The following is a 112,883-nucleotide window of genomic DNA, read 5'->3' as shown; positions in this document are numbered from 1 at the left end:
GCGCCAAATCGGCCCGCTGCGAGCCGGGTCACAGCGGGCCGATCAAGAAAAAGCGCAGCTCAGGGCGAGACTTCCACGCCGGCGAACGACTTCTTCCCCCTGCGCAGCACGAGGAAGCGACCGTGCAGGAGAGCGGACGCGGGCGGCACCGCCTCACCATCGGTGATCCGCTCGTTGTTCAGGTACGCGCCGCCCTCCGCGATCGTGCGCCGAGCCTCGTTGGCCGACGCGACGAGGCCCGCCTCTTTCAGCAACGTCGTCAGGGACGGCAGCTCACCCCGTACGGAATGGAGCCCTGCCTCTGACAACGCCGACCGCAAGGTGGACGCGGAGAGCGAGTCCAGCGAACCTCGCCCGAAAAGCGCCTGCGAAGCCGTGACCGCCTGCGAAGCCTCGTCGGCGCCGTGCACGAGGGTCGTGATCTCCTCGGCGAGCGCGCGCTGGGCCAGCCGGGCTTGGGGACGCTCGGCCGTCGCCTTTTCGAGCTCCTCGAGCTCCTCGCGGGTCTTGAAGCTGAAGTAGCGCAGGTACTGCATGACGTCGCGGTCGTCCGCGTTGATCCAGAACTGGTAGAAGGCGTAGGGGGAGGTCATCGCGGGGTCGAGCCAGACCGCGCCACCCTCGCTCTTGCCGAACTTGGTGCCGTCGGCCTTGAGGACCAGCGGCGTGGTGAACGCGTGCACCGGGCCGGCGCCGCGACGGCGTACGAAATCGACGCCTGCGGTGATGTTGCCCCACTGGTCGGAGCCGCCGTATTGCAGGGCGCAACCGTGCCGCATGTGCAGCTGGTAGAAATCGTTGGCCTGGAGCAGCTGGTAGCTGAACTCGGTGAAGCTGATGCCGGTCTCGAGCCGGTTGCGCACCACGTCGCGGGCCAGCATCTTGTTGACCGGGAAATGCTTGCCGACGTCCCGGAGGAACTCGATCACCGAGGTCGGGCCGGTCCAGTCGAGGTTGTTGACCAGCTCGGCGCCGGTGGCGCCGTCGTAGGTGACGAAGGGGGAAAGCTGCTCGCGGATGCGGGCGACCCAGCCGGCGATCACCTCGGGCGGGTTCAGAGAGCGCTCGCTGGACTCGCGCGGGTCGCCGATCTGCCCGGTCGCGCCGCCGACCAGCAGCAGCGGCTTGTGCCCGGCCAGCTGGAGCCGGCGAGCGGTCATCACCTGCATGAGGTGCCCGACGTGCAGCGAGGCGGCGGTGGGGTCGAAGCCCACATAGAAGGTGATCCCGCCACCGTTGAGGGCCTCGGTGAGCGAGGCAAGGTCGGTGGAGTCCTGGATCAGGCCACGCCACTGCAGGTCGTTTACGAGAGTCACGCCTGCGATTCTCCCGCACCCGCCGGTGCGCATCACACCGGGTTTAGCCATGCTGTAGTGATGAGTCGCCTGGGCAGCGCCACCGCGCCGATCGAGATCTCGAAGAAGAAGGCCGTCACCCGGCTGGAGGAGGCGCAGGATCGCCTGCTCCGCCTGCGCCTGATCCTGGGCGGCCAGATCGGCGAGAAGCGCATCGGCCCGCCGCTGACCTGCGTCTTCGAGGGCTGGGACGCGTCCGGCAAGGGCGGGGCGATCAAACGCCTGGTCGCGCCGATCGACCCGCGGCACGTACGCGTCTCGCAGTTCGCCGCGCCCACCTACGACGAGAAGCGGCACCACTTCCTCTGGCGGTTCTGGCCGAAGCTGCCCGGCTGGGGCGGCATGTCGGTGTTCGACCGCTCCTGGTACGGCCGGGTGCTGGTCGAGCGGGTGGAGGGGTTCGCGACCAAGGAGCAGTGGCAGCGGGCGTACAGCGAGATCGTCGAGTTCGAGCGGACCCTCGTCGCCGAGGGCATGATCATGGTCAAGTTCTGGATGCACGTCTCCCCCGAGGAGCAGCTGCGCCGCTTCGAGGACCGCGCGCACGACCCGCTGCGCACCTGGAAGCTGACCGACGAGGACTGGCGCAACCGCGAGAAGCGCCCGCAGTACGAGTCCGCGGTCGAGGAGATGCTGGAACGCTGCGACCCGACCTGGGCACGGTGGCGGGTAATCCCGGGCGACGACAAGCACTACGCCCGTCTCGCCGTGGTCGAGGCGGTCTGCGACGCCATCGAGGAAGAGCTCACGAGGCGCGGTCACCAGATCTAAGCGTGCTGCTCCCCGGCGCATACCGATCTTCGGCGGCGGGGAGATCACCGTTGGCAGCGTGACCGCCCTCATCCGCCGCGACCCGCTGCGCTCGCTGCGCCTGTTCTTTCTCGTGTCCATGCTGGTCATCGGCGCGCTGATGCTGGCGCAGCTGATCGCGACCGGCGCGACGTGGGAGACGCTGCTGCTCAGCACGGGGGTGCTGGCCGGTCTTCAGCTGCTGCGGGTCTACGAGTTCGTCCACGGCCGGCTGGTCCCGCTGCCGGTCGACCTGCTCGAGCTCGTGGTGATCGCGGTCGTGCTCGTCGAGATCGGCGACGTCGACCCGGTGCTCGGCCCGATCTACTTCCTGCTGATGTCCCGGGCGGCGACCGGCGGCATGCGCCGGCTTCTTCCGATGATCGCCGGGTACGGCGTGGTGCTCCTGGTGGTCGGGCTTCCGTTCCCGGTCGGCGCCTTCGTCGGGCTGCCGCTGGTGCCGCTGCTGATCTACGGCATGCGGACGGTGCTGCTGCGCCTGCAGGAGGAACAACGCAAGCACGGCCAGATGATGGACGACGTGCTCAACCGGCTGCCGTTCCCGGTGCTGCTCGCCGACGCCGAGGGCGGGGTGCTGCTGGCCAACCCGGCCGCGTCGGCGCTGACCGGGCCGCTCGCCGAGCTGCGGGCGACGCGGGCCGGCGGGGCGCCGGTGGACCTGCCGCGGCTGGCGGCAGGGGAGTCGGGACTCGAGCTGCGGCTGACCCGGGGCGACGGGCGGGTGGTGCAGGTGGTGGCCGAGACGGTGCCGACCGCGCACGGGACGATCGTCGCGCTTCTCGACGTCACGGCCCAGCGCGGGTACGAGGAGCCATGTACGCCCAGAAGCACGCCCGCTCCGTCGGCCGCTAGCTCCGCGACCAGCTCTCGCCGGTACGCGCACAGCCGTCTCAGGCGAGGTCGTGCTCGGCCGGGCTGGTGTTGAGGAGCCACGCGAGCGGCATGGTCGCCTGCACGGCGTACTGGCCACCGGTCAGGCGATGAATGGTCACGGTCTGCGCTGAATCCTGGTCGACCACCCAATACTGCGGGATGCCCGCAGCCGCGTATTCGTTCCGCTTGGTCACCGTGTCCACACCCAGGGAGCCCGGCGAGATGATCTCGACGACCAGGAGCACATCATCGACGGGGAGCCAGACCCCGTCGACCTGGGCCTTGCTCCAGACGACAAGGTCGGGGATGCGGCCGCCGACGCCGGTGGGACCCGGAATGCGCAGGCCGACCGCCTGAGCGATTCGGTCGGCGGAAACGCCGGCCGCGGCAAGCCAGACCATCAACCGAGTTGCGATGATGGCATGGACATACCCCGGCGGCGGCAGGATCGAGAGCACTCCCTCGGGGCTGATCTCATAGCGGTGGTGCTCGTCGGCGGCCATCATCGCCGTGAGGTCATCGAGCGTCACGACCGCGGGCATGTGCCTGCCGACAGCCTCTGAGCTCATGGCCGCATCCTACCGAGCCCCGATGCCGCGCTGGAACCTCACGCTCGCCTCGCTCCGGCCCCCACGTCGATACAGGCCCTAAGTGGGGCGGTTCGCCTGGTAGGGCGGGAGGTTGAGGGCCGCGCGGATCTTGGCCTGGACCTCTTCGACGGGTGGGCGGGCGTCGATGTCGTGGACGAACTCCTTGCGGCGGAAGAGCTCCAGGACCGGGCGGGTCTTCTCGTTGTAGTCGCGCAGGCGGGCGTCGAGGGCCTCGGGGGTGTCGTCGGCGCGGGTGATGAGCTCGTGACCGCAGATGTCGCAGCGGCCCTCGACCTCGGGGCGGTCGGCGATCAGGTTGTAGTCCATGCCGCAGTTCGGGCAGAGGCGGCGGCTCAGCACGCGGCGGCGGACCTCGTCCTCGGGCAGCTCCAGGTGGATGACGCCGTCGATGTCGTAGCTCTCCATGAAGAACTCGGCCTGGCGGCCGTTGCGCGGGAAGCCGTCGATGACGAAGCCGTAGTTCCAGTCATGCCGGTCGAGGCGCTCGCGGACCACCGCCTCGACCATGTCGTCGCCGACCAGCTCGCCGGCGGTCATGATGCGGCGGACCTGGGCGCCGAGCTTGGTGTGGTTCTGCACCTGCCAGCGGAAGATGTCGCCCACGGAGATGTGCACCAGGTCGAGGTCGTCGCAGAGCATCTCGCTCTGGGTGCCCTTGCCGCTGCCCTGCACGCCCATGATCACGTACTTGCGCATCGGTCCGCCCTCCTCAGTCGGTGGCGCCTCAGCCGGTCGCGCCTCGTCGGTCGCGCCTCGTCGGTCGCGCCTCAGTCGGTCGCGCCGATTCGCAGCGGACCGGGCGCGGGGCGCCCGGTCAGCGTCGTCGGGTCAATGCTCCAGGCATCGGCAACCCTGAGCACGTCCTTCTCGCCCACCAGAACGGTCGTGTCCTCGTCGAGCTCGGCGGGCAGGCCCGCGTCCCGCTCGGCCGGGCCGGGCTCGCCGTGCCACGAGGTCACCTCGCCGGTCTGCCCGACATACCCGAAAGCGCGGATCAACTCACCGCCGGCGGCGCGCTGCCAGCGGTGCAGCTCGGTCACCCGGTGGGTGGCGAAGAACTGCACCTCGGTGCCGAGCGTCGCGGACAGGCCGATCACGTCGACGTGGGCGCTCGGCAGAAGAAGCCGGCGGCCGGTCGCGAGGACCCAGGTGATGTCGCGGGCGCCGGGCAGCGGCGGGGTCACCGCCACCCGGTTGTCGGTCAGATGCGCGAGGTCGATGCCTTCGCGCCACGGCACCGGGCCGAGATCGCGCAGCCCCAGCGCCTCGATCACGGCCACCGGGTCGTCGCCGGCCACCGCCAGCCACGCCTGTTTGCCACCGAAACCGACCATCACGCCCTCGCCCATGGGCACAACGCTATCCGGAACGCGCGGACTGCTGTCCGGTCACGCCCAGCCGTAACCCTTGCGCAGCTGTGCGGCGACCCGGTCGAAGCGGCCCCGGTCGAGGATCGCGCCTTCCCGGCGGATGCCGTCGCCGTCGATGTCGAGCACCCGGTCGAGCCGGATCCAGCTGGGCCGATGCTCACGGTCCCAGGCGCCGGGGCCGAGCGCCAGCCAGTTGCGCCGGCCGTCGTGCTCGCTCTGGCTGGACAGCATCAGCGCGTACACGTCGTGGCCGTTGCGGCCCACCACCAGGACGGGCCGGTCCTTTCCCTGGCTCGGGTCGTCCTCGTAGGGCACCCAGGTCCAGACGATCTCGCCGGGGTCGGCGTCGCCGTCCAGATTCGGCGAGTACTCGAGGTGCCGGCCGCCGCGAGGCTTCGGCAGGTGACGCGTCGGCCGTGGGGTTCGCTGCGCGGGCGCCGTCCCGGCGCCGGCGCGTGGTCGTGCGGCGGGGGCCGGGCGCGTCTTGCGGAAGAGGGACTTGAGAATGTTGGCCACGGCAGCACTCTAGAGGTGCTTCAGTTCACGAAGTCCTGTGTCATCCAGGTGATGCCCTGGGAGTCGCGGACGATGCTCAGGCCGATGCGCTTGAAGCCCGTGTTGAGCAGGTTCTTGCGGTGGCCGTCGTTCGGCGGGACCTCGGCGAGCATGCTGTCGGTGAGGCCGTTCGCGGCCCTGATGATCTGCGCCTCGCTCGAGCCGCTGGAGCCGAAGCCGATGTTCTCGCCGGCCGATGACCACTTGACGCCCTGGGCGCTGAAGCGCTCGCCGAGACCGGACTCGCCGGAGCACTGGTGCTCGAGCCCGCAGCCGTTGATCATCAGCTGGTTGTGCAGGGCGGACGCCTTGGAGAGGTTGGCGTCGATGGTGAGCGGGGAGAGGCCTTCGTCGACGCGCGCGGCGTTGATGTGCGCGAGGACGGAATCGAGGATGTTGTCGCCGGTCTGGGGGACGCTCGCGGCGGCCTTCTTCGACGATTTGCTCGGCTTGGGGGTGACGCTCGTCTTCTTCGGGGCCGGCTTCTTCGTCGGGGTGATCGACTTCGCCGGAGAGGGCGAGGACGACAGCGGCGCCGGCTCCACCGAGACAGCAGGCTCCTCGGAGACGACAGGAACCAACGGCTCCTCGGCGCCCGTCGCCGTCGTGGCGGTCTCGGCCTCGGCGTGGCGGCTCAGGCCGATGACCGTGAACCCCGAACCGATCACCACGGCGGTGGCGCCGGCCACCAGCGTGTAGCGGAAACGGGCGGCAGCGGACAGCGACACGGGTGGGCACCTCGGCAACGGAAGCGAAAATCGGGCAGGGGACAACGCCCGTTCACTATGGGTGCGCGCCCTGCATCGTACGCGCGAGCTAAAGAGCCCTTAAGAAAGGAATCACGGAGATCTAAGGACCGGCCGAGGCCGGTCGCGGTCCTTGCTGTCTGGTACGGCCACGACGCCGGGAAGGTTCACCGCGGCCTCGACGCCGACGACGCCGGAAAGATCACTCACCGTCGCTCTCCTTGATCACGGAGCGGATGAGGTCGTCCGACTCGTCCTGGCTCAGCGCGATGGCTTCGAGTTCGACCCAAGTCGATTCGTACGCCTCCACGTCTGCGAGTTTGTCTAGGTAGAGCGCTCCGGTCAGGCTCTCGCAATAGATGGTTGTCGGTTCGGGCGAGGCGGCGCCGACGGCCGGGAAATCGAGGATGGTGAACTGCCCGGAGCTCGCTGCCTTGTGCGGCCCGGCCGCGAACGGGATCACCCGGACCCAGACGTTCGGGCGGGTCGAGACGTTGACGAGGTGGGCCAACTGCTTGCGCATGCCGAGCCGGTCGGGGATGGCGCGGCGCAGCACGCCCTCGTCGAGGATCACCTCGAGGACCGGCGCCGTGGGGTCGTCGCGGTTGAGCAGCCGCTGCCTTTCCAGGCGTACGGCCACAGCGCCGCGGCCCGAGCCCGCCGAAGTGCGAAAGAGGCACTCGGTGTACTCGGGGCTCTGCAACAGGCCGGGGATCACGCTGGGCGCGAACCAGCGGAGGCGGCGGGCGGCCTGCTCCATGCCGACGTACAGCTCAAACCAGGCGGGGACGACATCGCCGTACGCGTGCCACCAGCCCTTGGCCTTCGACTCCTGCGCCAGGCCGATCAGCACCTCGGTCATCCGCGGGGTGGCGCGGTACACCGTGCACATCGCGATCACGTCGTGCTTGCGGACCGGGACCTCGCCGTTCTCGATCCGGTACATCCGGGCGCGGGAGAACTCCAGCTCCTCGGCCGCGGCCATCAGCGTGATGCCGGCCCGCTCGCGCAGTTGGCGCATGAGGCGGCCGACCTGGCGGCGCGGAACGGTCGACCCGGTGTCTGACATGCGCGCGCCCTTCGAGAATTCCTGAGCGAGATTCCCATCGTGGAACACAGAGTAGGCGCTTGATCGCTCTTCGTGAATGCCAACATTCGCGAAGGATGCTCGCGTTGGCTCGCATGATCCTCTTAGGCCGGTCTCCTTTAGAATCGCGAGCCATGAGCGACAGGTTCGACACCGGCGTGGCCCACCCGGCCCGGCGCTACAACTACTGGCTGGGCGGCAAGGACAACTTCGCGGCCGACCGGGAGTCGGGCGACCTGCTCGCGAAGTCGTACCCGGCGGCGCGGATCGCGGCGCGGGCGAATCGGGCGTTCCTCGGGCGAGCCGTGGGCCATCTGGCCGCCGACGCCGGGATCCGGCAATTCCTCGACATCGGTACGGGGCTGCCGACCGCCGACAACACGCACGAGGTGGCCCAGCGGGTCGCCCCCGAGTCGCGAATCGTCTACGTCGACAACGACCCGATGGTGATGGTGCACGCGCGGGCGCTGCTGACCAGCACGCCCGAGGGCGAGACCCGGTACATCGAGGACGATCTACGCAATCCGGAGAAGATCCTCGCCCAGGCCCAGATCCTCGACTTCGACGAGCCGGTCGGCCTCATCCTGGTCGCCGTCGTCCACTTCCTGCCCGGCCAGGAGCAGGCTTCCGCCATCGTGCGGACGCTGCTCGACGCGCTGCCCTCCGGCAGCCACCTGGTGATGTCCTGCGCGACCACCGACTTCCTGACGCCCGAGCTCAAGGCGAACTGGGACGAGTCGCTGCGGACCGGGCGCTCCGACGTCCACCCGCGCACCCGCAGCGAGTTCGACGAGTTCTTCGCGGGACTCGAGGTGGTTTCGCCGGGCGTGGTCGCGGTCAGCGAGTGGCGGCCCGATCCCGCCGCCACCGAGCACGCGACGCCGGTCGAGGCGTCGATCTTCGGCGCGGTGGGACGCAAGCCGTAAGCGGTGGGACGCAAGCCGTAAGCGGTGGGACGCAAGCTTCAGCCCGTCGCTGCCAGCTCCTGGCGGCTTGCCGCCGGCTCTTTTCGCGTACAGCCGGAGCGGCGCGCTATGCCGTACTCGGCGAGCAGGTCGCGCACGGCTTCGGCGCTCACCTGGGCACGTTCGGCGATCTGCGGGCAGGTCAGGCCCTGGGCCAGGGGTCGCACCGGCAGCACCCCCTTTGTTTCTGGGGCAAATCGTCCCATGCCGGATCTTTGCCCAAAAACGATTGCCGGTAAACAAGCAGTTCGGGGGGTGTGCTTGGCTTGCGGGGTGGACTACTCCTGGCTGCGCCTGCCCGCCACCGCCGTCGACTCCGCCGCCCGCGAACTGCTCGGCTGGCGCCTGGCCGCCAACGGGGTCACCGTGCGGCTGACCGAGGTCGAGGCGTACAGCGGGCTCGGCGAAGACCCGGCCAGCCATGCGCACCGCGGTCCCACGGCCCGCAACGAGGTGATGTTCGGCCCGGCCGGGCGGCTCTACGTGTACCAGATCTACGGCATGCACTTCTGCGCCAACGTGGTGTGCGGCGAGGTGGGCCGCGCCGCGGCGGTCCTGCTGCGGGCCGGTGAGGTCGTGGACGGCCTCGAGACGGCCCGGCAGCGACGCCCAGCGGCCCGCAAAGACAGCGACCTGGCGGCCGGTCCGGCCAAGTTGATGCAGGTCCTGGCACTGAACCGGAACGCCAACGACACCTCGGTGATCGACGGAACCGGCCCGGCGACGCTCTTGCCGCCGGGGTCTCCACCCGGCTCGATCGCGGCCGGTCCGCGGGTCGGCGTCACGTCGGCGCTCGATGTCCCGTGGCGGTTCTGGATCGCCGGGGACCCGACCGTCAGCACCTACCGGCGGCACACGCCACGGTCCCGGAAAGTGTCGGAGGTGGCTGGTAGACCGGGGGCATGACAACAACGACCCGGCGCTGCACGACGACCCTGCGCTGCACGACGACCCGACGCTGCACGACGACTTCGTGCTGTTCGGCGGGCCGCCGCTCGAACCGGGCGAGTCGCCGCTGCCCCTGCGTCTGCTGTCGGCCCAGGCCTCCGCCGACGGCACGCTCTGGCTCCGCTACGAGACCGACCGGCCCACTGCCCATGAGGAGGCGCCGATCGGCCGCTGAGCCACGGCCATCACCTGGAGCCCGGCGACCAGTTTGCCGGGCGCGGGCGGATCCGTGGCGGACCGGCGGGAAACGGCCACGCAGGGGGCGGCGGCCCGCTAGCGTCCGACGTGATGATCCCGCATCGGTTGTTGGTTCTGTGCAGCGCGATGTGCTCGGTCGGCGTGGTCTGGGCGGGCGTGCTCATCGCGGCGCTGCTCGCTGGGGTCCGGCTGGCGCCCACGCCGGTGGCGGTGCTGGTCGCGGCCGCGCTCGCCGTGCCCGGCGCGATCGCCGGGGTGATGGGGAACCGGTGGTACTACCGCACCACCCGCCCGCGTAGCCCGTGGAGCCTCACCTCCTGGGTGCCGCCGCACGTCCCGCACTGGGCGTCGATGCTCGCCGGCGCCCTCTTCTTCGGCTTCTGGCTGTCGGTGGTGGTCGCCTTCGCCGGCCTCGACGGCAACGCCGAGATGCGCGACGGCCGGTACGTGCTCGACCACAACGGCCGCATCACGGTCATCAACCAGGCCGACTACCAGCGCCAGCTCGACCACGAGCAACAGATCTCCCTCGGCGTCCTGGGCGCCCTCGCCGTGGGCGGCACGTTCATGACCGGGGCGGTGCTCACCCACCACGCCGCGCCCGAGCCGACACACACTCAGTCGGCCGGCATGCCGCTGGCGTGACGATTCACTGCTACCAATGAATGATGAGCAGCGACTACCCAGGGTCGATCAACACGGTCAATCAGATGGCGCCGTCACCGCGGCACGTGCGGGCGACGCTCGGCGGACGGGTGGTGGTCGACACCACCCGGGCCGTCTACCTGTGGGAGCATCCGAACTTTCCGCAGTACTACATCCCGATCACCGACATCGCGGCCGACGTGCTCGTCGACGAGAACCATGAGCGGCGGCTCAGCCGGGGGCTGACGCGCCGGTTCGGGCTGAGGGTGGGCGACGTCCACCGGCCCGCGGCGGCCCGCCTGCACACCGAGGAGCCCTACGCCGGGCTGGTGCGGTTCGAGGAGGACGCGCTCGATGCCTGGTTCGAGGAGGACGAGGAGATCTTCGGGCATCCGCGCAGCCCGTACCACCGGGTGGACGCGCTGCGGTCCAGCCGGCGCGTGCGGGTCGAGCTGGACGGGGTGACGCTCGCCGAGTCCTCCTCGCCCGTCCTGCTGTTCGAGACGGGGCTGCCGACCCGCTACTACCTCTCGCGCACCGACCTGAACATGGCGGCGCTCGAGCACACCGGCACGCAGACGCTCTGCCCGTACAAGGGCCGCACCAGCGACTACTGGGCGGTGCGCACCCCGGCCGGCGTCTACGCGGATCTCGCCTGGTCGTATGCCTTCCCTGCGCCGGCGGTGGCGGCCATCGCGGGGCTGGTCGCGTTCTACAACGAGAAGGTCGACCTCCACCTCGATGGGCAGGCGCTGGAACGCCCGGTCACGCCCTTCTCCCACTGACCGGCCCTACGTGCGGCTGGCGCCGGCCTCCGGGCCGGCCAGGCGCTGGGCGAACCAGACGGGGATCACCGAGAGGACGATCAGGATCGCGGCGACCACGTTGACGACCGGGGCCTGGTTGGGGCGGAACAGGTTGTTGAAGATCCAGATGGGCAGGGTGGTGATGCCGGGGCCGGCCGTGAAGGTGGTCACGATGATCTCGTCGAACGAGAGGGCGAACGCCAGCAGGCCGCCGGCCAGCAACGCCGAGCGGATCAGCGGGAAGGTCACGTACCGGAAAGTCTGGCCAGGGGACGCGCCCAGGTCGGCCGAGGCGTCCTCGAGGCTCGTTCCGGTGCGGCGCAGCCGGGCCAGCACGTTGTTGTAGACGATGACCACGCAGAAGGTGGCGTGGCCGACGATCACCGAGAACAGGCCCTTGCCGAGGCCGAGCGGCTCGATCACCGAGCGCCAGGCCGAGTCGAGGGCGATGCCGGTGACGATGCCGGGCAGCGCGATCGGCAGGATGATCAGCAGGGACACGGTGTCGCGGCCGAAGAACTTGAAGCGCTGCACCGCGAACGCCACCATGCTGCCCAGCACCAGAGCGATCGCGGTGGCGCCGAGGCCGGCCTTGATCGAGGTGAGCAGGGCCTCGCGCGCGCCGGTGTTGTTCCAGGCGGCGGACCACCAGCGGGTGGTGAAGTCGTGCGGCGGCCAGGCGAACGTACGGTCGCCGTTGAACGAGTTGACCAGCACCAGCATCAGCGGCACGTAGATGAACAGCAGGCCCAGCGCCATGAAGCCGCGCAGCGCCCACCGGGACCAGGCGGACAGCGTCACAGCTCCTCCAAGGCGCCCGAGCGGCGGACCGCGACCAGGTAGATGACCATGATCAGGACCGGGACGGTGGCGATCGCGGCCGCGAAGGGCAGGTTGTTGGCGGCGCCGATGTTCGCGTACACCAGGTTGCCGAGCAGTTGGGTCTTGCCGCCGACGATCTGGACCGTGATGTAGTCGCCCAGCGACAGCGAGAACGTGAAGATCGAGCCGGCGAAGATCGAGGGCACCAGGATCGGCAGCACGATCGCGCGGAACGTGCGCCCGGCCCGCGCGCCGAGGTCGGCCGAGGCCTCCAGCATGGAGTCGGGCAGGCGTTCCAGGCCGGCGTAGATCGGCAGGATCATGTACGGCAGCCACAGGTACGACAGCACGAGGATCACCGCGAACAGGCCGTAGCCGGGTCCGTTGCCCGGACCGCCGAGCAGCCAGTCGATCGGTCCGCCGTTGGCCAGCAGCACGCGCCACGCATACGCCTTGACCAGGTAGCTCGCCCACAGTGGCGTGAGGATGGCGATCACGAGCCACTTCCGGGAGCGAGGCGAGGCGACCTTGGCCATGAAGAAGGCCATCGGCACCGCCAGCACCACGCAGATCACCGTGACCGCGGCGGCCACGCCGAGGCTGCGCAGGGCGACCCGGCGGTAGACCTCCTCGGTGACCAGCGTGCGGAAGTTGTCGAGGCTGAACACCTTGACCAGGTCGCCGGTGAAGGTGTTGACGCTCCAGAACGCGGAGATCAGCAGGACGGCGAGCGCGCCCAGGTAGGCGACGACGAGCCACAGCACGGGCGCGGAGAGAAGTCCGGCCAGGCGCAGCCGGGGGTGGCGGTGGAGGAACGACCCGACCTTGCGGCCGGGTCGTTCCGCGACGGTCGACGTCATCCCTTGATCGTCGTCCAGGCCTGGGTCCAGGCCGAGTAGTCCTTGCAGGTCACGTCCTTGCGCCCGTCGAGGCACTGGGCGATCGGCGTGGTCCAGTACCAGACGTTGGAGAAGTACGCCTCATCGTCGGCGTGGAACGTGGTGCAGAAGTTCTTGTCGGCCGTCTGCTGGCAGGCCAGCTTGTTGGCGGGCGCCTCACCGAACCACTCGGCGACCGCGGCGTTGGCCTTGGGCGAGATGATGTGGTTCATCCAGAGGTAGCCGCAGTTCGGATGCTTGGACTTCGACGAGATCATCCAGGTGTCCGACCAGCCGGTCGCGCCCTCGGACGGCAGGATCGCCTCGACCGGCGCCTTGTCGGCCTGGGCCAGGTTGGTGATGATCTGCCAGGTGGTGCCGAGCACGGAGTTGCCGGCCTTGAACGCCTGCACCTCCTTGGTGTAGTCCGACCAGTACTCGCCGATCATCTTGTTCTGCTCGGTCAGCAGGTCGGTGGCCGCCTTGAACTGGGTGTCGTCCAGCGCGTACGGGTTCTTGATGCCCAGTTCCGGCTTGGTCTTCATGAGGTACAGCGCCGCGTCCGCGATGTAGATCGGCGAGTCGTACGCGGTGATCTTGCCCTTGTAGGGCGAGCTCGCGTCGAAGACCGCGGCCCACGAGGTCGGCGCCGGCTTGACCACGTCGGTGCGGTACATCAGCAGGTTGGCGCCGCGGCCGTGCGGCACGCCGTAGGGCACGCCGTCGACCGAGTTCCACTGCTTGTTCTTGAGGCCGTCGAAGACGTCCTTGTAGTTACCGATCAGGTCGGTGTTGACGGGCGCCACGTCGCCGCCGTAGATCAGCCGCAGCGAGGCGTCGCCCGAGGCGGAGACCACGTCGTACTCGCCGGTCTTCATCAGCGTGACCATCTCGTCCGAGGTCGCCGCCACCTTGTTGTTGACCTTGCAGCCGGTCTCCTTCTCGAAGTCGGACACCCAGTCGACCTTGGGGTCGGTGGAGCCGTCCTCGACGTAGCCCGCCCAGGAGATGATGTTGACCGAGCCCTCGCCGGCGCCGAGCGCGGACAGCTTGTCGATCTTGGGGACCGCCATGCCGCCCGGCCCGCTGCCGGAGCCACCCCCGTCATCGCTGCCACCGCAGCCCGCGAGCACGAGCATGCCCGCCGCCAGCGTCGCGATCAGAAATCTATGCCGCATCTGCGCTCTCCTTTGAGTTGGGGATCTCGATGACGTGCTCTTCGAGCCAAGTCAGATGGACCGGCTTCCCCCGCAGTTCGGCCAGCGCGGCGGTCCCGGTGCGCTGGTTCTGCTCGACGACCGTCACCCGGGCGCCGGCGTCGAGGTCGACGACGTAGCGCGTGACCGGCCCCGCGTAGATCACCTCGGCGACCGTGCCGGGGACACCGGACGAGGCCAGCGAGATCTTCTCCGGCCGGATGGAATATGTCCCCTTTTTCCCGACAAGCGCCTCGGCGACCGACCCCGTCAGCAGATTCGACGTCCCGACGAATCCGGCGACGAACGGTGTCGCGGGCTGCTCGTACACCGACTCGGGAGTGCCGATCTGAGCGATCCGGCCGGCATCGAAGACCGCGACCCGGTCGCTCATCGTCAAGGCCTCGTCCTGGTCGTGGGTGACGAAGACGAACGTGATGCCCACATCGCGCTGGATCTGCTTCAGCTCGACCTGCATCTGCTCGCGCAGCTTGAGATCGAGGGCGCCGAGCGGCTCGTCGAGCAGCAGCACCTTCGGCCGGTTCACCAGGGCGCGCGCCAGGGCCACGCGTTGCCGCTGCCCACCGGACATCTCGCTGGGCTTTCGCGATGCGAAGCCCTCCAGCCGTACGGAGGCCAGCGCGCCCTCGGCACGTTCGCGCCGTTCCCGCTTGCCCACCTTGCGGACCTTCAGGCCATAGGAGACGTTCTCCAGAACGGTCATGTGCGGGAACAGCGCGTAGTCCTGGAACACGGTGTTGACGTCGCGCTCGAACGGGGCGAGCTTCGTGACGTCCCGCCCGCTCAACGAGACCGTGCCGGCGGTGGGCAGCTCGAAGCCGGCGATCATCCGCAGCACCGTGGTCTTGCCGGAGCCGGACGGCCCGAGCATCGAGAAGAACTCACCGTCGGCGATCTCCAGATCGATCCCGGCGACGGCCTCGACCGCCCCGAACGACTTACGCAAACTCGTCAATCGAATAGCGGGAGTACTCATGCCGAGCCTTCCTTTCGCATGCCCTCCTGGCCCTTCGCTCCTTCGTCCACTTCGGTGCAGTCGGTCATGCGCTCACCATCACGAATCGGAGTTCCGTCATCTCGTGCACCGCGTACGCGGGCCCTTCCCTGGTGTTTCCCGCGTCGCGCAACCCGCCGTACGGCTGCTGGTCGGCCCGGAACGTCGGCGCCTGATTGATCAGCACCCCGCCGAACGCGAGCTCGCGCGCCGCCCGCAGCGCCGCGCCCAGGTCGGACGTGAAGATCCCGGCCTGCAGGCCGTAGTCGCTGTCGTTGGCGAGCGCGATCGCCTCGTCGAGGTCCCGGTACGGGGTCACGGTGATCACCGGTCCGAACACTTCCTGCCGGTAGACGTCGAGGTGGCGAGGCGGATCGGCGACGACGGCGGGGGTCAGCAGCGCCCCGCGCCGCTTCCCGCCGGTGACCTCGGCGCCGGCCTCCCGGGCGGCCGCGAGCCAGCTCTCCACCCGGCGGGCCGCGGTCTCGGAGATCAACGGCCCGACCTCGGTCTCCTCGGCGAGCGGATCGCCGACCGTCAGGGTCGCGACGGCAGCCCGCAGCCCGTCCAGCAGCTTGTCGTAGATTTCGTGACTGGCCAGGATGCGCTGCGTGGAGATGCAGCTCTGCCCCGCGTACGAAAAGCCGCCTTGTCTTGTAGCGGCGATCACGCGATCGAGATCGGCGTCGGGCTCGACGATCAACGGGGCGTTGGAGCCGAGCTCGAGGAGCACGCGCTTGTGGGGTGCGAGCTCCTCGATGCGGCGTCCGACGGGGACGCTCCCGGTGAAGGTGATCAGCGACGGACCCTGGTGCTGCACCAGCGGCGTGCCGGCATCGGCGCCGGTCCCGGTGACGACCGAGATCCAGTCCGCCGGCAGGCCCGCCTCGACCAGCAGGTCGACCAGGCGGATCGCGGAGACCGGCGTCAGCTCGGCCGGCTTGAGCACCACCGGGCACCCGGCCGCGATCGCCGGCCCCAGCTTGTGCGCGACCAGGTTGAGCGGAAAGTTGAACGGCGAGATGGCCGCGACCACGCCGATCGGGTGCCGCAGCGCGAAGCCCAGCCGGCCCACGCCGCTCGCCGAGGCGTCCATCGGGATCACCTCGCCCGACAGCTTGCGCGCCTCCACCGCCGAGAACCGCAGCGTGTCGACGCAGCGCCGGGTCTCGCCGCGGGCGTCGCGGATCGGCTTGCCGGCCTCCCGGGCGATCGTCACCGCGAACTCCTCGATGCGCTCGGCCAGCAGCTCGGCCGCCCGCTCGAGGACCTCGGCCCGCCGGTGCTGCGGGAAATCCCCGCGGCCCAGCGCCGCCTCGGCGGCCGCCACCGCCTCGGCGACGTGGTCGGCGCCCAACGCCGGAACACGTGCGACGGGCGCCCCGTCATAGGGGCTGAGCACCTCGATCCACTCGTCGGCGCTCACCGGGCGCCCACCGATCCGGGCCGGTATCTGCATCACGGAGCCTCCCGGTGGGCGCGCTGTGTTGCAGGACACCGTATTGGGCCTCGCCGATGGTCGTAAATGGATGTCCGTACAGTCCTTACGCCGAACTGTTGTGCGGTCGTACAGTCCGCGGGTGACCCTGCGCCTCGCCGACGTGCTCGCCGACCCCGATCTGAGCCTGCGGCTGGCCGACGGCGACGCCGCGGCGCTCAATCAGACGGTCCGCTGGTGCGCGGTCACCGAGCTGGCCGACCCGCGCCCGTTCCTCTCCGGCGGCGAGCTGGTGCTCACCACCGGGCTGAGCCAGCTCGACGATGCGCGGCAGCGCCAGTTCGTGTCGCGGGTGGCCGAGCGGCGGGCGGTCGGGCTGGGCTTCGGCATCGGGCTCACCCACGACCGGATCCCGGCGGCCACCCTCGCCGAGGCCCGCGACCGCCGGCTGCCGGTGCTGGAGATCCCCTACTCGACGCCGTTCATCGCGGTCGACCGGTTCGTTGCCGACCGGGTGCTCGAGGAGCAGTACGGCCGCTTCGCCGACCTGCTCGACGAGCACGACACCCTCGCCCGGGCGCTGTTGTCCGGCCGCGGGCTGGGCGCGCTGATCGGGTCCCTGCACCAGATCCTCGGCGCGCCCGCGATGGTCGTCGATGTGTACGGGCGGGTGCTCGCCACCGCCCCGGCCAGCGCGGCGTGGCCGGTCGAGCAGATCCTGTTCGCCGCGCGGGCCGGCGCCTCGGGGGACACGCCCATGGCGGTACCGGTGAGCGTGGAGGACAGCGTGGTCGCGTACCTGTGCTGCCGCCGACCCCGGCGCTCGGCGGATGTCCTTCCCTATGCCGTCTCCCTCGTCGGCCTGGAATTGGCCCGCCGCCAGGCGGAGCTGGCCGGCAAGCGCCGGCTGGCGGGACAGGTGCTGGAAGATCTGGTGCGCGGGACGATCGGCGGCGCCGAGGCCGAGCGGCGGCTGTCCCCGTTCGGGATCCGCGCCGAGGACGAGCACGCGCTGCTGGTCGCCACCGCCGGAAAGCTCGGCGACCAGCGCAAGCGCCTGGTGGCGAGCCCGCCGATGACCGGCGGCACCACCGCGGTGCTGGAGGACTGCCTGATCGCGGTGCTCGAGCCGGGCCAGTCCACCCGCGAGGCCGCCCTGCTGCTGCAGGACTACCTGAGCCGGCACGGGTCGGACGTGCGGGTCGGCATCGGCGGCTGGTACGCGGGCACGACCGGCCTGCGCTGGAGCTACTACGAGGCGCACGAGGCGATGAACCGCGGCCCCGGCATCAACGAGCGCGAGCAGATGAGCCTGTCCGGCCTGCTCGTGGCCAGCGAGGACGTGCCGCTGCGCGACCTGGCCCAGGAGATGCTGCGGCCGCTGCGCGACTTCGACGCCACGCACTCGGGCTCGCTGGTCGCGACGCTGCGCGCCTACCTGGACGCGGACGGCTCGGTGGCCGACGTGGCGACCCGGCTGATCGTGCACCGCAACACGGTCCGCTACCGCATCGAGCAGATCGAGCGGCTCACCGGCCGGTCGCTGGCCCGCACCGCCGACCGCGTGCAGCTGTGGCTGGCGCTGGCCGCCTCGGACCTACTGAGGTAGACGGACCGTCACGATCGTGCCGGTGGACTCGTGCGAGGTCAGCGCGATGGTGCCGCGGTGCCGCTCGACCACCACCCGGCACAGCGCGAGGCCCAGCCCCGAGCCCGGGATGCCGGTGTGCCGGGCGTTGCCACCGCGGTGCAGCCGCCGGAACAGCTTGGCCTGCTCGGCCGCGGGGATGCCGGCGCCCGTGTCGGCGACCGTGAGCACCGCGGTGAGCTCCTGATCGGCGAGCGACACGGTCACGGCCGAGCCCGGCGGGCTGAACTTGATCGCGTTGCTGAGCAGGGCGTCCACCACCTGCCGCAGTCGCTCGCGGTCGCCGGGCACGCTCACCGGGTCGAGCCGCGCCGTCTCCACCGCGATCCCCCGATCGGCCGGCGCCGCCCGCATGGCCTCGCGGACCACCTCGGCGAGGTCCACCGGCTCGGCGGCGAGCGGGATGTGCCCCGACTCCAGCGCCGCCACGTCGAGCAGCTTGTCGATCAGCTCGCGCAGCCGGGCGCTGTTGCGGTGCACCACCTCGAACAGCTCGCGCACCTCGCCGAACGGCGCGTCGTCCGGCGTCTCGGCGATCAGGTCGATGTACGAGCCGATCGAGGTCAGCGGCGTACGCAGCTCGTGCCCGGCGAGCGCCATGTACTCGTCGGTCGCCGCTGCCAGGTGCCGGGAGAGGATCTCGGCCCGGCGGTGCTCGAGGAACGTGCCGGTCACCGCCGCGATCGCGGTCAGCAGCACGCCGAGCGCCGGATCGGGGTCCTGCCGCGTCCGCGAGCAGAAGGTGATCGCGCCGATCACCCGGTCGCCGCTGCGCACCGGGACGGCCCCCGCCGACCGGTAGGCGGCGTTCTGCACGATCTGCGGCAGGACCGGCGCGCCCGGGGCGAGGATGTCCGGCACCCAGATGAGCTCGCCGCTCTTCCAGCATTGACCGGCCAGGCCCTGCCCGCGCGCGAAGCTGCTCGGCAGGGGCGGCGGGTGCTCACCCGCGGCGGCGTACTCGGCGGCCGGGCGCAGCAGGTCGGTCACCTCGTCGACCAGCCACAACCGCAGGTAGGTCCAGCCCATCGTGGTGCCGATCGCGGCCAGGATCCGGTCGCCGGTGCCGGGTGAGTCCGGATCGGCGGCCAGCGCCTCGAGGACCTTGTTCTTGCACTCCTCGTACTGCTGGGTGCGATGCCGGTCGGTGACGTCGTGCGCGGCGCTGACCGCGGCGACGATCTCGCCGTTCGCGTCCCGCACCGGCCGGGCGTTGACGGTGTAGCAGAGGACGCGGCCCTGCGGGTCGTTGGCCAGCAGCCCGACCTGGTCGACGTGCTCGCCACGCAACGCCACGGTCACCGGCCAGCATTCCTCGGGCAGCGGGCTGCCGTCGGCCTGGCGCACCCCTACCTGCCGGCCCACCGCGCTCAGCGGAGTGCCGGACTCGCCCAGGCCGAGGGCCTCCCGCATCGCCCGGTTGACCAGCAGCATCCGGCCGCCGGCGTCGAAGGCGATCACCCCCGTGTCGAGGCAGTCCAGCACGGCGTCGAACATGGCCCGCCAGTCGGGCGGCGGCCTCAGCGCGGTCAGATGCCCGCGGAGGGCCTCGCTCAGCGCGGGCACGCTGAACGGCTTGCCGACCACGCCCACCGCGCCGCTGGCCGTGAGTCGTGGGTCGCCCGGCAGCAGGAACGCCGTGATGAGCACGACCGGGGTTTCGTTCCGCACGGCGGCGCAGAGGTCGAGGCCGTTCAGACGCGGCATGTCCACGTCGGCGATGAGCAGGGCCGGGCCGCGCCGGTGGACCGCTTCCAGGGCCTGCTCGCCGTCGTCGACCACGAAAACGTCGTGTCCGAGCCGCCGGACCACTTCGGCGATGACTCTCTGATGATCGAGGTTGTCCTCAGCGACCACAACTAATGCCACATGGCAATCATATTATCGTACAAATTACTATTTTTTATCATTGGGTGAACTCAGGAAGCTTGGGTAACTTGGCTTCACGTGCCAGGTAACTCCATCGGACTGCGGTCCGAGCGCGGTCCGGTCCTCGCCGCCGTCATGCTGTCCACCGCGCTCGTCGCCATCGACGCGACGATCATCGCCACCGCCGTGCCCTCGATCGTCGACGACATCGGCGGGTTCGCCGAGTTCCCCTGGCTGTTCTCGATCTACCTGCTCGCCCAGGCCGTCTCCGTCCCGATCTACGGCAAGCTCAACGACCTGTTCGGCCGCAAACCAGTCATCCTGTGGGGCATCGGGCTCTTCCTGCTCGGCTCGATCATGTGCGGGGTCGCCTGGTCGATGTGGCCGCTGATCGCCTTCCGGGTGGTGCAGGGCCTCGGCGCCGGCGCGATCCTGCCGACGACCATCACGATCGTGGGAGACCTCTATTCCGTACGGGAACGGGCGAAGGTCCAGGGCTATGTGGCCAGCGTGTGGGGCATCGCGTCGGTCGTCGGCCCCGCGCTCGGCGGCATCTTCAGCGAGTACGTCTCCTGGCGCTGGATCTTCTTCGTCAACATCCCGCTCTGCCTGCTCGCCGCCACGATGATCGGCCGTGGCTTCCACGAGCGCGTCGAGCGCGGCCACCCGGTGATCGACTACAAGGGCGCCGGCCTGCTCGCGCTGGGCCTGGCCCTGGTCATCCTCGGCGCGCTCGAGGGCGGGCAGGCCTGGGCGTGGGACTCCCCCGCGAGCATCGCCATCCTCGCCGTCGGGTTCGCCGCGCTGGCCGGCTTCGTGCTGGTCGAGCGCACCGCCCCGGCGCCCATCCTGCCGCTGTGGGTGTTCCGGCGGCGGCTGCTGGTCTCCAGCGGCCTGATCTCGGTCGGGATCGGCGCGATCCTGTACGGCCTGAGCTCCTACATCCCCACCTACGTCCAGGACGTCCTCGGCACCGGCCCGCTGGTGGCCGGCTTCGCGCTCGCCACGCTGACCCTGGGCTGGCCGGTGGCCGCGAGCCAGGCCGGCCGCGTCTTCCTGCGCCTGGGCTTCCGCCGGTGCGCCGCCATCGGCACGGCCGTGGTCGTGGCCGGCAGCCTCCTGCTCCTGCCGCTGGGCAGCGAGTCGGCCGTGGTCACCGTGGCCGCGATCTGCCTGGTGATCGGCCTCGGGATGGGCCTGACCGCGTCGCCGACGCTGATCGCCGCCCAGGCGAGCGTGGGCTGGGCCGAACGCGGCGTGGTCACCGGCAGCAACATCTTCCTGCGCTCACTGGGCAGCGCGGTCGGCGTGGCCGTCTTCGGCGCGATCGCCAACGCCACGATCGGCGCGGGCCATGTCGACCCGGCCACGCTGACCACGGCGGTGCATCGCATCTTCGTCGGGATCGTGCTGGTCGCGGTGGTGATGTTCGGGCTGTCGATGCTGATACCCCGCTCCGCCGACAACGCCATCACCGCGCCCGAGCCCGTTCTCGCCGACTGACTTTCTCACTACGATGGTAGTGATACTGACTACGATCGTAGTAGGCTCGCGACATGAGGCGCGAGCAACTTCTCGACGCGGCCATCGCCGTGCTCGGTGGGTCGGGCATGCACGGGCTCACCCACCGGCGGGTCGACACGGCGGCGGACGTGCCCGCCGGCACCACGTCCAACCACTTCCGCACGCGCGACGCGCTGCTCGACGCCGTCGTCGTGCGGTTCGCCGAACGCGAGCGGCACAACGCCGAGGCCATCGCCGCGCGGCTGCGGCCCACCAGCCCCGAAGAGCTGGCGCTGGCGCTGACCGAGATGGCGCAGGCCGCCGCCGGGGAGCATCGCGAGCTCACCCTTGCCCGCTACGCGATCCTCGTCGAGGCCGGGACGGCGCCGGCGCTGCGGGCCCAGCTGCTGCAGACCGGCGCGGGGGTCAATGCCTGGTTCATGGCCTGGCTGCGCCTCGCCGGGTCGGCCGACCCCGAGCGGGACGCGCCGATCATCATGAACCACTGGACCGGGGTCGTCCTGCACGAGCTCGCCGTGCCGGATCCCGCGTTCGACCCCACCGAGCAGATCACGGCGCTGGTGACGCGCGTGCTCGGGGCGGGGGCGCGGGCATGACCGAGGACGAGATCTGGCAGGTCATCCACGCCCGGCGGCTCGGGGTGGCCGCGCTTCTCGACGACCTCGCCTCCGACGAGTGGGCGCGGCCGTCGTTGTGCGCCGGCTGGACCGTACGCGATGTCGCCGCCCACCTCACCATGCAGCAGATGACGCTGCGCGACGAGCTCGCCCTGCTCCTGCGGTGGCGCGGAGGCGGCATGGACCGTCTCACCGCCGGCGCCGCCCGCCGCAAGGCGGCCGCGCGCGAACCCGCGGAGCTCGCGGCCGAGATCCGGGAGACCGCCGCGGCCCGGCGGCGCAACGCCGGCGTCACCTGCCGGGAGACCCTCGCCGACCTGCTGATCCACGAGCAGGACATCGCCCTCCCGCTCGGCCGGCGTCGCGACATGCCGCCGGCGGCGGCCGCCGAGGTGGCCACGCGACTGCTGACGATGCGCTTTCCGCCACCCCTTCCCTCCGTACGGCAGGTGGCCGGCCTCCGCCTCGCCGCCACGGACGTCGCGTGGACACACGGTGACGGCCCTTCGCTGCAGGGGCCCATCGCGGCGCTGCTGCTGACCATCGCCGGGCGCACGGCGGCGCTGTCCGAGCTCTCCGGACCTGGCCTTGCAAAGATCAGCAGTTCTCCTTGATATCCAGGGAGTGGTCGGCCTCGAGCAGCGCGTTCGAATCTTCCGAGGCACTGGGCCGCGGGGCCGCCTCGGGCCGGGTCGGCGCGAGCAGTCCGCGGTCGAAGGCGACGCAGTCCACCCAGGCCGAGTACGACTTGCTGGCACCGACCCACATGCCGTGGTCGCCCGCGCGAAGGTTCTTGGTGGCCGGGAACTCCCAGTTGACCTGCTCGTGCTCGGCGGCGATCGGATGGCCGGGGCCCGCGAAGGCGTACACCCAGATGAAGTTCGTCGTCACGCGCAGCGTGCGGAGGCCGTCGGCCATCACCGAGCTGTAGGTCACCCGCCCGCTCACCCGCGGCTGCTCGCGCGGATCCAGCTTCACGGACGGATCGATCCAGGTCGCGACGCCGCTGAACTTCGCGTTCTTGAACCACCCCGCCACCTGACCCCGCTGATTGGGCGCGAGCAGCGCGATCAACCGCGACGGATCGTGGCCCGTCAGCATCATGTCGTCGAGCCGCCCCGCGATCAGCGCCTTGCGCACCTGCTTGAGGCTCTTGTCGACCTCTGCGGCCGTGAAGCCGGTGACCGCAGTGGCTTTCGGCAGGGTGATACCGGCCGCCCCCTTGGGATAGGACGCCGCCGGCGTGCCGGCGAAGGGGTCCGTCGGGGTTGCGCTTTCCGACGTGGTCACGGTGATGCCGCTGGGCACGCTTGCTTTCGGGTACGCGGTGTCCGCGGCGCCCGGTTCCGCCGAGAACATCCGGGGTACGGCGAGAGCGAGCAGCACCGCCAGCACGACCCCGGTAAGCAGCCAGGGCGCCCTCCGCGCGACGCCGCTCCACCGGCGTTTGCGGCGCTCCCGGCGTTCGGTCTCCTGCGCCCAGTCGGCCAGTTGGGCAAACGGATCCGGTGTCTCATCCCCAGCCATGTGTCTCCCGCCAGGCCCCCGAACGATGCGAAGCGCATCATTATGACGCATCCCAAGATCCTTTGCGGACCGCCCCGTCCTGGCTGCTTCCGCCAGCCCCGCTGTCGACATTTCGCCGCCGGGGGTTGCCCATGCCGCATCGCCCGATCCGGCCCCACCCTGCTAGCCCGCAGCCCGCAGCCCGCTGCCCTGCAGCCCGCTGCCCGATCACGGTCGGCGCGGCCCGGTTGCGGCAGGCTGGTGGTTGGGCCGGGTTGCCATGGTCCGGCGCCTGCGCGGTCGCGGTAGCTGCAGCCAGTCGCGCATTGTGGGCAGCACCGTCAATGGCCCTGGTCCAAGAGGCGGAAATCACCGATGCTTGATCGCAGCGGCGATCAGAATGGCATGATCGAACGCGATTCCAGGCTTACCGCCGCATTCCCTGAGGTGGGATAATTTTGGAATGCGGCAGCTGGAGTTATTCACCAAGTCCCAAGTGGCAGAAATGCGCGACCGCACCCTATCGCGCCGCTATTCTCCGGCAGCCGAAGCGTTCCGCCGCGAGCACGCCCGACACCGCGCATGGGGCCTCGCCCAACGGCACGCCAGCAAGCTACGCCACCTGCACGACAACGACCCGGGCCCGGCGCCGACGCCGACCGATCCCGCTCAAACAGACCGGGCATGCGCGCCGCCACCGGCGCTGCCCTCCCTCGCTGAGCCGGGCCTCACCTCGGCCGATGAGCAGACACCACCCGCGCCGGGTGAGCAGGTGCGCCGCCCAGCGCGTGAGCAGGCATCTCACCCAGAGCACCCCGGCTCGGAAGCGACACCGCAGCCCGACACCGAACCAACACCACCCAAAACGCCGCCCGCGCGACCAGACACCACACCGCGCACGACACACGCGGTATTCAAGCGGCCGGCGCACCATTCAGCCCGCGGCATTCACAACCGATTTCCGCGACGGCAAACACTATTTCGCGGCGTTCCCACCAACGATGTCCGACACCGACCGGATAAGCATATGCCAGCCCGGCGCAATCGGTTCGACCGCCACCATTCGGGCTCAGCTGCACACGCGCCGCCCCGGCGAACTAAGCCCGACGCCACAACGACACGACCCGGGAAGGGCCGCGCAGCAACGGCGCGACCCCGGAAGGGCCGCGCCGTCGAGCACATCAAACCACCGTGCGAACCAGGCCGCCGTGCGGATCAGACTGCCACGGGCACCGCGTCTGTTGACGTGACCTCCTGGCGGCTGGCCTTGACCAGCACCAGCGCGATCACCGCCGCCACGCCGAGCACTGCTGCGCTCACCCAGAAGGCGACCGTGTAGCCGTGGACCGTTGCCGCCCCCTGCAGGGCCGGCAGCTGTGCCGGGTCCGAGGTGGCGTGGTCGACGATGTAGCCCGCCACCGCCGAGGTGAAGATGGTGTTCAGCAGGGCCGTGCCCAGCGAGCCGCCGATCTGCTGGGTTGTGTTGATCAGGGCGCTGGCCACGCCGGCGTCGTGGTCGGCCACGCCTACCAGGGCCGTGTTGGACATCGGGCCGAAGACCACGCCGATGCCGAAGCTGATGATCAGCTCGGCGGGGAGGACGTGCGACCAGAAGCCGGTGTCCAGGCCGATGCGGGTCAGCAGGACCATGCCCGCGGCGGCCAGCAGCATGCCGGCGAAGATCAGGATGCGCGGGCCCACCCGGGTGAGCATCTGGGCCGAGAAGCCGGCGCCGAGGATGATGCCGAGCGTGAAGGGCAGGAACGCCACGCCGGTCTCGAGCGCGGAATAGCCCAGGGTCAGCTGCAGGTAGTAGGTGAGGAACAGGAACACGCCGAACATTCCGGCGCCCAGCAGCAGCGCGGAGAGGTACGAGCCGCCGCGGTTGCGGTCGAGGATCACCCGCATCGGCAGCAGCGGGTGCGAGGAGCGCAGCTCGATCACCACGAAGGCGACCAGCAGGACCGCCGCGGCGACCAGGAAGCTGATCGTGGTGGCCGAGTCCCAGCCGTCGCTCGCGGCCTTGGTGAAGCCGTAGACCAGCGCGACCAGGCCGCCGGTCGAGGTCACCGCGCCGGGCAGGTCGTAGCGGGTGTTGCCCTCGGCGCGGCTCTCGCCGACGAAGCGGGCCGCCGCCACCGCGGCGATGATCGCGATGGGGGTGCTGACCAGCAGGGTCCAGCGCCACGAGGCGTACTCGGTGAGGACGCCACCCATCAGCAGGCCGATCGCGCCGCCGCCACCGGCGATGGCGCCGTAGACGCCGAATGCCCGCGCCCGCTCCTTCGCCTCGGTGAAGGTGACCGTCAGCAGCGACAGCGCGGCCGGGGCCATGAGCGCGCCGAACGCGCCCTGCAGGGCCCGGGCGGCGAACAGGGTTTCGGCGTTCTGGGCGAGGCCGCCGAGCGCGGACGCCGCGGCGAAGCCGAGCAGGCCGATGATGAAGGCGCGCTTGCGGCCGGTGAAGTCGGCGATCCGGCCGCCGAGCAGCAGCAGGCCGCCGAAGGCCAGGGTGTAGGCGGTGATCATCCACTGCCGGTTGGCGTCGCTGATGCCCAGGTCGGCCTGGGCCGTGGGCAGGGCGATGTTGACGATTGTCGCGTCGAGCACGATGAGAAGCTGCGAGACGGCGATGACCGCCAGCGCCAGCCACCGAGATCCCGATTTTTCGGGAATATCCGGCGGGCTGGAGGCGCGAGAGGTCGAGGAAGTGGAAATGGACACGGGAATCCCCCTAAAAAGGGCGTGCGGAGATCGCCCACGGACGCACGAACGCGGGCCGGATTAGGAAGCGGAATCTAGGGCCGCGGCTCCCGAGTGAGCAGCGGCAGGATGATGTCGTCGACGAGGTGCGCGATGAACGCCTCGTCCAGCGTCACGCCCAGCGCGAAGCAGTGCATGAAGAGGACGGCAGGAACGATCTCGTCGATCAGCCGGGCGTCGTACCCGAGCCTGATCTCGCCTCGCTCGGCGGCCCGTGCGCAGATGGCTTCCGCGAACGGCACCTTGGACTCCCGCATGGCGCGCAGCTCCGCGGCCAGGTCGGGATCGGTGCGCATGGCCATGAACAGCCCGGCGAGCAGCGGCCCCTCGGAACCACTGATGCTCTGGCCGATCTGGCCGAACCACGCCACCAGGTCGCCACGAAGGCTTCCGGTGTCGCGGGGCGGCGGCTCATCGGCCTTGCAACATTGGACGGCGTCGACGACCAGGCCGGCCTTGGTGGGCCAGTGCCGGTACAGGGTCGCCTTGCTCGCCTGGGCCCGCGCGGCGACCGCGTCGACGCGTAGTCCCTGGTAGCCCGTCTCGCCGAGCAGGTCGAAGGCGGCGCGCAGGATCACCTGCTCACGCTCGCCGTCGAGTTTGCGGGAACGTCCGGCGGCGCCGACGGTCGTCTGCTCAGCCATGCCATCCCCCCGTTCTGACAGCCATGCGAAACGAAACTGTTTCGTACACTAGCGCTCCCGACTCCCGATGGCGATCTCCGCAGCCGATTGTGACCCAGCCAACGGCAACGGCGCCTCTCCGGATAGTCATGCCCGGGACGCCGCCGCGACCGCCTCGTTCCAGGCGGCCACGATCCGGGCGCGTTGCCCGGCGCGGAACGAGTCGGCCGGCTCGCCGCCCATGATCCGCCGGGCCGACTCGGCGTAGCGGACCCGCACCGCCGCCAGCACCAGCGCCGCCGTCATCTCCGGATGCGGCTCGCCGGCCTCGGCGAACAGGCGGGCCATCAGCGCCTCGATCTCCTCGAGCACCTCCCGCACCCGGGCCCGCAGCGCCGTCGAGCCGAGCACGACCCGCCAGAACACGCCCATGTCGTCGTGCATGCCGGCCAGCGGGTGCCGCGCGTCGAACAGTCCCACCCACAGGTCGCGCAGCGCGTCGGGAGCGGTCACTCCCGGCTGCCGGTCCCGCACCGCCGAGGTGATCATCTCGATCAACTGCGGCATCCGGTCGAAGAACAGCTCCTCCTTGCGGGGGAAGTAGTTGAAGACCGTCATCTTGGACACGCCGGCGGCCTCGGCGATCTCGGCGACGCTCACCTCGTCGAAGCCGCGCTCGAAGAACAGCATCGTGGCGATCCCGGAGATCCGCTCCCGGACCTGCTGTTTCTTGCGCTCACGGAGCCCCGGCGTCGTCATGGCGAAAATCATATACTTGATAAAAAGTTTGACCGGGTACAAGATTGGGGTCATGACCTACGACGTGGTGGTGGCGGGCGCCGGCCCGGTTGGACTGATGGTGGCGAGCGAGCTGGCCCTGCGGGGCGTGCGTGTGCTGGTGGCCGAGCGGCTCCCCGAGCCCGACCTGACGATCAAGGCGGGCGCGGTCAACATCCCGACCGCCGAGGCGCTCGACCGCCGTGGCCTGCTCCCCCAGATGCGCGCGGCCCAGGAGGCAGCGCTCGAGCGGATGCGTCAGTTCCGCGGCGGCGCGGGCGGTGGGAACATGCCCCGATTCGTCGGTCACTTCGGCGGTGTCTGGCTGAGCGCCGACCACCTCGACCCCGAGGACCCGTCCTGGCGCGAGCGCGGTCCCGCCGCCGAGGTGCAGATGATCGGCCAGGCCGAGATCGAGCGCCTGCTCGCCGAGCACGCGACCGCGCTGGGCGCGGAGATCCGGCGAGGGGTCACGCTCACTGCGTTTTCCGACGGCGATGATTCCGTACGCGTAGAGCTCGGCGACGAAAGCATCGAGGCCCGCTGGCTCGTCGGCTGCGACGGCGGCCGGAGCGTGGTGCGCAAGCTCGCCGGGTTCGAGTTCCCCGGCACCGACCCGATCATCACCGGTCACCAGGCGATCGTCGAGATGAGCGGCGCCGAGGAGCTACGGCGCGGCTGGAACGTCACGGAGACCGGCGTCTACGTGCACGGACCGGTCCCCGGGCGGATCCTCACCGTGGAGTTCGACGGGCCGCCCGCCGACCGCGACACCCCGATCACCGCGGCCGAGCTCGAGGCGAGCATCCGCGCCACCAGCGGCGTCGACGTGACGGTCGAGCGGATCCTGACCGCCACCCGGTTCACCGACAATGCCCGCCACCTACCGCCGCGGCCGGGTGCTGCTCGCCGGCGACGCGGCCCACGTGCACTCGCCGTTCGGCGGGCAGGGCCTCAACCTCGGCATCGGCGACGCCATGAACCTCGGGTGGAAGCTGGCGGCCGAGATCCAGGGCTGGGCATCGGCCGGGCTGCTCGACACGTACACCTCGGAGCGGCACCCGATCGGGGCATGGGTCCTCGACTGGACCCGCGCGCAGATCGCGATCATGAAGCCCGAGCCGTACGCCCGCGCGCTGCGCGGCGTCCTCGCCGACCTGGCCGTCACCACCGACGGCGCCACGTACCTGGCGAGCAGCATCGCGGGCCTGCGCCAGCGCTACGACCTCGGCGGCGGGAACCCGCTGGTCGGCCGCAGCGCGCCCGAGCTCACCATGGCCGACGGCAGCCGCCTCGCCGACCACCTGCACCACGGCGCCGGCGTCCTGGTCCGCCCGACCGGGTCGGCGTCCTCGCCCGCGACCGATCCCTCCCGGGCCGCCGATCCCACGTCGGCCGGCCCCTCGCTCACCTCGGCCGGCCCCTCCGCGCTCGAGCGGCTGCGGGTGGTCGAAGCCGACGCGCCCGGCATGCTCGTGCGGCCCGACGGCGTGGTCGCCTGGGTCGAGGGCGACGGCGACCTCGGCGACGCGCTGCGGCGCTGGTTCGGCGACGTGCGCGTCGAAGCGGTTGCGGCGATGGTCTGATCTATCGGGTGCGGCACCAGAACCGCACCCGACGCACTCCTCATCCGGGCCGCGGCGGCACCGAAGTGACAACCATGCCCGCTGTCTCCATCCTCCGCCGGCCCGGCGGCGTGGTCGCTCTCGCGCTCGCGCTGTTCGTCTTCGAGACATTCTGGGTGCTCGCCGGATGGTGGCACGAGTGGCCCTACCCGATCATCGGGTGGCCCCCGGTCATCACGTTGTCCGCGCTGGCCTCGTACGCGTGCTGGCGCGTCACCCGCCGCCCGGATCTCGCCGCGGCAACCCGCCGGTTCTGGCGCTCGCTCGCGCTGGCCTGCGGTGTGCTGGCGATCGGCGAGATCACCAACCTGCACGACGCCCTCGGCGGCCCCGAACCGACCCAGTACATCAGCCCGCTCAGCATGGGCCTACTGCTCGTGGTGGTGCTCGTGATGATCTGGGCGCTGCTGCGGCTGCCGGCCTGGCACCGCACCCTCGGCGACTGGGCCCGGTTCGGGCTCGACGCGGGCGTGCTCGTGATCACCAGCGGCGGCCTGCTGTGGCGCTACTGGATGAGCGTCGACGGCCAGTGGACCTCGCAGAACACCGCCATGCTCGCGCTCTGCGGGCTCGCCCTGATCGCCATGATCGCCATCGTCAAGGTGGCGTTCGCGGGCGCCGGCGAGCTCGACCGCCGGGCGCTGCACCTGCTCTCGGCCGGCGTGCTGCTCTCCGCGGCGAGCGGCGTGCTGGCGCCCGCGCTGGCCGAGCGGCCGTACCTCAACGCCGCGTTCGTCGCCGGCCCGCTCGCGTCGCTGTTCACTGTCATCGCCGCCGAGCGGCAGCGCCGCGCCGTGGCCACGGCGGCCACCACGAGCGCGATGGCGCCGCGGATCAGCGTCCTGCCCTACCTCGCCGTGGCCGGGATGAGCGCCGTCCTGATCGCCGCGGAGGCCGACGACGGCGGCGATCAGTTCGGCACCGCCCTCTGCGTGGCCGCGCTCACCGCGCTCGTGGTGATCCGGCAGGTCAGCGCGCTGCGCGACAACCGGCGCCTGCTCGAGACCGTCGACGCCAATCTGGCCCGGCTGCAGAACTATCAGGCCGAGCTCGACCACGAGATCAGCCACGACGCGCTCACCGGCATCGCGAACCGGTCGTTGTTCGCCGATGAGGTCACCGCGCGGCTCGCGCGCGGCGAGCAGTTCCACGTCGTCCTGCTCGACCTCGACGACTTCAAGGTGATCAACGACCGGATGGGGCACGGCATGGGCGACGCCCTGCTCCGGGCGGTCACCTCGCGCCTGCACGAGAAGCTGGGCCCGGCCGACTTCGTGGCCCGGCAGGGTGGCGACGAGTTCACGCTGCTGCTGTCCGGTTTCGACGCCGACCGCCTGGGCGGCCTCCTTCGCGACCTGCTCGAGCGGGTGCAGGAGCCGCTGTGCCTCAACGGTCAGGACCTCGCGCCCCGGGTCAGCATCGGTGTGACCGCGGCCCGTGCGGGCGACACTCCGGAGGAGCTGATCCGCCGCGCCGACGTGGCGATGTACGCCGCCAAGAACACCGGCGGCGGCCGCTGCACCTGGTTCGACCCGATCATGGACCAGATCGCCGACGCGGACGCCCGGCTCGCCGCCGACCTGCGCCAGGCCATCGCCCGCGACGAGCTGTTCGTGCTCTACCAGCCGATCGTCGAGCTGCCGCACGGCCGGCTCGCCGGGGTGGAGGCGCTGATCCGCTGGCGGCACCCCACGCAGGGCCTGGTCTCGCCGGGCGTGTTCATCCCGCTCGCCGAGCGCAACGGCTACATCGTCGAGCTGGGCCGCTGGGTGCTGCGCGAGGTCGTGCGGCAGGCGCGGGAGTGGGAGCTGACCTACGGCGACGACGCCCCCGAGAAGGTGAGCGTGAACATCTCGGCCCGTCAGCTGCGCGAGCCGGGTTTCCCCGCCGAGGTGGCCGAGCTGCTGCACAGCTCCGGCCTGACGCGCCACCGCCTGGTCGCGGAAGTCACCGAGACTGCCGTGCTGGGCACGGGAGAGGCGCTCGATGCCGTACGGGCATTGCACGCGCTCGGCCTGCGCGTGGCTCTCGACGACTTCGGCACCGGCCAGTCCTCGCTGAGCCTGCTGGTCGACTGCCCCGTCAAGATCCTGAAGGTCGACAAGAGCTTCGTCGACGGCGTGACCGGCGCCTCGGCGCAAGCGGTGATCGTCGACGGCCTCATCGGCATCTGCGAGGGCCTGAGGATCGAGGCCGTTGCCGAGGGCGTCGAGACGGCGGACCAGGCGTATCGACTGCACAAGATGGGGTACCGATTCGCCCAGGGTTTCCACTTCGCGAGGCCCATGCCCGGCCCCGATATCGCCCTCCTTTTGGCTGTCATCCCAGCTAGTAGGAAAGTCGACAATCTCCACTGATTTAGTGGACAAGGTGGGGGTTCCTCGGCGAGACTCGCCCGATGGATCTCACCCTGGCGCTGGCCGGTCTGGGCGTAGGCATCATCGTCGGCCTGACCGGAATGGGCGGCGGCGCCCTGATGACACCCATCCTGGTGCTGGTCTTCGGCGTGCCGCCGATCGCCGCGGTCTCCAGCGACCTGGCCGCCAGCGCGGTGATGAAGCCCTTCGGCGGTTTCGTCCACGCGAGGCGCGGCACGGTGAACTGGCAGATGGTCGCCTGGCTGTGCGCCGGCAGCGTGCCGGCGGCCTTCCTGGGTGTGCTCCTGCTGCGCCGACTGGGCGACGACGAGAGCGTCCAGCAGACGATCCGCATCTGCCTCGGGGTGGCCCTGGTCCTGGCCGCGGCCGGCCTCCTGATCAAGTCATGGACGTCCCGCCGCCGCCCCGCGTCGTCGGCCCCCGCTCCCCAGATCAAGGTAAAGCCCCTGCCCACGCTCCTGCTGGGCGCCGTGGGCGGCCTGATCGTGGGCCTGACCTCGGTGGGCTCCGGCTCCCTGATCATCGTGGTGCTGCTGGCGATGTACCCCAAGCTGCGCGCCAACGACCTGGTCGGCACCGACCTGGTCCAGGCCATTCCCCTGGTCACGTCCGCGGCCCTGGGCCACGCCCTGTTCGGCGACCTCAAGCTGGATCTGGCCGCCGCGGTCCTGATCGGTTCGGTCCCCGGCGTCCTGATCGGCTCCCGCATCTCGTCCCGCGCCCCGGCGGGGTTGGTGCGCTCGGCCCTGGTGATCGTGTTGCTGGCCAGCGCCCTCAAACTTTTCAACGTCCCCACCGCCGCCGTCGGCATCATCTCGGGCGTGGCAGTCCTGGTCGCGGTCGTCCTCGGGGTAGCCAACAAGCTCCGCCCCGCCACGACGCCCGCGCCCGCCGAGCTTCCGCCGGCGGAGCTCGCGTCCGAGGCCCCGCCGTCCAGCGAAGCGCACAGGTCCGGCGCGCCACAGCGAGCAAGCGCGACACATTCGGCCGGCACGCCGCAGCCGGCCAACATGCCTTAGCGCGCCTCCTAGATCATCGATCTGAACGGGCGCTGATGGGGGTCAGCAGGAGCGAGCGGGCAGGCTGACGGTCACGGTCAGCCCGCCGCCCGGGCGAGCCCCGGCCTTCGCCTGCCCGCCGTGCGCAGTGGCGATCGAGGCGACGATCGCCAGCCCGAGCCCGAATCCGCCGTCGCCGGTTCGGTCATGCAGACGCCGGAAGGGCTCGAACAGCTTGCCGACGACGTTGGTGGCGACGACCGGGCCGGTGTTGGACACCGTCAGCACCGCCCGTGACTCGACGGTCTCGGTGCTGACCCAGATCGCGCCACCGGGGACGTTGTAGCGCAGCGCGTTGTCGACCAGGTTGGCCGCGAGCCGCTCGAGGAGGATCGGGTCGCCGCTGGTCGGCGCGGGGGCCAGCGCCGCGTGCAGCCGCGGTGCGCCGGAGCCGTTCCCGGCGGCGTCGATCGCGTCCTCCGTGACCGTGGCCAGGTCGACCTCCTCGCGGTCGAACTGGCCGCGGTCGGTACGCGCGAGCGTCAGCAGCGCGTCGATGAGCGCCTGGGCGTGCCAGACCCCGGCCCGCACGTCGTGGCCCATGCCGATCAGCTCGTCCCGGGTCGGCTCGGGCTTGGCCAGCACCACGTCGACGCTGGCCCGCATGACGGTCAGCGGCGTGCGCAGCTCGTGGCCCGCGTTGGCGATGAACCGCCGCTGGCTCTCGAAGGCCGTATGCAGCCGGTCCAGCATCGCGTCGAACGTGTCGGCCAGCTCGCGCAACTCGTCGCGGGGGCCGCTCATCGCCAGCCGGGCGGTGAGATGCTCCTCGGAGGCGTTCCGCGCCGCCTCGGTGATCCGGTGCACCGGCCGCAGCGCCCGGCCGGCGACGATCCAGCCGGCCGCCGTGGCCAGCAGCGTGACACCGACGAGGGTGCCCAGCGAGTACCAGAGCAGGTGGTCGAGGGTCGCCTGGCGCTGGTCGGTCGCCCCCTTGAGGAGGCCCTCCTCGTACGCCGCCTTGCATTTCCGGAGGAACGCGGGCTCGGCCCTCTGGTCGTTCGACGCCTTCGCGCAGCTCTGGAGGAAGTCGGCCGGGGCGGGGGAGTTGGGGTCGGTGTCGCTCCCGCTGGGCTCCTGCAGGTTCGCGGCGAGCAGACCGTAGGTGATCGCCACCAGGATGGCGCCGCACGTCGCGAAGAGCCCGCTGTACAGCAGGGTGAGACGCATGCGGACGGTCAGCCGGGGACGCCTCACATCCGGTACCCCCGTCCGACCACCGTCTCGATCAGCGGTGGCGGGCCGAGCTTGCGCCGCAGCCGGGCCAGCGTCACCGAGACGACGTTGCTGAACGGGTCGGCGTGCGCGTCCCACACGTGCTCCAGCAGTTCCTCGGCGCTGACCACCGCGCCGTCGGCGGCGACCAGCATCTCGAGCACGCCGAACTCCTTGCGGGTCAGCGACAACGCGCGCCCGCCCCGGCCGGCCCGGTGCCGGGCCCGGTCGACGGTCAGGTCGCCCCGGCGGACCAGCGGCGGCGCGGAGGGCGCGCGCCGGGCCAGGGCCCGGACGCGGGCGATCAGCTCGGGGAAGGCGAACGGCTTGCCGAGGTAGTCGTCGGCGCCCAGCTCGAGGCCGTCCACCCGGTCGTCGACCGCCGTCGCCGCGGTCAGCAGCAGGATCCGCACGGCCGCGCCGCCGGCCAGGGCACGACAGACATGATCGCCGTGCACGACCGGCAAGTCCCGGTCCAGCACGACCACGTCGTAGTCGACGGCGGCCACGGCGGTCAGCGCGGCGCCGCCGTCGTGCACGACGTCCACCGCCATACCCGCGTCGCGCAAACCCTCCCCGACCCGTGCGGCCAGGGTGATGTGGTCCTCGACCACCAGCACGCGCATGCCGACATTGTGCCCCGGCGGAGGTGACATCCGTCCGACATGGCGCGTAGCGCTGATGTCACCGCCGACCCGATACACCTGCCGGCATGATGAAGCGCTTACTGATGGCCGTCACGGTCACCGCCGGTTTGATCAGTCTCGCCGCGTGCAGCGCCGAGCCGTCCTCGTCCGAGGTTCCGCGGCTGTCCGCCAGCGGCGGCGCAAGCACCGGCTCGCACGCGGACAACGCGAACGACGACGAGAACCCGAACGCCGTCGCCGGGGACGCCGGCGCCGATCGCCGAACGAAGTTGCACGCCGCCGCGCAGTGCATCAGGCAGCACGGCGCGCCGAACTACCAGGACCCGATCCTGACCTCGGACGGCTACGTCTACACCGACGATGGCGCCCTGCGCAACTTGGACGGCCCGCAGTTGGACGCCGTGACGACCGCCTGCCAGGACCTCATCCACGCGGCGAACTTCTCGATCCGCGATCAGGGACCGCCACCGCCCAAGCTGATCCAGGCCGGCGTCCGGTCGGCTCGGTGCATGCGCGAGCACGGCCTGCCCAACTTCAAGGATCCGACGGTCGACAGCCCCTTCTCGGCGGGCAGGGGGTTCGGCATGGACCCCTCGGCGGCGCCGCCCGGCGGCAAGGAGAGTCCGATTCTGCAGCGGGCGGTCGAGGCGTGCCGGTCGATCCTCGACGACGAGGCCGCGCAGTCCAGCCTCGGGAATCTCGGCAATGCGTAGGCGCGCCGTTCTCACCGGGGCCGCTGCCCTCGCGGTGGCCGGGACCGCCGGGGCGGGCTGGTGGCTGCGGAGCAACCCGGCGACCCCGGCCGCGGCCGGCGTGCCGACCGGCGCCGCCACCGTGACCCGCACCGACCTGTCCACCACCACGGTCGTCACCGGCACCCTGGGCTTCACCGGCACGTATCCGGTCTACTGGCAGGGTTCGGGCGCCCCCGGCACGGTGACCTGGCTGCCGCGGCCCGGCCGGGTGATCGCCCGCGGCCAGCCGGTCTTCGCCGTCGACAACCGGCCCGTGCGGCTCCTCTACGGCGACCGGCCCGCCTGGCGGGAACTGGCGCTGGGCGTCACCGCCGGGCCGGACGTACGCGCCCTGGAGACCAACCTCGTCGCGCTGGGCCACGCCACGGCCGACGACCTGACCGTCGACGGCCGTTTCACCCGGGCGACGTACGCGGCCGTCCGCCGGTGGCAGCGTGCGATCCACCAGCCCGTCACCGGACGGGTCGAGCTCGGCGCCGTCACATTCCAGCCGGGCCGCCTGCGCGTCACCACCGTCGCCGCGCAGGTCGGCGGGCCCGCGACCGGCGACGCCGGCAACCGGTTGCTGGACGCCACCTCCACGAATGCCGCGGTGACCCTCGCCGTGCCGGTCACCGACACCCATCTCGTCCATCTGCACGACGCCGTCACGGTCACCCTCCCGGCCGGCGACACGGTGCCCGGCCGGGTCACCGAGCTGTCCACGGTGGCCACGCAGCCGAGCGAGAACGACCCGGGCCGCGGCAGCCAGCTGCCCACCGTGGCGGCCAGAGTCACCCTCGGCCGCCAGGTGGCCGGGGCCGACCTCGACCAGGCGCCCGTCGAGGTCCACGTGACCAGCGACTCGGTCGAGGATGTCCTCGCCGTGCCGATCACGGCCCTGGTCGCGCTGGCCGGCGGCGGCTACGGCATCTACCTGCTGGACGGCGGCGCCCGGCGGCTGATCGGTGTCACCCCCGGCCTGTTCTCCGAGACCCTTGTCGAGGTCAAGGGCGACGGTCTGAGCGAGGGCGCGACGGTGGAGGTGCCCGCGACATGAGCGACCGTGCACTGGAACTGTCCGGCGTGAGCAAGATCTACCCGCCGCCGACCACGGTCACCGCGCTCACCGGCATCGACCTCGTCGTGGACGCCGGCGAGACGGTGGCCATCACGGGCGCGTCCGGCGCCGGCAAGTCGACGCTGCTGAGCATCCTCGGCACGCTCGAACGACCCACCGATGGCACGGTGCGGATCGCCGGCACCGACACCTCGGCCTTGTCCGACCCGCAGCTGTCCGAGGTTCGCGCGACCCGCCTCGGCTTCGTCTTCCAGCAGTTCTTCCTCCTCGAGCACCTCAGCGTGCTCGACAACGTCGCGACCGGCCTGCTGTATCGGGGGGTGCCGGCCCGGGTCCGGCGCGAGCGGGCCGCCGAGGCGCTGTACGAGGTGGGGCTGGCGAGCCGGATCCGGCATCGCGCCGGCCACCTGTCCGGCGGGGAGAGGCAGCGCGTCGCCATCGCCCGGGCCATCGTCGGGCGGCCGGCCGTGCTGCTCGCCGACGAGCCCACCGGCAACCTCGACTCGACCACCGGCGGCGGGATCACCGAGCTGCTCTCCGGCCTGGCCGGCGACGGGACCACGGTCGTGCTGATCACCCACAATGCCGATGTGGCCACCGCCATGCGCCGCCAGGTCTACTTGCGCGACGGCCGGATCGTCGCCGACACCGGGGGTGATCGGTGATGTCCCGCCTGCGCCTCCCCGACGCGATCGCCGTGGCCGCCGTGGGTCTGCGGGCCCGCCGGATCCGTACGGCGCTGACCGCCCTCGGCATCGCCATCGCCGTCGCCGCCGTGGTCGCCGTGCTCGGCATCGCCGAGTCCGCCAAGGCCGATCTGCTCACCCAGCTCGGCGAGCAGGGCAACCTGCTCACCGTCGCCTCGGCGGAATCCATCAACGGCCGGACCCTGCCGCTTCCGGTCACCGCCGCGCCGATGATCGCGCGGATTCCGCCGGTGCGGACGGTCACTGCCGTCGGCTCCATCGACAACGTCGCCGTACGCCGCAGCCGGGCCATCCCGCCCGAGCAGACCGGCGGCATGAACGTGCTCGCCGCCCAGGACTCCCTCCCCGCGACCATGTCGGCGCACATGCTGCTCGGCCGCTACCTCGACGCGACCGCCGAGCGCTATCCCGTCGCGGTGCTCGGGTACGAGGCCGCGAAGATCCTCGGCATCGGCTCGCTCGACGCCCCCACCCAGATCCTGCTGGGCAACCACTACTTCACCGTCGCCGGCGTCCTCGCGCCCGTTTCGGTCGCACCGGAGATCGACGTGGCCGCGCTGATCAGCTTCGGCCAGGCCGAACGGGTCTTCGGGCGCGCCGCCGGCCCGAGCCGCATCTACTTGCGGGCCGACCCGGACCAGGTGGCGGCGGTCGCCGCGGTGCTCACCGCGACGACCGTGCCGGACGGCAAGGACGACGTCCAGGTACGCCGGCCGTCCGACCTGCTGGTCGCCCGGATCGCCGCGAAGGGCGCCTTCGTCGGGCTGTTCCTGGGGCTGGGCGGGATCGCCCTGCTCATCGCCGGGGTCGGCGTCGCCAACATCATGGTGATCTCGGTGCTGGAACGGCGCGGCGAGATCGGCCTGCGCCGCGCGCTCGGCGCCCGCCGCCGGCACGTCGCCGCCCAGTTCCTGCTCGAGTCGACCCTGCTCGCGGCGATCGGTGGCCTGCTCGGGATCGGGATCGGGGTGCTGGCAACCGCGGTTGCCGCCCGGCTCGGCGGCAACCCCCTGGCGGTCCCGCCCGCGGCCCTGGCGGCGGGCCTGGGCGCCGCGTTGCTGGTCGGCGCGCTTGCCGGGCTGTACCCGGCCGTCCGAGCTGCCCGGCTGTCCCCGGTGGAGGCGCTACGCACCCTGTGAGATCCGTGCTCGGCGAGGGGGCCCACGGCCCGGCCCCCACGCCCGGCACGTGGTCAGGATTCCGCGCACGGTGTGGGTGGGATGGCTCATGAGCTGCCGTTTGCCGCCGAACAGGGTAGGCGGGAGACGGGACGGGCGGGATGGACGTACGGCACAAGGTGCTGGGTGCGTTTCTGGCGGCGGCGGCTCTGGTGGCGGGCACCGGGGCGATCGTGCTGCACGCCAACTCGGCGGCCGCCAGGAATGCTGCTGTGGCTGCTGCTGAGCAAGTTGCCCATGGGATCTCGCGGGACGTCGCGCTGGGGCTGCCTCCCGAGCGGATCGGGGACGCCGGCACGCCGCTGTTCTTCAACCCGGGCGCGCTCGCCTCCTATCTGCAGCGGCTGCACGACCTGCAGGACCGGGACATCGTCGTCGTCGATCGGTTTCAGCGGATCCTTGCCGACGTCGTGCCGGAGGAAGTCGGGGCCACCTTCACCGAGGACCCGGACGACGAGGTCGCCGAAACCATCCGGGACGGCAAGACCCGGGTGTTCCTGGAGAAGAGCGACGACTCGACCGAGCCGATGCTTCAGGTGGTCGTGCCGGTCGCCGGGCCCACCAACATCGTCAAAGGGGCGGTGATCCTCGAGTACACCCAGCTCTACAACCAGATGATGGCGGCCACCAAGGTCGCGCGGCAGGCGATCGTCGCGGCCGGCCTGGTGTGCGTTCTGCTGGTGGTGCTGCTGGGAGCGGTGATCGCGGCATCGATCACGCGGCGGATCAACTCGTTGACGCGCGCGGTGCAGGTGATCCGGGACGGCGACTACTCGCGGCGGGTGGCGCTCAAGGGCGGGGACGACATCGCCCGGCTCGGGCGTGCCTTCGACGACATGGCGCGGCGGCTGGAGAGGTCGGCGCGGGAGATCCTGGCCAAGGAGTACACCGACAGCATCCTGGCCAACGCGGGCGAGGGCATCTGCGGTGTGGACGCCGAGGATCGGATCACCTTCGCGAACGCGGCGGCGGGGCGGATCACGGGGCTGGGCGTCGAAGGATTGCTCGGGCAGAGCGCGGACGTGATCCTGCTGGCGGGCAACGACGGGGATCACGAGGGCACCCTCCAGCGACCGGACGGGACGGCCGTGCGGGTGGCGTACACGATGAGCACCATCACCAAGGACGGCGCGCGACTGGGCGCGGTGGTCGTGCTGCGCGACGTCAGTCGCCAGCGCGCGCTGGAACGGGATCTGCGCCATCAAGCCCTGCACGACGCGCTCACCGGGTTGCCCAACCGCAAGCTCTTCCTCGATCGGCTCGAGCATGCGATGGCCCGGGCCCGCGCGGCGGGGGAAGCCGCGGCCGTGCTCTACCTGGACCTCGACGGGTTCAAGAAGGTCAACGACTCGCTGGGGCACAACGCGGGTGACCATCTGCTCCGCACGACCGCGGAACGGCTGGTCACCGCGCTGCGGTCGCAGGACACCGTGGCGCGGCTCGGCGGGGACGAATTCGCGGTGCTGCTCGAGGACGCCGATCGGCCAACCGTGGAACGTCTTGCGCAGGCCTGCCTCGAAGCGCTGAACCAGCCGTTCCTGGTGCAGGGGCGCAAGGCCGTCGTCTCGGTGAGCATCGGCATCGTGCCGGGGGCGGCGAGCTACGGCGACGCCGACGAGGTGCTGCGGAACGCTGACGTGGCGATGTATGCGGCGAAAGGGCGCGGCAAGGGCTGCTTCGAGATCTTCGAAAGCCGGATGCACGAGCAGCTGCTCGACAAGCTGGACAGCGAGTCCCGGCTGCGCGACGCCGTGCACCGCGGCGAGCTGCGCCTGCACGTCCAGCCGGTGGTCGATCTGGCCGACGGGACGATCGCCGGCGCGGAGGCGCTGGTGCGCTGGGAGGACCCGGAGCGCGGGCTGCAGCAGCCGGGCGCGTTCATCCCGCTCGCCGAGGAGACCGGCCTCATCGTGGAGATCGACCGGTGGGTCTTGTTCGAGGCATGTCAGGCGGCCACGAAATGGCAGGAGACCGCGCCGACCTGGGTGAGCGTGAACCTGTCGGCCGCCAACCTCGAGGTGCCCGACCTCACCGACCGGGTGGCCTATGCGCTGGCCGCGACCGGCCTCTCCCCGCGCTGCCTCGTGCTGGAGCTGACCGAGACGGTGCTGATGCGCGACATCGCCGTCACCTCGGCGCGCCTCGAGGAGCTGCGTCAGCTGGGGGTGCGCATCGCGATCGACGATTTCGGCACCGGCTACTCGTCGCTGGGCTACCTGCGCGACATCCCGGTCGACGTGCTGAAGGTGGACCGCTCGTTCATCGACGGCCTGGTCGGCAACCCGCGGCAGCAGGAGCTGGTCAGCGCGGTGATCCAGCTCGGTCACACCCTCGGCCTGAAAGTGGTGGCCGAGGGCGTGGAGACCGAGGACCAGCTCCGGCTGCTGAGGCGGATGGGGGCCCGGTACGCCCAGGGCTACTACCTGGGAAGACCGGGCCCCACCGATGAAGACGGTCAGCTTTCCACGAACACCGCGACCGTACGGGCGGGGACCGTGAACGTTCCGGACGACTTCGCGTAGGAGGCCGTGCGGACGACCGGATCCGCCGAGCCCCGCTGGACGGGGTGCAGGGAGATCTGCTTCCCGGCCAGCGAGGCCACGGTCTGGGTGGTTGCCGCCGAGGTGCCGTTGAAGACCACGGTCACCGACCTCCAGTTCCGGTCGATTCCCCGTCCGTCCAGAGTCATCGTGATGACCCCCGGGGTCTCGGCCGTTCCGGAGAGCGGGAACGTCAGGCGCTTCTGCACCTCGGCGGCGGTCGCGAGGCCGAAGACCGGCGAGGAGCGGCGGACGCGCAGCAGCTCCTGGTAGGTCTGATCGGCCTGGTTGATGGCGTCGCAGCCCGGGACCAGCGACGCGTCAGCGAGCAGGGGGCGCCCAAAAACCCATTTATCCGAATTGTCAGCGGCGGGCGGCAATCCACGACCGAACCCGTTGCCCGCAGAGCAGTCCCAGATGATCTGATTAAACCAATCACCCGAATTGAACGAATTTCGGTCGAGCGACTTGGAACGCAGCCGCTCCGACCCCGAGGCCGCAAACCCGACACCCTGCCCGAGCGCCGTGGTCGAAAGCGCAAGAGTTTGCATCCGAGCCCGGTCAATGGCGGAAGTGGCTTGCGGCAGCTTGAAAGCGAGCGCGTCGTACAGGATCTCGTTGTCGTGCGCGTCCACATAGGTGATCGCGTCGGCGGGCGAAGCGGTGTATCCCGCCGGCGACCCGTTGTAGTCCACCTGGGAGCCCGTGACGGAATCCCCGGACGAGGAGACGAACCGGTACGAGGCAAGGTTTCCGCTGAGCCCCACCTTGATCAGGTCCTGGTCGTGCAGCAGCCGCGCCTTCTGCTCGGCAACCGTTCCATTGGCCGCATCGCCGTTCGGGTCGGTGTACAGCCCCGACGCAAAGCCTTGCAGCCGCGGGTCGGCATCGAACGGCCCGCCACCACGGACGGCGTCCCGGAGCCGGTCGTTGAAGGTGCCGATCCCGGTGCCCGCCATGTTGGCCTGGGTGGCCTGGACGAAGCGCGCGTTGCCGGCCACCTCGCCGAAATCCCAGCCCTCGCCGTACACATAGATGTTCTTGCCGTCGACGCCGTCACGCGCGACGGTCAGCTTGTCGAGCGCGGCCCGCACGGCCAGGATGTTCGCCTTCGGGTGATGTCCCATGAGATCGAACCGGAAACCGTCGACCTTGTACGCCTTCGCCCAAGTCACGATGGAGTCGACGACCAGCTTGCCCATCATCGCGTTCTCCGGCGCGGTGTTGGCGCAGCAGGTCGAGTTGGCCACCGTCCCGTCGGCGAGCAGCCGCTGGTAGTACCCGGGCACGATCTGGTCGAGCACCGACTTGGGATCGGTCCCGGCCGCCGACGTGTGGTTGTAGACGACGTCCATAACCACGCGCAGCCCGGCCTTGTTGACCCCGGTGACCATGTCCCGGAACTCGCGGGTCCGCTGGGACGGGTCGACGGCGTAGCCGCCCTCGGGCGTCGTGTAGTGCAGCGGGTCGTACCCCCAGTTGTAACCGTCATTCGCCGCTACGGCGGTGACACAGGCCTGCTGCTGGTCGGAGTCCGGTGGCAGCGACGCCAGATCGCAGGCGGGCTGCTGCTGGTCGGCCCGGTTCTCCGGGATCGTCGCGAAGTCGAAGACCGGCAACAGGTGCAAGTGGGTGACACCCGCTTTCGCCAGCGCCGCAAGGTGTTTCATGCCGGCCGTGTTGGGGTCGGCGAACGCCTCATAGGTACCACGCGATGCAGCGGGAACCGAGTTGTCGGCCATCGAGAAATCCCGCACCGACAATTCCGAGATCTGGATCTTCGCGGGATCCGTTGCGGCCGGCTTGCGCAACCCGGTCCAGCCGGACGGCGCGAGCGCCGGATCGGAAAGGTCGACGATCCGGCTCAGCTTCGAGTCGGTCGAGAGGCCGATCGAGTACGGGTCGGTGACCGACGCGGTGACGACATTGCCCGCGGCCGGCTGCCACGCCGTGACCCGGTAGGTGTAGTACTTGCCCTTCCACGAGGAGGAGCCGCGCGCCGACCAGACGCCGGTGCGGTCGTCCCGCTTCATCGCCACGGTCGCCGGCGACGAGGTGGGCGTGTCGTAAAGCTGCAGGTCGACCGCGTGGGCCGTGGGCGCCCAGATCGACAGCGTGGTGCCGACCGGCCCGAGGGTGGCGCCGGTCGCCGCCGCATAGAGGTCATCGAGCACGCCCGCGGTCTGCACCCCGGCCGCCGAGAGCAGCTTGCCGGCCGCGTCCCGCTCGGTCACGACAACCTGTCCCCGCAGAATGTTCGGCTTGTCGGCGGCGGGAACGTCGAACGCGTCGTACTGCCACAGATGCGGGAACTTCGTGCGCTGCGCCTCGGTGAGGCCGTCGCGCCTCGCCGTCAGCGCCAGCTCGCGGTAATCGCCGGTGAGCTCCCCGTCGGCCACGCCGATCCCGCCGTCGGGCGCGTACACCAGGGCGTACTTCTTGCCGTCGGTCGAGTCGGACGGCTTCCAGGCGATCGTCCCCCGATCGATCCAGACCGCCGACTCCTTGGTCGGATCGATCACGCCGTCGGCGCCGGCCTTCTTCACCACCGGCAGCAGCCGATCGGCCACCCCGGCGAGCAGCCAGACCTCCCGCCCGGCCGTGGCGAAATCGAGCCGCTGGTCCTCCGGCAGATCCTTGGTGTCTCCCTTGTGGATGATGTAGCTCAGCCCGGTCGCGCCGGCCGCCAGCGGCACCTTGAACGTGACGCCGTAGGAGTCGGTCGCGGCCGCCGGCAACGGCGATCCCCAGTCGGTGCCGGTGGCCGCGCCGTCCCAGACGTGCAGCCCCCATCCGCTGTAGTCGCCGTCGGCGCGGTGGTAGTGGATGATCGCCGTGTTCGGGTCCTGCGCCGGGCCGGGCGAGCCGGTCGCCGCCTCGCGGCTGGTGTAGACCGTGGGGTCGCCCTGCTTGAGCCAGACCTCGGCGTTCTTCGAGGGGTCGAGCGATCGGTCGGCGTCGCCGTCTTTCACGCCGTCCTTGCTGACGACGATGAAGCCGATGCTCTTCGCCGCGGGCTTCAACTTCACATAGGCAAATTTTCCGTACGAGTCCTCGCCCGCGAACGGCTGCCCGGCCGGCCACGACGTCGCCATCGTGTCGTCGACATCGCCCCAGACGTAGAGGCCGTAGTCGTCGTACCCGCCGGCCGGACGCTGGTAGTGCACGACCGCGTAGCCGGGGCTGGTCGAGACGACCGGCGTGCCGACCGTGATCGCGCTGGTGGTGGAGGCGAGGCGTCCCCGGCTGTCGCGCACGACCGCCTTGTACCGCACCGTGGTGCCGCCGGCCAGCCCGTCGAGGTCGTGGTAGATCGTGTACGGCGCGCGGCCGGCGGTGCCGACCAGCTTCCACGGGCCGTCGCCGACCTGGGCCGCGAGCGTGACGGTCGCCAGCGGGTCGCCCGTGACCTGGGCGGTCACCGCGGCGCGGGTGGGCACGAGCGCGCCGGCCGCCGGCGAGGTGATCGCGACCGTGGGCGCGGCGCTCGGGACGGCCAGTGGGGTGCCGGCCCGCAACACCAGAGTGGACAGCGCCGGCACCGTCACGGTGATCTTGCCGCCTTGCGACGGGATGACGGCGCTGCCGCCGTAGATGGTGCGGAAGGCGCCCGCCGCCGAGATATCGAAGGTGACGGTCTGCGTGGTGGTGGCGTTGTTGGCGGCGACGACATATTCCGTGCGCTTTTCGCGGTCGAGCCGTGACACGGCGAAGACGCCGGGGCCGGACGCCGCGTACCGGGTGATCTGCTCGCCGTCGACCAGGCCGGGGTTGGCCTTGCGCAGGGCGGCCAGCGACGCGATCGTGCGGTACAGCGGGTGCGCGGTGTTGAAGTTGTCGACCGCGTGGGTGCGGTCGGTGCCGATCAGGTCGTCGTCGAGGTAGTCGGCGGTCTTCGAGGCGAACATGTCCTGGCGGGCGTCCTTGTCGCCGCCCGGCCCGGTGAAGCCCTGCTCGTCGCCGGAGTAGACGACCGGCTGGCCGCGGGTGAGGAACATCAGCTCGTGCGCGAGCTCGTCGCGGCGCAGGTAGCCGGCGGCGTCGGCGTTGCCGGTCTCGATGAACGAGCCGATCCGGCCCATGTCGTGGTTGCCGAGGAAGGTCGGCAGGCGGTCGGCGTCGGTGTCGCGCGCGGTGTAGAGCGCGTCCTTCGCGTACACGTCGGCAAGAGCTTGCGGGGAGCCGGCGCCGGTCACGAAACCCTTTGCCGCCTCCTGGAAGGAGAAGTCGAGGGTGGCCGGCAGGCCGCCCTGCCGCACGTAGGTGGACTCGATCTCCTGGTCGGCGCTGTAGACCTCGCCGAACATGAAGAAGTCGTCCTTGCCGGCCTTCTTGGCGGCGGCGGTGATGCCCGCGCTGAACTGCGGCCAGAAGTCGAGGTCGGTGTGCTTGACGGTGTCGAGGCGGTAGCCGTCGATGCCGGTCGCCCCGATCCAGTCCGCGTAGATCTTCGTCATGCCGCGGACCACCTCGGGACGCTCGGTCCACAGGTCGTCCAGGCCGTAGAAGTCGCCGTACTCGCTGTCCTCCCCGGCGAAGGTCGAGTTGCCGCGGTTGTGGTACATCGTCGGGTCGTTGAGCCACGACGGCACCTTGACCGATTTATCCGCAGCGGACGGAAACACCGGCGTGTACGGGAAGGACGACGAGGAAACGGACGGGAAGCCGTTCTTGCCGTCCGAGTAGTTCCGGTCCTCGAAGGCGCGCCCCTGGGAGTCCACATAGGGCGAGGTCGCCTTGTCGATGTAGTCGTATTCGTTCTCGGCGTACTGGATGACGTCGGCCGTGTGGTTGACGATGATGTCCAGGTAGATCTTCAAGCCCCGCTGGTGCGCGAGCTTGACCAGCCGCTTGAGGTCGGCGTTCGTGCCGAAGTGCGGGTCCACCTGGGTGAAGTCGGTGATCCAGTATCCGTGGTAGCCGGCCGAGATGTCGCTGCCGCTGCCCTGCACCGGCCGGTTCTTGAAGACCGGGGCGAGCCAGATCGCGGTGGTGCCGAGCCCCTGGATGTAGTCCAGCTTGTCGATCACGCCCCGCAGATCGCCGCCGTGGTAGAAGCCCTTGTCGGCCGGGTCGTAGCCGGTCGTCAGCCGGTCCCCGCTCAACCCGCCCTTGTCGTTGGACTTGTTCCCGTTGGCGAAGCGGTCGGGCAGGACGAAGTAGTACTGCTCGGCGGTGTCGAGACGATCGCTCCCCCAGCTCGCGATCGTGGCGTCGCTCGGAGCGGACGCGGGCGCAGCCGAGCCGGCTTCGGCGGGAACGGCTACCAGGAAAGGAAGGACCAAACTGAGCACAGCGGCGACCAGCCGCCGTCGTCGTTTCGCGACCACACTGTCCCCTTATATATCTGCTTGCCAGACCTGGAAGGCCGGGCCGTAGCCATCGATGGCGGTGGAACCGTCCGTTTCGGTGTACAGCGGCTTGCCGCCGCCGTAAAGGTTCTCCCAGCTCGTGTTGCCGGGCAGTCCGGTAAGTTTCAGCGGCTCCCCGGCCCTGCGGCGGGCGAGCACCAGCAGCGTCTGCCGCGCCGATTCCCGCAGGAAGACCAGGCTGTCCCCCTCGGCGTGCACCCATCGCAGGCCGCCGCTGCGCAAGGCCGGCTGATCGCGACGGAGCCGAATCAGCGCCTGATAGGCAGCAAACGCCCGAGATGGCGAAGATCCCCACGGCATCGGCTGCCGAGCCGCCTCGTTGGTCGACCCGGTCAGCCCGAACTCGTCCCCCGCGAAGATCATCGGCGTGCCCGGCAGCGTGAGAAGCAGCCCCGCCGCGACCTCCTGCCGGGCCGCGTCGCCGACGACGGTCCGGATCCGGGCCGTGTCGTGCGACCCGAGCATCTGCCACGAGGTGGTCGACGACCGCCACGACATCTGCGCCGAGAACGCCGACATCGCCGCCACGGTCTGCGCCGCGTCCCGGTGCGGCACCTCGACCGGCACCCCGAGGAAGTCGTCGAACGGCAGGTTGTCGGCGCGCAGCCAGCTCCACACCGGACGGGTGAAGCCGGCGTAGTTCATCGTCCCGTGCCAGCCGTCCCGGTCGAGGTCGGCGGTCGCGTCGTGCGCGTGCTCCGCGATCAGCAGCCCGTCCGGGCGCACCTCGTGCACGGCCTTGCGCAGCAGCGTGGCGACCTCGTGGGTCCAGTCCTCCGCGCCGCGGCGGCCGGTCATGTTCGCCACGTCGATCCGCCAGCCGTCCAATCCGGGATCGACGAGCCAGCGCTGGGCCACGGCCCGGAACCGGTGGCGCAGCTCCGGCGAGCCCCAGTTGAGTTTGGGCAGCGACGGGTGACCGAGCCAGCACTCGTACCCGCCGGTGTTCTTGAAGTAGTAGAAGCCCCGCTCGTCGGTGAACCACGGATGGGCGGCGCCGGTGTGGTTGGTGGTCAGGTCGCCGAGCAGCCGCCAGCCGCGATCGTGCACGGCCCGGGTCAGCCGGGTCAGCGCCTCGTCGCCGCCGAGCAGCGGATCGACCCGGTCGAACGACGACGCGTCGTAGCGGTGGTTGGAGCGCCCCGGGAAGAACGGCGTGAGGTAGAGCGTGTTCGCCCCCAGCGTCGCGATGTGGTCGAGCCGCTGCATGATCCCGTCCAGGTCACCGCCGTACAAGACCTTTGTCGCGTTCGGCCCGCGCGCGCTCGGCGTCCCCCACGCGGCGCCGGTCGCCCACGCCGGAAGCTCTTTCTCGAAAGACTTGGCGAAGCGGTCCGGAAAGATCTGGTACACGACGGCATCGCACGCCCAGGCCGGCGGCGGCGGGTGCGCGACGATCCGGAAGTCGGTCGCGTCCGGCACGTCGTAGGGCGTCAGCCCGGCGCCGGTCAGCCAGCGCACTCCTTGCGAGGTCCGCACGAGGAACCGGTACGGCGTGACCGGATTGCGCAACGGCATCTCGGCCCGCCACCAGACGTCCCCGGCGCGGTCGGTGCGGTCGACGACGGCCGAGGTGAAGACCGGCTCGCCGTCCGACAGCCTGCGCAGGTGGATGCGGGTCGCCCGGGTCCCGGCCGGCACCCGCACGAACAGGCTGACCGTCTCGCCGAGAGCCGGGCTCTGCGACGAGACGTACAGCTCGGAGCCGTCGTGGTGTGCCCTCATCCCTTGACCGCTCCCGAGGTCAGGCCTTCCACGATGTAGCGCTGCAACATCTGGAAGACCAGGACGGTCGGGATGGCGGTGAGCAGCGTTCCGGCGCAGAAGATGCCGAAGTTGGTGTTGCGCTGCTCGGCCGCGACCAGGCCCCACAGGCCGACCGACAGGGTCTTGGCGCTCGAGTCGGTGAGGAAGATGTTGGCGAAGATGAACTCGTTGATGGTGCTGATGAAGGCCAGCAGCCCGGTCACCGCCAGCACCGGCGCCACGAGCGGCAACAAGATGCGAAAGAAGATCTGTACGTGTGACGCGCCGTCCACGGTGGCCGACTCGTCCAGCTCGCGGGGGACGGTGTCGAAGAAGCCCTTCATCAGCCACGTGCCCACGCCCAGCGCCCCGCCGAGGTAGAGCAGCACCAGACCCCACCAGGTGTTGAACCCGATCACCGGCCAGTAGTCGGTGATCGTCGCGAACATCAGGAAGATCGCCACCACCGCCAGGAACTGCGGGAACATCTGGATCAGCAGCAGCGACAGCAGGCCCGTGCGCCGGCCACGGAAGCGCCGGCGGCTGAAGGCGTACGCGGCGAGCGCCGACACAAACACGGCGACCGCCGACGCCGTGCCCGCGATGACCACCGAGTTCAGGAACCACTGCCCGAAGTTGGTGTCGCCCAGCAGCTTGCTGAAATTGCCGAACGAGATGCCGTCGGTGGGCACGATCGAGCTCGACGACAGCGTGCCGAGCGGGTTCAGCGCCGACGAGATGACGAAGAGGATCGGCCCGAGCGAGAACGCGATGGCCAGCACGCCGACGAAGTGCCGCCAGCCGACCTTTTTGAACCATTTCACGCGTACACCTCCTCTTGTGCCCTGGTCCTTCGGAAAGCGATCGCGGAGACCGTGCCGACGATGAGGAAGATGAAAATGGAGATGGCGGCGGCATAGCCGTACTGCGCGCCGGAACCGCCGAAGGCCAGCCGGTAGGTGTAAGTGATCAGCAAGTCGGTGGCGCCGCTTGCGGGGTTGTCCGGCGCGAACGGTCCGCCCTCGGTGGTCAGGTAGATCGCGTTGAAGTTGTTGAAGTTGAACGCGAACGACGAGATCAGCAAGGGCGTGAGCGCGACCATGAGCAGCGGCAGCACGATCCGGCGGAAGCTCTGCCAGGCGCCGGCGCCGTCGATCCGGGACGCCTCGCTGAGCTCGGCCGGAATGGCCTGCAGCGCGCCGGTCGTCACCAGGAACATGTACGGATATCCCAGCCACAACTGCACGAGCAGCACCGCGATCCGGGCCGTGCCGGCCTGCCCCAGCCAGTCGACGTCGGTCCCGAAGAAGGTGTTGATCAGGCCGAAGTCCTTGTTGAACATGTCCCGCCACACCAGCAACATCGCAAAAGCCGGCATCGCGTACGGGAGGACGAGCACCACGCGGTAGAGGTTGCGGCCCTTGACCCGTTTGCTGTGCAGCGCGACCGCGACCAGCATGCCCAGCACGAACGTGCCGCCGGTGGAGCCGATCGCGAACGCGAAGTTCCAGATCAGCGTGCGCAGGAACGGCCCGGAGATGTCCCGGTCGGTGACCACCCGGGTGAAGTTGTCGAACCCGACGCTGACCTTCCAGCCTTGCGCAAGCCGCTCGCCGTCCTGCGCGCTGACGAAGGCGCCCACGCTCTCGTCGGCCGTCCAGGTCTTGCCGTTCGTCGTGTCCCGGATGCAGTCGCATTCCCGCTGGTAGACGCGGCCGGCCTTGCCCTCGTACGCCCGGGACAGGCCGGACGAGCGGATCGCGCCGCCGTCGACCGGCACCGCGAGCGCGGTGATCTCCTTGCTGCGCAGGGAGGCCTGGCCGGCGTTGAGCACGGTGTAGCCCTTCGCGGCGGTGACCTTTCCGCTCGCGGTCGCGGTCACGTCGGCCGGATCCAGCTGCTTCAGGCCTCCGGCGTCGCCGGCCGACACGGACTTCGTGGCCGGGTCGGTGATCAGGAAGACGAGCGGGCCGGTGGCGGGGTCGCCGGTGGTCGCGATGCTCAACGCGTACGTGATGGAGCCCGGCACCTGCGTGACCGACGCGGTCTGAATGGCCACGACGGCCTCTTCCTTGCTCCCCCGGTGGCCGTCGCCGTAGTTGGTGAAGGCCGTGCTCGCGGTGTAGAGGACCGGGAAGATCTGGAAGACGATCAGCAGGAGGGTGCCGGGGGCCAGGTATTTCGCGGGGATGTGCCGGGGGGTGAGGTAGAGCCGGAGCAGGGCGGCCGTGGTGGCGGCGAGGACGCCGAGACCGATCCACGCCTCGTGCTCGATCAGGGGGAAGGCGGCCCAGATCGCGATCGCCACGACCGGCCCCAGGAGGGCGATCTTGATGAGCGTGCTCTTCGATCGCGGCTCGTGCGGCTCGTTCTTCTTCTCGGGGGCGGGGAGGGCCCGCGTGACGGGCCCTCCGAGCTGCGTCGTCATGGCTACTTGTCGATGGAGCCGGAGATCGTCTTGCCGGCGGCCTCGATGGTCTTGGCCGGGTCGGCGCCGCCGACCACCGCGGCCTCCGCCTTGCCGAACGGGTCCCAGATCGCGGCCATCTCGGGGATCGCCGGCAGCGGGATCGCGTTCTTGCCGGCCTCCTGCCACTTGGCCAGGTCCGGGTCGCCGGCCTTGACCTGATCGAACGCGGCGATCAGCGCCGGTGGGCGGGGCTCGGCCTGGTAGAGGGCCACCGCGAGGTCGGGGGTGGTGACGTAGTTGGTGACGAACTCCTGGGCGAGGGCCTTGTTCTTGCCCTTCGCGGCGACGTAGAAGGTCTGCACGCCGAGGAACGGCTGGGCCGGCTTGCCGCCCGCGAAGGCGGGGACCGGCGTGATGTCGTACTTGATGCCGGCCTTCTTCACGTCGGTGACCGCCCACGGGCCGCTCACCAGGTAGGCGCACTTCTTGCCGGTGAAGGTGGCGATGGAGTTGTCCGAGGTGATCGAGCGCTTGAGGGCCTTGCTGCCCTTCTCGCCGAGGGCGGCGATCTTCTTGAAGGCTTCTTTTGAGGCCGCGGTGCCGACGCCGAGGTCCTTCGGGTCGTAGTCGCCGGTCGCGGTGGTGCCGAAGAGGTAGCCGCCGGCGCTCGAGTACAGCGGGTAGAGGTGGTAGGCGTCGCCGGTCTGGCCGACCTGGAGGCAGAGAATCTCGCTCGCCTTCTTGCTGCTCACCAGTTTCTGGCCGGTCGACACCAGGTCCTCGATGGAGGCCGGGGCCTGCGGGGCGAGGTCGGTGTTGCGGATCAGGGCGAGGTTCTCGGTCGCGTACGGGACGCCGTAGGTCTGGCCGTTGAAGGTGACCGCCTTGAGGGCGTTCTCGGCGATGCCGGACTTCTGCTCGGCGGAGAGCTGGACCGGGTCGATCGCGCCGTTCTGCACGAGGTTGCCGATCCAGTCGTGGGCGCCGACCATCACGTCCGGGCCGCTGCCCTGCTGGGACGCGGTGACGAAGGTGGTCTGCTGGTCCTTCGAGATCGCCTGGATCTTGACGGTGACGCCGTTCTCGGTGCCGAACTTGTCGGCGAAGGGCTTGAGGGCGGCGGCGCGCTTGTCATCGGCCCAGATCACGAGCTCGCCGGTGGCTTTGGTTCCGGCGCTGGCGTTGTCGGTCGCTGCCTTGTCGGACTTGTCGGAATTGCCACCGCAGCCGGCGGCGAGCAGGGCGAGGGTGAGGGCTCCGGCCACACCCGCTGCACGGATGCGCATATGGGTCTCCCTGGGTTTTTGATGAAAGGGGTTGCAACAACCGACCGCCGATTGATCGGCTTATGTCGGCCGTGTTGCGGGGACGTTAGCAAGCACTTGCATATTTTGGAAGGCCTTGCAAAATCAAGGCGTGCAACACGTCATCGGTAAGGTGCCCCCCATGCGAGCACGGATGTCCGACATCGCCCGGCAGGCCCAGGTCAGCGAGGCGACGGTGTCGCGCGTCATCAACGACCGCCCCGGCGTCTCCCCCGAAACCCGGCAGGCAGTGCTGACCGCACTCGATGTTCTGGGCTATGAAAGGCCGGAACGCTTGCGCAAGCGCAGCGCGGGCCTGGTCGGCCTCGTCGTCCCCGAGCTGGACAACCCGATCTTCCCGGCGTTCGCCCAGGTCATCGAGTCGACGCTGGCCCAGCACGGCTTCACGCCGGTGCTGTGCACGCAGTCACCGGGCGGCGTCACCGAGGACGAGTACGTCGAGATGATGCTCGACCGGCAGGTCAGCGGCATCGTCTTCGTGTCGAGCCTGTCCGCCGACACCGCCGCCGACCCGTCCCGCTACCGCCGGCTGATCGAACGTCCGCTTCCGATCGTGCTGGTCAACGGGTACGCGGAGGCCATCGAGGCCCCTTTCGTCTCCTGCGACGACCGCCTGGCCGGCGACATGGCCGTTTCGCACCTGGTCGCCCTCGGCCACCGGCGGATCGGCATGATCTCGGGACCGAACCGGTTCATCAGCACGCAACGGAAGCTCGCCGGCTATCGGGCGGCGATGGAGCGGGAGATCGGCGCGGTCGGTGCGGACGACTTCGTGGCGTTGACGCTGTTCGGCGTCGAGGGTGGCGAGGTGGCCGCGGATCGCCTGCTCGAACAGGGTGTGACCGGCATCGTCTGCGCCTCCGACCTGATGGCGCTGGGCGCGATCCGCGCGGCGCGCCGCCGAGGACTGTCGGTGCCGCGCGACGTCTCGGTGATCGGCTTCGACGACTCACCCCTGATCGCCTTCACCGACCCGCCGCTGACCACGCTGCGCCAGCCGGTCTCCTCGATGGCCGTGGCCGCGGTCCGCTGCCTGGTGGACGAGATCAACGGGCATGGGGCGACGCATTCGGAGTACGTGTTCCGCCCCGAGCTGGTGGTCCGCGAGTCCACGGCGGTCGCCCCCAGCCGCCGCTCGCTTCCGGTCGCGTGAAACTTCTTTCAGAGTTTGCACGAAATCACCCGCTCAACCTTTTGCCACGGAGGGGCGTTAACCCTGCATCCCCCCGGGGTCTTGTCCAAGCCGCCCTGGAGAAGGCGCATCCGCGACCGGCCGCTGTCCGTGACCCGCTCAGACCATCGCCAGCAGTGCCAGGCCCATGGCGGCGCTCATCATCCCGTGACAGACCGCGGACCAGTGCGGCGTCATCCCATCCGGCGCCGTCGGCGCGAGTCGCATTCCGCGGGCGACCCACCACAGCGCGGCGGCCACCAGGTAGGCGCCGAGGGCCACGCTGATCCAGGCGGGATAGCCGGAGGTGGCGGACATTCCGGGCATCGACGCGTGATCGTGATGCTGCCCGCCCGGCATGGCCGCACTCATCCACACCATGGCGGCGGCCGCGGTGGCGAAGTACATCAGGGTGAGCCGCCCGCCGGTGGCCCGGACCGCGCGGGCGAGAAACCAGCCCGTGGAGATCGTGAAGCCGCCCACCCACACGCCGGCCGGGACCTCCGTGCCCCACGGCCAGATCATCACGATCATCGACCCGCCCATCAGCAGGTGCAGCGCCTCGGAGACGCGGTCCCCTCCCCCACCCGGCCGCAGCACGCGCGCAAGGTGAAACCCCGTGGCAACGGCGAATGCCAGCGTCAGCGACCATCGAAGGGACTCGAGACCGATCATCGTGGGACGTACCTCCCGCGCCGTCGTTCCGATCTTCCGGCCACGTTAGACGGTCGACGATCCACCGGTCAGTACCACGAGGGGGTACCTACCACCCGCTGAGAGTGAACCGCTCCCCGCCGAGATAGGCCCGCACGCACGCCACGGAGTACGGATATGTCTCCGGCGGCAGCTCCCCCACGGAAAACCACCCGATCCGGTCCACCGTAGGCGCGGTTGTCTCAGCGTGGGCACAGGGGACGAGGACGACGATCCGGAAATGACGACGTTGTCCCGGCGTCCGGTCGTGGCGCTTGTCGCGGTGTCGCGACCCTGGTTCTGGCCGGTGTCGTGGGTGCCCGCCTATCTGGGCACCGTGCTGGCCGGTCAGGCCTGGTTGCCGGCTCGCGCCGACATCGGTCGCGCGGTGGTGGCGCTGCTCGTGCTCGGGCCGCTGATCTGGGGTGCGGTGCTGGTCCAGAACGACCTGCACGATCTGCGCAGCGACCAGGCGAATCCCCGCAAGGCGACCGCACCGCTGGTCGCCGGTGCGGTCTCGGCGGAGCGGCTGCGGGTCTGGTATCGGGTGATGGCCCTGAGCGCGGTCGGCGCCGCGTTCGTCGTGGGTCCACTGTTCGTGCTCGGCGTGGCCGGCGTCCTGGTGCTCGGCTGGGCGTACAGCGTGCCGCCGCTGCGGTTGAAGACGCGGCCGGGCTGGGACGTCGCGGTCAACGCGCTGGTGGTCGGGGCGGTGTCACCGGTGGCCGGCTGGTCGATCACGCGCGCCCCGTGGGAGTTCCCCTGGCAGTTCGCGCTGATCGGGGTGCTGTTCGCCGCTGCTCTCTACGTGCCCACCACGGTGACCGATCTGCCGTCGGACGCGAAGGCCGGCGACACCACCATCGCCGTACGGTTCGGCGCGCCCGTCGCGTACCGTCTCGGACTCGCGCTGTGGACGGCGGCGCTGGCTTGCTCGCTGCTCTGCGCAGCGCTCGACGTCGTGATTCCCCGCTCGACCGTCGTGCCGCAGTTGGTCACCATTCCGGTCCTGATCGCCGCATACGCCGCCCTCACCCGGCGCCCGACCATCACGCGGATGGCAGTCGTCTCGGTGGTGTTCGCCATCCCGACGGTCGGCTTCGCCTTGGCCTACATCGGATAGCGGCCCTCAACAGCCGAGCCGTTTGGCGGAGAGGGCGATGTCGTCCATCCAGAGGTCGAACGCGCCGGGAGTGGTGCCGGGTTGGTAGAGCTGCCAGCCGATCTTGACGGTGTCGGCGGCGGGGAGGATGAACGGCACGTCGTTGCCGCCGTGGTCGGTGGTGGAGGCGGTCAGTTCCGGGTTGGCCACGCCGTCGATCCATACCGCGACGCGATTGTCCGCCGGGTCGAGCATCCACTCGAAGCACTGCCAGGCGTCCTCGACGACCGGGGCGGATTCCCGCCAGTTGGTCCAGTCCCCGGTCGGCCCGCCGTCGGCGCCCACGCCCCAGAACACCCCGGGAACCGTCGGCGCGTACTGACCGCCGAGCGGACGGACGACCTCGGAGCTACCGGCGCCGGTTGCCTCGACGAGCGTGAAATGCGCCCAGTCCGGGGCAACGGGAAAGGCGTCGACCCGCAGCCGCATCCGGCCGTAGAAGCGGTTGCCGGGCGCGGCGAAGTCGTCGACGCGCAGGAAGGCACGTCCGTTGTCGACGGTGTGCAGATGCAGCACCTGGTTGCCATGGCGGCCGCGCTCCACGACCAGGGTGCCGTTCCGGGTGTCGACACCCCAGTCCAGCGTGCTGGGCCCGCCGAGCGGGAGCCGTTCGAAGTCTTCGCAGAACAGAAGGCCGCGCCCGCACGAGCCGCGGTGAGCCGCGCCGCCCGGGATGCTGCCGGGGCCGGGCGAGGCCGCACCGGCCGGGACGCCGCCGGCAACGGATCCGAGCACGAGAGCGGCAGCGAGTACCGCGACGAGGCGGCGCATGGGACCCTCCGTCCAGTTGGGAGCGCTCCCATCATCGCACTCGATCGATTTATGGCAAGCCCCGCACCTCGATCCGCATCACGCAGTTCCGCATGCCCTTCGGGCGGATGTAGCTGAAGCCGGCCCGCTCGAAGAGGCTGCGGGTGCCGCTGTAGAGAACCGACATTTTCTTGCCGTCATTGTCGTGCGGGTATGCCTCCACGACTCCGCCGCCGGCTTGCGAGATCAGGTCGAGAGCTCCGGCGAGGACGACCGCGCTCAGCCCCTTCCGCCGGTATTTCTTGTCGACGAACATGCAGGTGATGCGGTAATCCGGCAGCCTGTCGAGCTCGGCGTCGTACTGCTTGCGGTGGTAGATGTTCGGCAGCTCCTCGGGGCTGCCGAACTGGCACCAGGCCACCGCCTGATCACCGTCGAACACCAGCGCGGCGTGTGACCGGTCCTCCTCGACCAGCCGCTGCTTCAGGGAACGGTTGTCGTCGGCGTCGAAGGTCTTCTCTTCGTGGAGAGTGTGGAAATAGGTGCACCAGCAACCGCCGAAGACACCGTTGTGCCGCTCCATGAGCCGCGCATACGCGTCCCAGGTGTCAGAAGTCAGCGCCTTGATCTCGTAATCGTTCATCGCGTCATCAAATGCTCCGACTCGACGGCGACCGCGGTCAAGTCGGAGATTGCCCGGGTCGTGTGGGACTCGCCGGAGTTCCACAGGGCCGCCTGGCCCGGCGCGATGCGCTGCCACGGCCCGTCGCCGGCCTGGACCTCGCCCTCGCCCGACAACACGATCAGCAGCTGGTCGCCCACCGCGGGGTGGGTGCCGATCTCGCCGCCCGCTTCCACGCGCAGCACCGTCACCGCCGCGGTCTCGCCCCTGAGGACGTGGGCCGCGGTGAAGCCGGTGCTGCCGTGGGCCGGAATGGGGACGCCGGGGACGGCGTGCAGGTCGAGGATCTCCACGACCGTGGAGGATAGCGTCAGACGGCCGGCCCACGGACGGAACTCAGCGGGGCACGACCTTCTCGACGGCCCACTGCCGCCAACTGTCGAGCCGGTGCTGCACCAGCGCGAGCTGGTCGGCCACCGGCCCCGGGCCGGTCGAGCCGGGGGTGGTGCGGCTGGCCAGCGCCGACTCGACCGACATGACCTGACGCACCGCGGGGTCGAGGTGCTCGCTGACCTTGGCCAGGTCGTCGTCGGTGAGGTCCTCGAGCTCGCACCCGCGCACCGAGCACAGCGCCACCAGCTGGCCGGTGATCTCGTGCGCGTCGCGGAACGGCACCCCACGGCGTACGAGCCAGTCGGCCACCTCGGTCGCGAGCGAGAAGCCAACCGGCGCCGCGGCGGCCAGGCGGTCGACCCGTACGGTCATGGTGGAGATCATGCCGGCCAGGGCCGGCAGCAGGAGCCCCAGCGTCTCGATCGCGTCGAACGCCGGCTCCTTGTCCTCCTGCATGTCCCGGTCGTACGTGAGCGGCAGTCCCTTGAGCATGGTGAGCACCGCGACCAGGCCGCCGATCAGCCGGCCGCTCTTGCCGCGGGCCAGCTCGGCGATGTCGGCGTTCTTCTTCTGCGGCATGATCGACGAACCGGTGGCGAAGGCGTCGTCCAGCTCCACCCAGCCGAACTCGGTGGAGGTCCAGAGCACGACCTCCTCGCCGAGGCGGGACAGGTGCACGCCGATCAGCGCCGTGACGAAGAGGAACTCGGCCACGAAGTCGCGGTCGGCCACGGCGTCCATCGAGTTCGCCGCCGGGGCCGTGAAGCCCAGCTCTTTAGCGACCGCGGCCGGGTCGAGCGGCAGCGACGAACCGGCCAGGGCGCCGGAGCCGAGCGGCGAGATGGCCGCCCGGGCGTCCCAGTCGCGCAGCCGGTCGAGGTCGCGCAGCAGCGGGTGCACGTGGGCGAGCAGCCAGTGCCCGAAGGTGACCGGCTGGGCGTGCTGCACGTGGGTCATGCCGGGGGCGGCGGTGTCGACGTTCAGCGCCGCCTGCTCGGTGAGCGCGTCGGCCAGCTCGACCAGCGACTGAGCCACGCCGCGGGCGTGGTCACGCAGGTAGAGCCGCAGGTCGGTGGCGACCTGGTCGTTGCGGGACCGGCCGGCGCGCAGCTTGCCGCCGAGCGCGCCGAGTCGTTCGAGCAGGCCGCGCTCGAGCGCGGTGTGCACGTCCTCGTCGTCGATGGTGGGCCGGAACTCGCCGGACGCGCAGGCCGCCTCGAGGTCGTCGAGGGCGGCCAGCATCTTTCCCAGCTCGTCCGGATCGAGCAGCCCGGCCGCCGCGAGCACCCGGGCGTGGGCCCGGGAGGCGGCGATGTCGTAGGGGGCGAGCCGCCAGTCGAACTGGACGCTCACCGACAGCCGGGCCAGGGCGTCGGCGGGGCCGCCGGAGAACCGGCCGCCCCACAACGAAGTTTTCTCGCTCACGACGCTCAGTCTGCCAGCCGCCGGTCACGGCCCGCGGCCATGCGCGACGGCAGGCCCCAGAGCTGCACGAAGCCCTTGGCGAGGGACTGGTCGAACGTGTCGCCGGTGTCGTAGGTGGCCATGCCGAAGTCGTACAGGCTGGCCTCGGAACGCCGGCCGGTGACGACCGCGCGGCCGCCGTGCAGGGTGAGGCGCACCTCGCCCGAGACATGCTGCTGGGACTCGTCGATGAAGGTGTCGAGGGCCTTCTTGAGCGGCGAGAACCAGAGGCCGTCGTAGACGAGCTCGCCCCAGCGCTGGTCGACCGAGCGCTTGAACCGGGCCAGGTCGCGCTCGACGGTCACGTTCTCGAGCTCCTGGTGCGCGGCGATCAGCGCGATGGCGCCCGGCGCCTCGTACACCTCGCGGCTCTTGATGCCCACGAGGCGGTCCTCGACCATGTCGAGCCGGCCCACGCCCTGAGCGCCGGCGCGCCGGTTGAGCTCGGTGATGGCCTGGAACGGGGTCACGGTCTCGCCGTCGATCGCGACCGGGTTGCCCCGGTCGAAGGTGATGACGACCTCGTCGGCGTCGCGAGGAAGAGCAGGGTCCGACGTGTACGAGTAGATGTCCTCGATCGGAGCGTTCCAGATGTCCTCGAGGAACCCGGTCTCGACCGCGCGTCCCCACAGGTTCTGGTCGATCGAGTACGGCGACTTGTGCGACACGTCGATCGGCAGGCCCTTCTCCTCGGCCAGCGCGATCGCCTTGTCCCGCGTCCACGCGAAGTCACGCGCCGGGGCGATCACCTTGAGGCCGGGGGCGAGCGCGCCGATGCCCACCTCGAAGCGGACCTGGTCGTTGCCCTTGCCGGTGCAGCCGTGCGAGACGACGGTGCCGCCGTGCTGCTTGGCCGCCTCGACCAGGTGGCGCACGATCAGCGGCCGGCTCAGCGCCGACACCAGCGGGTAACGGTCCATGTAGAGCGCGTTGGCCCGCAGCGCCGGGAGGCAGAAGTCGGCGGCGAACTCGTCGCGGGCGTCCACGACGACGCTCTCGGCGGCGCCGCAGTCGAGCGCGCGCTGCCGGATGACCTCCATGTCCTCGCCGCCCTGGCCGACGTCGAGCGCGACGGCGATGACCTCCCCGCCGACCTGCTCGGCGAGGTAGGGGATGGCGACGGAGGTGTCGAGGCCCCCGGAGTACGCAAGAACGACCCGCTCGGTCACGGGATGCTCCCTTCAGTGTTATCGGTGGTGTGTCCGGCCCAGTCGGCGAGCTTGTCGGCCAGAGCCTTGCCGCCGGTGACGTCGCGGGCCACGACGAGAATCGTGTCGTCGCCGGCGATGGTGCCGACGACATCGGTGAGTCCGGAGCGGTCCAGCGCGCTCGCCAGGAACTGCGCGGCCCCCGGCGGGGTGCGCAGCACCGCGATGTTGCCGCTGGCGTCCACTCCGGTGAGCAACTCCCGCAGGAGCCTCAGGAGACGGGCCGGCGCGTTCTCGGCCTCGCGCAGCGGGCGCGTGCCGTCCTCGGGGATGAGGTAGGCGCCGCCGACCTTGACGGCGTTCAGCTCCTCCAGGTCGCGGGAGAGCGTGGCCTGGGTGACCTGCACGCCGTCGGCCGCGAGAAGCTCGGCCAGCTCGGTCTGCGACCGGATCGCCCGCTCGCGGATGAGCTCGACGATCCGGGCGTGGCGTCCGGCGCGGGTCACCGGTCCGGTCATTGTTCGTTCACCGCCAAGAGCCAAGCCAGCAGCGCCTTCTGCGCGTGCAAGCGGTTCTCGGCCTGGTCGAAGACGGCGCTCTGCGGTCCGTCCATCACCTGGTCGGTGATCTCCTCCCCGCGGTGCGCGGGAAGGCAATGCAGGACGATCGCATGCGGCGCGGCGGCGGCCAGGAGTTTTTCATTGATCTGGTACGGGAGGAAGGGCGTGATCCGGTCTTTGCCGTCGCTCTCCTGTCCCATCGAGGTCCAGGTGTCGGTGGCGAGGACATCCACCGCGTCGGCGGCCTCGAACGGGTCGCGCAGCACCTCGACCGAGCCGCCGGTCCAGGCCGCGATCTCGGCGGCCCGCGACACCACGGCCGGCGACGGGTCGAACCCCGAAGGCCCGGCCACGCGCACGTGCATCCCCGCGGTCGCCCCCGCGAGCAGGTAGGAGTGCGCCATGTTGTTGGCCGCGTCCCCCACGTACGCGAGCTTGTGCCCTTGGGTCTTGCCGAGCTTCTCGCGGATGGTCTGCAGGTCGGCGAGCAACTGGCAGGGGTGGAATCCGTCGGTGAGCGCGTTGACCACCGGGACGTCGACGCCCGAGGCCAGCTCGGTGAGCCGCTCGTCGCCGGTGGTGCGGAAGACCATGGCGGCCACGTAGCGGGAGACGACCTTGCCGGCGTCGGACAGCGACTCGCCCCGGCCGAAGTGGGTCAGCTGGGTGTCCACGATGATCGGCTGGCCGCCGAGCTCGGCGATGCCGGCCTCGAAGGAGAGCCGGGTACGCAGGCTGACCTTGTCGAAGAAGACCGCCACCGAGCGCGGGCCCTCGAGGGGGCGGAACTGGAAGCGGTTGGTCTTCATCTCGGCCGCGAGGCCGAGGACCGTGGCCTGCTCGGCCGGGGTGAGGTCGTCGTCGCGCAGGAAGTGGCGGGTCACTGGATACCGTCCAGGGCAGCGATGAGGGCGTCGGCCTGCTCGGCGCTGATGATCAGCGGCGGCGCGAGCCGGATGACGTCGGGCTGGGGCGCGTTGACGAGGAAGCCCGCCTCTTTCAAGGACTCGGCGATCCGCTTCGAATCGGGGGAATGCAGGACGATGCCGAGCAGGAGGCCGGCGCCGCGCACCTGCGCCACCAGCGGGTGGTTCTCGAGGCCACGCCGCAGCTGCTCGCCGACCCGCTTCACGTGGTCGAGCAGCCCCTCGCCGGCGATCGTGCGGACCACGGCGAGACCGGCCGCGCAGGCGACCGGGTTGCCGCCGAACGTGGTGCCGTGCGAGCCGGGGGTGAACAGGCCGGCGGCCGGGCCGAAGGCGATGCACGCGCCCAGCGGCAGGCCGCCGCCGAGCCCCTTGGCCAGGGTGATCACGTCGGGCTCGACGCCCTCGCTCTGGTGGTGGAACCAGTGGCCGGTGCGCCCGATGCCGGTCTGCACCTCGTCGAGGACGAGCAGGGCGCCGTTGCGGGTGCAGATCTCCCGCGCCCCGGCCAGGTAGCCGGCCGGCGGGACGACGACGCCGTTCTCCCCCTGGATCGGCTCGAGGATGACCATGGCGGTCTCGGACGTCACCGCGGCGTCCAATTCGGACAGATCCCCGAATGTCACGTGCTCGACATCGCCGGGCAGGGGCCGGAAAGGGTCGGCCTTCGAGGGCTGGCCCGTGAGGGCCAGAGCGCCCATGGTCCGCCCGTGGAAGGCGCCGTGCGTGGCCACGACGTGGGTGCGGCCGGTGAGGCGGGACAGCTTGAACGCGGCCTCGTTGGCCTCCGCCCCCGAGTTGCCGAAGATGACCCGGCCGCTGCGGCCCGCGAGCGCCAGCAGCAGTTCGGCCAGCGCCACGCAGGGCTCGGCGATGTACAGGTTGGAGACGTGGCCGAGCTGGGAGATCTGCTGGGTGACGGCTTCGACCACGGCGGGGTGGGCGTGGCCGAGGGCGTTCACCGCGATGCCGCCGAGGAAGTCGACGTACTCCTTGCCGTTCTCGTCGGTGACAACGGCCCCTTCACCTCGGACGAGGGCGATCTGCGGAGTCCCGTAGTTGTTCATCATCGACTGCGACCACCGGTCGACCAGCGAGCTCATGACGGCACCACCATGGTTCCGATCCCTTCGGACGTGAAGACTTCGAGCAGCGTGGAGTGGGCCACCCGGCCGTCGACGACGTGCGCGGCGGGCACGCCCCCGCGGACGGCGCGCAGGCACGCCTCCATCTTGGGCACCATCCCCGACTCGAGGCTGGGCAGCAGCTTCTCGAGCGCGTCGGCGTCGATGTGGGTGGTGAGCGACGAGGTGTCCGGCCAGTTGGTGTAGAGGCCGGGAACGTCGGTGAGCACGACCAGCTTGCGGGCCCCGAGCGCCTCGGCGAGGGCCGCCGCGGCCGAGTCGGCGTTGACATTGTGGACGACCCCGTCGGCGTCGGGCGCGACGGTGGCGACCACCGGGATGCGGCCGGCCGCGATCAAGTCGTCCACGGCCGAGGTGTCCACCGTGCCGACGTCGCCCACCTGGCCGAGGTCGACCTCTTCCCCGTCGGCCAGCGTGGTGCGCCTGACCGCCGTGAAGAGCTTGGCGTCCTCGCCGGAGAGCCCGACCGCGAAGGGCCCGTGTTTGTTGATCAATCCGACCAGCTCGCGCCCGACCTGCCCGGTGAGCACCATCCGCACGACGTCCATGGCCTCGGGCGTGGTGACCCGAAGCCCGCCCCGGAACTCGCTCTGGATCCCCAGCCGGTCGAGCATTCTGCTGATCTGCGGCCCGCCACCGTGCACCACGACCGGCTTGATGCCGACGTACCGCATGAACACGATGTCGGAGGCGAAGGCCGCTTGCAACGAGGGGTTGATCATGGCGTTGCCGCCGTATTTGATCACCACCGTGGCGCCGTGGAACCGTTCCAGCCAGGGCAGGGCCTCGATGAGGACCTCGGCCTTGTCGTGCGGGGTCACGAGGAGTACGCCGAGTTCTCGTGCACGTAGGCGTGCGACAGATCGGTCGTCCAGATGGTCGCCGCCATCTCCCCCTCGCGCAGGTTGACCGTGATCGCCACGTCCCGGTTCTCGAGGTTGACCTTCGACCGGTCCTCGGCGGCCGACCCGCCCTTGCAGATCCACACGCCGTTGATCGCGACGTCCACCCGATCCGGCTCGAACGCCGCCGACGTCGTCCCCACCGCCGCGAGGATCCGTCCCCAGTTCGGGTCGTTCCCGAACAGCGCCGTCTTCACCAGGTTGTTCCGCGCGACGACCCGCCCCACCTCGACGGCGTCCGTCTCGCTGGCCGCGCCCTCGACGGTGATCGCGATGTGCTTGGTCGCGCCCTCGGCGTCCCCGATCAGCTGTTGCGCCAGGATGTGGCACACCTCGGTGACGGCCGCCGTCAGCTCCTCGGGCGACGGCTGAACGTCGGAGGCCCCGCTGGCCAGCAGCAGCACGGTGTCGTTGGTGGACATGCACCCGTCGGAGTCGATCCGGTCGAAGGTGACCCGGGTCGCCTCGCGCAGCGCCGCGTCCAGCACCTCGTTGTCGGCCGACGCGTCGGTGGTGACCACCACCAGCATCGTCGCCAGCGCCGGCGCCAGCATCCCGGCGCCCTTCGCGATCCCGCCGACCGACCAGCCGTCCTTGCGCACGACGGCGGTCTTGGCCACGGTGTCCGTCGTCATGATCGCCTCGGCGGCCCGATCGCCGCCGTCCTTCGCCAGCTCCTTGGCCGCCGCGGTGACCCCCGGTAGAAGCTTGTCCATCGGCAGCAGCTCGCCGATCAGCCCCGTCGAGCAGACCGCCACGTCGCCCGCGCCGATCATCTGCGGCTTCGGCCCGCCGCGCAGCACGGTCGCGACGTGCTCGGCGGTCGAGTGCGTGTCGCGGAAGCCCTGCGAGCCGGTGCACGCGTTGGCGCCGCCCGAGTTCAGCACGACCGCGCGCACGACGCCGCCCTTGAGCACCTGCTGGCTCCAGAGCACGGGCGCGGCCTTGACGCGGTTGCCGGTGAAGACGCCGGCCGCGGTGAAGTCGGGCCCGTCGTTGACGACGAGCGCCACGTCCGGGTTGCCGGTGGTCTTGAGCCCCGCGGCGACGCCGCTGGCCCGGAAGCCCTTGGGGTGGGTGACGGTCATGGTGCGACTCCGAACACGGACAGGCCCATGGTCTCGGGCAGGCCGGACATGAGGTTGGCGCACTGCACGGCCTGGCCCGCGGCGCCCTTGCCGAGGTTGTCCAGGGCGCTCACCACGACGATCCGGCCGGAGTCGACGTCGACGGTGGCCTGCAGGTGGCACGAGTTGGATCCGGCGGTCGCGGCCGTATGGGGCCACTGCCCTTCGGGCAGCACATGAACAAAAGCCTCGTTCGCGTACGCCTCCGTGAGCACCGCGCGGGGATCCCCCTGGTTCCGGAAGCGGGCGGTGACGGTCGCGAGGATGCCGCGGGGCATCGGGGCGAGGACCGGGGTCATCGAGAGCGACGTCGCGCCGGTCGCCTGCTTGATCTCGGGCACGTGCTGGTGGGCGCCGACCTTGTAGGGCGACAGATCGCCCATCACCTCGCTGCCCAGCAGGTTCACCGTGGCGTTGCGCCCCGCGCCCGACGTGCCCGAGCTGGCGACCACCACCACGTCGGCGGGGTCGGCGAGCCCGCTGGCGATCAGCGGCGCGAGCGCGAGAGTGACGGTGGCCGCATAACAACCCGTGTTGGCCACCCGGTCGGCGGTCGCGATCAGTTCCCGCTGACCCGGCAATTCGGGCAGCCCGTAGGTCCACGTCCCCGCGTGCTCGCCGCCGTAGTACCGGCGCCAGAGCTCCCCGTCCTTCAGCCGGAAGTCGGCGCCGAGGTCGACGATCTTGACGCCGGCCGGCAGCTGCGCCGCCAGCGCCGCCGACTGCCCGTGCGGAAGAGCAAGAAACACCAGGTCGGCGTCGGTCAGGCCGGCCGCATCGGTCGCGCCGAGCGTGAGGTCGAGGCCGGTCAATTGCGGGTGTACGGCGGCGACATGCGCACCCGCTTGCGAGTGCGCGGTGGCCGCGACGAGCTCGAACTCGGGGTGCCCCGCGAGCAGGCGGAGCAGCTCGCCCCCCGCGTACCCACTGGCGCCCGCGACCGCAACCCGGATTCCCATACCAACCTCCGCATGACTATGCAGAGAACCGTATCAAGCGGACCCGTCCGGCGGCAACCGAATACCCCTTGTAGTGGACGTCACGCCGCGCAGTTGCCGGTCGTGGACCCGGCTGAGCAGCAGAAGGCTGAGGATCGCGCCGACCGCCGCCATGAACATGTCCCACTGGGTGTCCCAGATGTCGCCCTGCGCGCCCAGGAAATCATCGGCCGCCGACCCGCCGATCAACGCGGAAGCCCACTCGAACAGCTCCCAGGTGGCGCTGACCGCCATCACGACGCACCAGACCAGCGCGCTGAGCCACCCGCCGGGCCGCAGCGGCGTGCGGCGCAGCAGGATCTCGCGAGCCACGATCGCCGGCACGAACCCCTGGGCCAGGTGCCCGAGCCGGTCGTACGGGTTGCGCGCCAACCCGAGAGCATCACGCACCCAGTCGCCCGCGGGCACCTCGGCGTACGTCCAGTGCCCGCCGATCATCAGGATGAGCGCCTGCGCCAGGATCAGCCGGTAGGCGAGCGGCGTCAGCGGAAACCGCCGGTACGTGAGAACGAGGATCGGCGCGGCGATGAGCGCCGCGAGCACCTCCAGGAACCAGGTGCCCAGTGACTTGGCCCCGATCGCGGAGACGACAAGGGCGACGATGCCGACCCCGAGCAGCACAGCGGGTTCGCGGCGGCGCGGCGGCGCGGCGGCGGATGCGGTAGCGGTCACCGGCCCAGCCTGCTCGATCGGCCGGACCGGGACCATGGGTACATCTACTCAATCAACGCCGCGAGGACTTCCACCTGCCCCGGATCGTCGCCGTAGCAGTACAGGACCACCTCGTCGGCGCCCAGCTCCCGATACTCCGCAACCGCCCCGGCCACGCACACCCCGGCATGGCAAGCCCCCAGCCCGGCGACCGAAAGGCCGCGACCGACCGCACCCACCGCGACCAGGCAACACCGGCGCCCCGCCCCGGCATTCTGTGATCGACAGGACCCGCCTAGTCGGGCTTACGCGGCGTGTAGGCGACCCGGAAGAATCCTCGGACCGGACGCGCGCCCAGGCCGAGGTTGTGCGTGAAGGCGATGGCCTTGGCCGGCGCCGACGTGTCCAGCTCGATGGTGGTGTCGTCGCGGCGGCCGCGGTTGGGGTCGTAGACCCGGACCGTCAGCCGACTGCCGTCGGTCTCGTAGGCGTAAGCGAGCACCTGATGGTTGAACGCCAGGTCCTTCGGGTTGCGCGACGCTACGGTCACGACGCCGAGCGGGACCGGCAGGCCTCGATCGAGGTCTCTCTTGATCTGCGGCCACTGCACGCGGACGGTGCGCCAGCTCAGGCCCCGCTCGACGATGACCTGGCGGCCGAACACCTTCATCGTGTTGTCGCCGTCGGGGAGGCTCATCCACTGGTAGTACTGGGCCACGCCGGCGGGGACGTGCCACGAGTCGATGAGCCTCGCGACGATGAAGCGGTAGAACGGGTCGCCGGCGGGCGGGCGGGCCGTCGCCGGCTCGCGGCCGGTCAGCCAGTAGTCCATCGCGGCGAAGACCATGCCGCCGCAGAGGCCGCCGGCGGCGTTGCCCAGGCCCAGCTCGCCGAACGGGGTGGGCACGACGACGGCGGGCTGCTGGGGCCACGCGTTGGTGAACGCGAAGCCGTGCTTCGTGGGCAGGAAACCGTCCGCCGCCATGCCGACACGCTAGCGCCGGCATGCCGGCGGAGGGAGATCTCCGTCGGCATGCCGACCCCATCACGCGTACGTGAGGTTGAAGCTGTTGCAGACGAAGTTGGACTGGCCGGCCGTGCCCGAGATCTCGAAGCCGAACTGGATCTCGCCGACCGTCACGTCGCCGTACCAGCCGTTGGTGCGCAGCCAGTTCAGAACGGACAGGACGTCGATGGTCGTGGCGCTCGTCTGGCTGGTGCGGATGAACGAGTACACCTGGTTGCTGCCGTTCGATCCACGGTAGACGTTCCACGTGTGGCCGCCGGCCGAGACGTTGCGGGCCGACGGGACGGCCCCGTTGGCGTCGTACGACTCGGCGATCGGGCCGACCGCGCCGTGCTGGTTGGTCCAGATCATGACCTCGTACGCGTAGTTGTTGGCCCAGATGTCGTAGGCCGTCTCGTAGTCGCCGTCCGCGGGCACCGCGACGTTGAACGAGCTGGAGATCGAGCTCAGGGAGCTCAGGGTGCGGTTCAGCGTCTTGCCCGTGTGCGGGTACGACTTCACGCCGCTCGTCCGCGGCTGGTTGGACACCACGCCCCAGTTGGTGCCGGTCCGGGCCCAGATCGTCTGCGAGCCCGCGGCGCCGCCCCACACGTCGTTGTTCAGCGTGTAGCCGTTGTTGGTCCACGAGTCGTACTGGCCAGTGGCGACCCAGGCTGCATCCGACGGGACGCCGCCGGGATTGCCGGTGGGGGTCGTGGTCGGCGGCGTGGTCGTGGGCGAGGTGGTCGTGGGCGAGGTGGTCGGGTTGGTCACGCCGCCGGTGCAGGCGGCGCCGTTGAGGGTGAAGCTCGCCGGCGCCGGGTTGCTGCCGGTCCACGAGCCGTTGAAGCCGAACGACTGGGAGCCGTTGGTGGCGATCGAACCGTTGTAGCCGGCATTCTTCGCCGTCACGGTCGCGCCGCTCTGGGTGAGTGTGGTGTTCCACGATTGGGTCACCGTCTGACCGGTGCCGAACGACCACACCAGCGTCCAGGAACTGACCGCGTCGCCCAGGTTCTTGATGGTGACATTGGCGCCGAAGCCGCCGGGCCATTGGCTGCTCACCTGATAGGTGACGGCGCAGCCGGCCGCCGCGGACGCCGGGAGCGCCGTGACGACCCCGGCGCCGGCCGCGATGCCCAGGCTCGCGGCCAGGCACGCGGCGAGATTTCGCCTACGCATGTCGGATCCCCTCACTGAATTCGGGTCCACACGGGCGTCACCTGCGACTTTGCCTGTCGAAGCGCTTCGACAGGCGGGCCCAAAGTTTCATGAACGTCAATGCGGTATTGCGGCGATGTTAGGTCCGGACCGGCGCGCGGGGCAAGGTTGTGTCCGAATTGTCCAGGCAAGCTGTGCAACAAACCTGCAAACGGAACTCATTGACCCGGGTATATAAGCGAGTGAGGATTTCTTCACGGAATACCGTCCCCGGAACCGTTCCCCTCCGGCCGCGGCGCCGTTTTCCCATGCATTTTTGCAGAGGCCGCCGGTTCCGAATTGCGACAAGGAGAAATGCATGGCACCCCACCCTCGCGCTCGCCGGCTCCGCCGGCTAGCCGGTGCCGGCGGGCTGGTCACGCTGGTCACGGCGGGCCTCTTCGTCACCGTCACGAACGCCGAGGCGGCCACCGTCTTCAGCGCCGACTTCGAGAACGGCAGCGCCGCCGGCTGGTCCAAATCGGGCGGCACCTGGTCGGTCGTCGCGGACGGCTCCCAGGTTCTGCAGCAGTCCGATTCCGGCAGTGAGCGCGCCCGCGAGTTCGCCGGCGACTCCAGCTGGACCAACTACTCGGTGCAGGCCCGGGTCAAGGCCACGTCGTTCGCCTCCACCGCGGGCGTCGTGTCGCTGACCGCCCGCGCGAGCGGTGCGACCAAGATGTACCGGTTGTCGCTGACGGGCGGCAACCGGGTCCAGCTGGAGACCATGAACGGGTCGGCGGTGACCGTTCTTGCCGGCATCAACCAGACGATCTCCACCAGCACCTTCTACACGCTGAAGCTGACCGTCAACGGCAGCACGATCAGCGGCACCGTGAACGGCGCCGGCGTCGGCAGCGTGACCGACTCGACGATCGGCGCCGGCCGGATCGGCCTGCTGACCGAGCACGCCGCGGGCCGCTTCGACGACGTGATCGTGGACAACGGCGGCGGCACCACGCCCACGTCGAGCCCCACATCCAACCCGACGACCAGCCCGACCACCCCGCCTACGACCCCGCCGACCACGCCGCCGACCACCCCGCCGACGACCGGCCCGACAATGCCGCCCACCACCGGCGCGATCTACGCGGCGCCGAACGGCACGGCGGGCGCGGCCGGCACCCAGGCGGCGCCCACGACGGTCACCGACGCGATCACCCGGATCGCCGCGGGCGGCACGATCTACCTGCGCGGCGGCGCCTACAACCTCTCGTCGACGGTCACGATCGCCGCCGGGAACAACGGGACCTCGAGCGCACGCAAGACGCTCTCGGCGTACCCGGGTGAAGTGCCGATCTTGAACTTCTCGGCCCAGGCGGAGGACTCGGCGAACCGCGGGCTCGCCGTCAACGGCAACTACTGGCGCGTGTACGGGATCGTGGTCGAGCGCGCCGGCGACAACGGCATCTTCGTGGGCGGCAGCAACAACATCATCGAGCGGACCGTGACCCGCTACAACCACGACACGGGGCTTCAGCTGTCCCGGATCGCGTCGGACACCCCGCAGGCGCAATGGCCGGCGAACAACCTGATCGTCAGCGCCGAGTCGCACGACAACGCCGACTCGGACGGCGAGGACGCGGACGGCTTCGCCGCGAAACTCACCGTCGGCAGCGGCAACATCTTCCGGTACGACGTCTCGCACAACAACATCGACGACGGCTGGGACCTGTACACGAAGAGCGACACCGGCGCGATCGGCCCGGTCACCATCGAGTACTCGCTGTCCTACAACAACGGCACGCTGACCGACGGCTCGCAGGCCGGCGCCGGCGACCGCAACGGCTACAAGCTGGGCGGCGAGGACATCGCGGTCAACCACACCGTCACGCACAGCATCGCGTACAAGAACGGGAAGCACGGCTTCACCTACAACAGCAACCCGGGCTCGATGACGATCTCCAACAACGTCGCCGTCGACAACACCGAGCGGAACTTCTCGTTCGACGCGGGCACGTCGGTGTTCCGCAACAACACCTCGTGCCGCAGCTCGAGCGGCACGAACGACCGCATCATCGGCAACTCGGACAGCTCGAACCAGTTCTGGTCGGGCACGAACGGCGCCCGCTGCACCACCTACAGCGGCGCGCTGGGCTGGTCGTTCGCCTCGAACGGCACGCTCCAGGTGACCTTCGCCGGCAAGGTCGTCAACCCCTGACTCCGGGGGCGGGCCGGCTTCCCACGAGCCGGCCCGCCCTCGGGCGTTGACAGACGTCTATCTATACCGGACGGTCGGAGCATGTCTCGTCCTCGTTTGTGGCTCGCCGCGACGCTCCTCGCGACGACCCTGTTCGCCGCGGCCGCCGGCCCGGCCCTCGCCGCCGCGCCCGCGCCCACCGACCTGCGGGCCACCGCCGTGACCCCGGTCTCGATCACGCTGTCCTGGACCGCGTCCCCGGGCGCCACCGGCTACCAGATCACCTACTACCAGGCCTTCAACGACGTGATCTGGTCGCAGGCCGCCGGGAACGTCACCACCGCGACGGTCACCGGCTACATCCTCCCGACCCGGCAGTACTCGTTCCGGGTCAGCGCCCTCGACGCCGACGGCTACTCGCCGGCCAGCAACACGGTCACCGTCGTCACCCCGGCATCCACCACCGGGGACACGACGCCGCCCGCCACGCCCGCGAACTTCCGGATCACCGAGGTCACCGCGACCGGCCCGGCGCTGGCCTGGGACGCCGCGACCGACGACGTCGGCGTCACCGGGTACGACGTCTACCTCTTCGACGGCTGGTACACCTCGACGCTGCTCGGCTCCACCACCGGCACCGCGATCACCGTCCCGTTCGGCAACTCCAGCACCGGGATGCGCAACTACTACGCCCGCGCCAGGGACGCCGCCGGCAACGTCTCGATCGCTACGAACACCGTCCGGGCGCAGCCCCCGACGACGCCCACCACGCCGCCGGCGCCGACCTGCAACGTCACCTACAAGACCACCTCGGAGTGGAGCGGGGGCTTCGTCGCCGAGATGACGGTGACCAACGCCACCGCCACGGCGATCAGCAACTGGGCCGTGACGCTGACCATGGGCGGCGACCAGACCGTCGCCCAGACCTGGAACGCCACCTTCACCCAGTCCGGATCGACGGTCACGCTCACCGGCGAGCGCTGGAACCGCACGATCCCGGCCGGCGGCAGCGCCACGGCAGGCCTGCTGGGCCGCTGGCACGCCAGTAACGCCGGCCCGACGAGCGCCACCCTCGACGGAGCCGCCTGCACCCTGGCCTGACCCGCGACCGCGGCTGTCCCGCCACGTATGGAGGGGCAGCCGCGGCCGGGGAAACGGGCAGGGGTGGTATGACTGTCCGCATGGCAGACAAGACGATCATCGCGATCCGGGAGGCCGCGGCCGCGTACGCCGAGGCCGTCCGCACCACCCAGCGCTACTTCGACAGGGTCGAGGACACCGACGACCCCTCGGTCCTGGTCGAATACGCGACGCTCGTCGAGCGCGAGAAGGAGGCCGCCGAGGCGCGGCTGGACGCCATCGAGGCCGCCGGCATCGAGGCGCCAAGCATCGATGAAAGTGATTCAGATAGCTGAGTGAACAGTTCCGGAACCGGGGCGGGGTGCCGGAACCGGTTCCGGACTGGAAGACTGCCGGTTGTTAGCGTTCCACAGACCGTGCCACCGCGGTCGTGACGACCGGAGGCACGAGTGCCCGCTGATCTTCTCCCGTACCGGGATCCGGCCCTGCCCGTCGAGCAGCGTGTCGACGATCTGCTCGCCCGCATGACCTTGCCGGAGAAGGTCGGCCAGATGCTGCAGCTGGACGCCCGCAACGACGTCAAGGAGATCGTCAGCGAGAAACTGGCCGGCTCGATCCTGCACACGTCGCCGGCGAAGATGCTGGAGGCGATCGACCTGGTCGCCAAGACCCGGCTGCAGATCCCGCTGCTCACGGCAGAAGACTGCATCCACGGCCACTCGTTCTGGCCGGGCGCCACCATCTTCCCGACGCAGCTGGCGATGGCCGCGACCTGGGACGCCGCGCTGGTGGAGCGGGCCGCCCGGATCACCGCCCTCGAGGTGGCCGCCACCGGCATCCACCAGACCTTCTCCCCCGTCCTGTGCATCACCCGCGACCTGCGCTGGGGCCGGGTCGACGAGACGTTCGGCGAAGACCCGCACCTGATCGGCGAGCTGGGCGCCGCGATGGTCCGCGGCTACCAGGGCAAGGGCCTCGACGACCCGACCGCGATCCTGGCGACCGCCAAGCACTTCGCCGGCTACTCCGAGACGCAGGGCGGCCGGGACGCCAGCGAGGCCGACATCAGCCCGCGCAAGCTGCGCTCGTGGTTCCTGCCGCCGTTCGAGCGGGTCGCGCGCGAGGGCTGCCAGGTCTTCATGCTCGGCTACCAGTCGATGGACGGCGTGCCGATCACCGCGAACAAGTGGCTGCTCAACGACGTGCTCAAGGGCGAGTGGGGTTTCACCGGCACACTGGTCACCGATTGGGACAACGTGGGCCGGATGGTCTGGGAGCAGAAGGTCTGCGCCGACTACGCCGAGGCCGCGGCGGTCGCGGTCCGCGCCGGCAACGACCTGGTCATGGTGACGCCGGGCTTCTTCGAGGGGGCCCAGGAGGCGGTGGCGCGGGGCCTGCTGCGCGAGGACGAGATCGACGACGCGGTCCGGCGGATCCTGCGGCTCAAGTTCGAGATGGGCCTGTTCGAAGACCCGCGGGCGCCGTCGGCGTCACGCCAGCAGGAGGTCATCGGCATCCCGGCCCACGCCGAGCTGAATCTCGACGTCGCGCGGCGGTCGCTGGTGCTGCTGCGCAACGACGGCATCCTCCCCCTGAATCCGGAGAAATTCCGGCGAATCGCCGTCATCGGGCCGAACGCCGACCACCCCCAGTCCCAGCTGGGCGACTGGTCGGGAAATTCCGGACAGGTCGACTGGATGCCGGACGGCCACCCGCGCGAGCTGATCGACACGGTTCTCGACGGCTTCAAGAAGATCGCCCCGGCGAACTGGGACGTCACGCACGCACGCGGCGCCGACATCGAGCGCCTGGTCCCCGACCCCGAGGGCGAGACCTATCCCGACGGCCAGCCCCGGCCGCCGATCTCGCAGGCCGCGCCGGTCGACGGCCACCTGATCTCGCTCGCCGGCGACGAGGCGATCCGGGCCGACTACGCGGTCGTGGTGGTCGGCGACACGGTCAACCTCACCGGCGAGCACAAGTCGACGGCGACGCTCGAGCTGCAGGGTGGGCAGATCGCGCTGCTCGACGCGATCGCGGCCACCAAGACGCCGATGATCGTGGTGCTGCTCAACTCGAAGCCGTGCGTGCTGCCGGAATCGGCGCTCAACGCCGCGGCGATCATCCAGGCGTTCAACCCGGGCATGCGCGGCGGCCGGGCGATCGCCGAGCTGGTGCTGGGCCTGATCGAGCCGAGCGGGCGGATGCCGCTGTCGGTGCCGCGGCACGTGGGACAGCAGCCGGTCTACTACAACCAGATCCGCGGACAGCACGGGAAGCGGTACGCCGATCTGACCCAGGAGCCGCTCTTCGTGTTCGGCGAGGGCCTGTCGTACACGACCGTCGCCTACCGCGACCTGACCGTTTCCCCCACCGTCGGGGCGACCGGGACCATCCGCGCGGAGGTCACGCTCACGAACACCGGCGCGAGGCCGTCGCTGGAGACAGTTCAGGCGTACGTCAGCGACCTGGTCACCAGCGTCACGTGGGCCGTCAAGGAGCTCAAGGGGTACCGGCAGGTCATCGTGCCCGCGGGCGAGTCGGTGACGGTCACCGTCGAGGTTCCGGCGACGGCGTGCTCGCTGGTCACGGCCGACGGCCGGCGGGTGGTCGAGCCCGGCGACTTCGAGCTGCTGGTCGGCCCGTCGTCACGCGAGCGTGACCTGCTGCGGGCGCCCTTCACGATTCGCTGACGCGGGCCGCGGCGATCCGGGTCAAGGCAAAACCCAGTTTCGCGTACGTGTTGAGCGCGCCCACGTTCCAGTAATCGACGATCAGCCCGACCCGCCCGCGCCCGGCCAGAAGCTCGTTCGTCACGAACGCGCACACCTGCCGGGCGAGGCCACGACCGCGGGCCTCGGCGCGGGTCGCCACCCCCGCCAGGAGCCCGATCTCGGCCGTCGACCAGGCGTCCGCGGCGACCGCCAGCAAGGTTCCGTCGTCGCCGCGGACACCGGCCCAGCGCTTCACCCCGGGGTCGCGCGGTTTCGCGTACGAGTCGGGAAAGGCCTCGTCGAGCAGCGCCGTGACCTGCGGCAATTCGTCGGCATGCAGCCAGGTCGCGCCGGTTTTCGCGGCCGGCACGGGCGCGGTGACATCCATCCAGCCGAATTTTCCCGCCACCTCGAGCGCCGGGATCCGCTCGGCGACCGCGACGATGACCTCCTCGTCGCCGATCGGCCGGAACGTCTTCTCGATGTTCGGCAGGACCTCGTCGGTGAGCAGGCGCACGACCGCGTCCGGCTCGCCGTGGATCGCCAGCCGATCGCGGCGGCTCAGGTTCGCGCAGGCCACGGCGATCGCGTCCGGCCGCTCCCAGATCGTCGCCCCCGGCTGCCCCGCCGCCCACCGCACCACCGGAAAGTCGATCACGCCGACCATGTTGACACGGGCTGGCATCGTCGGCCGCGTGCTGATCCGCCTGCTGCGCCGCGTCATCCTGCCGGGCGCGCTCCTCACCGCTCTGGCCGTGATCGCGATGACATCGTGCTCACTCTGGGTGAGCATCAAGGCCGCAGGTCACGTGTACGACGAGCAGACGGTTCCCGCGGCGCCGGTCGCGATCGTCCTCGGCGCCGAGGTCTACCCCGGCGGTACCCCGTCCCCGTTCCTGGCCGCCCGCCTCGACATCGCCCACCGCCTGCTGGAGGCCGGCAAGGTCCGCGCGATCCTGGTGTCCGGCGACCACCGCCGCTGGGACTACGACGAGCCCGGCGCCATGCAGGTGTACCTGGTCGCCCGCGGCGTTCCGGCCCAGCAGGTCGTCCTCGACCACGCCGGCTTCGACACGTACGACTCGTGCGCCCGCGCCAAGCGCGTCTTCGGCATCGCCAAGGCCATCGTGGTCACCCAGAGCTACCACATCGACCGCGCCGTGGCCCTATGCCGGGCCCAGGGCATCGACGCGACCGGCGTGGGCGACAACTCGGTCCGCATCTACCGGGGTCCGTGGGCGCACTCGATGTTCCGCGAGCGCGGCGCGATCGTGAAGGCCGCCGCCGACGCCCTCGCCCACCGTGACCCGGTCTTCCTGGGCCGCCACGAGCCCGGCATCGACGACGCGCTGCGCCTGAGCTGACCTCACAGCCTCGCCCGGGCCGGTTCTTAGCTGATTCTTAGACGCATCGGCATCGACCTCCCAGGAAGCGCGTCGATCCTTGGGGTCGAAGTCACCCCGGCATGGAGACCTTGATGACCGATAACCCGCGCCCCGACGAGCCCACCCAGCCGATCAACCAGCCGGCCCCCGGCTCGACGCCGCCCGGTTCCACACCCGCCGCCACGCCCGGTGGTTCCACGCCCGCTGCCGCACCCGGTGGTTCCACGCCCACCGACCCGGCCCAGCCACCGCCCCAGCCGGCGCCCAAGCCGGCGCCGGCCGCCCCCGCGGCCATTGACGCACCGCCCGCCCAGGCCCCTGCGGCCCCGGCCGGCCCCGCCGATGTCCCGCCCGGCCAGCTGCCGCCGCCTCATGCCGCGCAGGCCGGTCCCGCCACCGCGCCGCCCGGCCAGGTGCCACCGCAGCAGGCCTGGCAGTCGGCCGCCCCGCCGCAGCAGCGCTGGTGGAACCGCCGCGTCCCCCTTCTCCTCGCCGCGGCCCTGCTGCTGGTCGGTTGCGCGCTCGGCGCCGGCTTTGTCCTGGTCGGCGCGGTCGTCTCGCACTTCGACGGCAACGACCGCGGCCGCCCCACCATGCGCCACGACGGCTACGGCCCCGGCGACCGGCGCGGCGGCGACGGCCTGCGCAACCGCGACGGCCGCGGCTTCCCGCCCGGCCAAGGCAACCGCCCGAACCCCAACAATCCCAACCCGGTCCCCACCGCGCCGTCCATCTCTCCCTCCCCCGCCACCACGTCCTGACGACCGCCCCCTTCCCCGCCACCCGCGTCCTGACGACCACCCCCTTCCCCGCCACCACGTCCTGACGACCACCCCCCTCCCCCGGCCGCGAACAGACATCGACGGCCATGGACATGACGCGGCCGGGGGACGAGAGTGGTCGGCATGCCCAAGTCGACGAGGCGAACGTTTCTGACGGTGTCCGCGGCGACCATCGCCGCCGGCGTCTCCGGTGAGGCGCAAGCGGCCGAGCGCCGCAATCCCTCCCCCGCGCCCGAACTGCGCGCGATCCTTCGCGACATCGACCCCCAGCGGATCGAGGCGACCATCCGCCGCCTCGTCGCTTTCGGCACCCGGCACACCCTGTCGGTGCAGGACGACCCGAACCGCGGCATCGGCGCGGCCCGGGACTGGCTCTTCGCCGAGCTCCAGCGCTACGCCGCCACCTCGTCGGGCCGGATGACGGTCGAGCTCCAGTCGTTCATCCAGCCCGTCTCCTCCCGGATCCCGGTGCCGACCCGCATCACCAACGTGGTGGCCAGGCTGCGCGGCAGCGTCACTCCCGAGCGCGTGTACGTGGTGACCGGCCATTACGACTCGCGAGTGACCGACGTGATGAACGCGACCAGCGATGCCCCCGGCGCCGACGATGACGCGTCGGGCGTGGCGGTCGTCCTCGAACTGGCCCGCGTGCTCGCCACCCGTACCCCCGAAGCGACCATCGTCCTCGCCGCCGTGGCCGGGGAGGAGCAGGGCCTCTACGGCTCCGACCACCTCGCCCAGTCGTTCAAGGACGCGGGCGCGGACGTACAGGCGATGTTCTCGAACGACATCGTCGGGACGGGCAACGCGCACGACGGCACCGCGAACGACCCGCGCACGGTCCGGCTGTTCGTCGAGGGGGTGCCGACCGCCGAGACCGCGGCCGAGGCCACGATCCGCAAGAGCGTCGGCGGCGAGAACGACGGCCCGTCGCGTCAGCTGGGCCGCTTCGTCGACGACGTGGCGAGCAACGAGCAGACGGGCATGCGGGTCCGCACGATCTGGCGTCGCGACCGCTACCTGCGCGGCAGCGACCACATCTCGTTCCTGCTGCGCGGCTACCCCGCGGCCCGCTTCACCGAGCCGCGCGAGAACTTCGCTCACGAGCACCAGGACGTCCGCGTCGAGAACGGCGTCCAGTTCGGCGACCTGATCGAGTTCTGCGACTTCGCGTACATCGCCCGCGTCGCCCGGGTGAACGCCGCCGCCCTCTGGTCGCTCTCCCAGGCCCCCGGCACCCCCAAGGGCGTGGTCATCGACACAACCCAGCTCACCAACGAGACGACGCTGCGCTGGAACCCGAATCCCGAGCCCGACCTGGCCGGGTACGAGATCGTCTGGCGGGAGACCACGGCCCCCGACTGGACCCACTCCCGCAAGGTCGGCAACGTCACCACCTTCACCATCGACCTCTCGAAGGACAACGTCTTCTTCGGCGTACGCGCCCTGGACCGCAACGGCAACCGAAGCCCCGCCGCCGCGCCACAGCCGTCAAGCTGAGCCGTTTGTCGTCTGTTTCAGGTGGCGGATCGGCTGAGAACGCGAGCGTGACGGTGACACCATGTCGACCATGACGGTCGACTACACGGTCCGGCTGCGTTTCGGGGAGACATCCCGCGCCGCCGCCACGCACACCAACCTGTCCGCGGTCCGGCTCGACGGCCACGTGCTCTGGATCGCCGGCGACGAGACCGCGACCATCGAGCGCCTGCTCGCCGACCAGCCCGAGAAGGCCACCGAGTTCGGCGACGAGACGACTTTCCGCCTGGCCGACTTCGTCGACCTGCCCGGCGAGGACGTGAACGAGGAGGCCGACGTCGAAGGCCTCGCCCGCGGCGGCCAGTTCCTGTGGGCGGTCGGCTCGCACAGCCTCCGCCGCAAGCAGATCAAGAACCAGCACGAGGGCAAGCAGGCTCTGAAGCGCTTGGCGCGGGTCGAGGGCCAGGAGAACCGCCAGATTCTCGTACGCCTCCCGATCGCCGACATCGACGGCGTCCCCACTCCCGTCCGCGAGATCGAGATCGACGGCCAACGCCACCGCGCCGCGGCCCTGCGCCGCCGCGACAACTTGCGCTCCCTGCTGCGCGACGACGAGCACCTGGGCCCGTTCCTCCCGATCCCCGGCAAGGACAACGGCCTGGACATCGAGGGCATAGCCGTCCGCGGCGACCGCGTCTACCTGGGCCTGCGCGGCCCCGTCCTGCGGGGTTGGGCATTCGTCCTGGAGCTGCGCCCGTACGTCTCCGAGGACGACCCCGACCGCCTGCGCCTGCGCGACTTCCCCGACGGCCTCCCCTACCGCAAGCACGTCCTCGACCTGGAGGGCCTGGGCGTCCGAGACCTCTGCCCCGACGGCGACGACCTGCTGATCCTGGCCGGCCCCACCATGGACCTGGACGGACCCGTCCGCATCTACCGCTGGCACCAGGCCGCCCACTCCGAGATCCCGACGATCGTCCGCGACAACCTCATCACCAGAGAGCTGGATCTCTCGTACGGCGAGGGCGACGATCACGCCGAGGGCCTGAGCATGCTGGGCGCCGACCGAGTCCTGGTCGTCTACGACAGCCCCGCCACCCACCGCCTGACCAACGACGGCGCCGTCATCGCCGACGTCGTGCTCCTGCCCCCCAAGCCCTGACCACCGAACACCGCACAGCCGGCCCCGGGCGACACACCCGTGTTCGCGCCCGGCCGCGCACGGCCAGCCCGAGCACGACCCGTCCCGCCGACCGGACGGCCACGCTGGGCGGCCATGGCCCCGCGACCGGCCACCCGAGTGCGGCCACCTCCGCTCACCAGGTGGTCACGCCGGCGTGCCATCGCCCGAACCGCGGCCGGCCACCCCAGTGCGGCCACCTCCGCTCACCAGGTGGTCACGCCGGCGTGCCATCGCCCGAACCGCGGCCGGCCACCCGAGTGCGGCCACCTCCGCTCACCGGGCGGTCACGCCGGGAGGGCCATCGCCCGCGACCGGTCACCCCGAGTGCGGGCAGACGGGCGGCGGGGAGCGGACGGCGACCGACGGGCAGCGGGCGGCGGGCGACAGACAGCGGACTGCCAAGCTACTCGGGGGCGGCGAGCAGCTTGGCAGGCGGCGGACAGCTGGCGGCGGGCTACTCGCGGGCGGCGAGCAGGGTGATCGGGGCCCGGTGGGTGGCGGACCAGGCCGTGATCAGGCTGGTCGCGCCGGTCACCAGCAGCGCGACCGCGCACACCGCGCCGATCAGAGGCCAGGGCAGGGTCAGGGTGCCCCGGCCCGTCACGGCGGCTGTCGAGCTAACGGCGGCCAGGACGGCGCCCGCCGCGGCCACGGCGCCCAGCAGGAGGCCGGCCACCGTGACGGCGGAGGACTCGAGCAGGGCCGAGCGGATCACCTGAGCCCGGGTAAGCCCGGTGATGCGGGCCTCGGCGAACTCTCGGCGGCGGGCCGCGGCGCCGATCACCACCGAGTTGACCACGCCGATCAGGGCGTAGAGGCCGCCCAGGCCCATCACGACCAGCATGATTTTGTCGCTGGTCTCGCTGCGCGACTTCGCGTCGGTCTTCAGCCACTCGTCGAGGGCGGAGACCGCGCCGATCCGGGACAGGGCGGCCCGCGTGGCGGCCACGTCGGCCCCGGGAGTCAGCGTCACGAAGGAACGGGTGGGCGACTCCGCCAGCACGTCGGCGGGCACGAGGCCGGGCGGGAGCAGCAGGTTCGCTCCGCCGCTCATCGTGGCGGGCACGGCCGCGACCACCGGCACCTCGCCGAGGTCGGCGCCGGGCAGCTTCACGGCGACCGTGCCGTGCGTCGGCACGTCACCGCCGGGGCCGGCCGCCACCGCCCGGCCGCTCAGGGCGCCCAGCGAGCCGGCGGCAGGCGCCGAGCCGGAGCCAGACCCGGAGCTGGAACCGGAGCCGGAGCCGGAGCCGGAGCCGGAGCCGGTGGAGTGGACCTCGGCGTAGGCGGCCGGGTCGATGACCAGCGCCGAGCCCGTTTCGGTCTCGGCGTCCTCGCCGTGGCCGGTGGTCAGCGTCACCGGGACGGAGGTCTCGGTGGAGGCCGACGCCACACCGGGGACGGCCAGGACGGCCTTGCCGGCGGGGCCGGTGGTCTCGACGACCAGGTCGGCGTGGGTCTGGCGGCGTAGTTCGTCGATGCCGGACGCGGTGAACGACGCGCTGGCGGCGGACGTGCCGACCACGAGCGCCACCAGGACGATCAGCGGGGCGGCGACCGAGGCGCTGCGGCGGCGGGCGTCCCACAGGTTGGCCCGGGCCAGGGCGCCGGCCACGCCGGAGCCGGTGGGCAGGAGGCGGCCCAGCAGCGGCACGACCAGCGGGCTCAGCGCGGCGGCGGCGATGGCCGCCGGCAGTGGGACGTTCATGGCCATGGCGGGCCCGCCGGCGGGGCCGCCGTGCGGGGCGATGATGATCAGGGCGAGGGCGCCGCCGAAGAAGAGCAGGCCAGCCAGCCAGCGCGTCACGGTCATCACGCGGGCGGCCTCGCCGGTCTCGCGCAAGGCTTCCAGAGGACGGACGCGCGCCGCGCGGCGAGCCGCGACCATCGCGCCGGCCACGGCCAGGACGATGCCGGTGCCGAAGGAGACGGCCAGGATCCACCGGCGCCACTCGCCCTCGAAGCCGGGCGGGACGAAGCCCAGGCGGCGCATCAGCCAGGTCTGGGCCGACATCACGGCCAGGCCCAGGGGCACGCCGGCCGCGGCGCCGAGGCCGCCCAGCAGCACGGCCTCGCCCAGGAGCAGCCGCCGCACCTGGCCCCGGCTGCCGCCGACGAGCCGTAGCAGGGCGAGGTCGCGACGCCGCTGGGCGACCGTGAAGGCGAAGGTGGAGCTGATGATGAAGCCGGCGAGGAACGTGGCGATGCCCAGCACCAGGCCGAGCATCGAGACGACCGCGGCGGTGTTGTCGGAGAGCTCCATGCGCTCGGCCTCGCTCAGGCCGGCCGGCGGGTCGTAGGTGGCCGCCGAGATCAGCAGCAGGAGCGACGACTGCACGAGCGCGACGCCCAGGGTCACGGAGAGGAACGCGCCGGCGAAGAGCTGCCAGCGCTCGGCCAGGCCGGCCCGGCTCATGCCCATCATCGCCCGGCCTCCCCACGGCTCGGGTGGGCGACCGGCCGCGGAGCGTCGGCCTCCCAACTGGCCAGGCGGTCGGCGACCTCGCGCGGGCCGGCGCCGGCCAGGTGGTCGACGACGCGGCCGTCGCGGAGGAAGACCACCGCGTCGGCCCGGGCCGCGGCGAGGGGGTCGTGGGTGACCATCACGATGCTCTGGCCGGCATCGGCCATCTGGCGCAGCAGGTCGAGCACCGTGCGGGCGGACGAGGAGTCGAGGGCGCCGGTCGGCTCGTCGGCGAAGAGGACCTCGGGACGGGTGACCATGGCGCGGGCGATGGCGACGCGCTGCTGCTGGCCGCCGGAGAGCTCGCGCGGGCGGTGTTTGGCGCGGTCGGCCAGGCCGACGGCGGCGAGGGTCTCGCGCACCTCGGCGCCGCGCGGGCGGCGGCCGGCCAGGCGCAGCGGAAGCGCCACGTTCTGCGCGGCCGTCAGCGAGCCGATCAGGTTGAAGCTCTGGAAGACGAAGCCGATGCGGGTGCGCCGCAATGCGGTCAGCTCGCGATCGGCGATCAGAGTGAGGTCGGTGTCGCCGACCAGCACCTGGCCCCCGTCGACCCGCTCGAGGCCCGCGGCGCAGTGCAGCAACGTGGACTTGCCGGAGCCGGACGGGCCCATCACGGCCGTCCAGCCGCCGCGGGGGAATTCGACTGTCACATTGTCGACAGCTCGGACCGCGGCGGAGCCACGGCCGTAGACCCGGCTCACCCCGCGCAGCGTGACGGCCGCATCTGCCCTGGTCATGGTCGTTGTCGTCATGGCAAGAACGCTATGGCGGGCAGAGATCGAAGTCGTTACAGCGGGCACCCGTCCTGGGGGTGGTGCCAGCACTACCTAGGCCTCGCTACTCATGCACTGCCACCACCGTCATCAATAGGGTCACCCCATGGCAAAAAGGCGGAGATGGCCGTGGGTGGTCGGGCTTGTCGTCGTGGTCGCTCTGGGCGCGGGTGCGGCATTTCTCCTCGTACGGGATCCGCTCACGCTCCCCGGCGACCACGAGGTCGACGTGTACGCGGTGAACGACGACATCTCCACCGAGGTCAGCGAACCGCCGGGCCTGTTCGGCCGCGCGCTGGGCATGTGCGACGCCGACACGTACTACGCGAAGGACGGCGACCGGCACCTGTGCCTGGTGCTCAACGGCCCGCTCGGCACGGTCCGCGCGAGCCGCGCCGACGGCCAGGTCAAGGTGGCCGGCGACCAGGTCGCGAAGCTGAAAACCATGGCCGCTCAGGACACCGGCACCCCCAAGCCGACCACCACCCTGGTGCTGATGTCGGGCGGCCCCGCGGCCCTGATTCCGGTGGCCGGCCTGTCCGGCGACGCCGCGGTCAGTGTGCCCGCCCTGGGCTGAGACGTGACACTTGCCTGACTCGCCGTGCACCGCACGTCACATTGCGTCGCCTACAGTCGACGCACATACTTGGGGTCCCGCTATGAGGTGACTCCATGACGGACGATCTCTCCGGCCGGACAGCGTTTGCCGACGCCCTGGCCAGGCTCCGGACGAGCCGTGGACTGAACAAGAAAACGCTGGCGCGGATGATGGGCTTCGACCCGTCCTACGTCAGCCACGTGGAGAACGGACGGCACCGCCCGACGCTGGAATTCGCGGCCCGGGCCGACGCCGTTCTGCGTACCGGCGGCGAATTGTCGGCCGCCTTCGACGATTTCCTGGCCGAGACCCACACCGAGACCCACCCGTCGCCGCGCACGACCCGCACGGTCGTGCAGATGTCGCGGGGCCTGGTGGTGCGCCGCGAGGAGGCGGCGCTCACCCTTGGCGACGACGGCTACTACCGCATCCGCATCCTGCGCGAGGTGCACAACGCGGGCGACCAGCCGGTCACCCGCTTCCCCGTACGCATCGAGGTCGACGCCCACCCCGCCGACCCGACGCTGTCGCGCGACTTCTACCGGGACAATCCGATCACCCTCGCGGAACTCGACTTCCAGGCCACCTTCGACGGCGAGCCGGCCCGCTGGGAACTGGTGAAGGACTGCGACGCGTACAAGAAGATCTATGTTTTCTTCGAGCCTCGCGGCCTGCCGGCGCCGATCTACCCGGGGCGATCGGCCACGATCGTCTGCGCCTATCGGGTGCACGCCACGAAATGGGGCAACTGGTTCGAGAGGGAGATCCGCTGGCCCACCGAGCAACTGTCGGTCCAGCTGCGTTTCCCCGACAGCATGGGCGTACGACTGACCGGCCGCGAGGTGACTTGGAGCGGCGACCGCACCCTGCCCACCGAGCTGACCTCGGCCACCCGCGACGGCATGACGAACTACTCGTGGAGCACGTCGGTGCCGCCCCTCACGAATCAGTACCGGTTCGATTGGAAGGTCGCGTAGCAGACCGGTACTCCGCCACCGGGATCAACCGCGTCCCGGGCACCCGGACCTCGTCGAAGAGCACTTTGTTCAGATGGTCGATCTCGTGCATGACCGAACCGGCCATGCCCGGACCGAACCGCGTGACGCGCGTGACCCCGGCGAGGTTCTGGTGCTCGATCTCGACGAGCGCGGGCCGCTCGACCAGCCCGCGCCAGTCGAACATGCTCAGGCAGCCCTCGTAGCGTTCCGCGTGGCCTTCCTGCGCCAGCACCCGCGGGTTGAGCAGCTCGAGGAACTCGGCGCCGGGCTCCCGCACGAGCACCGCGGCCCGGTCGACGCCGATCTGCGGCGCCGCGATGCCGGTGATGCCCCGGCCACCCTGGTACGCGTATCGCTCGATCGCCCGCCCGATCGTCGCGTGCAGACCGTCGAGCACCGACCGGGCCACCGAGGCCTCGCGAGGCAGGTCGAAGGGCGCCGCCGCCCGCACCCGCCGACCCGCGACCTGCGAAACGGTCAACAGCGGCGGCTCGGCGGATTCCGGGCCGGACGGGCCGAGGATCGGGTCGCCCCGCTGCACGATGCCGGCTTCCCGCATCAGCTCGCCGAGGCTGACCACGGCTTCCAGCCTAGGGCCGGACCGAGCTTGGTGGCCATGTCGGTGAGGATCTGGACGTAGTCGGCGTGCTCGAAGCTGAACGGCAGCGCGAACGCCACCTCGTCGATCTCCCGGAAGGCGGCGTGCGCCTCGAGCCGCTCGGCGATCTGGGACGAGGACCCGACGTAGTCGATGGAGAACAGCATCCGCGCCGGGCCCTGGGGCTCCGCCGTCCGCGGGGTGCGCTTCTCGGCGTACGCGTGATATTTGGCTTTTTGCTCCTCGGTCGCGGCATCGGTGGGGATCACCACCAGGCCCTGGGAGACACGGGCCTTCTCGCCGTCGGGGTGGAGGGCGCGGAAGGCGCGGATGTGCGAGAGCTGGATCTCGGCGAAGTCCTCCGCCTCCTCGGCCTTCACGACGCTGCTGGTCAGGAAATTCATGCCGTTCTCGCCGGCCCATTGCGCCGAGCGGAGGCTGGCGCCGCCGTACCACATGCGGCTGCCCAGGCCCGGCGAGTGCGGCTCGACCCGGGACGAGAAGACCTCGAAGCCTTCCACGCCGCTGAAATCGGTCGCCTGCTCACCGCGTACGCAATCGAGCAGTCGCCGGACGCGGCGGTAGGTGAAATCTTCGGCCTGCGCCGTGTCGGGGTAGAGCGCGCCCTTGACCTGGTCGTAGTGCATGGGCGGGCCGATGCTCACGCCGGGGTTGAGGCGGCCGCCGGAGAGGAGATCGACGGTGGCGAGGTCTTCGGCGAGGCGCAGCGGATTTTCCCAGCCCAGCGGGATCACCGCGGTGCCCAGCTCGATGCGGGAGGTGCGCTGGGAGGCGGCGGCGAGCACGGCGACCGGCGACGAGATGCCGTACTGGAGATGCCGGTGCCGCACCCAGGCGCTGTCGAACCCCAGGTCTTCGCCCAGCTTGATGACCTCGAGGGTCGACTCGTGGCCGGGGCGCGGGTCGTTGCCGTCGAACAGGCCGATGGTGAGGAAGCCGAGCTTGCGCAACATCGGTGCGGCCCTTCAGGCGATGGGGGACGCGGCGACCCACGTCCCGTCGGAGGTCAGGTAACGCTCGACGAACAGGCCCGCGTCGCGCAGCGCCGTCTCGAACTGCTCGACGGTCAGCGGGCGGGAGCGGAACGTCTGGGTCCAGTGGGCGTCGGGGAAGTCGTACTCGACGTGGACCTCGCGGACGCCGTCGCCGACGTCGTTCGAGGCGGTGACGCGGCTGAAGCCATCGGCGATCGGGTTCTGCCGGGGGACCTTCGTGTGCCATCCGGCGCCCTCACGCTGGATGATCACCGTACCGTCGTACTCGACGTGGCGGCGACAAACGGAAAGCATGCGCTGCCGGACCGAGGGGTCGGGGGCGTGCACGAGGAACGAGCTGAGCCAGACGATGTCGAAGGTTTTCCCCAACGCCAGGTCCTCGATCGAGCTCCGGACGGTCTCGGCGCCCTGGACGGCGGCCAGCATCTCGGCGCTCTCGTCGACGGCCGTCACCTCGTACCCGAGTCGGGAGAGCGGGCCGGTCACGCGGCCGGCGCCGCACCCCAGCTCGAGGAGGGTGGCCGGCGGCGGTGACGCCGCCGCGATGATCTGCGGCTCGTCCCGCACGGGAAGCCGCCGGTAGAGGTCGACGGCACAGCCGTCGGGGGTGAACTCGCCGGGGCCCGTGCCTTCGTAACCGGTTCGCTGCTGCACAAGATCTAGCCTGGCACGGATAGTAGGTTTCGTGGGTGACGATCTTCGGTAGCGCTCTGGTGACGGGCGCCTCACGTGGGCTCGGCCCGCACCTCGCCCGGCGGCTCGCCCAGGACGGCTGGCCGGTGGCGGTCAACTATCGCTCGGACCCCGCCGGCGCCGCCCGCGTCGTCGCGGAGATCGTCGAAGCGGGCGGGCGGGCGCAGGCGTTCCGGGCCGACGCGACCGACGAGGAAGCGGTTCTCACCATGGCGAAAGACGCCGCGGAGGCGTTGGGAACGATCCAGGTCGTGGTGGCGAACGCCACCGGGCCGCAGCCGTTCATCCCCGCCGACGAGGTCACCTGGCAGCAGCACCTCGACCAGTTGGTGTTCTTCGTGAAGAGCCCGACCCTGCTGATGCAGGCGACGCTGCCCGGCATGAAGCGGCTGGGCGCCGGGCGTTTCATCCATATCGGATCGGACATGTTCGAGCGGGCGCTGCCGGGCGCGTCGGCGTACAACGCGGCCAAGGGCGCGCAGATCGGGCTGGCCCGCACGTGGGCGCGGGAGCTGGGGCCGTTCGGGGTGACGACCAACGTCGTGGCGCCGGGGTGGATCCCGGTCGAGCGCCATGGGGAGATCACCGAGGACAACAGCGGCGACTACCGCGCGGAGATTCCGTTGCGCCGCATGGGTACGCCGGCGGAGGTGGCCGATGTTGTGGCGTTCGTGGCTTCCGACGCGTCCCGGTTCGTCAACGGCGAGCGGATCACCGTGAACGGCGGGCACACCATCGACTGAGGGCGTCGTAACCTGACGGGATGCCCACCACCACCTACACCCCGGGACAGGTCGTCGAGAAGACCGGCTTCAGCCTCGACACGCTGCGCTACTACGAGAAGATCGGCCTGCTGGAAAGCGTCGGGCGCACCTCGGGCGGCCGCCGGCAGTACCGCGACGACGATGTCGGCTGGCTCGAGATGTTGCGGTGCCTGCGCGACACCGGCATGCCGATCGCGCGGATGCTGGAGTTCGCCGAGCTCACCCGCGACGAGGGCACGATCACCGACCGGATCGCGCTGCTCGAGGAGCACGACCGGGACGTCGAGGAGCGGATCGAGATCTTGCTGCGGCAGCGCGAGCACATTCGCGGGAAGATCGCCTATTACCGCAGCGAGCTCCAGCGGTAGATCTGGCCGTCGCGCAGCTCGTAGCCCGCCGGCACTTCCGGCGGCGATGACGCGAGCAGCGCGAAGACGTTGTTGCGTCCCCGAATCGTCCGGCCGCCGGAAGTCCAGTGGATGTAGGGATGGAGGAGCTGGACGAGCTCCGCCCGGTCGTCCCGGGCGGCGGCGTCCAGCACCGCCTCGATGATGTCGTCCATAGCCGCGACGCTAGACCGCGGGTACGACAAGAACCTCACGCGCCGCGCAGCGTCGCCCCGTACCGGGTGGCGACCGCCGCCACCGCCGCGTCCCGGGCCGCGAGCGCCTCCTCCGAGGTCAGCGTCCGGTCGGGAGCACGGAAGGTCAACTTGTAGGCGAGCGACCGCTTCCCCTCGCCCAGCTGGTCCGACTCGTACACGTCGAAGAGCGCGACCGACTCGAGCAGCTCGCCCGCGCCGGCGGCCAGCGCCGCCTCGACGTCTTCGGCCGGGACCGTGCGGTCGAGGACCAGCGCCACGTCGATCAGCGCCGGCGGGAACGACGAGATCCGCACCCCCTGCACGACCGGCGCCGCCGGGATCGCGCTGAGGTCGAGCTCCATCGCCACGGTCCGCTTCGGCAGTTCGAGGGCCGACACGACGGCCGGGTGCAGCTCGCCCGCGTGGCCGACCGCCTGGCCGTCCACCGCGATCGCCGCGCACCGCCCCGGGTGCCACGGCGCCAGCTCGGCCGCCGACACGGTCACCCGCGCATCGGCCATGCCCGCCGCCGACAGCGCGATCCGCGCTGCCTCGACCGCGTCGGCCCACATCGCCGCCCGGCCGCCGCCCCACCAGCCGGAGGGCTCGACCTCGCCGGTCAGCACGGCCGCGAGGTGCCACGGCTGGTGCGGCACGAACGCGTTGGCCGCCGCCCAGTCCTCGTCGCTCGGACGCCGGTCGACGCCCATCGCCGGCGGGGCCGTCGTCGAGCTGCCCGGCAGGAAGACCGTGCCGATCTCGTAGAGGGCCAGGTCGCGTTGCCCACGGCCGAGGTTGCGCTTGAGCGTGCCGAGCAAGGGCGCGAGCAGCGACGTACGCAGCAGCGGCTCCTCCTCGGACAGCGGATTGGTCAGCCGCACCGCGCTGCGCCGCGGGTCGTCCGCGGGATAGCCGAGCGAGTCGGCGAGCCCCGGCGCCACGAACGGGTAGGACAGCACCTCGACGTACCCGTTCTCGGCCATGGCCCGGCCCACCGTGCGCCGCCGGCGCTGCGCCGGGGTGACGCCGCTGCCGCCACGCGCGGGCGGCAGCAGGCTGGGGATGTCGTTGTAGCCGCCGAGGCGGGCGACCTCCTCCACCAGGTCGATCGGCGCCACCAGGTCCGGGCGCCAGGTCGGCGGGACCACCTCGAGCGGGCTCACCCCGGTGACCGTGCAACCGACCCGCTCGAGCAGGTCGACGACCCGGTCTGCGGGGTAGGAGACGCCGATCCGCTGCGCCGGGAGCGCCGGGTCGAGCAGGATCACATCGGGCTTGCGTACGTGGTCGAGGTCGAGCACCCGCTCGTCGACCGTCCCGCCGGCGTGCGCCGTGAGGATCTGTACCGCCCGTTCCAGCGCGACCAGCGTCAAACGAGGGTCGACGCCCCGCTCCCAGCGCTTGGCGGCCTCGCTGAACAGCTTGTGCCGGCGGGCCGTGCGGCCGACCATGACCGGGTCCCAGTGGGCGGCCTCGAGCAGCACGTCGACCGTCTCGGGCTGCCACTCGCTGGTCTCGCCGCCCATGACCGCGGCCAGCGAGATCGGGCCGGTGTCGTCGCAGATCACCATGTCCTCGGCGTCGAGCACGCGGGCCACGCCGTCCAGGGTGGTCAGCTTCTCGCCCGGCCGGGCGCGGCGCACCACGAGCGGGCCGTTGAGCCGGCCGAGGTCGAAGACGTGCATCGGCTGGCCGAGCTCGAGCATCAGGTAGTTGGTGATGTCGACCGGCAGCGAGATCGTGCGGATGCCGGCCGCGACGAGGCGGCGCTGCATCCACTCGGGCGAGGCCGCGTGGGGGTCGATGCCGCGCACCACCCGGGCCGAGAACCGGTCACAGCCCACCGTGTCCTCGACGGTCACGCCGTGCGGCGCGTCGGTGGTGCCGCCCGGCGCCGCGATGGCGGCCGGGTCGGTGAAGGCGGCGTCGAACGCGTACGAGAGCTCGCGGGCCAGGCCGCGCAGGCTCATCTCGTACCCCCGGTCGGGGGTGATCTCGACCTCGACCACCACGTCGTCCAGGCCCACGGCGGGGCGGGCGTCGTCGCCGGGAGTCGCCGAGCCGGCCGGGAGCACGATGATGCCCGAATGGTCGGCGCCGAGCCCCAGCTCGGCGGCCGAGCAGATCATGCCGTTCGAGTTGTGGCCGTAGGTCTTCCGCGCGCCGATCTTGAAGCCGCCCGGCAGCTCGCCGCCGGGCAGGATGACCGCGACGAGATCGCCCTCGGCGAAGTTGCGGGCGCCGCAGACGATCTCCTGCGGGGTGTCCTTGCCGACGTCGACCGTGGTGAAGCGGATCGGCTTCTTGAAGCCGGTGAGCTCCTCGATGGTCAGCACCCGGCCGACCACCAGGTCGCCCTTGACCGTGGCGGCCTGGTCGACGATCGACTCGACCTCCATGCCCAGGTTGGTGAGCGCGGCGTCCAACTCGTCGGCGGTGAGCCCCGCGGGCAGCTCGACATAGTCGCGCAGCCACGAAAGTGACGTCTTCATCGGGCTCAGACCTCCATGCCGAAGCGCTCGGTGAACCGGACATCGCCCTCGACGAGATCGCGCATGTCGCCCACGCCGTTGCGGAACATCAGGGTGCGGTCGACGCCCATGCCGAAGGCGAAGCCGGAGTACCGGTCGGGGTCGATGCCGCAGGCCACCAGGACCCGGGGGTTGACCATGCCGCAGCCGCCCCACTCGACCCAGCGCGGCCCGTCGCGGTGCTGCGCGAACCAGACGTCGAACTCGGCGCTGGGCTCGGTGAACGGGAAGTAGTGCGGCCGCCAGCGGGTGCGCGCGTCGGGGCCGAACATCGCCTTGGCGAAGTGGTCGAGCGTGCCGCGCAGGTGGGCCATCGTGATGCCCTCGTCGACGACCAGGCCCTCGATCTGGTGGAAGACGGGGCTGTGCGTGGCGTCGAGCTCGTCGGAGCGGTAGACCCGGCCCGGGCAGACCACGTAGATCGGCGGCTGCTTGGTGAGCATCGAGCGGACCTGGCCGGGCGAGGTGTGCGTGCGCATCACGAGGCCGGGCAGGTCGACGTAGAAGGTGTCCATCGAGCCGCGTACGGGGTTGTCCGGCCCGATGTTGAGCGCGTCGAAGTTCGCCCACTCCAGCTCGAGCTCGGGCCCCTCGACCACGTCGTAGCCCATGCCGGCGAACAGGTCACCCATGTGCTCCATGAGCGAGGTGATCGGGTGCCGGGCGCCGCGCGGGCGCCGGTTCCACGGCAGGGTGACGTCGACACGCTCCTCGACCAGCACCCGTTGCGCCCGCTCGATCTCGAGCTCGGCGAACCGGGAGTCGAAGGCCGCCTGCACGGCTTGCCGGGCCTCGTTGACCCGCTTGCCGGCGTCGGACTTCGCGGCCGGCGGCAGGGAGCCGATCTCCCGGCGGGCGAGCGAGATCGGGGAGCGGTCGCCCAGGTGGGCCGGCTTCAGCGCGCCGAGCGCGTCCAGGTCGGTCGCGGCGGCGAAAGCGCCCTTCGCCTCGGCGACGGCGGCTTCGAGCGACGAAGGATCGAGCAGGGCGGCCTGCTTCGGATCGTACGGATCATTGCGGTAGGACATGGTCTCCCTCACACCGGAAATGCCATCGGGCAGTCTACGGAGAGGCGGCTGGGCCGCAGCCCGCCGGTCAGGGAGTCAACGCGCAGAAGTCAGATCCGGCGCCCGCGACCAGCGGGCCGGCTAAACAGAGCCATCACGCTCTGGGTCATCGGATCCGACACGCCACCCATCCTACCCGTTCACCGCGACGACAATGCCCCCGGCTCGCGCGATCGGGTCGTCCATCGCCATCAGCGCGGTTCCCGCCTCGGCCAGCGGAATCGTCGATCCGACCAGGCGCCGCAGGTTCAGCTTGCCGGACACCACGAGGTCGAGCATGGCCGGATAGTCCGCGGCCGCCATCCCGTGCGACCCGACTATCGAAAGCTCGTGAGCGACGACGAGATCCCAGGGCAGCGGCGCGCGGGCGTTGTCGCCGAGCATCAGCCCGACCTGCACGTGCCGGCCACCGCGGCGCAGGCTGCGCACCGAGGCCATCGCGGTCGCGGCCGAGCCGTAGGCGTCGATCGCCACGTCCGCCTCGCCGACGATCTCGGCCTTCGCCACCGCGCCGAGATCGACGGCTGCCGCCCGGGCGGCCGGTGACGGGTCCACGACGAGCACGCGCGCGCCCAGTGCCACCGCGATCATCACCGCGGAGAGGCCGACTCCGCCGCAGCCGTACACCGCCACCGTCGCGTTCGGCCGCAGCGGCCCGCGCAGCGCCCGGAACGCGGTGGCGAACCGGCAGCCCAGCGCGGCTGCCGCGACGAAGTCGATCTCGTCCGGCAGGCGCACCAGGTTGGTGGCGGCGGCCCGCACGACCACCCGCTCGGCGAACGAGCCGTGGTGGGTGAAGCCGGGCTGGGTCTGGCTCGGGCAGATCTGCGCGTTGCCCGACCGGCAGTAGTCGCACTCGCCGCACCCGTTGACGAACGGCGCGGTGACCCGGTCGCCGGCCGAGAATCCCGCCGCGTCGGATTCCACGACGACGCCGGCGAACTCGTGGCCCGGCACGTGCGGCAGCGCCACCGGGTCGTGGCCGCGCCACGCATGCCAGTCCGACCGGCACACCCCGGTCGCGCGCACTTCGATGACGGCCCCACCCGGCGGACAAACCGGGTTTTTCACTTCTTGAAGTGAAATAGCGCCGCCGACCTCTTCGAAGACGAGGGCCTTCATCGGTGCGCCCGCGCCGACGCGTAGAGGCAGACGGCGGCCGCCGCCGCCAGGTTGAGGCTCTCGGCGCCGCCGTAGATCGGCACCCGCACCCGCCGGTCGGCCGCCTCCAGCAATTCGCGGGGAAGCCCATGGGCCTCCGAACCGAAGATCCACGCGGTCGGGGCGGCCAGCGCGCCGTCGTCCAGCAGCGAGTCGAGGTCGTCCGCGCCGTTTCCGCTGGTGGCCAGCGTCAGCAGACCCGCCTCGCGAAGATCACCCAGGAAGGAGAGCCCGATCCGCACCACGTCGACATGGAAGAGCGATCCCGCCGAGGCCCGCACGCATTTCCCGTTGTAAGGGTCCACCGCGTCGCCCGCGAAGATCACCGCGCCCGCCCCGGCCGCATCGGCGGTCCGCAACACCGTGCCGGCGTTCCCCGGATCCCTGATCTCGGCAACTACCGCCACCAGGCGTGGCCGCTTGGCCAGCGCGTCGCCGAGAGTGATGTCCATCTGCTCACAGACCGCGACCAGGCCCTGCGGCTGCACCGTCTCGGTGAGCGCGGTCATGGCCTCCTCGTCGACGGTCGAGACCACCGGCGCGAGCAGCGCGAGATCGCCGTGCCGGGTCAATGCCTCGCCGGTGCCGAACAGCTCCAGCACCACTCCCGCGGCCAGGGCCTCCCGCACGGCCTGCGGCCCTTCGGCGAGAAAGCGGCCCGTCTGATCGCGATCCCTGCGCCGCTGCAGGCGCCGGGCCGCGACAACTCTCGGCGTACGCGTCGTGAAAGTCATCGCCCCTCGAGTGACAAAGCGAGACGCCCCCCGATCAAATCGGGAGGCGTCTACCGGGTGTCGCAGAAAATCAGGCAGCTTGCGCGGCCGCGCCGCCGGTGCCCTCGGCCGCGACGGCAGCCCGCGCGACCTCGACGATCGCCGCGAACGCCGCGGGGTCGTTGACGGCCAACTCGGCCAGGATCTTGCGGTCCACCTCGACCTCGGCCAGCTTGAGGCCCTGGATGAGGCGGTTGTAGGTCAGGCCGTTGGCCCGGGCCCCCGCGTTGATGCGCGTGATCCACAGCTGGCGGAAGTCGCCCTTGCGGTCACGCCGGTCGCGGTACGCGTACTGCATCGAGTGCAGCATCTGCTCCTTGGCCTTGCGGTACAGCCGCGAGCGCTGCCCGCGGTAGCCGCTCGCGGTCTCGAGCAGGGTGCGACGCTTCTTCTGGGCGTTGACAGAACGCTTGACGCGTGCCATTTCGGTACTCCTAACAGGGGAACGTGTGTGGCGCGCGCGTCAGCGGCCCAGCAGCTTCTTGACTCGCTTGGTGTCGGCCTTGGACACCGTGACCGTACCGGTCATCCGGCGCGTGACCTTGGAGGACTTACCCTCCAGCAGGTGGCGCTTGCCGGCCTGCTCGGTGAGCAGCTTGCCCTTGCCGGTGACCTTCACCCGCTTGCCGGTCCCGGTGTGGGGCTTGAACTTCGGCACTTGAAGCCTCTTTCTGATCTTTCAGCGCGGCCCGCGGGCCGCGCTGAAAAGCTTGATTATTCTGCGGTCGTGTCGGCTACAGCGACCGGCTCGACGCCGGCACCATCGCCCTCACGCGGCTCCCGCGCGGGCTTGGCCGCGCTCGCGGTGGCGGCGTTGGCCGCGGCCTTGGTCGCCCGGTGCGGAGCCAAAACCATGATCATGTTTCGGCCGTCCTGCTTCGGGCTGGACTCCACGAAGCCCAGTTCCGAGATCTCCTCGCTGAGCCGGCGCAGAAGCCGGAACCCCAGCTCGGGGCGGCTCTGCTCACGACCGCGGAACATGATCGTCACCTTGACCTTGTCGCCCGCCTTGAGGAACCGCACCACGTGACCCTTCTTGGTCTCGTAGTCGTGCGGGTCGATCTTCGGGCGGAGCTTCATCTCTTTGATGACGGTCTGCTGCTGGTTGCGCCGCGCTTCGCGGGCCTTCAGTGCGCTCTCGTACTTGAACTTGCCGAAGTCCATGAGCTTGCACACCGGCGGCCGGGCCATCGGAGCAACCTCGACCAGGTCCAGGTCTACATCCGCGGCCAGTTGCAGGGCACGCTCGAGCGGCACGATGCCGACCTGCTCACCCTCGGGACCGACCAGACGGACCTCACGAGCCCGGATCTGTTCGTTAACGCGTGGTTCGACGCTGATGGGGCCTCCTCAGAACGGTTTGATCACGCCTCGGCGGTTCCCCAACCGCTGAAGCGCTGCCAATGTCGGTCGGCCTCAAGCGCCGTCTGGTACACGGCGCCGAGAAAGCAGAAGGCCCTGTCTGCGCTGGACTCAGCGCATACCAGGGCCCGCTCGACCGGTCATCGGCGTCCATGAGGACGCTCCCCGGGCACCGGATATTCCCGGAGCCGGGTGACCGGACCCGGCGCCCCGAAGGCGGCGGGTGGGAACCAGCGGGCTCCTCTTTCGCGCCCACCGTGCCGTCAAGACGGACGATAGGCGTGGTCGACTGCCGTGAAGTCTATCAGGCGTTGACGGAGGCCGAGTGCAGGGCCCGCAATGCGCGCACTCCCTCGACCGCGTAGTCCTTGTCGGCCGCCTGCAGCGCGTGGATCGACACCTGCTCGTCGTCGTGCAGCTCGAGCTGCGCCCACGGCGAGTTCCGGTCGAAGCGCACCGCCCGCACCACCGACCAGGGCAGGTCGTACCCGCCCACGACGTTACGGATCTTGATGTGGTCGGCGTCGGCGGTCACCCGCGGCCGGCAGAACGCGAGGATGCCCAGGCCGATCAGGATGCCCAGGCCGATCATCGCGGTCTGGTCGCCGCGCTCGAACTGGCCCGAGTTGTCGAAGCCCGCGGACCCGTGCAGGCCGAAGCTGATCGCGGTGAACAGCACCACGACCCCGCCCGCGGCCGGGCCGGCAATCCAGCGAATCTTGCGCGGCCGGTAGGTCTCCACGGATATCACCCTACAACCGGCAGTTCGCTATGTCGGTGACCAGGATGGCCCGGGCGCCCAGCTCGTACAGCTCGTCCATGATCCGGTGCACCTCGGCCCGCTTGACCATGGCCTGGACGGCCACCCAGCCCTCGCGGTGCAGCGGCGACACCGTCGGCGATTCGATGCCCGGCGTGAGGGCTGTCGCATTTTCCAGAAGATCCGCGCGTACGTCGTAAGCCAGCATCACGTAGCTGCGGGCCACGAGAACGCCCTGAAGCCGGCGGATCAGCTGGGCCGTGCCGGCCGCGGTGTGGCCCGGGCGGCCGATCAGGATCGCCGACGAGCGCAGCAGCGGCTCGCCGAGCGTCACCAGGCCGGCCTGGCGCAGCGTCGCGCCGGTCTCCACCACGTCGGCGATGAGGTCGGCGACGCCGAGGCGGACCGCGTTCTCCACCGCGCCGTCGAGCCGCACGACGTCGGCCTTGAGGTCCTTGTCGGCGAGGTACCGCTCGACCACCCCGGGGTAGGCCGTGGCGATGCGCCGCCCGCCGATCTGGTCGGCCGACGCGATCGTGCCGGCCGGCGCCGCCCAGCGGAACGTGGCCCCGCCGAACGCGAGGTCGACCAGTTCCTCGGCGGCGACGCCGGAGTCGACGAGCAGGTCGCGGCCGGTGATGCCGAGGTCGAGGTCGCCGCTGCCCACGTAGGTCGCGATGTCACGCGGCCGCAGGTAGAAGAACTCGACGTTGTTCGGCTCGTCCCGGCAGATGAGGTCCTTGGGGTCGGTGCGCTGGCGGTACCCGGCGTCGCGCAGCATCTGCGAGGCCGGCTGGGAGAGGGTGCCTTTGTTCGGGATGGCGATGCGCAGCATGTCGGACGTGCTCCTTCGTCTGGTGAGAAACGGGCGGGATCACGTCACAGATGTCGGTATACGTCCTCGAGGTCCAGACCTGTCGCGATCATCAGGACCTGGGCCTGGTAGAGCAGCTGGGAGATCTCCTCGGCGGCCCGCTCGGGGCCCTCGTGCTCGGCGGCCATCCAGGACTCGGCCGCCTCCTCGACGACCTTCTTCCCGATGAAGTGGACCCCGCGCTCCAGGGCCGCGACGGTGGACGAACCCTCCGGGCGCGTCTCCGCCTTCTCCCGAAGCTCGGCGAACAGCTCTTCGAACGTCTTCACGGCATGCATTGTGACAACTCATCACGGGATCGATACGAACGGCCCCCGCAGGTGAGACGTGCCCTAGGCTGCCGGTCATGGTCAGCCGAAACACCCTCACCACCGTCGGCGGCTCAGCGTTGTTGATAGCCGCCCTCGCGGCCTGCGCGCCCGCCGACGAGACCGACGCCGCAACCCCCACCGCCTCGGCGTCCACGAACTCCTGCGCGCCTGGGGCGCTGCAGACGAAGACGGCCGGCAAGCTCACGATCGGCACCGACAACCCGGCGTACGAGCCGTGGTTCAGCGACAACAAGCCGAGCAACGGCAAGGGCTTCGAGTCCGCGGTGGCGTACCAGGTGGCCCAGCGTCTGGGCTATGCGGCCGAGAACGTGACGTGGGTCTCTGTGACGTTCAACAACGCGATCGCGCCCGGCCCGAAGGCGTTCGACGTCGACATCAACGAGTTCTCGATCACCGACGACCGCAAGAAGGCCGTCGATTTCTCCTCGCCGTACTACCTCGTCCGGCAGACCGTGATCACCACCAAGGGCTCGAAGATCGCGAGCGCCAAGACGATCGCCGATCTCCGGACGGCCAAGCTCGGCGCCCAGGTCGGCACGACGAGCTACCAGGCCATCACCGACGTGATCAAGCCCAGCACCCAGCCGTCGGTGTTCAACAACAACGACGACGCCAAGGCCGCGCTGGTCAACGGCACGGTCGACGGCATCGTGGTCGACCTGCCGACCGCGTTCTACATGACCGGCGCCGAGCTCAAGGACGGCGTGATCGTCGGCCAGCTGCCGCAGGTCGGCGTGCCCGAGCAGTTCGGCCTGGTGCTCGACAAAGACTCGCCGCTCACCGGCTGCGTGAGCACCGCGGTCGACCAGCTGCGCCAGGACGGCACCCTCGCCGTGCTGGAGAAGACCTGGCTGACCCAGACCGGCGGCGCTCCCGAACTCCAGTGACCACCCAGATCCATCGGCCGAGTGACCTACAGCTAGGGCGGATCGCCTACCGGCGACGGCAGGCGATCCGTTCCGTGCTGCTCGCGGCCCTGTCCACCGCGATCCTCGGCACGCTCCTCGGCGTGCTGGTCACCGGCGCGCCGGGCTGGGACCGGGTCAAGGAGTCGTTCTTCGACCCCGAGATCGCGCGCGAGTTCCTGCCCGAGATCCTCCAGGGGCTCTGGCTCAACATCCGGATGCTGGTCGTCTGCGCGATCTGCGCGCTGGCGCTGGGCCTGCTCATCGCGGTCCTGCGCACGCTGCGCGGCCCGGTCTTCTTCCCGGTGCGGGCGATCGCGACGATCTACACGTACTCGTTCCGCGGCCTGCCGCTGATCATCGTGATCTACCTGTGCGCGTTCGGCATCCCCGGCCTGCGGCTGCAGGGCACGCCGAGCGTGACCGTCCTGGGCGGCGCGGCCATCGTGATCACCTATGGCGCCTACCTCGCCGAGGTGTTCCGGGCCGGCATCGAGTCGGTGCATCCGAGCCAGATCGCGGCGGCCCGGTCGCTCGGGCTCACCTACCGCCAGTCGATGCGTCACGTGGTGCTGCCCCAGGCCGTGCGCCGGGTCGCTCCGCCGCTGCTCAACGACACGGTGGCGCTGCAGAAGGACGTCGGGCTGATCTCGCTGGCCGGCCCGATCGACGCGATCCGCGCCGCGCAGATCGGGGTGGCGCAGACGGCGAACTTCACGCCGTACGTGGTGGCGGGTGTGCTTTTCGTTCTTCTGGCGCTGCCGCTGATCGGGGTCACCGACTGGGTCACGCTGCGCGCCGCACGACGGCAGAACGCGGGGACCTGATGCTGCTGACCTGCACGGACGTCCGCAAGACGTTCGGCTCGGCCGTGGTGCTCGACGGTCTCGGCCTGACCGTCGACGAACATGAGGTGGTCGCCCTGATCGGCGCCTCGGGCTCGGGCAAGTCGACGCTGCTGCGCTGCATCAACCTGCTCGCTCAGATCGACGACGGCGTGATCGAGCTCGACGGCGAGGACATCACCAACCCCAAGATCAATCCCGATATCGTACGGCGGAAGATCGGCCTCGTCTTCCAGTCGTACAACCTGTTCCCGCACATGACCGTGCTCGACAACATCACGCTCGCCCCGATTCGCGTGCACGGGCGGCCCCCGGCCGAGGCGCGGTCGACGGCGATGGAGTGGCTGGAGCGGGTCGGGCTCGCCGACAAATCGGGCAGCTACCCCGATCGCCTCTCCGGTGGCCAGCAGCAGCGCGTGGCGATCGTCCGCGCCCTGGTCAACTCGCCGCGGCTCCTGCTGCTCGACGAGGTGACCTCCGCGCTCGACCCCGAGCTGGTCGGCGAGGTCCTCACGATGATCCGCGACCTCAAGGGCGACGGCATGACCATGGTCCTGGCCACCCACGAGATGGGCTTCGCCCGTCAGGTCGCCGATCGCGTGGCGTTCCTCGACAAGGGCAGCGTGCTGGAGCAGGGCCTACCGGCCCAGGTCCTCGGCGACCCGGTCGAGCCCCGCACCCGCCAGTTCCTGGCCCGCATCATCGAGGCCGGTCGCCTTTAGTGGACAGCGTCGGATCACGGACGGACAGCGCCCACCCCTGACTGGGACAGTGCTTCCGCGGGCATGGGGGTGAACCGCCACCGGGGAGGCGGCCTCCGAGCCTGGTCCTGGGGGGCACCGCCATGCTTCATGCTCTGGTCATCGCCGCGTGCTTATCGGCCGCGTTCGCCGGCCCACCGCCGGCGGACGCGGCCGAACCGCTCGGTTTCCGTCTCGATTCCGCGACCGTGCACGCCGACGGCCTCGGCGTGCGCTACACCACGACCTGTCCGCCCGGCCTGCCCGGCGCCTACGGCCTGTCGGTCACCGTCGCCCAGCGAACCGGCGCCCACGTCGCGACCGCGGCCGCCACGCTGCGCGAGCCCTGCGCGGGCCGGTCCCGGCACACGGTGCTGCAGACCGGCCCGGGCGGCGTGTCGTTCCGTACCGGCCTCGCCTACGCGCGCGTATGGGGCTGCGTCGGCTCCGGCTGCTCCGCGGTACTCGTCCCGGTCCGCATCGTCTAGGCTCCGGCGCGCCCCACACTCCCGGCGCGCCCTACGCTCCGGTCCGGGGCTTGGCCAGCTCGCGCAGCACCAGCGCCGCGTCGAGCGAGGCGACCGTGCTCTGCCAACCCTTGTCCTCGATCGAGTCCTCGAGGCCGGCGCGGTCGCGGGCCTGGCCGAGGCTGTGCACCGTGAGCACGCCGTGCGCGACCGGGGTGTGCTCGTCGAGCGCGATCCGGGTCAGGCCGGTGGTGACGGAGTCGCAGACGTACTCGAAATGCTCGGTCTCGCCCTTGATCACCACGCCGATCGCGACGACCGCGTCGCACTGCTTCGCCAGGGCCTGCGCCACCACGGGCAGCTCGACCGCGCCGACGACGCGGTGAATGACGACGTCGGTCACGCCGCAGGCCTCGGCCGCGGCCTTGGCCCGCTCGATCATGTGATCGATCAGGTCGGCATGCCACCGTGCGCCGACGATGCCGAGCCGAAGCCCGGCCGCGTCGACGGTATCCATGTGCGGATCACCGAAGCCGGCCATCGTTGCCCCCTTTTTCCGTTAATTTCATACTAATCAGCCAAGGGCCTCGAAAAGATGCCCCATGCGATCCCGCTTGGTTCGCAGGTATCGCACGTTCTCGGGGTGCAGCCGCACCGGCAGCGCCTCCCGGCCGGTCACGGTCAGCCCGTACCCCTCGAGACCGGCCCTCTTGGCCGGGTTGTTGGTGAGCAGCCGCATCGAGCGCACGCCCAGGTCGTAGAGGATCTGCGCCCCGGTTCCGTAGTCCCGGGCGTCGGCCGGCAGGCCCAGCTCGAGATTGGCGTCCACCGTGTCGAAGCCCTTGTCCTGCAGCTGGTACGCCTGAAGCTTGTGCAGCAGGCCGATCCCCCGGCCCTCGTGCCCCCGCATGTAGAGCACCACGCCCCGGCCGGCCTCGGCGACCCGCTGCAGCGCCGCGTCCAGCTGCGGGCCGCAGTCGCAGCGCTTCGAGCCGAAGACGTCCCCGGTCAGGCACTCCGAATGCACCCGCACCAGCACGTCCGCGCCGTCGCCGATCTCGCCGAAGACCAGCGCCACGTGCTCGCCGTCGTCGACCAGCGCGCGGTAGCCGACCGCGGTGAACTCGCCGTGCTCGGTGGGCAGCTTGGTCTCGACGACCCGCTCGACCTGACGCTCCTGCTGCCGCCGGTACGCGACCAGGTCGGCGATCGTGATCAGCGAGAGGTCGTGCTCCTTGGCGAACCGCTCGAGGTCGGGGCGGCGCTGCATGGTGCCGTCGTCGTTGACCATCTCGCAGAGCACGCCCGCCGGGCGCAGACCGGCCAGCACGGCCAGATCGATCGAGGCCTCGGTGTGGCCCGGGCGGCGCAACACGCCGCCGGCTTTGGCCCGCAACGGCACGACGTGGCCGGGGCGGGAGAGGTCGGTGGGACGGGTGTCCGGCGAGGAGAGCAGCCGCAGGGTGTGTGCCCGGTCGGCGGCCGAGATGCCGGTGCTCACGCCCGACGCCGCGTCGACCGCCACCGCGTACGCGGTTCCTCGCCTGTCCTGGTTCGTGTGGTACATGGGAGGCAGGTCGAGGCGGTCGGCCTCCTCCTCGGTGATCGGCGCGCAGATGTACCCGGACGTGTAGCGGACCATGAACGCGACCAGCTCCGGCGTGGCCTTCTCGGCCGCGAAGATCAGGTCGCCCTCGTTCTCGCGGTCCTCGTCGTCGACGACGATCACCGGCCGGCCCGCGGCGATGTCAGCGATCGCCCGCTCAATGTCTTCGAACATCATCGGCTCCCCAGCATCTTTTCCACGTACTTGGCGATCACGTCGACCTCGAGGTTCACCGGGTCGCCGGCACTCTTGGACCCCAGGACGGTCAGCTTCAGCGTGGTCGGGATCAGGCCGACACTGAACGATTCGTCGTCCACCGCCATGACGGTCAGCGACACCCCGTCGACGGTGATCGAGCCCTTCTCGACCACGTACCTGGCCAGGCTCCGCGGCAGCGAGAAGCGCAGGACCTCCCATTCCGACTCGGGCGTGCGGTCGAGGATCGTGGCGACCCCGTCCACGTGCCCCTGCACCAGGTGGCCGCCGAGCCGGCTGCCGACCGTGGCCGCCCGCTCGAGGTTGACCTGGCTGCCCACGGCCAGCGCGCCGAGCGAGGAGCGCCGCAGCGTCTCGCCCATCACGTCGGCCGTGAACACCCCGTCGACGTTGTCGATCACGGTGAGACAGACCCCGTTGACCGAGATCGAGTCGCCGTGGCGCGCGTCGGACGTGACGACAGGCCCGCGTACCGCGATGACCGCGGAATCGCCGCCCGCGTCGACGAGGCGGATCACCTCACCCAGTTCCTCGACGATGCCTGTGAACATTTAGGCGTCCTTCCATTCCGAATAAGGGTGGTGGGCGGGGTGGTCGGATGGCTTCTGCCGGAGCGATGCGGTGAAGCGCAGGTCGGGGCCGATCTGCGCGATGTCGGTGAGATCAAGCTCGATGGCGTCGCCGATGGTGGTGACGCCGGCGTCGACCAGCGCGGGCTTGCCGGCGCCGAGCAGCTTCGGCGCGACGTACCCGATCACCTGGTCGACGAGCCCGGCGGCCAGGAACGAGCCGGCCAGCGTCGGCCCGCCCTCCAGCAACACTGAGCGGATGCCGCGCCCGAACAGCGCGGCGAGCAGCGAATGCAGGTCGACGCGGCCATCCGGCCCCGAGCCGACCTCGCGGGTGGTGACGATCCAGGTGGGTGCGGCGACATCGCGGACGCGAGCCTTTTCCGGCGTACGCCCCTTCGAATCCACGACAACCCGCAGCGGCTGCTTGATCGCGAGCGTGCCGTCCTTCAGGTCGCGCACGGTCAGCTGCGGGTCGTCGGCGATCACCGTCCCCGCGCCCACCATGATCGCGTCCATCGTGCTGCGCAGCACATGCACGTCGCTGCGCGCCGGCGCCGAGGTGATCCACTGGCTGGTGTTGTCGGCGGCCGCCGAGCGGCCGTCCAGCGTCGCGGCGAACTTCCAGGTCACGTACGGCCGCCCGCGACGCACCGCGGTCAGCCAGGCGACGTTGCCCTGCTCGGCTTCCTTGCGCCGCACGCCCGTCTCGACCTGCACGCCCGAGGCCCGCAGCGTCGTGGCCCCACCGGCCGCGACCGGCGTCGGATCGTCCACCGCGATGACCACCCGCCGGACGCCCGCGTTGATCATCGCATGGCTGCACGGCCCGGTGCGGCCGGTGTGGTTGCAGGGCTCGAGGGTGACCACCGCGGTCCCGCCCCGGGCCCGCTCGCCGGCCTGCGCCAGCGCGACGATCTCGGCATGCGGCCCGCCCGCGTAGGCGTGGAAGCCCTCGCCGACCACCTCACCCTCGGCGTCGAGCAGAATGCAGCCGACGACCGGATTGGGGCTGGTCGTGCCGAGGCCCCGGGCGGCCAGCGCGATCGCGCGGCGCATCGCCTCGTCCTCGGTCACCATCCGCTGTGTTCCTCTCGAGCGCGGTACGGCCACGCGCTGTGAGGAAGCGGGAGATAACGCCAGGAATCAGACAGACGGGTACGCTTCGCGCGCCCCGGCCTTCGTCAGGCACGCATACGCGAGCCCTCGGTCCGATCCCGCGCGCTGTCTCCCATCCGGACTGTCTGACCGTGCGGCATGTTGCCGTGTCGCTCGATCAACCGTCGGCCCCGGATTCTCACCAGGTCCACCGTCCGTCTGTCGACGTCCGGGTCGCGGGCTTACCGACGCTTGCGCGTCAGATCACCGCCGGTTCGGAATTTCACCGAGTCCCGCCAGCGCGTGGTGGGTTACCCCCGAGTGTGGCACGCGCGATCGTCTTTGCCACCACTTGCGCGAGCCATCTCACATCCGCCCCGAAAACCCCGCAGCTCACGGCCCGGTTACTCGTCAGGGTCGGCGGGACTGCGGCGGCGGTCGATCGCCACGTACGAGCCGGGCTGCGACTTCGCGACCTTCTTCATCTCGGACGCCACCGCGATCACCACCCGCGGGTCGGTGAACATGCGGCCCTCGACCGTCGCCTGGGCCACGCCGATCGACAGCGTCACCAGGGCCGCCCGGTTCTTGTTGCCGCGGCGGTCGGGCACCTCGATGTAGCCGCGCTCGGCGTCCGACGCGTCGTACAGCTGGTCGGCGGCCTGTTCGAAATCGGTCACCGACTTCTTTGTCAGCGGCAGGACCTGGTCGGGGTGGCAGATGAAGACGAAGTCGTCGCCACCGATGTGGCCCACGAAGATGGACGGCGGGCCGACCGAGGTCACGGCCTTGTGCAGGCTGCGCGCCAGGGCGGTGATGAACTCGTCGCCGCGGTCGAAGCCGTACACGTCGTTGACGCTCTTGAAGCGGTCGATGTCGATGTAGCCGACCGAGTACTCGCCGCCGGCCTTCATACGGTCGGCGATCTCGCGCCGGACCCGGGCGTTGCCGGGCAGGCCGGTCAGCGGGGAGACCTCGCGGAACTCCTTGTTGCGCCGCAGCGTCGAGGTGACCCGGGCGAGCAGCTCGGCGGTGTCGAACGGCTTGACCAGGTAGTCGTCGACGCCCGCGGTCAGGCCGACCACCTTGTCGACGGTCATGCTCTTGGCGGTCAGCATGATCACGGGAAGGGCCGAGGTGAGCGGCTCGGCACGCAGCCGGCGGGTGAGCTCGACCCCGTCCATCCGGGGCATCATCCAGTCGACGACGGCCAGGTCGGGCCGGTTGTCCTGCATGATCTCGAGGGCGTCCTCGCCGTCCTTGGCCCGGATCACGTCGTAGCCGTGCACCTTCAGGTTGAACTCGACGAAGCCCGCGATGTCCTGATCGTCGTCGACGACGAGGATCAGATCGGGCCGTTCCTCCGGCTCCGGACCGAACTCGTCCACCTCGTCACGCACCACGCCGGTGCTCATCCCTGATCCCGCTCCCGCCTGCTCGCACTGGCCCGCAAGAATTGTCGAAACGGCTCAATCATGCGACGGCGACGCCTCGGCGGCCAGTGCCCGCAGCCGGCGAACGGCCTCGGCCGGATCGGCGGCGCCGTAGACCGCGGTGCCGGCCACGAACGCGTCGGCGCCCGCCTCGGCCGCCTGGACGATCGTGTCGGCCGCGATGCCCCCGTCGACCTCGAGGCGCACCTCGAGGTTCTTGGCCTGGATGCGGCGGCGCACGTCGCGGACCTTGTCGAGCATCTCGGGCATGAACGCCTGCCCGCCGAAGCCCGCCTTGATCGTCATGATCAGCAGGGTGTCGATGTAGGGCAGGAGCTCGAGGTATGGCTCGACGGGTGTGTCGCGGTCGATCGCGAGACCCGCCTTGGAGCCCGCGGCCCGCAGCGTCTTGGCCAGGGCCACCGGGTTCTCGCAGGCCTCGGCGTGGAAGGTCACGTTGTACGCGCCGGCCTCGGCGTACCCCGGCGCCCAGCGCTCGGGGTCGGTGATCATCAGGTGCACGTCGAACGGCATGCTCGTCGCCTTGCGCAGGCTCTGCACCACGGGGAGGCCGATGGTCAGGTTGGGCACGAAGTGGTTGTCCATGACATCGACGTGCACCCAGTCGGCCGCGAGCTCGATGGCGGCCACTTCGTCGGCGAGCCGGGAGAAGTCGGCGGCCAGGATGCTCGGAGCGATGATCGGCTTTGCGTCCACGTGGGCAGTCTAGGGCCTGCCCTGCCGGTCAAAACGGACAGGCGGGAAGCACACGTTAGAGTGACCCGTCCGAACGGCCTGGGAGGCGATCATGCGACGGTGGGCAGCCGCGCTCGCGCTGCTCGCGTGCACCGCATTGGCCGGCTGCGGGGCCGATCTTCCGCGCGGCGTCGACGGCGACCTCACCAACGGCTGGCAGCCGATGGCCGCCGCCACCCGGTTCAGCCCGCAGCCCGGCGCCTGCCACTCCGAGCTGGTGCAGAACGCGACGGCCGACGACTACGAGCCCGTCCCGTGCGCCGGCGCCCACCTGACCGAGACCGTGGCGGTCGCCGAGGTGAGCAATCAGAGTCAGGCCTTCGCGACCTGCTCGAAGCGGGCGAGCACGTTCCTGGGCGGCGACTGGCGTACCGGCTGGGTGGTGCTGCAGCCGGTGCTGCCGAGCCGGGAGGCCTGGTCGGGCGGGGCCCGCTGGGCGCGCTGCGACGTCGCCGAGACCTCACCGGTCGACGGCGCCCTGGTACGCCGCCAGGGCAGCATGAAGGGCGCCGTGAAGCCGGCCGGCAAGCTGCGGATGGCCTGCGCGAACCCGACGATCGAGGGCGACTCGGTGACCGAGATGCACCCGGCGTCGTGCGCGAGCAGCCACACCGCCGAGTTCGCCGGCCTGTTCGCCACCAACCGGGCCAAGTCGTCCCAGCTGTCCGGCGACGAGCTGGCCGAGGGCTGCGACACGGCGATCGCGAAGTTCACCGGCCTGCGGGACGACGACACCGTGCCGAGCCGGATCGGCTGGCTGGGCTTCCCGCCCGACGACGCCGCGTGGACGATGGGCGACCGGGCGATCCGCTGCTTCCTGTGGCTCAACGGCGAGAAGATGAAGGGCTCCTACCGCAACGCCGGCCCGGGCAAACTCAAGATCCACTATACGAAGCGGTAGCCGCCAGGAAGGCCGCCGTGTCGTTGAGGCGCGGGAACGGCGTGGCGGGCACGGGCACGCCGAGGAAGTCGCAGAGCGGCCCCCACCCCTGCGTCACCGAGAACTCCAGCAGCCTGTCGGGCGCCACTTCCGCCCGTACGGATGCATTGTGATCTTGGAAGACCTTGATCGCCGCCGGCCGGTCGGCGAACCGCCCGTCGAAAGTCCCCTCCCAGACCGTCTTGAAAGCCATCTCGAAGCGTGGTCCGGAGTAAGCAACCGGATAAATCGTGTTATAGGCGCTCTCGTACCATTCGTTGGGGTCGCGGACGGTCAGCACCACGCTTGCCGACGGGAAGCGAGCCGTCAAGGAGCGCCAGAAAAAGGCGCCGGGCCAATCCACGGTAGATCGATAGCCGTCAAAGGCCGCATCGAGACACGCCATATCCCCATCGGCGGCCCGGCACAGCAGCGCGGACCGCCACGGGTCGTCCAGCAGCGGAATCATGTGCATACAGGGCCCGAACCCCAATTGCTCGAGCGCCGCCTTGAGGCTCAATGTCCCGGTCCGGCCGAAGCCCACGCCGATCACGTCCATGGCCCACTTTCATACCCGGACCTTTTCGACCTACACAGTCATGAAGTGCGCCGCAGCACCGCGAGGAACATCGCGTCCGTCCCGTGCCGGTGCGGCCACAGCTGCACCGTCGGCCCCGGCCCCAGACCCGGCATGCCGGGCGGCAGCAGCGGCCGGGCATCGACGAAGTCCACCTCGACGCCGCTGCGCCGGGCGCCCTCGGTGACCGTCACCTGCGTCTCGACCATGTGCGGCGAGCAGGTCACGTACGCGACGAGGCCGCCCGGCCGCACCGCCCGCAACGCCGCCACCAGCAGCTCCCGCTGCAGCTTGGTCAGCGCCGGCAGGTCGGACGGCTGCCGCCGCCAGCGCGATTCCGGCCGCCGGCGCAGCGAGCCCAGGCCCGTGCACGGCGCGTCGACCAGCACCCGGTCGAACGACTCTTCCGGCAGGTCGGGATCGCGGCCCACCGAGCGGCCGTCCATCGGCAGCACCGTCACCGGCATGCCCTCGGTCGCGTGCTCCACGAGCCGCGCCCGGTGCTCCAGCACCTCGACCGCCGTGACCTCGGCCCCGCGCGACGCCGCGATCGACCCCAGCAGCCCCGCCTTGCCGCCCGGACCGGCGCACAGGTCGAGCCAGCGGGTGTCGCGCCCCTCGATCGGCCCGGCCAGCAGCGCCGCCGCCACCAGCTGCGAGCCCTCGTCCTGCACGTGCGCGCGCCCCTCGGCGATCGCCGCCAGCTCCCGCGGGGAGCCGCCGTTCAAATAGACCGCGTACGGCGAGAACGCCCCCGGCACCCCGCCCACCTCGTCGGCGAGCTCGACCGCGTCGGCCCGCCCCGGGCGCGCGCACAGGTGCACGACCGGCGCCCGGTTGTCCTCGATCAGCAGCCGCGCCGTCTCGTCGAGGTCGCCGCCGAGCGCCTCGGCGAACGCCCGCACGATCCACTGCGGGTGGTTGTGCAGCACCGACAGGTTGCCGACCGGGTCGACGTCGTAGGCCGGCGCGAGCCGCCCGAGCCACTCGTCCAGCGAGGTTTCGCTGATCGTCCGCATCACCGCGTTCGCGAAGCCGGCCGCGCCCGGCGCGACCGAGCGCACGAGGTCGACCGTCTGGTTGACCGCGGCGTGCGCCGGCACTCGCGTGTGCAGAAGCTGGTAGGCGCCGAGCCGCAGCGCGTCGCGGGCCGGCGGGTCGATGCGGGCCACGTCGCGCCCGGCGGCCGCCCCGACGATCAGGTCGAGGGTGCCGAGAGCGCGCAGCGTGCCGTACGTGAGCTCGGTGGCGAACGCGGCGTCCCGGCCGCTGAGGGCCATGCCGCGGAGGATATCGGCGAGCACGAGGTTCGCGTACGCGTCGTCCCGGTGGACCGCCGCGATCGCCTCGTACGCGGCCTGACGTGCCGGATCGGACGGCGGGCGACCGCCTCGCGGAGCCCGCCCGGTGCGGGAGTCGCGGGAGTAACCCGGTCCGCCGGCGGCCCGGGGCGGCCGTCCCGAGCCGTGCGGGCGTCCTGCCCGGTGATCGCTCATGAAAGCTGCTCCCCCGGCTGGATCCGCAGGCCGCGGGCCCAGTCGGTGGCCTGCATCGCCTTCTTGCCCGCCGCGCGCACCTCGCCCAGCGCCACCGGCGTGGTGGCCGTGCCGGCCAGCACCTGACCGCGTTCCACCAGCAGATCGCCCGGCTTCAGTGACGGCCCGTTGGCGACCGGTTTGACCGGCCCGAGCTTCACCCGGTCGTCCCGGAAGGTGGTCCACGCCCCGGGCGCGGGCGTGCACGCCCGGATTCGCCGGTCCACCGCGAAGGCGGGATCGTCCCAGCGCACCCGCGCGTCCTCGACCGTCACCTTGGGCGCGAACGTCACGCCGTCGGCCGGCTGCGGATGAGCCCGCGCCGTTCCCGCCTCGATGGCGTCCAGCACCGCCACCAGCAACCCCGCCCCCGAGACCGAGAGCCGCGAAAGCAGGTCACCGGACGTGTCGGACGACCGGATCTCCTCGGTCACCGTGCCGTAGACGGGCCCGGTGTCGAGGCCGGCTTCGAGCTCGAAGACGCAGGCCCCGGTCACCTCGTCGCCATGCAGCACCGCATGCTGCACCGGCGCCGCCCCCCGCCAGGCCGGCAGCAACGAGAAATGCAGGTTGATCCAGCCGTGCCGGGGGATCTCGAGGGCGCTCGGCGGCACCAGCGCGCCGTAGGCCACGACCGGCACACAATCCGGCGACAACTGCCGCAGCCGCTCCTGGAACTCGGGTTCCCGCGGCTTGGTCGGCGTCAGCACCTCGATGCCGCGCTCGTCGGCCCAGGCGCCGGCGGGCGAGCGCACCAGGTGACGGCCGCGGCCCGCGGGCGCGTCGGGGCGGGTGACCACGGCGACGAGCTCGTGGCCGGACGCGGCGATCGCGTCGAGGGCGGGCAGGGTGACGGCCGGCGTGCCGGCGAAGACGAGACGCAACCCGCTCACCGCCCCAGCCCGAAGATGCCCCGGCCGTGCGGGCTCTCCTTGACCACGGGCGGCTTGTCGGCGCTGTACCACTCGGCCGCGCGGATCTGCTTCATCGCGTCCTTGCGCCCGGCGGCGTCGAGCCGGTCGAGGAAGAGCACCCCGTCGAGGTGGTCGGTCTCGTGCTGCACGCAGCGCGCCATCAGGCCGGTGCCGACCACCTGGATCGGGTCGCCGTGCTCGTTGAAGCCCGCCGCGACGACGTTCTGCCGGCGCTTGGTGTCGATGTAGATGCCCGGGATCGACAGGCAGCCCTCGGGCCCGTCCTGCTCCTCGTCGTCGGGGTACGACAGCACCGGGTTGACGATGTGGCCCACCACGTCGTCGACGTCGAAGGTGAACACGCGCAGCCCGACGCCGAGCTGCGGCGCGGCCAGGCCGGCGCCCCCCTCGTCCTGCATCGTCTCGACCAGGTCGCGCACCAGCTTGCGCAACTCCTTGTCGAAATCGACGACGGGGTCGGCCGGTGTCCGCAGCACCGGATCACCGAAGAGACGGATGGGCTGAACGGTCACGCGGCGAAACTCCTGACATTCCGGTGCGGCACCCGACCAGTCTACGGAGTGCCTCACCGCGTCACCCCGCCAGCGTGACCGGGACCTCCCGCCAGCCGCGCAGGTTCATTCGCGGGCGCCGCGCCTCGATCATCCGCCGTGCTCGCAACCCCGCTTCTTCACCAACGCGGCCAGCTGATGGATCCCGCATGCATGCACGGCCACCGCCGGATCGAGCCGTATCCCCGCCGCGAGAACCCGCCCGCTGATCTCCCGCGCGAGCCCCACATCGGCCAGTGGCGTTCCCGATGAAGCAGCCACCGCGACAGCTCCCCCGCCCGCGCCGGCGGCCGATCCCCGCGGGCGTGCGCGTCCACCACCGCGAGCGCCGCCATGTGCAGGGTCAGCACCGACGCATAGGCCCCGTCCCCCGCGCCGCCCGGCATCCACCGCCCGTCCGGCGCCCGAACCCCATAGACCTGCGCGAACTTGTGACACGCCGCCTCGAACAGCGCCCGCCGCGCGGCTTCCCCGGCAGCGAGCGGCCCCAGCTCCAGCGGCGGCTCCGCGACGATCCCCAGCTCATCGCAGACAGCATCGGTGGCGCCCCACCCCGCCAGCGACCGCCCCAGCAGCACATCGCGCAAGGAGCGCCTGCAAGTCGGATGGCGGCCACCTCTCGGCGTAGTCCACGACGATGAGCAGGCCCAACCCGTCCGCCACACTCAGCGGCGCCCCGCCGAGCGAGGTGTCGGCCCGGTGGCGCGCCCAGCCCACCGTCCAGCCCGCCGTGGCCGCGTCCTCAGCGGCCCGCACCGCAAGCCGCGTCTTGCCCTGTCCTCCAGGCGCGTGCAGCAGCCACGCCGCCCGCCGCGGCTCTTCGTCCCGCCAGCGCGCCAGGCTCTCGAGCTCCCGCCGTCGTCCGGCGAACGGAATCACCCGCCGCCGGGTGTTCAGCAGCTTGCTCGGCTGCTCCCGCAGCGCCACCAGGTCGGCAAGCTCGTGCGGCGCCGGGCCGGGAAGGCTCTCCACGACGAACGGCGGCCCGTCCGCGCCGTAGATGTTCGTCGTGATCGGGGCATACACGTCCCCGCCGACCCCGACCGCCGCGGCCCCCGCAACGTGTACGGACACTCCGCCCGCCGGGCGCTCCGTCATCGTCACCGGGCCGCTAGAGGGCCGGCCCGGCCCCCAGACAAAACTCGGTCACCCGATCGGAGTTCACCCGGCATTTTCCTTGACTTAGAAGATCGTCAATGGGTCGACCTCCGTCCGGACCGGGAGGGCCGCCTTCCTGGCGCTGCGTACCGCCGCGGCCTCGTGCAGCGCGTGGGCCATCGCCGCGGCCTGCGAGCGGGACGTGCGGACCAGCATCCGCTCCTGGTCGTCGTCGGCCGGGACCGGGCCCAGCAACTCGGCGCCGTCGGGCAGCCGGGCCGCCGCCAGCATCTCGGCGATCGCCTCCGGCTTGCCGGTGAGGCTCGCCATCCGCGCCGCCGGCGGGAAGCTCAGCTCGCGCCGCTCGGCGAGCTCCCGCGCCGCGAACCAGCCCGGCTCCCACCGGATCAGCGCCTGCACCGTCGCCAGCGACCCGTCGGCCACCACCACGACCCGCCCGCCCTGCGACCCGGGCTTGGCCAGCGCCGAGGCGTTGAACCACCGCCGCATCGTCTCCTCGGCGGCCCGCAGGTCGGACCGGGTCAGCAGCGCCCACGTGTCGAGCAGCAGCACGGCCCCGAACCCGCCCTCGGCGTGCGGCTCGGCGCCGGGCGTGGCCACGACGACCGACGGCGCCTGCGGAATCGTCCCGAGGATCTCGTCGCGCCCCGATGTGCGCACCGTCACCCCCGGGAAGGCCCGGCCCAGTTCCTCGGCCGTGCGCCGCGCCCCGACGACGGAGGCCCGAAGCCGCCGTTCCCCGCAGGCCGGGCAGGTGTAGGCCGCCGACACCCGGCCGCACCACCGGCAGCTCGGAACGTCTCGCGACCCGGCGAGCGCGAGCGGCCCCGAGCAATGCGGGCACCGCGCCGGCGTGCGGCACTCGGCACAGGCCACCGACGGCAGGTAGCCCCGCCGCGGCACCTGCACCAGCACCGGCGCCCCCGCCTGCAACGCCTTCCGCGCCGTCTCCCACGCGATGCTGGGCAGCCGCGCCGTGGCCGCACCCGGGTCCCGCGCCAGCTGCGGGTCATCGCCGGTCGGCGCCACCCCCGGCGCCCGCGCCCGCAGCACGTTCCGGGCCGCCGAGATCTCCTTGGCCCATCCCGTTTCCAGGAGCAACTGCGCTTCTCCCGTACGCGCGTGGCCCGCCACCATCGCCGAGCAGTCCGCGAGCCGGGCCCGGGTCAGCAGCACCTCCCGCGCGTGCGGGTAGGGCGCCCGCGGCTCGGCGTGCAGGTCGTCGCCGTCGTCCCAGATGACGACCAGTCCCAGCTCGGCGACCGGCGCCCACATGGCCGCCCGCGTCCCCGCCACGACCGCCACCTGATGCCGGCCGGCCCGCAGAAACCGCCGATACCGTTCGGCCGGCCCCAGCGCCGCGTTCAGCGCGACGTGCCGCCCTTCCCCCAGCACCTCGACCAACGCCTTGTCGACCCGCTCGAGGTCACGCGCGTCCGCGACCACGATGACCGTCCCGCGCCCGCCCCGAGCGGTGGCCGCCGCCGCCTCGGCGATCCGGAGCGCCCAGTCTTCCCCCGGCAAGGCCCCCCAGACAGCCCGAGCCCCGCGCCCTTCTTCGAGCGCCTTCAAGAACGCGGGCCCGGCCGCGTACGAGTCCCAGCCGCCGACCGCCGGCGCCCGCATCTCGCCCGGCCCGGCGTCCGAGCCAGTCGACGTGTCGGCATCGGAGCCCGGCTCCGGCTCCGGCTCCGGCGAGTCAGCAGCCACGGCCTGCCCCTCGACCCGCGCATGCCGGGGCGGCACGGCCAGCCGCAGCACATCGCACAGATTTCCAGCATATCGGTCGGCGATAGCCCGAGCCAGCCGCGCCACCTCGGGATCGAGAACCCGCTCCCCCGAGACCACTTTGTCGAGATAAGCGAGCTTGCCGCCGTGCGGCGACGACTCGGCCCTCTCCAGCAGGAACCCCGAGACCAGCTGACCCGCGAACCGCACCTTGACCCGGACCCCCGGCTGGGCCACCTCGTCGAGATCTTCCGAGACGAGGTAGTCGAAGGGCCGATCAAGGTGTGCCAACGGCACGTCGACGCACACCCGGGCCACCGGCAACCGTTGCGCCGGAACCCTCTCACCGCGTGCGCTCTTGCTAGTCATCGCCGAACATTCTGCCCGGCACCCCCGACAAGAACCGCAAGATCACCCGCGCCCCGGGAGAACGAGCGACCGGACTCACCGAAGGACGCCGGCCAACGCGACGAAGAGAAGACGTTCCACCTCGGCGTCCGACGGCGGCGTGCTGCCCCGGTCGGCGAACATGAGATGCCCCGTCCCGATCAGCATCCCCGCCACGCTCGGCAGATCGGCGTCGGGAACGACTCGCCGCAGATCCCGCTCGGCCTCCAGATACGACGTGATCATCGCCGCCGCCTCCGTCAGCAGCGGCAGCCCGCGCACGTCCCGCATCGCGCGAAGCCGAGCCCGCAGATCATCCCGGAAGGTGATCAGACCGACGATCGCCACGGCCACCGACCCGAACAGCTTCTCGAGCGCCACCCGCAGATTTCCCACGACCGTCCCGGTGCCGGCCTGGGCGATCAGCCCCCGCGCCTCGACCTGGAGCCGCGCGGTCCGGTCTATCACCAACTCGGTGAGAAACTCGTCGAAGTCCGCGAAGTGCTTGTACAGCACACCCTTGGCGCAGCCCGCCTCGGCGGTCACCGCCCGGCCGGTCAGCGAATGCGGCCCGTCCCGCAACAACACCCGCTCCGCCGCCGCGAACAACTGCTCGCGTACGTCTCTCAGCGCTATGCCGGTCGGCACACAACCCCCTGAACACGTTGATTTGAAGAGTGGGGGGGGGGGGGGGGGGGGGGGGGGGGGGGCCCCCCCCCCGGGGGGGGGGGGGGGGGGGGGGGGCCCCCCCCCCCGCCCCGGCTCGTCCATCTGCCCGCCGAACAGCGCCATGACGATCGCCATCGCC

At 70.9% G+C, this 112,883-nt stretch carries 110 protein-coding genes, 1 pseudogene and 1 riboswitch; of the genes and pseudogenes, 39 read left to right on the top strand and 72 right to left on the bottom strand.

All coding sequences use genetic code 11. From position 1 onward, the window contains the following. Positions 1-59: 59 nt before the first annotated feature. Entirely contained in the window at positions 60-1,316 is a 1,257-nt protein-coding gene (gene tyrS / locus ACIA5D_RS22970) for a tyrosine--tRNA ligase (protein WP_396032186.1), read from the bottom strand. A 60-nt stretch (positions 1,317-1,376) separates the two neighbouring features. Between tyrS and ACIA5D_RS22965 the strand changes: the two genes are divergently transcribed. Both ACIA5D_RS22965 and ACIA5D_RS22960 read left to right on the top strand, forming a co-directional pair. Beyond that, complete coding sequence (locus ACIA5D_RS22965; RefSeq protein WP_396032185.1) at positions 1,377-2,126, top strand: polyphosphate kinase 2 family protein; 750 nt, start codon at positions 1,377-1,379, stop codon at positions 2,124-2,126. A 58-nt stretch (positions 2,127-2,184) separates the two neighbouring features. Beyond that, positions 2,185-3,090, top strand: a complete 906-nt coding sequence (locus ACIA5D_RS22960) for a hypothetical protein (RefSeq protein ID WP_396032184.1) — start codon at positions 2,185-2,187, stop codon at positions 3,088-3,090. On the opposite strand, the gene ACIA5D_RS22955 is transcribed toward ACIA5D_RS22960, so the two are convergent. The 6 genes from ACIA5D_RS22955 to ACIA5D_RS22930 all read right to left on the bottom strand — a co-directional run bounded on the left by ACIA5D_RS22955 (position 3,056) and on the right by ACIA5D_RS22930 (position 7,389). After that, positions 3,056-3,607, bottom strand: a complete 552-nt coding sequence (locus ACIA5D_RS22955; RefSeq protein WP_396032183.1) for a Uma2 family endonuclease — start codon at positions 3,605-3,607, stop codon at positions 3,056-3,058. The genes ACIA5D_RS22960 and ACIA5D_RS22955 overlap by 35 nt on opposite strands. Positions 3,608-3,685: 78 nt before the next feature. Then, positions 3,686-4,345, bottom strand: coding sequence for an adenylate kinase family protein (locus tag ACIA5D_RS22950; protein WP_396032182.1), 660 nt, complete (start codon positions 4,343-4,345; stop codon positions 3,686-3,688). 71 nt (positions 4,346-4,416) lie between these two features. After that, a complete protein-coding gene (locus ACIA5D_RS22945) occupies positions 4,417-4,998 on the bottom strand; it encodes a hypothetical protein (protein ID WP_396032181.1) in 582 nt (193 codons plus the stop codon). A 39-nt stretch (positions 4,999-5,037) separates the two neighbouring features. Beyond that, on the bottom strand, positions 5,038-5,535 hold the full coding sequence (locus ACIA5D_RS22940) for a type II toxin-antitoxin system PemK/MazF family toxin (RefSeq protein WP_396032180.1): 498 nt from the start codon (positions 5,533-5,535) through the stop codon (positions 5,038-5,040). A 20-nt stretch (positions 5,536-5,555) separates the two neighbouring features. After that, a complete protein-coding gene (locus ACIA5D_RS22935; RefSeq protein WP_396032179.1) occupies positions 5,556-6,302 on the bottom strand; it encodes a CAP domain-containing protein in 747 nt (248 codons plus the stop codon). 220 nt (positions 6,303-6,522) lie between these two features. Continuing rightward, positions 6,523-7,389, bottom strand: a complete 867-nt coding sequence (locus ACIA5D_RS22930) for a helix-turn-helix domain-containing protein (RefSeq protein ID WP_396032178.1) — start codon at positions 7,387-7,389, stop codon at positions 6,523-6,525. A gap of 152 nt (positions 7,390-7,541) precedes the next feature. Here ACIA5D_RS22930 and ACIA5D_RS22925 point away from each other — a divergent pair, with 152 nt between their 5' ends. Next, positions 7,542-8,333, top strand: a complete 792-nt coding sequence (locus tag ACIA5D_RS22925) for an SAM-dependent methyltransferase (protein ID WP_396032177.1) — start codon at positions 7,542-7,544, stop codon at positions 8,331-8,333. Between the two features lie 38 nt (positions 8,334-8,371). On the opposite strand, the gene ACIA5D_RS22920 is transcribed toward ACIA5D_RS22925, so the two are convergent. Beyond that, on the bottom strand, positions 8,372-8,539 hold the full coding sequence (locus ACIA5D_RS22920) for a hypothetical protein (protein WP_396032176.1): 168 nt from the start codon (positions 8,537-8,539) through the stop codon (positions 8,372-8,374). Between the two features lie 106 nt (positions 8,540-8,645). On the opposite strand from ACIA5D_RS22920, the gene ACIA5D_RS22915 reads away from it, so the two are divergent. The 4 genes from ACIA5D_RS22915 (at position 8,646) to ACIA5D_RS22900 (ending at position 10,948) form a co-directional block, all read left to right on the top strand. Continuing rightward, positions 8,646-9,278, top strand: a complete 633-nt coding sequence (locus ACIA5D_RS22915) for a DNA-3-methyladenine glycosylase (RefSeq protein ID WP_396032175.1) — start codon at positions 8,646-8,648, stop codon at positions 9,276-9,278. Between the two features lie 67 nt (positions 9,279-9,345). After that, positions 9,346-9,495: a hypothetical protein gene (locus tag ACIA5D_RS22910; RefSeq protein WP_396032174.1), complete on the top strand. Its 150-nt coding sequence runs from the start codon at positions 9,346-9,348 to the stop codon at positions 9,493-9,495. A gap of 113 nt (positions 9,496-9,608) precedes the next feature. Next, the gene (locus ACIA5D_RS22905; RefSeq protein ID WP_396032173.1) at positions 9,609-10,163 is read left to right on the top strand and encodes a hypothetical protein; all 555 of its coding nucleotides are present in this window, start codon (positions 9,609-9,611) and stop codon (positions 10,161-10,163) included. A 23-nt stretch (positions 10,164-10,186) separates the two neighbouring features. Continuing rightward, positions 10,187-10,948, top strand: a complete 762-nt coding sequence (locus ACIA5D_RS22900; RefSeq protein WP_396032172.1) for a DUF427 domain-containing protein — start codon at positions 10,187-10,189, stop codon at positions 10,946-10,948. Positions 10,949-10,954: 6 nt separating this feature from the next. Here the strand turns inward: ACIA5D_RS22900 and ACIA5D_RS22895 are convergent, their stop codons facing one another. The 5 genes from ACIA5D_RS22895 to ACIA5D_RS22875 all read right to left on the bottom strand — a co-directional run bounded on the left by ACIA5D_RS22895 (position 10,955) and on the right by ACIA5D_RS22875 (position 16,339). Then, the gene (locus tag ACIA5D_RS22895; protein ID WP_396032171.1) at positions 10,955-11,770 is read right to left on the bottom strand and encodes an ABC transporter permease; all 816 of its coding nucleotides are present in this window, start codon (positions 11,768-11,770) and stop codon (positions 10,955-10,957) included. Continuing rightward, complete coding sequence (locus ACIA5D_RS22890; RefSeq protein WP_396032170.1) at positions 11,767-12,651, bottom strand: ABC transporter permease; 885 nt, start codon at positions 12,649-12,651, stop codon at positions 11,767-11,769. The genes ACIA5D_RS22895 and ACIA5D_RS22890 overlap by 4 nt, the downstream gene beginning before the upstream one ends. Next, entirely contained in the window at positions 12,648-13,847 is a 1,200-nt protein-coding gene (locus tag ACIA5D_RS22885; RefSeq protein WP_396032169.1) for an ABC transporter substrate-binding protein, read from the bottom strand. Before ACIA5D_RS22885 ends, ACIA5D_RS22890 begins: the two co-directional genes overlap by 4 nt. After that, positions 13,837-14,862, bottom strand: coding sequence for an ABC transporter ATP-binding protein (locus tag ACIA5D_RS22880; protein WP_396032168.1), 1,026 nt, complete (start codon positions 14,860-14,862; stop codon positions 13,837-13,839). The genes ACIA5D_RS22885 and ACIA5D_RS22880 overlap by 11 nt, the downstream gene beginning before the upstream one ends. A gap of 64 nt (positions 14,863-14,926) precedes the next feature. After that, the gene (locus ACIA5D_RS22875; protein ID WP_396032201.1) at positions 14,927-16,339 is read right to left on the bottom strand and encodes an aldehyde dehydrogenase family protein; all 1,413 of its coding nucleotides are present in this window, start codon (positions 16,337-16,339) and stop codon (positions 14,927-14,929) included. A gap of 121 nt (positions 16,340-16,460) precedes the next feature. On the opposite strand from ACIA5D_RS22875, the gene ACIA5D_RS22870 reads away from it, so the two are divergent. Next, a complete protein-coding gene (locus ACIA5D_RS22870; RefSeq protein WP_396032167.1) occupies positions 16,461-17,927 on the top strand; it encodes a PucR family transcriptional regulator in 1,467 nt (488 codons plus the stop codon). On the opposite strand, the gene ACIA5D_RS22865 is transcribed toward ACIA5D_RS22870, so the two are convergent. After that, positions 17,916-19,835: an ATP-binding protein gene (locus ACIA5D_RS22865; protein WP_396032166.1), complete on the bottom strand. Its 1,920-nt coding sequence runs from the start codon at positions 19,833-19,835 to the stop codon at positions 17,916-17,918. The genes ACIA5D_RS22870 and ACIA5D_RS22865 overlap by 12 nt on opposite strands. A 78-nt stretch (positions 19,836-19,913) precedes the next feature. Between ACIA5D_RS22865 and ACIA5D_RS22860 the strand changes: the two genes are divergently transcribed. Genes ACIA5D_RS22860 through ACIA5D_RS22850 form a run of 3 tightly spaced genes read left to right on the top strand, consistent with a single transcriptional unit; the run spans position 19,914 to position 22,590 of the window. Next, positions 19,914-21,338: an MFS transporter gene (locus ACIA5D_RS22860; RefSeq protein ID WP_396032165.1), complete on the top strand. Its 1,425-nt coding sequence runs from the start codon at positions 19,914-19,916 to the stop codon at positions 21,336-21,338. Between the two features lie 53 nt (positions 21,339-21,391). Continuing rightward, positions 21,392-21,955 (top strand): TetR/AcrR family transcriptional regulator, encoded by a 564-nt coding sequence (locus ACIA5D_RS22855; RefSeq protein ID WP_396032164.1) that lies wholly within the window; start codon positions 21,392-21,394, stop codon positions 21,953-21,955. Beyond that, positions 21,952-22,590, top strand: a complete 639-nt coding sequence (locus ACIA5D_RS22850; RefSeq protein ID WP_396032163.1) for a maleylpyruvate isomerase family mycothiol-dependent enzyme — start codon at positions 21,952-21,954, stop codon at positions 22,588-22,590. The genes ACIA5D_RS22855 and ACIA5D_RS22850 overlap by 4 nt, the downstream gene beginning before the upstream one ends. Here the strand turns inward: ACIA5D_RS22850 and ACIA5D_RS22845 are convergent. The 4 genes from ACIA5D_RS22845 to ACIA5D_RS22830 all read right to left on the bottom strand — a co-directional run bounded on the left by ACIA5D_RS22845 (position 22,574) and on the right by ACIA5D_RS22830 (position 27,627). Then, positions 22,574-23,503, bottom strand: coding sequence for a hypothetical protein (locus ACIA5D_RS22845; protein WP_396032162.1), 930 nt, complete (start codon positions 23,501-23,503; stop codon positions 22,574-22,576). The genes ACIA5D_RS22850 and ACIA5D_RS22845 overlap by 17 nt on opposite strands. Before the next feature lie 1,194 nt (positions 23,504-24,697). After that, a complete protein-coding gene (locus ACIA5D_RS22840; RefSeq protein WP_396032161.1) occupies positions 24,698-26,206 on the bottom strand; it encodes an MFS transporter in 1,509 nt (502 codons plus the stop codon). A gap of 74 nt (positions 26,207-26,280) precedes the next feature. Further along, positions 26,281-26,889 (bottom strand): TetR/AcrR family transcriptional regulator, encoded by a 609-nt coding sequence (locus tag ACIA5D_RS22835; protein ID WP_396032160.1) that lies wholly within the window; start codon positions 26,887-26,889, stop codon positions 26,281-26,283. Between the two features lie 126 nt (positions 26,890-27,015). Next, the gene (locus tag ACIA5D_RS22830; protein WP_396032159.1) at positions 27,016-27,627 is read right to left on the bottom strand and encodes a TetR/AcrR family transcriptional regulator; all 612 of its coding nucleotides are present in this window, start codon (positions 27,625-27,627) and stop codon (positions 27,016-27,018) included. Between ACIA5D_RS22830 and ACIA5D_RS22825 the strand changes: the two are divergent. From ACIA5D_RS22825 to ACIA5D_RS22810, 4 genes and pseudogenes are all read left to right on the top strand, one after another. Next, positions 27,626-28,676, top strand: a pseudogene (locus ACIA5D_RS22825) (FAD-dependent monooxygenase); the annotation flags it as partial. The gene ACIA5D_RS22830 and the pseudogene ACIA5D_RS22825 overlap by 2 nt on opposite strands. Before the next feature lie 78 nt (positions 28,677-28,754). After that, positions 28,755-29,231, top strand: a complete 477-nt coding sequence (locus ACIA5D_RS22820; RefSeq protein WP_396032200.1) for a hypothetical protein — start codon at positions 28,755-28,757, stop codon at positions 29,229-29,231. Positions 29,232-29,305: 74 nt separating this feature from the next. Beyond that, on the top strand, positions 29,306-31,627 hold the full coding sequence (locus tag ACIA5D_RS22815; protein WP_396032158.1) for a putative bifunctional diguanylate cyclase/phosphodiesterase: 2,322 nt from the start codon (positions 29,306-29,308) through the stop codon (positions 31,625-31,627). 41 nt (positions 31,628-31,668) lie between these two features. After that, the gene (locus ACIA5D_RS22810) at positions 31,669-32,667 is read left to right on the top strand and encodes a TSUP family transporter (protein ID WP_396032157.1); all 999 of its coding nucleotides are present in this window, start codon (positions 31,669-31,671) and stop codon (positions 32,665-32,667) included. Positions 32,668-32,709: 42 nt separating this feature from the next. Here ACIA5D_RS22810 and ACIA5D_RS22805 read toward each other — a convergent pair whose 3' ends face one another. Together ACIA5D_RS22805 and ACIA5D_RS22800 are read right to left on the bottom strand one after the other, a co-directional pair. Beyond that, entirely contained in the window at positions 32,710-33,876 is a 1,167-nt protein-coding gene (locus ACIA5D_RS22805) for a sensor histidine kinase (RefSeq protein ID WP_396032156.1), read from the bottom strand. A 23-nt stretch (positions 33,877-33,899) separates the two neighbouring features. After that, positions 33,900-34,547, bottom strand: coding sequence for a response regulator transcription factor (locus ACIA5D_RS22800; RefSeq protein WP_396032155.1), 648 nt, complete (start codon positions 34,545-34,547; stop codon positions 33,900-33,902). A gap of 86 nt (positions 34,548-34,633) precedes the next feature. Between ACIA5D_RS22800 and ACIA5D_RS22795 the strand changes: the two genes are divergently transcribed. The 5 genes from ACIA5D_RS22795 (at position 34,634) to ACIA5D_RS22775 (ending at position 40,790) form a co-directional block, all read left to right on the top strand. Further along, positions 34,634-35,281 (top strand): hypothetical protein, encoded by a 648-nt coding sequence (locus ACIA5D_RS22795; RefSeq protein ID WP_396032154.1) that lies wholly within the window; start codon positions 34,634-34,636, stop codon positions 35,279-35,281. Further along, complete coding sequence (locus ACIA5D_RS22790; RefSeq protein ID WP_396032153.1) at positions 35,274-36,362, top strand: peptidoglycan-binding protein; 1,089 nt, start codon at positions 35,274-35,276, stop codon at positions 36,360-36,362. Before ACIA5D_RS22795 ends, ACIA5D_RS22790 begins: the two co-directional genes overlap by 8 nt. Then, on the top strand, positions 36,359-37,048 hold the full coding sequence (locus tag ACIA5D_RS22785) for an ABC transporter ATP-binding protein (protein WP_396032152.1): 690 nt from the start codon (positions 36,359-36,361) through the stop codon (positions 37,046-37,048). The genes ACIA5D_RS22790 and ACIA5D_RS22785 overlap by 4 nt, the downstream gene beginning before the upstream one ends. After that, positions 37,048-38,229, top strand: a complete 1,182-nt coding sequence (locus ACIA5D_RS22780; RefSeq protein ID WP_396032151.1) for an ABC transporter permease — start codon at positions 37,048-37,050, stop codon at positions 38,227-38,229. The genes ACIA5D_RS22785 and ACIA5D_RS22780 overlap by 1 nt, the downstream gene beginning before the upstream one ends. 140 nt (positions 38,230-38,369) lie before the next feature. Further along, entirely contained in the window at positions 38,370-40,790 is a 2,421-nt protein-coding gene (locus tag ACIA5D_RS22775) for a putative bifunctional diguanylate cyclase/phosphodiesterase (RefSeq protein WP_396032150.1), read from the top strand. Here ACIA5D_RS22775 and pulA read toward each other — a convergent pair. The 5 genes from pulA to ACIA5D_RS22750 are packed head-to-tail and all read right to left on the bottom strand — an operon-like array spanning position 40,724 to position 51,622. After that, a complete protein-coding gene (gene pulA, locus ACIA5D_RS22770; RefSeq protein ID WP_396032149.1) occupies positions 40,724-46,138 on the bottom strand; it encodes a pullulanase-type alpha-1,6-glucosidase in 5,415 nt (1,804 codons plus the stop codon). The genes ACIA5D_RS22775 and pulA overlap by 67 nt on opposite strands. A 9-nt stretch (positions 46,139-46,147) precedes the next feature. Beyond that, positions 46,148-47,905 (bottom strand): alpha-amylase family glycosyl hydrolase, encoded by a 1,758-nt coding sequence (locus ACIA5D_RS22765; RefSeq protein WP_396032148.1) that lies wholly within the window; start codon positions 47,903-47,905, stop codon positions 46,148-46,150. After that, positions 47,902-48,750, bottom strand: coding sequence for a sugar ABC transporter permease (locus ACIA5D_RS22760; protein ID WP_396032147.1), 849 nt, complete (start codon positions 48,748-48,750; stop codon positions 47,902-47,904). Before ACIA5D_RS22760 ends, ACIA5D_RS22765 begins: the two co-directional genes overlap by 4 nt. Then, complete coding sequence (locus tag ACIA5D_RS22755; protein WP_396032146.1) at positions 48,747-50,354, bottom strand: ABC transporter permease subunit; 1,608 nt, start codon at positions 50,352-50,354, stop codon at positions 48,747-48,749. The genes ACIA5D_RS22760 and ACIA5D_RS22755 overlap by 4 nt, the downstream gene beginning before the upstream one ends. Positions 50,355-50,356: 2 nt before the next feature. Further along, a complete protein-coding gene (locus ACIA5D_RS22750; RefSeq protein WP_396032145.1) occupies positions 50,357-51,622 on the bottom strand; it encodes an extracellular solute-binding protein in 1,266 nt (421 codons plus the stop codon). 160 nt (positions 51,623-51,782) lie between these two features. On the opposite strand from ACIA5D_RS22750, the gene ACIA5D_RS22745 reads away from it, so the two are divergent. Then, positions 51,783-52,814: a LacI family DNA-binding transcriptional regulator gene (locus ACIA5D_RS22745; RefSeq protein ID WP_396032144.1), complete on the top strand. Its 1,032-nt coding sequence runs from the start codon at positions 51,783-51,785 to the stop codon at positions 52,812-52,814. Positions 52,815-52,952: 138 nt separating this feature from the next. Here ACIA5D_RS22745 and ACIA5D_RS22740 read toward each other — a convergent pair whose 3' ends face one another. Beyond that, positions 52,953-53,432: a DUF5134 domain-containing protein gene (locus ACIA5D_RS22740; protein ID WP_396032143.1), complete on the bottom strand. Its 480-nt coding sequence runs from the start codon at positions 53,430-53,432 to the stop codon at positions 52,953-52,955. A gap of 334 nt (positions 53,433-53,766) precedes the next feature. Here ACIA5D_RS22740 and ACIA5D_RS22735 point away from each other — a divergent pair, with 334 nt between their 5' ends. Beyond that, positions 53,767-54,648 (top strand): UbiA prenyltransferase family protein, encoded by an 882-nt coding sequence (locus ACIA5D_RS22735; protein ID WP_396032142.1) that lies wholly within the window; start codon positions 53,767-53,769, stop codon positions 54,646-54,648. 6 nt (positions 54,649-54,654) lie between these two features. Here the strand turns inward: ACIA5D_RS22735 and ACIA5D_RS22730 are convergent, their stop codons facing one another. From ACIA5D_RS22730 to ACIA5D_RS22660, 15 genes are read right to left on the bottom strand one after another with little or no spacing between them, the layout of a single operon-like run. Next, positions 54,655-55,458, bottom strand: a complete 804-nt coding sequence (locus ACIA5D_RS22730) for a hypothetical protein (RefSeq protein ID WP_396032141.1) — start codon at positions 55,456-55,458, stop codon at positions 54,655-54,657. 49 nt (positions 55,459-55,507) lie between these two features. Further along, a complete protein-coding gene (locus ACIA5D_RS22725) occupies positions 55,508-56,080 on the bottom strand; it encodes a GNAT family N-acetyltransferase (RefSeq protein ID WP_396032140.1) in 573 nt (190 codons plus the stop codon). After that, positions 56,077-56,412, bottom strand: a complete 336-nt coding sequence (locus ACIA5D_RS22720) for a cupin domain-containing protein (protein WP_396032139.1) — start codon at positions 56,410-56,412, stop codon at positions 56,077-56,079. Before ACIA5D_RS22720 ends, ACIA5D_RS22725 begins: the two co-directional genes overlap by 4 nt. A 43-nt stretch (positions 56,413-56,455) precedes the next feature. Beyond that, a complete protein-coding gene (gene argH, locus ACIA5D_RS22715) occupies positions 56,456-57,877 on the bottom strand; it encodes an argininosuccinate lyase (protein WP_396032138.1) in 1,422 nt (473 codons plus the stop codon). Positions 57,878-57,882: 5 nt separating this feature from the next. After that, entirely contained in the window at positions 57,883-59,085 is a 1,203-nt protein-coding gene (locus ACIA5D_RS22710) for an argininosuccinate synthase (protein WP_396032137.1), read from the bottom strand. Next, positions 59,082-59,582: an arginine repressor gene (locus ACIA5D_RS22705; RefSeq protein WP_396032136.1), complete on the bottom strand. Its 501-nt coding sequence runs from the start codon at positions 59,580-59,582 to the stop codon at positions 59,082-59,084. The genes ACIA5D_RS22710 and ACIA5D_RS22705 overlap by 4 nt, the downstream gene beginning before the upstream one ends. Beyond that, complete coding sequence (gene argF, locus ACIA5D_RS22700) at positions 59,579-60,508, bottom strand: ornithine carbamoyltransferase (protein WP_396032135.1); 930 nt, start codon at positions 60,506-60,508, stop codon at positions 59,579-59,581. Before argF ends, ACIA5D_RS22705 begins: the two co-directional genes overlap by 4 nt. Then, entirely contained in the window at positions 60,505-61,653 is a 1,149-nt protein-coding gene (locus tag ACIA5D_RS22695) for an acetylornithine transaminase (protein WP_396032134.1), read from the bottom strand. Before ACIA5D_RS22695 ends, argF begins: the two co-directional genes overlap by 4 nt. Then, complete coding sequence (gene argB, locus ACIA5D_RS22690) at positions 61,650-62,516, bottom strand: acetylglutamate kinase (protein ID WP_396032133.1); 867 nt, start codon at positions 62,514-62,516, stop codon at positions 61,650-61,652. Before argB ends, ACIA5D_RS22695 begins: the two co-directional genes overlap by 4 nt. Further along, positions 62,513-63,685 carry a bifunctional glutamate N-acetyltransferase/amino-acid acetyltransferase ArgJ gene (gene argJ / locus ACIA5D_RS22685; RefSeq protein ID WP_396032132.1) on the bottom strand — a complete coding sequence of 391 codons (1,173 nt, stop codon included), beginning with the start codon at positions 63,683-63,685 and terminating at the stop codon, positions 62,513-62,515. The genes argB and argJ overlap by 4 nt, the downstream gene beginning before the upstream one ends. Further along, positions 63,682-64,683 carry an N-acetyl-gamma-glutamyl-phosphate reductase gene (gene argC / locus ACIA5D_RS22680; RefSeq protein ID WP_396032131.1) on the bottom strand — a complete coding sequence of 334 codons (1,002 nt, stop codon included), beginning with the start codon at positions 64,681-64,683 and terminating at the stop codon, positions 63,682-63,684. The genes argJ and argC overlap by 4 nt, the downstream gene beginning before the upstream one ends. Before the next feature lie 33 nt (positions 64,684-64,716). Continuing rightward, positions 64,717-65,394 carry a DUF2238 domain-containing protein gene (locus ACIA5D_RS22675; RefSeq protein ID WP_396032130.1) on the bottom strand — a complete coding sequence of 226 codons (678 nt, stop codon included), beginning with the start codon at positions 65,392-65,394 and terminating at the stop codon, positions 64,717-64,719. Positions 65,395-65,438: 44 nt separating this feature from the next. Continuing rightward, positions 65,439-65,612 (bottom strand): hypothetical protein, encoded by a 174-nt coding sequence (locus ACIA5D_RS22670; protein ID WP_396032129.1) that lies wholly within the window; start codon positions 65,610-65,612, stop codon positions 65,439-65,441. Between the two features lie 56 nt (positions 65,613-65,668). After that, on the bottom strand, positions 65,669-66,358 hold the full coding sequence (locus ACIA5D_RS22665; RefSeq protein WP_396032128.1) for a hypothetical protein: 690 nt from the start codon (positions 66,356-66,358) through the stop codon (positions 65,669-65,671). Between the two features lie 60 nt (positions 66,359-66,418). Further along, positions 66,419-67,561, bottom strand: coding sequence for a cellulose binding domain-containing protein (locus ACIA5D_RS22660; protein ID WP_396032127.1), 1,143 nt, complete (start codon positions 67,559-67,561; stop codon positions 66,419-66,421). A 337-nt stretch (positions 67,562-67,898) separates the two neighbouring features. On the opposite strand from ACIA5D_RS22660, the gene ACIA5D_RS22655 reads away from it, so the two are divergent. The 4 genes from ACIA5D_RS22655 (at position 67,899) to ACIA5D_RS22640 (ending at position 73,492) form a co-directional block, all read left to right on the top strand. Beyond that, complete coding sequence (locus ACIA5D_RS22655; protein ID WP_396032126.1) at positions 67,899-69,740, top strand: cellulose-binding protein; 1,842 nt, start codon at positions 67,899-67,901, stop codon at positions 69,738-69,740. A gap of 81 nt (positions 69,741-69,821) precedes the next feature. Further along, positions 69,822-70,820, top strand: a complete 999-nt coding sequence (locus ACIA5D_RS22650; protein ID WP_396032125.1) for a cellulose binding domain-containing protein — start codon at positions 69,822-69,824, stop codon at positions 70,818-70,820. Between the two features lie 80 nt (positions 70,821-70,900). Further along, the gene (locus ACIA5D_RS22645; protein ID WP_396032124.1) at positions 70,901-71,134 is read left to right on the top strand and encodes a hypothetical protein; all 234 of its coding nucleotides are present in this window, start codon (positions 70,901-70,903) and stop codon (positions 71,132-71,134) included. A 114-nt stretch (positions 71,135-71,248) separates the two neighbouring features. Beyond that, entirely contained in the window at positions 71,249-73,492 is a 2,244-nt protein-coding gene (locus tag ACIA5D_RS22640) for a glycoside hydrolase family 3 N-terminal domain-containing protein (RefSeq protein ID WP_396032123.1), read from the top strand. Here ACIA5D_RS22640 and ACIA5D_RS22635 read toward each other — a convergent pair. Continuing rightward, entirely contained in the window at positions 73,479-74,171 is a 693-nt protein-coding gene (locus ACIA5D_RS22635) for a GNAT family N-acetyltransferase (protein WP_396032122.1), read from the bottom strand. The genes ACIA5D_RS22640 and ACIA5D_RS22635 overlap by 14 nt on opposite strands. Before the next feature lie 7 nt (positions 74,172-74,178). Here ACIA5D_RS22635 and ACIA5D_RS22630 point away from each other — a divergent pair, with 7 nt between their 5' ends. The 4 genes from ACIA5D_RS22630 to ACIA5D_RS22615 all read left to right on the top strand — a co-directional run bounded on the left by ACIA5D_RS22630 (position 74,179) and on the right by ACIA5D_RS22615 (position 78,321). Beyond that, positions 74,179-74,877, top strand: coding sequence for a vancomycin high temperature exclusion protein (locus ACIA5D_RS22630; protein ID WP_396032121.1), 699 nt, complete (start codon positions 74,179-74,181; stop codon positions 74,875-74,877). Positions 74,878-74,990: 113 nt separating this feature from the next. After that, positions 74,991-75,659 (top strand): hypothetical protein, encoded by a 669-nt coding sequence (locus ACIA5D_RS22625; RefSeq protein ID WP_396032120.1) that lies wholly within the window; start codon positions 74,991-74,993, stop codon positions 75,657-75,659. Positions 75,660-75,803: 144 nt separating this feature from the next. Next, complete coding sequence (locus ACIA5D_RS22620) at positions 75,804-77,180, top strand: M20/M25/M40 family metallo-hydrolase (RefSeq protein ID WP_396032119.1); 1,377 nt, start codon at positions 75,804-75,806, stop codon at positions 77,178-77,180. A gap of 61 nt (positions 77,181-77,241) precedes the next feature. After that, a complete protein-coding gene (locus ACIA5D_RS22615; RefSeq protein WP_396032118.1) occupies positions 77,242-78,321 on the top strand; it encodes a DUF3616 domain-containing protein in 1,080 nt (359 codons plus the stop codon). Between the two features lie 475 nt (positions 78,322-78,796). Here the strand turns inward: ACIA5D_RS22615 and ACIA5D_RS22610 are convergent, their stop codons facing one another. Both ACIA5D_RS22610 and ACIA5D_RS22605 read right to left on the bottom strand, forming a co-directional pair. Continuing rightward, the gene (locus tag ACIA5D_RS22610; RefSeq protein ID WP_396032117.1) at positions 78,797-80,767 is read right to left on the bottom strand and encodes an FtsX-like permease family protein; all 1,971 of its coding nucleotides are present in this window, start codon (positions 80,765-80,767) and stop codon (positions 78,797-78,799) included. Further along, positions 80,764-81,558, bottom strand: coding sequence for an ABC transporter ATP-binding protein (locus ACIA5D_RS22605; RefSeq protein ID WP_396032116.1), 795 nt, complete (start codon positions 81,556-81,558; stop codon positions 80,764-80,766). Before ACIA5D_RS22605 ends, ACIA5D_RS22610 begins: the two co-directional genes overlap by 4 nt. Positions 81,559-81,685: 127 nt before the next feature. Here ACIA5D_RS22605 and ACIA5D_RS22600 point away from each other — a divergent pair, with 127 nt between their 5' ends. Both ACIA5D_RS22600 and ACIA5D_RS22595 read left to right on the top strand, forming a co-directional pair. Beyond that, entirely contained in the window at positions 81,686-82,156 is a 471-nt protein-coding gene (locus tag ACIA5D_RS22600) for a hypothetical protein (RefSeq protein ID WP_396032115.1), read from the top strand. Between the two features lie 95 nt (positions 82,157-82,251). Further along, positions 82,252-83,154 (top strand): multiprotein-bridging factor 1 family protein, encoded by a 903-nt coding sequence (locus ACIA5D_RS22595; protein ID WP_396032114.1) that lies wholly within the window; start codon positions 82,252-82,254, stop codon positions 83,152-83,154. Here ACIA5D_RS22595 and ACIA5D_RS22590 read toward each other — a convergent pair. From ACIA5D_RS22590 to ACIA5D_RS22580, 3 genes are read right to left on the bottom strand one after another with little or no spacing between them, the layout of a single operon-like run. Further along, complete coding sequence (locus tag ACIA5D_RS22590; RefSeq protein WP_396032113.1) at positions 83,117-83,755, bottom strand: peptide deformylase; 639 nt, start codon at positions 83,753-83,755, stop codon at positions 83,117-83,119. The two genes, ACIA5D_RS22595 and ACIA5D_RS22590, sit on opposite strands and share 38 nt — an antisense overlap. Then, a complete protein-coding gene (locus ACIA5D_RS22585) occupies positions 83,734-84,747 on the bottom strand; it encodes an LLM class flavin-dependent oxidoreductase (protein WP_396032112.1) in 1,014 nt (337 codons plus the stop codon). Before ACIA5D_RS22585 ends, ACIA5D_RS22590 begins: the two co-directional genes overlap by 22 nt. A gap of 12 nt (positions 84,748-84,759) precedes the next feature. Next, on the bottom strand, positions 84,760-85,443 hold the full coding sequence (locus ACIA5D_RS22580; RefSeq protein ID WP_396032111.1) for a class I SAM-dependent methyltransferase: 684 nt from the start codon (positions 85,441-85,443) through the stop codon (positions 84,760-84,762). 35 nt (positions 85,444-85,478) lie between these two features. On the opposite strand from ACIA5D_RS22580, the gene ACIA5D_RS22575 reads away from it, so the two are divergent. Continuing rightward, positions 85,479-86,225: an SDR family oxidoreductase gene (locus ACIA5D_RS22575; protein WP_396032110.1), complete on the top strand. Its 747-nt coding sequence runs from the start codon at positions 85,479-85,481 to the stop codon at positions 86,223-86,225. A gap of 20 nt (positions 86,226-86,245) precedes the next feature. Further along, positions 86,246-86,614: a MerR family transcriptional regulator gene (locus tag ACIA5D_RS22570; RefSeq protein WP_396032109.1), complete on the top strand. Its 369-nt coding sequence runs from the start codon at positions 86,246-86,248 to the stop codon at positions 86,612-86,614. Here the strand turns inward: ACIA5D_RS22570 and ACIA5D_RS22565 are convergent. The 11 genes from ACIA5D_RS22565 to ACIA5D_RS22515 all read right to left on the bottom strand — a co-directional run bounded on the left by ACIA5D_RS22565 (position 86,590) and on the right by ACIA5D_RS22515 (position 95,635). Then, positions 86,590-86,808 carry a nuclear transport factor 2 family protein gene (locus tag ACIA5D_RS22565; protein WP_396032108.1) on the bottom strand — a complete coding sequence of 73 codons (219 nt, stop codon included), beginning with the start codon at positions 86,806-86,808 and terminating at the stop codon, positions 86,590-86,592. The genes ACIA5D_RS22570 and ACIA5D_RS22565 overlap by 25 nt on opposite strands. A gap of 35 nt (positions 86,809-86,843) precedes the next feature. Then, positions 86,844-89,321, bottom strand: coding sequence for a phenylalanine--tRNA ligase subunit beta (gene pheT, locus ACIA5D_RS22560; protein ID WP_396032107.1), 2,478 nt, complete (start codon positions 89,319-89,321; stop codon positions 86,844-86,846). A 5-nt stretch (positions 89,322-89,326) separates the two neighbouring features. Continuing rightward, positions 89,327-90,388: a phenylalanine--tRNA ligase subunit alpha gene (pheS, locus tag ACIA5D_RS22555; RefSeq protein WP_396032106.1), complete on the bottom strand. Its 1,062-nt coding sequence runs from the start codon at positions 90,386-90,388 to the stop codon at positions 89,327-89,329. A gap of 171 nt (positions 90,389-90,559) precedes the next feature. Further along, entirely contained in the window at positions 90,560-91,498 is a 939-nt protein-coding gene (locus ACIA5D_RS22550) for an alcohol dehydrogenase catalytic domain-containing protein (protein ID WP_396032105.1), read from the bottom strand. A 47-nt stretch (positions 91,499-91,545) separates the two neighbouring features. After that, positions 91,546-92,322, bottom strand: a complete 777-nt coding sequence (locus tag ACIA5D_RS22545; protein ID WP_396032104.1) for a TrmH family RNA methyltransferase — start codon at positions 92,320-92,322, stop codon at positions 91,546-91,548. Positions 92,323-92,392: 70 nt separating this feature from the next. Continuing rightward, positions 92,393-92,785: a 50S ribosomal protein L20 gene (rplT, locus tag ACIA5D_RS22540; RefSeq protein ID WP_396032103.1), complete on the bottom strand. Its 393-nt coding sequence runs from the start codon at positions 92,783-92,785 to the stop codon at positions 92,393-92,395. A gap of 39 nt (positions 92,786-92,824) precedes the next feature. Continuing rightward, positions 92,825-93,019, bottom strand: a complete 195-nt coding sequence (gene rpmI, locus ACIA5D_RS22535) for a 50S ribosomal protein L35 (protein WP_396032102.1) — start codon at positions 93,017-93,019, stop codon at positions 92,825-92,827. Positions 93,020-93,075: 56 nt separating this feature from the next. After that, positions 93,076-93,702, bottom strand: a complete 627-nt coding sequence (infC, locus tag ACIA5D_RS22530) for a translation initiation factor IF-3 (protein ID WP_396032199.1) — start codon at positions 93,700-93,702, stop codon at positions 93,076-93,078. A gap of 325 nt (positions 93,703-94,027) precedes the next feature. Beyond that, the gene (locus tag ACIA5D_RS22525) at positions 94,028-94,465 is read right to left on the bottom strand and encodes a PH domain-containing protein (RefSeq protein WP_396032101.1); all 438 of its coding nucleotides are present in this window, start codon (positions 94,463-94,465) and stop codon (positions 94,028-94,030) included. A gap of 10 nt (positions 94,466-94,475) precedes the next feature. Then, complete coding sequence (gene hisG, locus ACIA5D_RS22520) at positions 94,476-95,318, bottom strand: ATP phosphoribosyltransferase (protein ID WP_396032100.1); 843 nt, start codon at positions 95,316-95,318, stop codon at positions 94,476-94,478. Positions 95,319-95,362: 44 nt separating this feature from the next. After that, a complete protein-coding gene (locus ACIA5D_RS22515; protein ID WP_396032099.1) occupies positions 95,363-95,635 on the bottom strand; it encodes a phosphoribosyl-ATP diphosphatase in 273 nt (90 codons plus the stop codon). Positions 95,636-95,703: 68 nt separating this feature from the next. Between ACIA5D_RS22515 and ACIA5D_RS22510 the strand changes: the two genes are divergently transcribed. The 4 genes from ACIA5D_RS22510 to ACIA5D_RS22495 all read left to right on the top strand — a co-directional run bounded on the left by ACIA5D_RS22510 (position 95,704) and on the right by ACIA5D_RS22495 (position 98,667). After that, the gene (locus tag ACIA5D_RS22510; protein ID WP_396032098.1) at positions 95,704-96,576 is read left to right on the top strand and encodes an ABC transporter substrate-binding protein; all 873 of its coding nucleotides are present in this window, start codon (positions 95,704-95,706) and stop codon (positions 96,574-96,576) included. Then, positions 96,573-97,421 (top strand): amino acid ABC transporter permease, encoded by an 849-nt coding sequence (locus ACIA5D_RS22505; RefSeq protein WP_396032097.1) that lies wholly within the window; start codon positions 96,573-96,575, stop codon positions 97,419-97,421. Before ACIA5D_RS22510 ends, ACIA5D_RS22505 begins: the two co-directional genes overlap by 4 nt. After that, complete coding sequence (locus tag ACIA5D_RS22500) at positions 97,421-98,161, top strand: amino acid ABC transporter ATP-binding protein (RefSeq protein ID WP_396032096.1); 741 nt, start codon at positions 97,421-97,423, stop codon at positions 98,159-98,161. The genes ACIA5D_RS22505 and ACIA5D_RS22500 overlap by 1 nt, the downstream gene beginning before the upstream one ends. A 122-nt stretch (positions 98,162-98,283) precedes the next feature. After that, entirely contained in the window at positions 98,284-98,667 is a 384-nt protein-coding gene (locus ACIA5D_RS22495) for a hypothetical protein (RefSeq protein WP_396032095.1), read from the top strand. 31 nt (positions 98,668-98,698) lie between these two features. On the opposite strand, the gene ribH is transcribed toward ACIA5D_RS22495, so the two are convergent. From ribH to rpe, 6 genes are all read right to left on the bottom strand, one after another. Continuing rightward, a complete protein-coding gene (gene ribH / locus ACIA5D_RS22490; protein WP_396032094.1) occupies positions 98,699-99,187 on the bottom strand; it encodes a 6,7-dimethyl-8-ribityllumazine synthase in 489 nt (162 codons plus the stop codon). A gap of 33 nt (positions 99,188-99,220) precedes the next feature. Then, the gene (locus tag ACIA5D_RS22485) at positions 99,221-100,426 is read right to left on the bottom strand and encodes a bifunctional 3,4-dihydroxy-2-butanone-4-phosphate synthase/GTP cyclohydrolase II (protein ID WP_396032093.1); all 1,206 of its coding nucleotides are present in this window, start codon (positions 100,424-100,426) and stop codon (positions 99,221-99,223) included. Beyond that, positions 100,426-101,019 (bottom strand): riboflavin synthase, encoded by a 594-nt coding sequence (locus tag ACIA5D_RS22480; protein ID WP_396032092.1) that lies wholly within the window; start codon positions 101,017-101,019, stop codon positions 100,426-100,428. The genes ACIA5D_RS22485 and ACIA5D_RS22480 overlap by 1 nt, the downstream gene beginning before the upstream one ends. Further along, positions 101,020-102,117, bottom strand: a complete 1,098-nt coding sequence (gene ribD / locus ACIA5D_RS22475; protein ID WP_396032091.1) for a bifunctional diaminohydroxyphosphoribosylaminopyrimidine deaminase/5-amino-6-(5-phosphoribosylamino)uracil reductase RibD — start codon at positions 102,115-102,117, stop codon at positions 101,020-101,022. Between the two features lie 139 nt (positions 102,118-102,256). Next, positions 102,257-102,440: riboswitch (FMN riboswitch) on the bottom strand. A gap of 99 nt (positions 102,441-102,539) precedes the next feature. Beyond that, positions 102,540-103,550: a response regulator gene (locus ACIA5D_RS22470; protein ID WP_396032090.1), complete on the bottom strand. Its 1,011-nt coding sequence runs from the start codon at positions 103,548-103,550 to the stop codon at positions 102,540-102,542. A 54-nt stretch (positions 103,551-103,604) separates the two neighbouring features. Beyond that, positions 103,605-104,285: a ribulose-phosphate 3-epimerase gene (rpe, locus tag ACIA5D_RS22465; protein ID WP_396032089.1), complete on the bottom strand. Its 681-nt coding sequence runs from the start codon at positions 104,283-104,285 to the stop codon at positions 103,605-103,607. A gap of 91 nt (positions 104,286-104,376) precedes the next feature. On the opposite strand from rpe, the gene ACIA5D_RS22460 reads away from it, so the two are divergent. Continuing rightward, positions 104,377-105,225: a septum formation family protein gene (locus tag ACIA5D_RS22460; RefSeq protein WP_396032088.1), complete on the top strand. Its 849-nt coding sequence runs from the start codon at positions 104,377-104,379 to the stop codon at positions 105,223-105,225. Here the strand turns inward: ACIA5D_RS22460 and ACIA5D_RS22455 are convergent. From ACIA5D_RS22455 to ACIA5D_RS22420, 8 genes are all read right to left on the bottom strand, one after another. Continuing rightward, a complete protein-coding gene (locus ACIA5D_RS22455) occupies positions 105,200-105,802 on the bottom strand; it encodes a sulfotransferase family protein (RefSeq protein WP_396032087.1) in 603 nt (200 codons plus the stop codon). The two genes, ACIA5D_RS22460 and ACIA5D_RS22455, sit on opposite strands and share 26 nt — an antisense overlap. 38 nt (positions 105,803-105,840) lie before the next feature. Continuing rightward, positions 105,841-107,316: an RsmB/NOP family class I SAM-dependent RNA methyltransferase gene (locus ACIA5D_RS22450; protein WP_396032086.1), complete on the bottom strand. Its 1,476-nt coding sequence runs from the start codon at positions 107,314-107,316 to the stop codon at positions 105,841-105,843. Beyond that, entirely contained in the window at positions 107,313-108,239 is a 927-nt protein-coding gene (gene fmt, locus ACIA5D_RS22445) for a methionyl-tRNA formyltransferase (protein ID WP_396032198.1), read from the bottom strand. Before fmt ends, ACIA5D_RS22450 begins: the two co-directional genes overlap by 4 nt. Before the next feature lie 5 nt (positions 108,240-108,244). Next, entirely contained in the window at positions 108,245-108,802 is a 558-nt protein-coding gene (gene def / locus ACIA5D_RS22440) for a peptide deformylase (protein WP_396032085.1), read from the bottom strand. Positions 108,803-108,960: 158 nt separating this feature from the next. Continuing rightward, entirely contained in the window at positions 108,961-109,428 is a 468-nt protein-coding gene (locus ACIA5D_RS22435) for a hypothetical protein (RefSeq protein ID WP_396032084.1), read from the bottom strand. Beyond that, a complete protein-coding gene (locus tag ACIA5D_RS22430) occupies positions 109,364-109,915 on the bottom strand; it encodes a hypothetical protein (protein WP_396032083.1) in 552 nt (183 codons plus the stop codon). Before ACIA5D_RS22430 ends, ACIA5D_RS22435 begins: the two co-directional genes overlap by 65 nt. 108 nt (positions 109,916-110,023) lie before the next feature. Beyond that, on the bottom strand, positions 110,024-112,057 hold the full coding sequence (locus tag ACIA5D_RS22425) for a primosomal protein N' (RefSeq protein ID WP_396032082.1): 2,034 nt from the start codon (positions 112,055-112,057) through the stop codon (positions 110,024-110,026). A gap of 75 nt (positions 112,058-112,132) precedes the next feature. Beyond that, positions 112,133-112,723 (bottom strand): TetR/AcrR family transcriptional regulator, encoded by a 591-nt coding sequence (locus ACIA5D_RS22420; RefSeq protein ID WP_396032081.1) that lies wholly within the window; start codon positions 112,721-112,723, stop codon positions 112,133-112,135. Positions 112,724-112,883 lie beyond the last annotated feature (160 nt).

The organism is Actinoplanes sp. NPDC051513 (assembly GCF_044454685.1).
Classification (GTDB): Bacteria; Actinomycetota; Actinomycetes; order Mycobacteriales; family Micromonosporaceae; genus Actinoplanes.
Note: the sequence above shows the minus strand (reverse complement) of the source record. Positions and strands in the feature narration are given on the sequence as shown.

Bases quoted from the DNA above. Each gene is read 5' to 3' on its own strand.
- ACIA5D_RS22625 (WP_396032120.1), top strand. From the start codon at position 74,991: ATGACCGATAACCCGCGCCCCGACGAGCCCACCCAGCCGATCAACCAG.
- ACIA5D_RS22955 (WP_396032183.1), bottom strand. From the start codon at position 3,607: ATGAGCTCAGAGGCTGTCGGCAGGCACATGCCCGCGGTCGTGACGCTC.
- ACIA5D_RS22725 (WP_396032140.1), bottom strand. From the start codon at position 56,080: ATGAACGATTACGAGATCAAGGCGCTGACTTCTGACACCTGGGACGCG.
- ACIA5D_RS22450 (WP_396032086.1), bottom strand. From the start codon at position 107,316: ATGAGCGATCACCGGGCAGGACGCCCGCACGGCTCGGGACGGCCGCCC.
- ACIA5D_RS22905 (WP_396032173.1), top strand. From the start codon at position 9,609: ATGATCCCGCATCGGTTGTTGGTTCTGTGCAGCGCGATGTGCTCGGTC.
- ACIA5D_RS22950 (WP_396032182.1), bottom strand. From the start codon at position 4,345: ATGCGCAAGTACGTGATCATGGGCGTGCAGGGCAGCGGCAAGGGCACC.
- ACIA5D_RS22630 (WP_396032121.1), top strand. From the start codon at position 74,179: ATGTTGACACGGGCTGGCATCGTCGGCCGCGTGCTGATCCGCCTGCTG.
- ACIA5D_RS22930 (WP_396032178.1), bottom strand. From the start codon at position 7,389: ATGTCAGACACCGGGTCGACCGTTCCGCGCCGCCAGGTCGGCCGCCTC.
- ACIA5D_RS22665 (WP_396032128.1), bottom strand. From the start codon at position 66,358: ATGGCGGCGGACGGTTTCCTGCCCACGAAGCACGGCTTCGCGTTCACC.
- ACIA5D_RS22705 (WP_396032136.1), bottom strand. From the start codon at position 59,582: ATGACCGGACCGGTGACCCGCGCCGGACGCCACGCCCGGATCGTCGAG.
- ACIA5D_RS22815 (WP_396032158.1), top strand. From the start codon at position 29,306: ATGCCCGCTGTCTCCATCCTCCGCCGGCCCGGCGGCGTGGTCGCTCTC.
- ACIA5D_RS22765 (WP_396032148.1), bottom strand. From the start codon at position 47,905: ATGAGGGCACACCACGACGGCTCCGAGCTGTACGTCTCGTCGCAGAGC.
- ACIA5D_RS22600 (WP_396032115.1), top strand. From the start codon at position 81,686: ATGGCAAAAAGGCGGAGATGGCCGTGGGTGGTCGGGCTTGTCGTCGTG.
- ACIA5D_RS22655 (WP_396032126.1), top strand. From the start codon at position 67,899: ATGGCACCCCACCCTCGCGCTCGCCGGCTCCGCCGGCTAGCCGGTGCC.
- ACIA5D_RS22730 (WP_396032141.1), bottom strand. From the start codon at position 55,458: ATGCGCCGCCTCGTCGCGGTACTCGCTGCCGCTCTCGTGCTCGGATCC.
- ACIA5D_RS22890 (WP_396032170.1), bottom strand. From the start codon at position 12,651: ATGACGTCGACCGTCGCGGAACGACCCGGCCGCAAGGTCGGGTCGTTC.
- ACIA5D_RS22455 (WP_396032087.1), bottom strand. From the start codon at position 105,802: ATGGACGTGATCGGCGTGGGCTTCGGCCGGACCGGGACATTGAGCCTC.
- ACIA5D_RS22850 (WP_396032163.1), top strand. From the start codon at position 21,952: ATGACCGAGGACGAGATCTGGCAGGTCATCCACGCCCGGCGGCTCGGG.
- ACIA5D_RS22515 (WP_396032099.1), bottom strand. From the start codon at position 95,635: ATGCATGCCGTGAAGACGTTCGAAGAGCTGTTCGCCGAGCTTCGGGAG.
- ACIA5D_RS22965 (WP_396032185.1), top strand. From the start codon at position 1,377: ATGAGTCGCCTGGGCAGCGCCACCGCGCCGATCGAGATCTCGAAGAAG.
- hisG (WP_396032100.1), bottom strand. From the start codon at position 95,318: ATGCTGCGCATCGCCATCCCGAACAAAGGCACCCTCTCCCAGCCGGCC.
- ACIA5D_RS22875 (WP_396032201.1), bottom strand. From the start codon at position 16,339: ATGCAGATACCGGCCCGGATCGGTGGGCGCCCGGTGAGCGCCGACGAG.
- ACIA5D_RS22775 (WP_396032150.1), top strand. From the start codon at position 38,370: ATGGACGTACGGCACAAGGTGCTGGGTGCGTTTCTGGCGGCGGCGGCT.
- argJ (WP_396032132.1), bottom strand. From the start codon at position 63,685: ATGACCGTCACCCACCCCAAGGGCTTCCGGGCCAGCGGCGTCGCCGCG.
- ACIA5D_RS22565 (WP_396032108.1), bottom strand. From the start codon at position 86,808: ATGGACGACATCATCGAGGCGGTGCTGGACGCCGCCGCCCGGGACGAC.
- ACIA5D_RS22785 (WP_396032152.1), top strand. From the start codon at position 36,359: ATGAGCGACCGTGCACTGGAACTGTCCGGCGTGAGCAAGATCTACCCG.
- ACIA5D_RS22510 (WP_396032098.1), top strand. From the start codon at position 95,704: ATGGTCAGCCGAAACACCCTCACCACCGTCGGCGGCTCAGCGTTGTTG.
- ACIA5D_RS22925 (WP_396032177.1), top strand. From the start codon at position 7,542: ATGAGCGACAGGTTCGACACCGGCGTGGCCCACCCGGCCCGGCGCTAC.
- argC (WP_396032131.1), bottom strand. From the start codon at position 64,683: ATGGGAATCCGGGTTGCGGTCGCGGGCGCCAGTGGGTACGCGGGGGGC.
- ACIA5D_RS22735 (WP_396032142.1), top strand. From the start codon at position 53,767: ATGACGACGTTGTCCCGGCGTCCGGTCGTGGCGCTTGTCGCGGTGTCG.
- ACIA5D_RS22820 (WP_396032200.1), top strand. From the start codon at position 28,755: ATGAAGCCCGAGCCGTACGCCCGCGCGCTGCGCGGCGTCCTCGCCGAC.
- ACIA5D_RS22460 (WP_396032088.1), top strand. From the start codon at position 104,377: ATGCGACGGTGGGCAGCCGCGCTCGCGCTGCTCGCGTGCACCGCATTG.
- pheS (WP_396032106.1), bottom strand. From the start codon at position 90,388: ATGTCCTACCGCAATGATCCGTACGATCCGAAGCAGGCCGCCCTGCTC.
- ACIA5D_RS22620 (WP_396032119.1), top strand. From the start codon at position 75,804: ATGCCCAAGTCGACGAGGCGAACGTTTCTGACGGTGTCCGCGGCGACC.
- pheT (WP_396032107.1), bottom strand. From the start codon at position 89,321: ATGAAGACGTCACTTTCGTGGCTGCGCGACTATGTCGAGCTGCCCGCG.
- ACIA5D_RS22650 (WP_396032125.1), top strand. From the start codon at position 69,822: ATGTCTCGTCCTCGTTTGTGGCTCGCCGCGACGCTCCTCGCGACGACC.
- rplT (WP_396032103.1), bottom strand. From the start codon at position 92,785: ATGGCACGCGTCAAGCGTTCTGTCAACGCCCAGAAGAAGCGTCGCACC.
- ACIA5D_RS22695 (WP_396032134.1), bottom strand. From the start codon at position 61,653: ATGAGCTCGCTGGTCGACCGGTGGTCGCAGTCGATGATGAACAACTAC.
- ACIA5D_RS22835 (WP_396032160.1), bottom strand. From the start codon at position 26,889: ATGGCTGAGCAGACGACCGTCGGCGCCGCCGGACGTTCCCGCAAACTC.
- ACIA5D_RS22645 (WP_396032124.1), top strand. From the start codon at position 70,901: ATGGCAGACAAGACGATCATCGCGATCCGGGAGGCCGCGGCCGCGTAC.
- ACIA5D_RS22495 (WP_396032095.1), top strand. From the start codon at position 98,284: ATGCTTCATGCTCTGGTCATCGCCGCGTGCTTATCGGCCGCGTTCGCC.
- ACIA5D_RS22810 (WP_396032157.1), top strand. From the start codon at position 31,669: ATGGATCTCACCCTGGCGCTGGCCGGTCTGGGCGTAGGCATCATCGTC.
- ACIA5D_RS22855 (WP_396032164.1), top strand. From the start codon at position 21,392: ATGAGGCGCGAGCAACTTCTCGACGCGGCCATCGCCGTGCTCGGTGGG.
- ACIA5D_RS22795 (WP_396032154.1), top strand. From the start codon at position 34,634: ATGATGAAGCGCTTACTGATGGCCGTCACGGTCACCGCCGGTTTGATC.
- ACIA5D_RS22545 (WP_396032104.1), bottom strand. From the start codon at position 92,322: ATGACTTTCACGACGCGTACGCCGAGAGTTGTCGCGGCCCGGCGCCTG.
- ACIA5D_RS22745 (WP_396032144.1), top strand. From the start codon at position 51,783: ATGCGAGCACGGATGTCCGACATCGCCCGGCAGGCCCAGGTCAGCGAG.
- ACIA5D_RS22755 (WP_396032146.1), bottom strand. From the start codon at position 50,354: ATGACGACGCAGCTCGGAGGGCCCGTCACGCGGGCCCTCCCCGCCCCC.
- ACIA5D_RS22615 (WP_396032118.1), top strand. From the start codon at position 77,242: ATGTCGACCATGACGGTCGACTACACGGTCCGGCTGCGTTTCGGGGAG.
- ACIA5D_RS22800 (WP_396032155.1), bottom strand. From the start codon at position 34,547: ATGCGCGTGCTGGTGGTCGAGGACCACATCACCCTGGCCGCACGGGTC.
- ACIA5D_RS22425 (WP_396032082.1), bottom strand. From the start codon at position 112,057: ATGACTAGCAAGAGCGCACGCGGTGAGAGGGTTCCGGCGCAACGGTTG.
- ACIA5D_RS22585 (WP_396032112.1), bottom strand. From the start codon at position 84,747: ATGTTGCGCAAGCTCGGCTTCCTCACCATCGGCCTGTTCGACGGCAAC.
- ACIA5D_RS22845 (WP_396032162.1), bottom strand. From the start codon at position 23,503: ATGGCTGGGGATGAGACACCGGATCCGTTTGCCCAACTGGCCGACTGG.
- ACIA5D_RS22885 (WP_396032169.1), bottom strand. From the start codon at position 13,847: ATGCGGCATAGATTTCTGATCGCGACGCTGGCGGCGGGCATGCTCGTG.
- ACIA5D_RS22500 (WP_396032096.1), top strand. From the start codon at position 97,421: ATGCTGCTGACCTGCACGGACGTCCGCAAGACGTTCGGCTCGGCCGTG.
- ribD (WP_396032091.1), bottom strand. From the start codon at position 102,117: ATGGTGACCGAGGACGAGGCGATGCGCCGCGCGATCGCGCTGGCCGCC.
- ACIA5D_RS22900 (WP_396032172.1), top strand. From the start codon at position 10,187: ATGAGCAGCGACTACCCAGGGTCGATCAACACGGTCAATCAGATGGCG.
- ribH (WP_396032094.1), bottom strand. From the start codon at position 99,187: ATGGCCGGCTTCGGTGATCCGCACATGGATACCGTCGACGCGGCCGGG.
- ACIA5D_RS22570 (WP_396032109.1), top strand. From the start codon at position 86,246: ATGCCCACCACCACCTACACCCCGGGACAGGTCGTCGAGAAGACCGGC.
- ACIA5D_RS22605 (WP_396032116.1), bottom strand. From the start codon at position 81,558: ATGACGACAACGACCATGACCAGGGCAGATGCGGCCGTCACGCTGCGC.
- ACIA5D_RS22485 (WP_396032093.1), bottom strand. From the start codon at position 100,426: ATGTTCGAAGACATTGAGCGGGCGATCGCTGACATCGCCGCGGGCCGG.
- ACIA5D_RS22610 (WP_396032117.1), bottom strand. From the start codon at position 80,767: ATGATGGGCATGAGCCGGGCCGGCCTGGCCGAGCGCTGGCAGCTCTTC.
- ACIA5D_RS22595 (WP_396032114.1), top strand. From the start codon at position 82,252: ATGACGGACGATCTCTCCGGCCGGACAGCGTTTGCCGACGCCCTGGCC.
- ACIA5D_RS22790 (WP_396032153.1), top strand. From the start codon at position 35,274: ATGCGTAGGCGCGCCGTTCTCACCGGGGCCGCTGCCCTCGCGGTGGCC.
- ACIA5D_RS22480 (WP_396032092.1), bottom strand. From the start codon at position 101,019: ATGTTCACAGGCATCGTCGAGGAACTGGGTGAGGTGATCCGCCTCGTC.
- ACIA5D_RS22660 (WP_396032127.1), bottom strand. From the start codon at position 67,561: ATGCGTAGGCGAAATCTCGCCGCGTGCCTGGCCGCGAGCCTGGGCATC.
- ACIA5D_RS22750 (WP_396032145.1), bottom strand. From the start codon at position 51,622: ATGCGCATCCGTGCAGCGGGTGTGGCCGGAGCCCTCACCCTCGCCCTG.
- ACIA5D_RS22805 (WP_396032156.1), bottom strand. From the start codon at position 33,876: ATGCGTCTCACCCTGCTGTACAGCGGGCTCTTCGCGACGTGCGGCGCC.
- ACIA5D_RS22470 (WP_396032090.1), bottom strand. From the start codon at position 103,550: ATGAGCACCGGCGTGGTGCGTGACGAGGTGGACGAGTTCGGTCCGGAG.
- ACIA5D_RS22830 (WP_396032159.1), bottom strand. From the start codon at position 27,627: ATGACGACGCCGGGGCTCCGTGAGCGCAAGAAACAGCAGGTCCGGGAG.
- ACIA5D_RS22945 (WP_396032181.1), bottom strand. From the start codon at position 4,998: ATGGGCGAGGGCGTGATGGTCGGTTTCGGTGGCAAACAGGCGTGGCTG.
- ACIA5D_RS22780 (WP_396032151.1), top strand. From the start codon at position 37,048: ATGTCCCGCCTGCGCCTCCCCGACGCGATCGCCGTGGCCGCCGTGGGT.
- ACIA5D_RS22880 (WP_396032168.1), bottom strand. From the start codon at position 14,862: ATGAGTACTCCCGCTATTCGATTGACGAGTTTGCGTAAGTCGTTCGGG.